Annotated in this window: 102 protein-coding genes, 2 tRNA genes and 1 pseudogene (1 of these 105 cut by a window edge); 32 read left to right on the top strand and 73 right to left on the bottom strand. The window is 64.5% G+C overall.

What is annotated here, in order from left to right; all coding sequences use genetic code 11:
• The 10 genes from rpoB to FBZ93_RS32615 form a co-directional block, all read right to left on the bottom strand.
• Positions 1-1,213 carry the beginning of a DNA-directed RNA polymerase subunit beta gene (gene rpoB / locus FBZ93_RS32660; RefSeq protein WP_095735104.1) on the bottom strand. 2,906 nt of this gene lie to the left of the window's left edge, so the window shows 1,213 of its 4,119 coding nt (coding positions 1-1,213); it begins with the start codon at positions 1,211-1,213; its stop codon lies off the left edge, out of view.
• Between the two features lie 442 nt (positions 1,214-1,655).
• The gene (gene rplL, locus FBZ93_RS32655; protein ID WP_050402243.1) at positions 1,656-2,033 is read right to left on the bottom strand and encodes a 50S ribosomal protein L7/L12; all 378 of its coding nucleotides are present in this window, start codon (positions 2,031-2,033) and stop codon (positions 1,656-1,658) included.
• Positions 2,034-2,085: 52 nt separating this feature from the next.
• A complete protein-coding gene (rplJ, locus tag FBZ93_RS32650; protein WP_146991572.1) occupies positions 2,086-2,604 on the bottom strand; it encodes a 50S ribosomal protein L10 in 519 nt (172 codons plus the stop codon).
• 580 nt (positions 2,605-3,184) lie between these two features.
• Complete coding sequence (locus FBZ93_RS32645) at positions 3,185-4,138, bottom strand: 2-hydroxyacid dehydrogenase (protein ID WP_146991516.1); 954 nt, start codon at positions 4,136-4,138, stop codon at positions 3,185-3,187.
• 155 nt (positions 4,139-4,293) lie between these two features.
• Positions 4,294-4,986: a 50S ribosomal protein L1 gene (gene rplA / locus FBZ93_RS32640; RefSeq protein ID WP_021081669.1), complete on the bottom strand. Its 693-nt coding sequence runs from the start codon at positions 4,984-4,986 to the stop codon at positions 4,294-4,296.
• A gap of 6 nt (positions 4,987-4,992) precedes the next feature.
• Positions 4,993-5,421, bottom strand: coding sequence for a 50S ribosomal protein L11 (rplK, locus tag FBZ93_RS32635; RefSeq protein WP_050420385.1), 429 nt, complete (start codon positions 5,419-5,421; stop codon positions 4,993-4,995).
• Between the two features lie 130 nt (positions 5,422-5,551).
• Positions 5,552-6,085 (bottom strand): transcription termination/antitermination protein NusG, encoded by a 534-nt coding sequence (nusG, locus tag FBZ93_RS32630; protein ID WP_021081670.1) that lies wholly within the window; start codon positions 6,083-6,085, stop codon positions 5,552-5,554.
• Positions 6,086-6,102: 17 nt separating this feature from the next.
• Positions 6,103-6,297, bottom strand: coding sequence for a preprotein translocase subunit SecE (secE, locus tag FBZ93_RS32625; protein WP_146991515.1), 195 nt, complete (start codon positions 6,295-6,297; stop codon positions 6,103-6,105).
• A gap of 350 nt (positions 6,298-6,647) precedes the next feature.
• Complete coding sequence (locus FBZ93_RS32620) at positions 6,648-7,967, bottom strand: ATP-binding protein (protein WP_246667746.1); 1,320 nt, start codon at positions 7,965-7,967, stop codon at positions 6,648-6,650.
• A 17-nt stretch (positions 7,968-7,984) separates the two neighbouring features.
• Positions 7,985-8,731, bottom strand: coding sequence for a response regulator (locus FBZ93_RS32615; protein ID WP_146991513.1), 747 nt, complete (start codon positions 8,729-8,731; stop codon positions 7,985-7,987).
• A 204-nt stretch (positions 8,732-8,935) separates the two neighbouring features.
• Here FBZ93_RS32615 and FBZ93_RS32610 point away from each other — a divergent pair, with 204 nt between their 5' ends.
• Entirely contained in the window at positions 8,936-9,844 is a 909-nt protein-coding gene (locus tag FBZ93_RS32610) for a DUF3313 domain-containing protein (protein ID WP_146991512.1), read from the top strand.
• Positions 9,845-9,849: 5 nt separating this feature from the next.
• On the opposite strand, the gene FBZ93_RS32605 is transcribed toward FBZ93_RS32610, so the two are convergent.
• Positions 9,850-11,463, bottom strand: coding sequence for an acyl-CoA synthetase (locus tag FBZ93_RS32605; RefSeq protein WP_146991511.1), 1,614 nt, complete (start codon positions 11,461-11,463; stop codon positions 9,850-9,852).
• 53 nt (positions 11,464-11,516) lie between these two features.
• Entirely contained in the window at positions 11,517-12,281 is a 765-nt protein-coding gene (locus FBZ93_RS32600; RefSeq protein WP_146991510.1) for a FadR/GntR family transcriptional regulator, read from the bottom strand.
• A gap of 177 nt (positions 12,282-12,458) precedes the next feature.
• On the opposite strand from FBZ93_RS32600, the gene FBZ93_RS32595 reads away from it, so the two are divergent.
• A complete protein-coding gene (locus FBZ93_RS32595; RefSeq protein WP_146991509.1) occupies positions 12,459-13,664 on the top strand; it encodes an ABC transporter substrate-binding protein in 1,206 nt (401 codons plus the stop codon).
• A 64-nt stretch (positions 13,665-13,728) separates the two neighbouring features.
• Here the strand turns inward: FBZ93_RS32595 and FBZ93_RS32590 are convergent.
• Positions 13,729-13,804: transfer RNA gene (locus FBZ93_RS32590), tRNA-Trp, on the bottom strand.
• A 190-nt stretch (positions 13,805-13,994) separates the two neighbouring features.
• Here FBZ93_RS32590 and FBZ93_RS32585 point away from each other — a divergent pair.
• Positions 13,995-15,218, top strand: coding sequence for a serine hydrolase domain-containing protein (locus FBZ93_RS32585; RefSeq protein WP_146991508.1), 1,224 nt, complete (start codon positions 13,995-13,997; stop codon positions 15,216-15,218).
• A 123-nt stretch (positions 15,219-15,341) separates the two neighbouring features.
• Here the strand turns inward: FBZ93_RS32585 and FBZ93_RS32580 are convergent, their stop codons facing one another.
• Positions 15,342-16,109: an SDR family NAD(P)-dependent oxidoreductase gene (locus tag FBZ93_RS32580; protein WP_146991507.1), complete on the bottom strand. Its 768-nt coding sequence runs from the start codon at positions 16,107-16,109 to the stop codon at positions 15,342-15,344.
• Positions 16,110-16,184: 75 nt separating this feature from the next.
• Entirely contained in the window at positions 16,185-16,892 is a 708-nt protein-coding gene (locus FBZ93_RS32575) for a histidine phosphatase family protein (RefSeq protein WP_146991506.1), read from the bottom strand.
• 139 nt (positions 16,893-17,031) lie between these two features.
• On the opposite strand from FBZ93_RS32575, the gene FBZ93_RS32570 reads away from it, so the two are divergent.
• The gene (locus tag FBZ93_RS32570; RefSeq protein WP_146991505.1) at positions 17,032-17,817 is read left to right on the top strand and encodes an SDR family NAD(P)-dependent oxidoreductase; all 786 of its coding nucleotides are present in this window, start codon (positions 17,032-17,034) and stop codon (positions 17,815-17,817) included.
• 615 nt (positions 17,818-18,432) lie between these two features.
• A complete protein-coding gene (gene argE / locus FBZ93_RS32565) occupies positions 18,433-19,602 on the top strand; it encodes an acetylornithine deacetylase (RefSeq protein ID WP_146991504.1) in 1,170 nt (389 codons plus the stop codon).
• A 154-nt stretch (positions 19,603-19,756) separates the two neighbouring features.
• On the opposite strand, the gene FBZ93_RS32560 is transcribed toward argE, so the two are convergent.
• The 3 genes from FBZ93_RS32560 to FBZ93_RS32550 all read right to left on the bottom strand — a co-directional run bounded on the left by FBZ93_RS32560 (position 19,757) and on the right by FBZ93_RS32550 (position 23,295).
• The gene (locus FBZ93_RS32560; RefSeq protein ID WP_146991503.1) at positions 19,757-20,671 is read right to left on the bottom strand and encodes a DMT family transporter; all 915 of its coding nucleotides are present in this window, start codon (positions 20,669-20,671) and stop codon (positions 19,757-19,759) included.
• Positions 20,672-20,870: 199 nt separating this feature from the next.
• Positions 20,871-21,929 carry a phosphotransferase family protein gene (locus FBZ93_RS32555; protein WP_095735114.1) on the bottom strand — a complete coding sequence of 353 codons (1,059 nt, stop codon included), beginning with the start codon at positions 21,927-21,929 and terminating at the stop codon, positions 20,871-20,873.
• A 133-nt stretch (positions 21,930-22,062) separates the two neighbouring features.
• Positions 22,063-23,295 (bottom strand): acyl-CoA dehydrogenase family protein, encoded by a 1,233-nt coding sequence (locus tag FBZ93_RS32550; RefSeq protein WP_146991502.1) that lies wholly within the window; start codon positions 23,293-23,295, stop codon positions 22,063-22,065.
• Between the two features lie 304 nt (positions 23,296-23,599).
• On the opposite strand from FBZ93_RS32550, the gene FBZ93_RS32545 reads away from it, so the two are divergent.
• Positions 23,600-24,289: a TetR/AcrR family transcriptional regulator gene (locus tag FBZ93_RS32545; RefSeq protein WP_146991501.1), complete on the top strand. Its 690-nt coding sequence runs from the start codon at positions 23,600-23,602 to the stop codon at positions 24,287-24,289.
• A 9-nt stretch (positions 24,290-24,298) separates the two neighbouring features.
• Here FBZ93_RS32545 and FBZ93_RS32540 read toward each other — a convergent pair whose 3' ends face one another.
• Together FBZ93_RS32540 and FBZ93_RS32535 are read right to left on the bottom strand one after the other, a co-directional pair.
• Positions 24,299-24,694 (bottom strand): RidA family protein, encoded by a 396-nt coding sequence (locus FBZ93_RS32540; RefSeq protein WP_167529319.1) that lies wholly within the window; start codon positions 24,692-24,694, stop codon positions 24,299-24,301.
• Between the two features lie 237 nt (positions 24,695-24,931).
• Positions 24,932-26,158 (bottom strand): CaiB/BaiF CoA transferase family protein, encoded by a 1,227-nt coding sequence (locus FBZ93_RS32535; RefSeq protein WP_146991499.1) that lies wholly within the window; start codon positions 26,156-26,158, stop codon positions 24,932-24,934.
• A 284-nt stretch (positions 26,159-26,442) separates the two neighbouring features.
• Between FBZ93_RS32535 and FBZ93_RS32530 the strand changes: the two genes are divergently transcribed.
• On the top strand, positions 26,443-26,682 hold the full coding sequence (locus FBZ93_RS32530) for a hypothetical protein (RefSeq protein WP_146991498.1): 240 nt from the start codon (positions 26,443-26,445) through the stop codon (positions 26,680-26,682).
• Between the two features lie 101 nt (positions 26,683-26,783).
• Here FBZ93_RS32530 and FBZ93_RS32525 read toward each other — a convergent pair whose 3' ends face one another.
• From FBZ93_RS32525 to nirB, 3 genes are read right to left on the bottom strand one after another with little or no spacing between them, the layout of a single operon-like run.
• Positions 26,784-29,450 carry a nitrate reductase gene (locus FBZ93_RS32525; RefSeq protein ID WP_146991497.1) on the bottom strand — a complete coding sequence of 889 codons (2,667 nt, stop codon included), beginning with the start codon at positions 29,448-29,450 and terminating at the stop codon, positions 26,784-26,786.
• Between the two features lie 10 nt (positions 29,451-29,460).
• Positions 29,461-29,790, bottom strand: a complete 330-nt coding sequence (gene nirD, locus FBZ93_RS32520; protein ID WP_146991496.1) for a nitrite reductase small subunit NirD — start codon at positions 29,788-29,790, stop codon at positions 29,461-29,463.
• Positions 29,787-32,231, bottom strand: a complete 2,445-nt coding sequence (nirB, locus tag FBZ93_RS32515; RefSeq protein WP_208764091.1) for a nitrite reductase large subunit NirB — start codon at positions 32,229-32,231, stop codon at positions 29,787-29,789. Before nirB ends, nirD begins: the two co-directional genes overlap by 4 nt.
• 651 nt (positions 32,232-32,882) lie before the next feature.
• Between nirB and FBZ93_RS32510 the strand changes: the two genes are divergently transcribed.
• Both FBZ93_RS32510 and FBZ93_RS32505 read left to right on the top strand, forming a co-directional pair.
• The gene (locus FBZ93_RS32510; RefSeq protein WP_146991494.1) at positions 32,883-34,142 is read left to right on the top strand and encodes an MFS transporter; all 1,260 of its coding nucleotides are present in this window, start codon (positions 32,883-32,885) and stop codon (positions 34,140-34,142) included.
• A gap of 33 nt (positions 34,143-34,175) precedes the next feature.
• Positions 34,176-35,903, top strand: coding sequence for a bifunctional protein-serine/threonine kinase/phosphatase (locus FBZ93_RS32505; RefSeq protein WP_246667745.1), 1,728 nt, complete (start codon positions 34,176-34,178; stop codon positions 35,901-35,903).
• A 17-nt stretch (positions 35,904-35,920) separates the two neighbouring features.
• On the opposite strand, the gene FBZ93_RS32500 is transcribed toward FBZ93_RS32505, so the two are convergent.
• The 6 genes from FBZ93_RS32500 to FBZ93_RS32475 form a co-directional block, all read right to left on the bottom strand.
• On the bottom strand, positions 35,921-36,550 hold the full coding sequence (locus FBZ93_RS32500; RefSeq protein WP_146991493.1) for a hypothetical protein: 630 nt from the start codon (positions 36,548-36,550) through the stop codon (positions 35,921-35,923).
• Positions 36,547-37,089 (bottom strand): c-type cytochrome, encoded by a 543-nt coding sequence (locus FBZ93_RS32495; protein ID WP_433995461.1) that lies wholly within the window; start codon positions 37,087-37,089, stop codon positions 36,547-36,549. The genes FBZ93_RS32500 and FBZ93_RS32495 overlap by 4 nt, the downstream gene beginning before the upstream one ends.
• Positions 37,090-37,157: 68 nt before the next feature.
• Positions 37,158-38,930 (bottom strand): PQQ-dependent dehydrogenase, methanol/ethanol family, encoded by a 1,773-nt coding sequence (locus FBZ93_RS32490; RefSeq protein ID WP_246667744.1) that lies wholly within the window; start codon positions 38,928-38,930, stop codon positions 37,158-37,160.
• Between the two features lie 122 nt (positions 38,931-39,052).
• Positions 39,053-39,538 carry a copper chaperone PCu(A)C gene (locus tag FBZ93_RS32485; RefSeq protein WP_246667743.1) on the bottom strand — a complete coding sequence of 162 codons (486 nt, stop codon included), beginning with the start codon at positions 39,536-39,538 and terminating at the stop codon, positions 39,053-39,055.
• A 410-nt stretch (positions 39,539-39,948) separates the two neighbouring features.
• Positions 39,949-41,733: an EF-hand domain-containing protein gene (locus tag FBZ93_RS32480; RefSeq protein ID WP_146991492.1), complete on the bottom strand. Its 1,785-nt coding sequence runs from the start codon at positions 41,731-41,733 to the stop codon at positions 39,949-39,951.
• Positions 41,734-41,779: 46 nt separating this feature from the next.
• Positions 41,780-42,487 (bottom strand): NUDIX hydrolase, encoded by a 708-nt coding sequence (locus FBZ93_RS32475; protein ID WP_146991491.1) that lies wholly within the window; start codon positions 42,485-42,487, stop codon positions 41,780-41,782.
• Between the two features lie 183 nt (positions 42,488-42,670).
• Between FBZ93_RS32475 and FBZ93_RS32470 the strand changes: the two genes are divergently transcribed.
• A complete protein-coding gene (locus FBZ93_RS32470; protein WP_146991490.1) occupies positions 42,671-43,717 on the top strand; it encodes an SPFH domain-containing protein in 1,047 nt (348 codons plus the stop codon).
• Positions 43,701-44,636 (top strand): sugar kinase, encoded by a 936-nt coding sequence (locus tag FBZ93_RS32465; protein WP_146991489.1) that lies wholly within the window; start codon positions 43,701-43,703, stop codon positions 44,634-44,636. The genes FBZ93_RS32470 and FBZ93_RS32465 overlap by 17 nt, the downstream gene beginning before the upstream one ends.
• Positions 44,637-44,663: 27 nt before the next feature.
• Here the strand turns inward: FBZ93_RS32465 and FBZ93_RS32460 are convergent, their stop codons facing one another.
• The 3 genes from FBZ93_RS32460 to FBZ93_RS32450 form a co-directional block, all read right to left on the bottom strand.
• Positions 44,664-44,846, bottom strand: coding sequence for a hypothetical protein (locus tag FBZ93_RS32460; protein WP_050420832.1), 183 nt, complete (start codon positions 44,844-44,846; stop codon positions 44,664-44,666).
• A gap of 94 nt (positions 44,847-44,940) precedes the next feature.
• A complete protein-coding gene (locus tag FBZ93_RS32455; protein WP_146991488.1) occupies positions 44,941-45,396 on the bottom strand; it encodes a cupin domain-containing protein in 456 nt (151 codons plus the stop codon).
• Between the two features lie 96 nt (positions 45,397-45,492).
• The gene (locus FBZ93_RS32450) at positions 45,493-46,008 is read right to left on the bottom strand and encodes a GNAT family N-acetyltransferase (RefSeq protein ID WP_146991487.1); all 516 of its coding nucleotides are present in this window, start codon (positions 46,006-46,008) and stop codon (positions 45,493-45,495) included.
• A 198-nt stretch (positions 46,009-46,206) separates the two neighbouring features.
• Here FBZ93_RS32450 and plsY point away from each other — a divergent pair, with 198 nt between their 5' ends.
• On the top strand, positions 46,207-46,893 hold the full coding sequence (gene plsY, locus FBZ93_RS32445; RefSeq protein WP_146991486.1) for a glycerol-3-phosphate 1-O-acyltransferase PlsY: 687 nt from the start codon (positions 46,207-46,209) through the stop codon (positions 46,891-46,893).
• Positions 46,894-46,940: 47 nt separating this feature from the next.
• On the opposite strand, the gene FBZ93_RS32440 is transcribed toward plsY, so the two are convergent.
• The 15 genes from FBZ93_RS32440 to FBZ93_RS32370 form a co-directional block, all read right to left on the bottom strand.
• A complete protein-coding gene (locus FBZ93_RS32440; RefSeq protein ID WP_146991485.1) occupies positions 46,941-47,768 on the bottom strand; it encodes a cysteine hydrolase family protein in 828 nt (275 codons plus the stop codon).
• A 44-nt stretch (positions 47,769-47,812) separates the two neighbouring features.
• Positions 47,813-48,736 (bottom strand): ABC transporter permease, encoded by a 924-nt coding sequence (locus FBZ93_RS32435; protein ID WP_146991484.1) that lies wholly within the window; start codon positions 48,734-48,736, stop codon positions 47,813-47,815.
• Positions 48,733-49,842 (bottom strand): ABC transporter permease, encoded by a 1,110-nt coding sequence (locus FBZ93_RS32430; protein ID WP_246667742.1) that lies wholly within the window; start codon positions 49,840-49,842, stop codon positions 48,733-48,735. The genes FBZ93_RS32435 and FBZ93_RS32430 overlap by 4 nt, the downstream gene beginning before the upstream one ends.
• Positions 49,835-51,388, bottom strand: coding sequence for an ABC transporter ATP-binding protein (locus FBZ93_RS32425; RefSeq protein WP_146991483.1), 1,554 nt, complete (start codon positions 51,386-51,388; stop codon positions 49,835-49,837). Before FBZ93_RS32425 ends, FBZ93_RS32430 begins: the two co-directional genes overlap by 8 nt.
• A 2-nt stretch (positions 51,389-51,390) precedes the next feature.
• On the bottom strand, positions 51,391-52,380 hold the full coding sequence (locus FBZ93_RS32420; RefSeq protein WP_146991482.1) for a BMP family protein: 990 nt from the start codon (positions 52,378-52,380) through the stop codon (positions 51,391-51,393).
• A gap of 100 nt (positions 52,381-52,480) precedes the next feature.
• The gene (locus FBZ93_RS32415; RefSeq protein WP_146991481.1) at positions 52,481-53,926 is read right to left on the bottom strand and encodes a DUF1116 domain-containing protein; all 1,446 of its coding nucleotides are present in this window, start codon (positions 53,924-53,926) and stop codon (positions 52,481-52,483) included.
• Positions 53,926-55,524, bottom strand: a complete 1,599-nt coding sequence (fdrA, locus tag FBZ93_RS32410) for an acyl-CoA synthetase FdrA (RefSeq protein ID WP_146991480.1) — start codon at positions 55,522-55,524, stop codon at positions 53,926-53,928. Before fdrA (FBZ93_RS32410) ends, FBZ93_RS32415 begins: the two co-directional genes overlap by 1 nt.
• A gap of 223 nt (positions 55,525-55,747) precedes the next feature.
• Positions 55,748-56,707, bottom strand: a complete 960-nt coding sequence (arcC, locus tag FBZ93_RS32405; RefSeq protein ID WP_146991479.1) for a carbamate kinase — start codon at positions 56,705-56,707, stop codon at positions 55,748-55,750.
• Between the two features lie 4 nt (positions 56,708-56,711).
• A complete protein-coding gene (fdrA, locus tag FBZ93_RS32400; protein WP_146991478.1) occupies positions 56,712-58,220 on the bottom strand; it encodes an acyl-CoA synthetase FdrA in 1,509 nt (502 codons plus the stop codon).
• Positions 58,217-59,467 (bottom strand): DUF1116 domain-containing protein, encoded by a 1,251-nt coding sequence (locus tag FBZ93_RS32395; RefSeq protein WP_146991477.1) that lies wholly within the window; start codon positions 59,465-59,467, stop codon positions 58,217-58,219. Before FBZ93_RS32395 ends, fdrA (FBZ93_RS32400) begins: the two co-directional genes overlap by 4 nt.
• A 10-nt stretch (positions 59,468-59,477) precedes the next feature.
• Positions 59,478-59,666, bottom strand: a complete 189-nt coding sequence (locus FBZ93_RS32390) for a hypothetical protein (RefSeq protein WP_050420843.1) — start codon at positions 59,664-59,666, stop codon at positions 59,478-59,480.
• A gap of 217 nt (positions 59,667-59,883) precedes the next feature.
• Positions 59,884-60,777 carry an oxamate carbamoyltransferase subunit AllH family protein gene (locus FBZ93_RS32385; protein WP_146991476.1) on the bottom strand — a complete coding sequence of 298 codons (894 nt, stop codon included), beginning with the start codon at positions 60,775-60,777 and terminating at the stop codon, positions 59,884-59,886.
• Between the two features lie 60 nt (positions 60,778-60,837).
• Positions 60,838-63,372, bottom strand: a complete 2,535-nt coding sequence (locus FBZ93_RS32380) for a branched-chain amino acid ABC transporter ATP-binding protein/permease (protein WP_146991475.1) — start codon at positions 63,370-63,372, stop codon at positions 60,838-60,840.
• Positions 63,369-64,244 carry a branched-chain amino acid ABC transporter permease gene (locus FBZ93_RS32375; protein ID WP_146991474.1) on the bottom strand — a complete coding sequence of 292 codons (876 nt, stop codon included), beginning with the start codon at positions 64,242-64,244 and terminating at the stop codon, positions 63,369-63,371. The genes FBZ93_RS32380 and FBZ93_RS32375 overlap by 4 nt, the downstream gene beginning before the upstream one ends.
• Positions 64,245-64,284: 40 nt before the next feature.
• A complete protein-coding gene (locus FBZ93_RS32370) occupies positions 64,285-65,487 on the bottom strand; it encodes an ABC transporter substrate-binding protein (protein ID WP_146991473.1) in 1,203 nt (400 codons plus the stop codon).
• 142 nt (positions 65,488-65,629) lie between these two features.
• Between FBZ93_RS32370 and FBZ93_RS32365 the strand changes: the two genes are divergently transcribed.
• The 3 genes from FBZ93_RS32365 (at position 65,630) to FBZ93_RS32355 (ending at position 68,731) form a co-directional block, all read left to right on the top strand.
• The gene (locus FBZ93_RS32365) at positions 65,630-66,613 is read left to right on the top strand and encodes a polysaccharide deacetylase family protein (RefSeq protein ID WP_146991472.1); all 984 of its coding nucleotides are present in this window, start codon (positions 65,630-65,632) and stop codon (positions 66,611-66,613) included.
• A 17-nt stretch (positions 66,614-66,630) separates the two neighbouring features.
• On the top strand, positions 66,631-67,851 hold the full coding sequence (locus tag FBZ93_RS32360; RefSeq protein WP_146991471.1) for an amidohydrolase family protein: 1,221 nt from the start codon (positions 66,631-66,633) through the stop codon (positions 67,849-67,851).
• Between the two features lie 142 nt (positions 67,852-67,993).
• Positions 67,994-68,731, top strand: a complete 738-nt coding sequence (locus tag FBZ93_RS32355; RefSeq protein WP_146991470.1) for a TetR/AcrR family transcriptional regulator — start codon at positions 67,994-67,996, stop codon at positions 68,729-68,731.
• Between the two features lie 52 nt (positions 68,732-68,783).
• On the opposite strand, the gene FBZ93_RS32350 is transcribed toward FBZ93_RS32355, so the two are convergent.
• From FBZ93_RS32350 to FBZ93_RS32330, 5 genes are all read right to left on the bottom strand, one after another.
• On the bottom strand, positions 68,784-70,376 hold the full coding sequence (locus FBZ93_RS32350; protein ID WP_146991469.1) for a gamma-glutamyltransferase family protein: 1,593 nt from the start codon (positions 70,374-70,376) through the stop codon (positions 68,784-68,786).
• A 166-nt stretch (positions 70,377-70,542) separates the two neighbouring features.
• Positions 70,543-71,430: a 2-hydroxy-3-oxopropionate reductase gene (locus FBZ93_RS32345; protein WP_146991468.1), complete on the bottom strand. Its 888-nt coding sequence runs from the start codon at positions 71,428-71,430 to the stop codon at positions 70,543-70,545.
• A 24-nt stretch (positions 71,431-71,454) separates the two neighbouring features.
• Complete coding sequence (gene hyi, locus FBZ93_RS32340; protein WP_146991467.1) at positions 71,455-72,240, bottom strand: hydroxypyruvate isomerase; 786 nt, start codon at positions 72,238-72,240, stop codon at positions 71,455-71,457.
• Between the two features lie 38 nt (positions 72,241-72,278).
• A complete protein-coding gene (gene gcl / locus FBZ93_RS32335) occupies positions 72,279-74,066 on the bottom strand; it encodes a glyoxylate carboligase (protein ID WP_146991466.1) in 1,788 nt (595 codons plus the stop codon).
• 197 nt (positions 74,067-74,263) lie between these two features.
• Complete coding sequence (locus FBZ93_RS32330) at positions 74,264-75,100, bottom strand: IclR family transcriptional regulator (protein ID WP_146991465.1); 837 nt, start codon at positions 75,098-75,100, stop codon at positions 74,264-74,266.
• 230 nt (positions 75,101-75,330) lie between these two features.
• Between FBZ93_RS32330 and FBZ93_RS32325 the strand changes: the two genes are divergently transcribed.
• The 7 genes from FBZ93_RS32325 to FBZ93_RS41785 all read left to right on the top strand — a co-directional run bounded on the left by FBZ93_RS32325 (position 75,331) and on the right by FBZ93_RS41785 (position 81,964).
• Positions 75,331-75,744 (top strand): CBS domain-containing protein, encoded by a 414-nt coding sequence (locus tag FBZ93_RS32325; protein ID WP_146991464.1) that lies wholly within the window; start codon positions 75,331-75,333, stop codon positions 75,742-75,744.
• Between the two features lie 85 nt (positions 75,745-75,829).
• Positions 75,830-76,849, top strand: a complete 1,020-nt coding sequence (locus tag FBZ93_RS32320; protein WP_146991463.1) for a 2-dehydropantoate 2-reductase — start codon at positions 75,830-75,832, stop codon at positions 76,847-76,849.
• 5 nt (positions 76,850-76,854) lie between these two features.
• Positions 76,855-77,637 (top strand): fumarylacetoacetate hydrolase family protein, encoded by a 783-nt coding sequence (locus FBZ93_RS32315; RefSeq protein WP_167529318.1) that lies wholly within the window; start codon positions 76,855-76,857, stop codon positions 77,635-77,637.
• A gap of 63 nt (positions 77,638-77,700) precedes the next feature.
• Entirely contained in the window at positions 77,701-79,062 is a 1,362-nt protein-coding gene (oxlT, locus tag FBZ93_RS32310; RefSeq protein ID WP_167529317.1) for an oxalate/formate MFS antiporter, read from the top strand.
• Between the two features lie 29 nt (positions 79,063-79,091).
• Entirely contained in the window at positions 79,092-80,387 is a 1,296-nt protein-coding gene (locus FBZ93_RS32305) for a glycerate kinase type-2 family protein (protein ID WP_146991462.1), read from the top strand.
• Positions 80,388-80,390: 3 nt separating this feature from the next.
• Positions 80,391-81,806, top strand: a complete 1,416-nt coding sequence (pyk, locus tag FBZ93_RS32300) for a pyruvate kinase (protein WP_146991461.1) — start codon at positions 80,391-80,393, stop codon at positions 81,804-81,806.
• A gap of 29 nt (positions 81,807-81,835) precedes the next feature.
• Entirely contained in the window at positions 81,836-81,964 is a 129-nt protein-coding gene (locus FBZ93_RS41785) for a hypothetical protein (RefSeq protein ID WP_283810865.1), read from the top strand.
• Positions 81,965-82,226: 262 nt separating this feature from the next.
• On the opposite strand, the gene FBZ93_RS40860 is transcribed toward FBZ93_RS41785, so the two are convergent.
• Both FBZ93_RS40860 and FBZ93_RS32295 read right to left on the bottom strand, forming a co-directional pair.
• The gene (locus FBZ93_RS40860) at positions 82,227-82,376 is read right to left on the bottom strand and encodes a hypothetical protein (protein WP_167529316.1); all 150 of its coding nucleotides are present in this window, start codon (positions 82,374-82,376) and stop codon (positions 82,227-82,229) included.
• A gap of 214 nt (positions 82,377-82,590) precedes the next feature.
• Positions 82,591-82,664, bottom strand: a tRNA-Gly gene (locus FBZ93_RS32295).
• Positions 82,665-83,221: 557 nt separating this feature from the next.
• On the opposite strand from FBZ93_RS32295, the gene FBZ93_RS32290 reads away from it, so the two are divergent.
• Positions 83,222-83,608, top strand: coding sequence for a YciI family protein (locus FBZ93_RS32290; protein ID WP_050420922.1), 387 nt, complete (start codon positions 83,222-83,224; stop codon positions 83,606-83,608).
• Positions 83,609-83,616: 8 nt separating this feature from the next.
• On the opposite strand, the gene FBZ93_RS32285 is transcribed toward FBZ93_RS32290, so the two are convergent.
• From FBZ93_RS32285 to FBZ93_RS32265, 4 genes are all read right to left on the bottom strand, one after another.
• The gene (locus FBZ93_RS32285; protein ID WP_167529315.1) at positions 83,617-84,024 is read right to left on the bottom strand and encodes a hypothetical protein; all 408 of its coding nucleotides are present in this window, start codon (positions 84,022-84,024) and stop codon (positions 83,617-83,619) included.
• 97 nt (positions 84,025-84,121) lie between these two features.
• A complete protein-coding gene (locus FBZ93_RS32280) occupies positions 84,122-84,871 on the bottom strand; it encodes a lytic murein transglycosylase (RefSeq protein WP_433995462.1) in 750 nt (249 codons plus the stop codon).
• A gap of 513 nt (positions 84,872-85,384) precedes the next feature.
• Positions 85,385-85,612, bottom strand: a complete 228-nt coding sequence (locus FBZ93_RS32275) for a hypothetical protein (RefSeq protein ID WP_146991458.1) — start codon at positions 85,610-85,612, stop codon at positions 85,385-85,387.
• A 155-nt stretch (positions 85,613-85,767) separates the two neighbouring features.
• The gene (locus tag FBZ93_RS32265) at positions 85,768-86,064 is read right to left on the bottom strand and encodes a hypothetical protein (RefSeq protein ID WP_146991457.1); all 297 of its coding nucleotides are present in this window, start codon (positions 86,062-86,064) and stop codon (positions 85,768-85,770) included.
• A gap of 456 nt (positions 86,065-86,520) precedes the next feature.
• Here FBZ93_RS32265 and FBZ93_RS32260 point away from each other — a divergent pair, with 456 nt between their 5' ends.
• Positions 86,521-86,901, top strand: coding sequence for an NUDIX hydrolase (locus tag FBZ93_RS32260; RefSeq protein ID WP_050420927.1), 381 nt, complete (start codon positions 86,521-86,523; stop codon positions 86,899-86,901).
• Between the two features lie 162 nt (positions 86,902-87,063).
• Positions 87,064-88,374: a chloride channel protein gene (locus FBZ93_RS32255; protein WP_146991455.1), complete on the top strand. Its 1,311-nt coding sequence runs from the start codon at positions 87,064-87,066 to the stop codon at positions 88,372-88,374.
• A 38-nt stretch (positions 88,375-88,412) separates the two neighbouring features.
• Here FBZ93_RS32255 and FBZ93_RS32250 read toward each other — a convergent pair whose 3' ends face one another.
• The 3 genes from FBZ93_RS32250 to FBZ93_RS32240 form a co-directional block, all read right to left on the bottom strand.
• The gene (locus FBZ93_RS32250; protein ID WP_146991454.1) at positions 88,413-88,628 is read right to left on the bottom strand and encodes a DUF2934 domain-containing protein; all 216 of its coding nucleotides are present in this window, start codon (positions 88,626-88,628) and stop codon (positions 88,413-88,415) included.
• Positions 88,629-88,756: 128 nt separating this feature from the next.
• Positions 88,757-88,969: a hypothetical protein gene (locus FBZ93_RS32245; RefSeq protein ID WP_146991453.1), complete on the bottom strand. Its 213-nt coding sequence runs from the start codon at positions 88,967-88,969 to the stop codon at positions 88,757-88,759.
• Positions 88,970-88,996: 27 nt separating this feature from the next.
• Entirely contained in the window at positions 88,997-89,203 is a 207-nt protein-coding gene (locus tag FBZ93_RS32240; RefSeq protein ID WP_146991452.1) for a hypothetical protein, read from the bottom strand.
• Between the two features lie 128 nt (positions 89,204-89,331).
• Between FBZ93_RS32240 and FBZ93_RS32235 the strand changes: the two genes are divergently transcribed.
• On the top strand, positions 89,332-90,075 hold the full coding sequence (locus FBZ93_RS32235; protein WP_146991563.1) for a Crp/Fnr family transcriptional regulator: 744 nt from the start codon (positions 89,332-89,334) through the stop codon (positions 90,073-90,075).
• Between the two features lie 25 nt (positions 90,076-90,100).
• Here FBZ93_RS32235 and FBZ93_RS32230 read toward each other — a convergent pair whose 3' ends face one another.
• The 3 genes from FBZ93_RS32230 to FBZ93_RS32220 all read right to left on the bottom strand — a co-directional run bounded on the left by FBZ93_RS32230 (position 90,101) and on the right by FBZ93_RS32220 (position 94,091).
• Positions 90,101-91,297 carry an adenylate/guanylate cyclase domain-containing protein gene (locus FBZ93_RS32230; protein ID WP_146991451.1) on the bottom strand — a complete coding sequence of 399 codons (1,197 nt, stop codon included), beginning with the start codon at positions 91,295-91,297 and terminating at the stop codon, positions 90,101-90,103.
• Positions 91,298-91,459: 162 nt separating this feature from the next.
• Positions 91,460-92,704 (bottom strand): metal-dependent hydrolase family protein, encoded by a 1,245-nt coding sequence (locus tag FBZ93_RS32225; RefSeq protein ID WP_146991450.1) that lies wholly within the window; start codon positions 92,702-92,704, stop codon positions 91,460-91,462.
• A 31-nt stretch (positions 92,705-92,735) separates the two neighbouring features.
• Positions 92,736-94,091, bottom strand: a complete 1,356-nt coding sequence (locus FBZ93_RS32220) for an MFS transporter (RefSeq protein WP_146991449.1) — start codon at positions 94,089-94,091, stop codon at positions 92,736-92,738.
• A 123-nt stretch (positions 94,092-94,214) separates the two neighbouring features.
• On the opposite strand from FBZ93_RS32220, the gene FBZ93_RS32215 reads away from it, so the two are divergent.
• The 3 genes and pseudogenes from FBZ93_RS32215 to FBZ93_RS32205 all read left to right on the top strand — a co-directional run.
• On the top strand, positions 94,215-95,138 hold the full coding sequence (locus FBZ93_RS32215) for a LysR family transcriptional regulator (RefSeq protein WP_146991448.1): 924 nt from the start codon (positions 94,215-94,217) through the stop codon (positions 95,136-95,138).
• A 78-nt stretch (positions 95,139-95,216) separates the two neighbouring features.
• Positions 95,217-95,774 (top strand): hypothetical protein, encoded by a 558-nt coding sequence (locus FBZ93_RS32210; protein WP_146991447.1) that lies wholly within the window; start codon positions 95,217-95,219, stop codon positions 95,772-95,774.
• 57 nt (positions 95,775-95,831) lie between these two features.
• A pseudogene (locus tag FBZ93_RS32205) lies at positions 95,832-95,996 on the top strand (LysR family transcriptional regulator); the annotation flags it as partial.
• Positions 95,997-96,017: 21 nt separating this feature from the next.
• Here the strand turns inward: FBZ93_RS32205 and FBZ93_RS32200 are convergent.
• Positions 96,018-97,478 (bottom strand): purine-cytosine permease family protein, encoded by a 1,461-nt coding sequence (locus tag FBZ93_RS32200; RefSeq protein WP_146991446.1) that lies wholly within the window; start codon positions 97,476-97,478, stop codon positions 96,018-96,020.
• 298 nt (positions 97,479-97,776) lie between these two features.
• On the opposite strand from FBZ93_RS32200, the gene FBZ93_RS32195 reads away from it, so the two are divergent.
• Together FBZ93_RS32195 and FBZ93_RS32190 are read left to right on the top strand one after the other, a co-directional pair.
• A complete protein-coding gene (locus FBZ93_RS32195) occupies positions 97,777-98,448 on the top strand; it encodes an FMN-dependent NADH-azoreductase (RefSeq protein ID WP_146991445.1) in 672 nt (223 codons plus the stop codon).
• Positions 98,449-98,484: 36 nt separating this feature from the next.
• Complete coding sequence (locus FBZ93_RS32190; RefSeq protein ID WP_146991444.1) at positions 98,485-99,369, top strand: polysaccharide deacetylase family protein; 885 nt, start codon at positions 98,485-98,487, stop codon at positions 99,367-99,369.
• Here FBZ93_RS32190 and FBZ93_RS32185 read toward each other — a convergent pair.
• Together FBZ93_RS32185 and FBZ93_RS32180 are read right to left on the bottom strand one after the other, a co-directional pair.
• Positions 99,350-100,279, bottom strand: coding sequence for a LysR substrate-binding domain-containing protein (locus tag FBZ93_RS32185; RefSeq protein ID WP_146991443.1), 930 nt, complete (start codon positions 100,277-100,279; stop codon positions 99,350-99,352). The genes FBZ93_RS32190 and FBZ93_RS32185 overlap by 20 nt on opposite strands.
• Positions 100,280-100,302: 23 nt before the next feature.
• Complete coding sequence (locus tag FBZ93_RS32180) at positions 100,303-100,914, bottom strand: DUF1989 domain-containing protein (RefSeq protein ID WP_146991442.1); 612 nt, start codon at positions 100,912-100,914, stop codon at positions 100,303-100,305.
• A 103-nt stretch (positions 100,915-101,017) separates the two neighbouring features.
• Here FBZ93_RS32180 and FBZ93_RS32175 point away from each other — a divergent pair, with 103 nt between their 5' ends.
• A complete protein-coding gene (locus FBZ93_RS32175; protein WP_146991441.1) occupies positions 101,018-101,893 on the top strand; it encodes a LysR family transcriptional regulator in 876 nt (291 codons plus the stop codon).
• Between the two features lie 127 nt (positions 101,894-102,020).
• On the opposite strand, the gene FBZ93_RS32170 is transcribed toward FBZ93_RS32175, so the two are convergent.
• The 6 genes from FBZ93_RS32170 to FBZ93_RS40850 form a co-directional block, all read right to left on the bottom strand.
• Positions 102,021-103,097 (bottom strand): acyltransferase family protein, encoded by a 1,077-nt coding sequence (locus tag FBZ93_RS32170; RefSeq protein ID WP_146991440.1) that lies wholly within the window; start codon positions 103,095-103,097, stop codon positions 102,021-102,023.
• Positions 103,098-103,246: 149 nt separating this feature from the next.
• The gene (locus tag FBZ93_RS32165; RefSeq protein WP_146991439.1) at positions 103,247-104,326 is read right to left on the bottom strand and encodes an acyltransferase family protein; all 1,080 of its coding nucleotides are present in this window, start codon (positions 104,324-104,326) and stop codon (positions 103,247-103,249) included.
• Between the two features lie 1,287 nt (positions 104,327-105,613).
• Positions 105,614-105,760, bottom strand: coding sequence for a hypothetical protein (locus FBZ93_RS40855; protein WP_167529314.1), 147 nt, complete (start codon positions 105,758-105,760; stop codon positions 105,614-105,616).
• Between the two features lie 43 nt (positions 105,761-105,803).
• Positions 105,804-112,484, bottom strand: coding sequence for a tetratricopeptide repeat protein (locus FBZ93_RS32150; protein ID WP_146991438.1), 6,681 nt, complete (start codon positions 112,482-112,484; stop codon positions 105,804-105,806).
• 50 nt (positions 112,485-112,534) lie between these two features.
• Positions 112,535-112,804 (bottom strand): hypothetical protein, encoded by a 270-nt coding sequence (locus FBZ93_RS32145; protein WP_146991437.1) that lies wholly within the window; start codon positions 112,802-112,804, stop codon positions 112,535-112,537.
• 71 nt (positions 112,805-112,875) lie between these two features.
• Positions 112,876-114,363: hypothetical protein (locus FBZ93_RS40850; protein ID WP_167529313.1), on the bottom strand; the 1,488-nt coding region annotated here is incomplete at its 5' end.

Here is a 114,363-nt window from a genome sequence, read left to right as displayed (position 1 = left end):
CGTAGCGCTCGGCATCGAAGAACAGCGACTGGAACATCGCCTGCGCCGAATCCAACGTCGGCGGCTCGCCCGGACGCATCACGCGGTAGATGTCGAACAGCGCGTCTTCACGCGTCATGTTCTTGTCGGCCGACAGCGTGTTGCGGATATAGGCGCCGACATTGACGTGGTCGATGTCGAGCAGCGGCAGGTCCTTGTAGCCCTGCTCGTTGAGCACCTTGAGCGACTTCTCGGTGATCTCCTCGCCGGCTTCGGCGTAGATTTCACCGGTCTTCGGGTTGACGAGATCCTCGGCGAGGTAGTTGCCGACGAGCTCCTCGTCCGACATGCGCAGCGCCTTGAGGCCCTTCTCCTGCAGCTGGCGCGCCTGGCGCACGGTCAGCTTCTTGCCGGCCTCGAGCACCACCTTGCCGGTGTCGGCGTCGATCAGGTCGTTGACGGTCGAGTAGCCGCGGAAGCGGTTGGCGTCGAACGGCACGCGCCATCCGTCCTTGGTCCGCTTGTAGGTGATCTTCTTGTAGAAGGTCGACAGGATCTGCTCGCCGTCGAGACCGAGCGCGTACATCAGCGAGGTCACGGGCAGCTTGCGGCGGCGGTCGATGCGCGCGAACACGATGTCCTTGGCGTCGAACTCGATGTCGAGCCAGGAACCGCGATACGGGATCACGCGGGCGGCAAACAGCAGCTTGCCGGACGAATGGGTCTTGCCCTTGTCGTGGTCGAAGAACACGCCGGGCGAACGGTGCATCTGCGAGACGATGACGCGCTCGGTGCCGTTGACGACGAAGGTGCCGTTCATCGTCATGAGCGGGATGTCGCCCATGTAGACGTCCTGCTCCTTTATGTCCTTGACCGACTTGGCGCCGGTTTCCTCGTCGATATCGAACACGATGAGGCGCAGCGTCACCTTGAGCGGCGCAGCGAAGGTCATGCCGCGCTGGCGGCACTCGTCGACGTCATATTTCGGCTGTTCGAACTCGTAGCGGACGAATTCGAGCATCGAGGTGCCGGAGAAGTCCGAGATCGGGAATACCGAGCGGAACACCGCCTGCAGGCCCTCGTCGAGGCGGCCGCCGGCCGGCTCGTCGACCATCAGGAACTGGTCATAGGACGCCTTCTGAACCTCGATGAGGTTCGGCATCTCGGCGACTTCCTTGATGTGACCGAAAAACTTGCGTACGCGTTTGCGACCGGTGAATGTCTGCTGCGCCATCGTGGCCTCTCATTTTCGTCGCCTTTGTGGGGCGAACCTTCCGGGACACGACTGCCGTCGGCCCCGGGTTGAATTTCGAATCGTCTCGAAGGAACGAAGCGCAAAGTCAGGAATTAAATCCCCGTCCCGGCCCCAACCACCTCCAAAACGCAAAACAACGCGCGGGGCGCATCACTGCACCCGCTCGTCCAAACGCTCCGCTTTACGGACTGAAAAAGCCCGAAATCTGACTGTCTCCCAACGGCTTCCGCCAGAGACCCTGCCGCCCCCGCCGCCTACCGTGTTTTTCCGCTGCCAACCCGATATGGGATGGCAATAAAGGAGATTCGAGGGTTAAGTCCACGGATCCCCACACTTTTTTGTGTCCGGCGCGCCACGCGACAACCTGTCGCACGCCGTTTGCATCGCCCGGGAGCGCCCTGCGGCGCTCCCGGATCGCGCATTACTTGAGCTCGACCTTGGCGCCAGCCTTCTCGAGCTGGGCCTTGATCTTGTCGGCTTCTTCCTTGTTGACGCCTTCCTTGACGGGCTTCGGAGCGCCTTCGACGAGGTCCTTGGCTTCCTTCAGGCCGAGGCCCGTGATGGCGCGGACTTCCTTGATGACTTCGATCTTCTTGTCGCCGGCCGCAGCCAGCACGACGGTGAAGTCGGTCTTCTCTTCAGCCGGAGCAGCGGCAGCACCGCCGGCAGCCGGGCCAGCCACCGCGACGGCGGCAGCGGCGGACACGCCCCACTTTTCTTCGAGGAGCTTGGCGAGTTCGGCCGCTTCGAGCACGGTGAGGCTCGAGAGGTCGTCGACGATTTTCTGCAGATCAGCCATTGTTCAGTTCCTTAAACGTTTGGTTCGAACCAGGTTTGAGATTAGCGAAGGGTCAGGCCGCTTCGCCCTTTGAGGCATGAGCCTGAATGACGCGCGCAAGCTTGGCCGCGGGCGCATTCGAGAGCTGAGCAAGCTTGGTCGCCGGCGCCACGATGAGGCCAACGATCTTGCCGCGCAGTTCGTCGAGCGACGGCAGTGAGGCAAGCGCCTTCACGCTGTCGACATTCAGGACGGTTTTACCCATCGAGCCGCCGAGGATGACGAACTTCTCGTTCGCCTTGGCGAATTCGATGGCAACCTTTGGCGCCGCAACCGGATCGTTCGAAGTAGCGATCACGGTCGGTCCCTTCAGCAGGGAGCCGATGGCAGCGACGTCAGTGCCTTCAAGAGCAATTTTGGCGAGACGGTTCTTCGAGACCTTCACCGATGCGCCCGCCTGCTTCATCTGCATGCGCAGCTTCTGCATCTGGGCCACGGTGAGGCCGGAATAGTGAGCAACGATCGCAACCGACGTGGTCTTGAAGACCTCGTTAAGTTGTTCGACCGACTCTTTTTTTGCCGCTCGTTCCACAGCAAGCTCTTTCCGGTTGGCGGCCTTTCCGCGAAGGCAGGACCGCCGGGTTGCACCCATCGTCCCGCCCTAAACCTGATCCAGAGGGTGCAACACCCTTCGGACATGCCGGGCAAGACGACATCTAGAAGCCTGCCCTCCCAGAGCCTTGCGGCCATGGGCTGTCGAGGTTCGAACCAAACCAGCCTTCCAGCCGCGAACATGCCGCGACGTGAAGTGCGAAATCCGGTCTTCACCCGTCTATGCAGGCCATGCGATTAAGCCGTTGAAAACACGAAGTTCTCGCGGGCGCCTGCAGTCTTGGACAGGATCGAGGCACTTCAGCACGCTGAAGGCCCCTGCTCTCATTCCATTCCGAGGCGACGGGTCTCCTTCCTTTCGAGCATCCTTGCGGGCATGCGGAAAGGAATGATCTCCTATCATCTCAGGTTTTCGGAATGCGAGCACGGACATGCCAGCAAGTGCCAGCACGCCCGGAGCGCGCTATGTAGCCGGTCCTGCCGTACTTGCCAAGAGCAAATATTGGACCAGTTTAATATGACGGCCGGATACCGGTTCCGAAACGGGAACCGGTAGGCGCTCAAGCGCCCCTCACCTTATACGGCAGCGGGTCGCCGGCAAAGAACGCATCGAGATTGGCGAGTACGCAGTCCTGCATCGCGACGTGCGATTCCAGGGTATGGCCGCCGAGATGCGGCGACAGCACCACGTTCGGCAGCGCCGTCAGCGCATCCGGCGCATGCGGCTCCCGGGCGAACACATCGAGGCCGGCGCCGGCGATCACGCCGTCGGTCAGCGCAGCGACCAGCGCCGTTTCGTCAATGACCGAGCCGCGCGAGATGTTGACGACAAATCCGTCGCTGCCGAGCCGGCGCAGGATATCGGCGCTGACCGCGTGCTCGGTCTCGGCGCCGGCACGTACGGCGATCATGAGCACGCTGCACCAGTCGGCGAGCGCCTCCAGCGTCGGAAAATACTGGTAGGGCACGTCGTGCTTCGAGCGGCTGAAATAGCCGACCTCGGTCTCGAAGGCGGCGACCCGGGCGGCGATCTTGCGACCGATCTCGCCCATGCCGTAGACACCGACCTTGCGGCCGCGCATGCCGGCTTGCGGCCGCATCATCGGCGATGGCTTTGCACCGGCCCAGTCACCGCTCCGCACGTAATGATCGGCCACCATCAGACGGCGCACCGAGGCAAGCATCAGGGTCACCGCCGTGTCGGCAACCGATGCCGCATTGGCACCGGGACTATGGCCGACCGCGATGCCGCGCTTGGCGGCGGCGGCGAGATCGACGCCGTCATAGCCGGTGCCGTAGCAGATGATCGCGCCGAGCTTCGGCAGCCGATCCATGGCGTCGGCGCCGAGCGCCGTGCCGCCCGCGGTGATCATGGCTCTGATGTCGGCAAGCTCGGCCGCCGGGAACGCTTCGTCCAGCCGCTTGCCTGCCGCATTGAGCAGCTCATAGCGCTCGCCGAAGCGGATCAGCTGGGCCTTGGGAAAGCGTGAATAGACAAGGACCTTATCGGGCATTGTTGTTGTTTCCTGCGAGACACTTCAGGGTCTTGTTTGACGCGTTTTCTTCACGCGAACCGGTACCCACTTCGCTCGAAAACGCTCTGGCAAAAACAAAGGGCGGAACCGGTTGCCCGATCCCGCCCCTCTTTATCTCGTCACGGCTGGAGTTCTCAGCCGAGGATCGTGCCCGGCTCGACCTTCACGCCCGGGCCCATGGTGGAGGAAACCGCCACGCGCTGGATGTAGGTGCCCTTGGAACCGGCCGGCTTCGCCTTGGAGACCGCGTCGGCGAGCGCCTTGACGTTCTCGACCAGCTTGTCCTCGGAGAACGAGGCCTTGCCGATGCCGGCCTGCACGATGCCGGCCTTCTCGACGCGGAACTCGACCGAGCCGCCCTTGGCGCCCTTCACGGCGTTGGTGACATCCATGGTCACGGTGCCGATCTTCGGGTTCGGCATCATGCCGCGCGGACCGAGCACCTTACCGAGGCGGCCGACCAGCGGCATCATGTCGGGGGTCGCGATACAACGATCGAAATCGATCGCACCGCCCTGCACCTTCTCGACCAGGTCTTCGGCACCGACGACGTCTGCACCGGCGGCCTTGGCTTCCTCAGCCTTGGCGCCGCGCGCGAACACGCCGACGCGCAGCGTGCGGCCGGTGCCGTTCGGCAGGTTGACGACGCCGCGGACCATCTGGTCGGCGTGGCGCGGGTCGACGCCGAGATTGATCGCGATTTCGATCGTCTCGTCGAACTTCGACTTGGCGCGCTCCTTGACCATCTTGATGGCGTCCGCGAGCGGGTAGAGCTTCTCGCGATCGACACCCTCGCGGGCCTTCTTCAGACGCTTTCCGATTGTCATGGCCCGTTACCCCGCAACTTCCAGACCCATCGAGCGGGCAGAGCCCTCGACCATCTTCATGGCCGATTCAATGGTGTCGCAATTCAAGTCCTTCATCTTCTTCTCGGCGATCTCGCGCACCTGCGCCTTGGTCACCGCACCGGCCTTGTCACGGCCCGGCGCCTTCGATCCGGACTGGATCTTGGCGGCCTGCTTGAGGAAGTAGGACATCGGAGGGGTCTTCATCTCGAAGGTGAAGGACCGGTCCGCATAGATCGTGATGATCACCGGGATCGGGGTGTTCTTCTCTTCCTTCTGGGTCTGGGCGTTGAACGCCTTGCAGAACTCCATGATGTTCAGACCGCGCTGACCAAGCGCGGGGCCGATCGGGGGCGAAGGATTCGCCGCACCGGCCGGGACCTGAAGCTTCAGGTATCCGGTCACTTTTTTTGCCATTTATCACTCCTGTTGTGCCGGACGGTGCCGGCGGTTTCAGGTTCCGTGGTTCGGTTGAAGGGGCTGGCGACCGCCTCCTCCCTCCCACGGCCTCTTACTTGACGCGAGGCATATACCCCACGCCGTCCGGTCAGACCACCTTTTCGACCTGACCGAATTCCAGTTCCACGGGGGTCGCACGGCCGAAGATCGACACCGCGACCTTCACGCGCGAGCGCGCCTCGTCGATTTCTTCCACCACGCCGGAGAACGAGGCGAACGGGCCGTCGGCCACGCGCACGTTCTCGCCGATTTCGAACGACACCGACGCCTTCGGACGCTCCACGCCCTCCTGCACCTGGTGCAGGATCCGCATCGCCTCGGCTTCCGAGATCGGCATCGGCTTGTTTTCCGCGCCGAGGAAGCCGGTCACCTTCGGGGTGTTCTTGATCAGATGGAACGCCTCGTCGGTCAGCTTCATCTTCACCAGCACGTAGCCCGGGAAGAACTTGCGCTCGGCGTCGATCTTGCGGCCGCGCCGCACCTCGGTGACCTTTTCGGTCGGCACGAGAATCTGCTCGAACAGCTCTTCCAGCCCGCGCTGCTTGGCCTGCTCGCGGATCGATTCCTGAACCTTCTTCTCGAAGTTCGAATAGGCGTGAACGATGTACCAGCGCTTGTCCATCAATTGAGTTCCCATGCTCATGAGTGGATGCCCAGTATCAGGGTGATCAGATAACGGATGATCTGATCAGCGGCGAAGAAGAAGATCGAGGCCAGCGCCACCATCACGAACACCATGATGGTGGTGATCGTCGTCTCGCGGCGCGTCGGCCAGGTGACCTTGGCGGTCTCCGAGCGCACTTCCTGAAGGAATTTGAACGGGCTGAAAGCCATCGTGGGATCCGCGTCCGTCTCCGGACGATTGCAACGTTTCAAGGAATCCGAACAGCCGACCTTGCGGACCCAGCCCTCGTTTGGAAGGTTGAGCCGATAAACGAGCTCGAATGTTCGGGGAATTAGGCCGCGCCGGATATCCGCCATCAAAGCGGGCCGGCTGCGAGTGCCGGGTATCTACTGCGAGAGGAGCCAAACGTCAAGATCGGCACCGTCGCGCCCGGCCCCGGCCCGGTCCGGGCCGGACCAGCATTGGGCCTCTTGAATCAAGGGGATAGCCGGACAGCGCCCGGGATATCAAAGGCTCCCGCCGATGACGGCGCTCTGATCGCGGCCGGCAACGGCGCCGTCTAGACCAGGACGGGCTCCGGCGGCAGCAGCATGGACACAAGCAACCCGCTTGGCTGACGCGGCTTCAATTCGATGCTGCCGCCATGGCGCTTGGCAATATCGAGGGCGATCGAGAGCCCGAGCCCGAAGCCGCCGCTTCCCTGCCGCGCACTGTCAGCCTTGAAGAACGGCTCGAACACCTTGTCGCGCAGCGCCGGCGCGATACCGGGCCCGTCGTCGGCCACCTCGATCTCGATGTGATCGGAGGTCGTGGGCCGCAGCGCCACCGTGATCGTGCTGCCATGCTTGACCGCGTTCTCCACGATATTGGTGACGGCACGCGACAGCGCGCGCGGCCGGCAGGCGTAAGGCAAACGCGCCGGCCCGGCATAGGATACCGCGTAGCCGGTGTCGGCGAACTCCGAACAGATGGTCTGCAGGAAACTCGGCAGGTCGATGCACGTGACCGCCTCGGAGCGCGCATCGTCGCGAAGGTACTCCAGCGTCTCGTTGATCATGCGCGTCATCTTGGCGATATCGCCCAGCATCGCCGGGCGCAGGGTGTCGTCGCCGACGCGCTCGGAGCGCAGGCGGAGCCGCGTCAGCGGCGTGCGCAGGTCATGACTGATGGCAGCCAGCATGCGGGTGCGGTCGTCGAGCAGCGCAGCGATCCGGGTGCGCATGTCGTTCAGCGCGTCGGCGACCTGGGCGATTTCGCGCGGACCGCGCCGGCGCAGCACCTCGGGAGCCCGCGGCGAGCGGCCGAACGACGTCGTGGCCCGTGCGACGTCCGCCAGCGGTGCGATCACCCAACGCACCGCATAAACCGACAGCAGCAGCATGGAGATCAGCACGATGATCGCGCCTGCGGCCGCCGGGCGGAGCATAAAGGACCAGAAGCCGCCCTTGACCGCAACGTCGGCCATCAATGCATGGCCGTCGTCGAGCTTCACGACCACCTGTGACGACGAGCCCGCGGGATGGCGGAGCTCCTCCAGCAACTCAATTCCAGGCTCGGCCGCCAGCTGCCGATACCCTCTCATGGAAAACGATCGCATCTCTCCGGCCGCCCGAGGCACGAGTTCGCCGAGCGCGACGCGCCTGACGTCGAGACCGCCGCGCCTGGCTGCCGCCAGCAGTTCATCCGCGTCGCCTGGCGCCTTCGCGAAACGCAGCAGCTGCGTGAGCTCCGCGACCCGGCCCGCAAGAAACTTCTGCGTGTCATTGATCGAGGGAGAATCGAACAGAAAGATAATGATCGCGGCCGCGAGCGTGATGCCGATCAGCTCCGAGAGCGCGACGAGGCTCATGAGCTGCGCGGCGATGCTGCGAGGAATCAACCGCCGCGCCCATTCCATCAGATCTGCTCGACCGCAGGCGTGAACAGGTAGCCGCCGAGCCGCACCGTCTTGATCATCGAGCGGTCCTTCGGATCCGGCTCGATCTTCTGCCTGATGCGGCTGATATGAACGTCGACGCTGCGCTCGACCGACGCGATCAGGCCGCCGAAGGCCTGCTCGATCAATTGCTCGCGTGACAGCACCTGTCCCGGATTGCGGCAGAATGCCAGCAGCAGATCGAACTCGGCGCCGGTCAGCGTGATCCGGACGCCGGCGGGATCATGCAGTTCGCGCGTCGTGGGATTGATCCGCCATCCGGCGAAGGTCAGAGGACGCGGCCGGGAGCGCGATGCAGCGCCGCTCTCGATCCGGCGCAGCAATGCGCGGATGCGGGCGACCAGCTCGCGCGAATTGAACGGCTTGGTCACGTAGTCATCGGCGCCGAGCTCGAGGCCGAGGATGCGGTCGATGTCTTCGCCGCGCGCGGTGACCATGATGATCGGAATTGGGGACGACATGCGCAGGCGCCGGCAGATGCTCAGCCCATCCTCGCCTGGCAGCATCACGTCGAGCACGATGAGGTCGAAGCTCTCGTGCTTGAGCAGTGCATCCATCTCCACGGCCGAGCCGACCAGCACCGGCCTGAAGCCGCTATCGTCAAGCACCTCGGCCAGCATGCGCGCGATATCGGCATCGTCCTCGACGCAGAGGATCCGCGCATTGGTGACGGGGATAGCCACGAGGTCGTATTCCAGGATTTGCATCACGGCATTTAGAGACGTCCGCCGCGGATGCGCAGCGTGCAAATATAGCGTTTTGTTAAGCGTGCGCGGCCAAATGCGGCACAAATAGGTCGCACGGTTTCGCGAGCTACATCTGACTTAATATCTCTTAATCCCGACCAGGGCGGCCCCGCTCTATCGTCACACGCGATCGTTTCTGGGGTGAGCGGTCGTTCGAGGGGTGACATGAAAGTGGAGTTTCGACCCGGCGCTGCGGCAGACGCGCAGAGCACGGGACAGGCATGGCGTGATGGTCCGTACAACCGGTCATCCTCGCTTGCCGGAGCTGTGGTCGCGATGGCGTTGCTGTCGGGTTGCGCCAGCGCGCCGTTGACCAGAGGTGGATCACTGGCCTCCTATGACAACCTGACGCAGTCCGACGGACTGCTGGCGAAATCGCTGGTGCGCGTCAACAAGGACGAGGTGCTTGCCGCGAAGACGGTACGGATCGTACCGACCACCTTCTCACAAGCGGCGTCGCCAACGCTGTCGCAGGAGCAGCGAAGTCTGGTGGCAAACGCGATCAATCGTTCGATCTGCATGGGCCTGAGCGAGCGGCTTCAGGTCGTTGGCTCCGATCAGCCCGCGGACCTGACGGCGCATGCGCTGGTCACCCAGGCGGCGCCGACCGACGAGGTCGCCGCGGGCGCCTCCAAGGTGGTCGGCATTCTGCCCACCGCGCTTGGGGCCGGCGTCCCTGTGCCGGTGCCGCGGTTGCCGATCGGGCTCGGCAGCCTGACGGTCGAAGCCGAGGTGCGCGATCCGGCCAGCCGCCAGCAGGCGGCGACGGTCTGGGCCCGCGGCGCGAATTCATTCACCAACTCGCCGATGGTCTCCAGCGCCGCCGATGCCTACGATCTCGCCGCCTCCTTCAGCGACGACTTCAGCAAGCTCGTCGTCACCGGCGCGACGCCATTCGGCAAGGCACCGGAGTTGCCATCGTTCGACAAGATTGGCGCCACGCTCGGCGGCAAACCGAAGTATGCCGCCTGTGAGGCCTTCGGCCGCAGTCCCGGCCTGGTCGGCATGGCCGCCGGCAGGCTTGGCTTGCCGCCGGAATGGTCGGACAAGGCGCCGGCGACAGCCGGCCAATAGCTGACCTATCCGGCGAAGCTCGTCTGGACCGCCTGATCCAGCGTGGCGCCGCCGACATAGCGCTGCCGCAGCTCACGCTTCAGAAGCTTGCCGCTCGGATTCTTCGGCAGGCTGTCCACGAAGATGACCCGCTTCGGCACCTTGAAATGGGCCATCGACGCCGCGCAGTGCTTGATGACGGCCTCGGTATCGAGGCTCTCGCCGGCCTTGACCACGACGATCGCGGCCACCGCCTCGATCCAGCGTGGATCGGGCAGCCCGACCACCGCGACCTCCGACACCTCAGGCAGCCGGTAGATCATCTCCTCGACCTCACGACTCGCAACGTTCTCGCCGCCGCTCTTGATCATGTCCTTCACGCGATCGACGACGGTGATGTAGCCGTCGGCATCGACGGTCGCGAGATCGCCGGAATGAAACCAGCCGCCGGCGAACGCCGCCGCGGTCTTGACGGGGTCGTTGTAGTAGCCGGACAACAGGTGCGGCGAGCGGTGCACGATCTCACCGACCTCTCCCACCCCGACGTCGGTCATGTCAGCCTTGACCACCCGGGTCTCGACATTGATCGCGGGCTTTCCGGCCGAGCCGGCCTTGGGTAGCTGATCCTGCGGCGCGAGCACGGTCGCGAGCGGCGCGATCTCGGTCTGGCCGTAGAAATTCCAGAACTTCACGTCGGGCAGCCGGCGCTGCAATTCGAGCAGCACCTCGACCGGCATGATCGAGGCGCCGTAATAGCCCTTGCGCAGGGTCGACAGGTCGGTGCGGTCGAAGGCGCCCGAGCGCAGCATCGCGATCCAGATCGTCGGCGGCGCGAAGAACGAGTTGATCTTGTGGGCTGCGATCAGCGCGAGGACATTGTCGGGCACCGGCTTGCCGGTGATGAGGCTGGTGGCGCCGAGATAGATCGCAGGTCCCAGGAAGACGTCGAGCTGCGCGCAATGATAGAGCGGCAGCGCGTGCAACACGGTGTCGTCGCTCGCCATGCCACCGTCGATGATGCAGCTGACATACTGCCACATCACGGCTTCATGGGTCAGGATCGCGCCCTTCGGCAGCGACTCCGTGCCGCTGGTGTAGATGATCTGCGCGGGATCGCGGCTGTCGACCGATACGTCCGGCGCCGAGGCGTCGCTGTGCAGCAGACTGTCGAATGTCGTGATGCCGTCGGGCGCGGTGGCCGGGTCCTCGCCCGGCAGCCAGATCAGGGTTTCGACCGCCGCCCCCTTGGCCGCCGCCGCGTGCGCGGTCTCCACGAAATCGGGGCCGACCGCGAGCAGCTTCGCACCGGAATTGGCGAGAATGAAATTGATCTCGTCGGGATTGAGCATGAAGTTGATCGGCACCAGGATCGCGCCGATCCGCGCCACCGCAAAGCGCAGCGCCGCGAAGCCGTGCGAATTGCGCGACAGCACCGCGACGCGATCGCCCTTCGCAATGCCGAGGCCGAGCAGTCCGCGCCCGAGCCGATTGCAAATCGCGTCCATCTCCGCGAAGGTCCAGCTGACCTCGCCGCAGATCAGCGCGGTCTTGGCTGGATAGCGCTTGGCCGACCGGCGCAACAGATCGCCGATGCTGTGCTCGCGGGCGCGCTGGATGGTTGCTGCGATGTTGTCGCTCATATGTTCCTCCCGAATGTGCTTTTTGTCGTTGTCTGGTGTTGGCCTAGCCGTGGCTATTGTCGGGCGGCGTAGGCGTGTTCCATGTAGGTGTGCTCGACCGAGCGATCGAGCGAGGCGATCTTCTCGAAGCCGCGCCGCCAGTCCTGCAAATGCCGCCGCGTCCACAGCACGCCGGCCTCCTTGTCGCGTCGCCTGATCGCATCGAGGATGCGGCGATGCGCCTCGACCAGGCGTGCCCCGCCTTCGGGCACGCCGCCGACGATCATCTCGGTAGTCGGAAAGAACAGTTGCGCGGCGGGCTCGCGGGCGAGCTGCAGCACGCGGTTCTGCGAGGCCTTCGCCACCAACACGTGGAATTCCGCGTCGAGCTCGGCGAGCCCGGCGGGGTTGCCGACCACATCAGCGCTGCGCTCGACATTGTCGGCAAGCTCCGCGACGTTCTCCTCGGTTGCGCGCTCCACCGCGCCCTCGACGCTCGCGACCTCCAGCGTCATCGAGGTCTCGAACAATTCGCGGAACGTGACCTCGTGCAGGATCAGCGCGCGCGACAATCGCGTCGCGAGCTTGTTGTAGCGCGGCAGGCAGGCCTGCAGGCGGCGGCTGGAATCGCGACGGATCAGCCCGCCCTCTTCAAGCACGCGAATGCCTTCGCGCACCGTCGAGCGGTTGACGCCGAACTGTTCGACCAGCTGCTGCTCGGTGCCGATCGGCTCGCCCGGCTTGATCCGGCCGTTGATGATCTCGCGTTCGATCGCGTCGGCGACCTTCTGGTACGCCGGCGCGAGGTCGATGCGGCGGAACTGCGGCGTGGTGGCCACCCCAAGGGCTCCCGATTGTCGTTTGTCGGACAAAGTCTAGGCCAAGGCTTTTTGAGCGTCAAATGGGCCATTCTTGGCCGGATTGTCGCACCAAGCCCGCCAGAATTGACACCGAAACCGGGCAAATCTAGCTTTGTCGGACAAACCGATAAGAACACCCTGGGAGGACGCATCGCCATGAAATCCATCGCCACGAGTCTGTCCGCCGCCGGCCTGCTCGCCGCGGCGTGGGCCGGACCCGCGCTCGCGCAACAGACGCCGCTCAAGATCGGCGTGCTGACCGATTTTCAGTCGGTCTATTCCGACATCGGCGGCGCCGGGAATGTCGAGGCCACCAAGATGGCGATCGAGGAGTTCGGCGGCTCGATGTTCGGCAAGCCGATCGAGCTCGTCACGGCCGACGCCCTTAACAAGGCCGACGTCGCCGCCACCATCACCCGCAAATGGTACGAGGCCGAGAACGTCGACATGATCATCGACATGCCGACCTCGGCAACCGCGCTCGCCGGCATGGAGATGTCGAAGCAGTTCGAGAAGATCATGATCGTGACGGACGCGGCGAGCTCCGACATCACCGGAAAATCCTGCTCGCCCTACACGCTGCACTGGACCTACGACACCTACGCCAACGCCCACACCGTCGGCAGCGCGATCGTGAAGAACGGGGGCGACACCTGGTTCTTCATCACCGCCGACTACGTGTTCGGCCACTCGATCGAACGCGACACCGGCGACGTGGTCCGCGCCGCCGGCGGCAAGGTGCTCGGCAGCGCCCGGCACCCGCTCAACACGCCGGACTTCTCGTCCTTCCTGCTGCAGGCGCAGTCGTCGAAGGCGAAGATCGTCGGCCTCGCCAATGGCGGCGGCGATACCATCAACGCGATCAAGCAGGCCGCCGAGTTCGGCATCGTCGCGGGCGGACAGAATCTGGCCGGTATCGTGATGTTCATCTCCGACATCCACAGCCTCGGGCTGAAGCTCGCGCAGGGCCTGATCATCACCGAGGCCTACTATTGGGATCTCAACGACCGCACCCGCGCCTTCGGCAAGCGCTTCTTCGAGCGCATGAAGCGGATGCCGACCATGAACCAGGCCGCGACCTACAGCGCCACCCTGCACTACCTCAACGCCGTGAAGGCCGCCGGCACCAAGGAGACCAAGCCGGTGTTGGCGAAGATGCGCGCGACCCCGGTCCGCGACGCCTTTACCGACAATGGCGTGGTGCGCGAGGACGGCCGCATGGTGCACTCGATGTTCCTGTTCGAAGTCAAGAAGCCCGAGGAATCAAAGGCGCCGTGGGATTACTACAAGGTGCTCGCCGAGGTGCCCGGCGATCAGGCGTTCCGCCCGCTGAAGGACGGCGGCTGCCCGCTCATCAAGTAGCCCAAAATGATCATGGCCGGGGTCCAGGACCTCGGCCAAGGCATTCAAATTATTGGCTAAAAGCTGGCAGGAGTGGCAGGGCTCGAACCTGCGACCCCCGGTTTTGGAGACCGGTGCTCTACCAATTGAGCTACACTCCTGCAGGGAACCAGCGTCGCCGCCGGTTCGCGCCGTTTCAAGCACAGGGCATGGCCGGTTTGCAAGGGCGAAGCAGCGAAGCTCCTGTTCATTGCAAAACTTCTGCGCCAGACTTGGGTGATCCCGCAAGATCACCCCAAGATCACCCAACGTCGGCACCTCGCCGCAAGAATCAAGAACCAGGGAGAGACCATGAACGCCCAGACCGCCACCAAGCACGCCGCCAGCCCAACCACCCCGTCCCTCCCCCTCGCCAAGCCCGAATCGATCGGACTGTCGAGTGCGCGGCTGCAGGCGCTGTCCGACACGTTCAAGCGCGAGGTCGACAAGGGAACCGCGCCCGGCTTCACGGTGCTGGTGGTACGGCGCGGCCAGATCGGCTGGTTCGACGCGATCGGCCGGCAAAGCCCGGCGGCCGCGGCGCCGATGGCGCATGACACGATCTTCCGGATCTTCTCGATGACCAAGCCGATCGTCTCGGTCGGCATCATGCAGTTGCTGGAGGACGGCCACTTCCTGCTCAACGACCCCGTCGCGAAGTTCATCCCCGAATTCGCCGAGACCAAGGTCGGCGTCGAACGCGACGGCAAGCTCGAGCTGGTCCCGGTGCAGCGGCAGATGACCATCCAGGACCTGTTGCGCCACACATCGGGTTTGACGTACGACCACACCGGCAACGGCCCGGTGCAGGAGCTCTACAAGCAGTCGCGGCTGCGCAGCCGCAAGATCACCAATGCCGAGCACGCCACCATGCTCGCCGCCATGCCGCTGGTCTGCCAGCCCGGCGCCGAGTGGAACTACAGCCGCTCCACCGACATCCTCGGCCGCATCATCGAAGTCGTCAGCGGCAAGACGCTGGGCGAGTTCCTCACTGAGCGCATCCTCGCGCCGCTGCAAATGAACGAGACCGCCTTCCACACCGCCGAAGCCAATGCCGGCCGGCTGGCCGAGGCGTTTGCCAACGATCCCTGGACCAACGAGAAGGTGCAGCTGTTCAACATGCTGGAGAAGCCGGCAATGGAATCCGGCGGCGGCGGACTGGTTTCGACCACGATGGACTATGCCCGCTTCGCCCAGATGCTGCTCAACGGCGGCTCGCTCGACGGCACCAGGATCATCGGCCGCAAGACGCTTGAATTCATGGCCTCCGATCACCTCGGCGCCGGCGTCAAGATCCAGGGCACGCTGGTGTCGCCGGGCCACAGCTTCGGCCTCGGCTTCGCCGTGCGCATGCAGCAGGGCATCGCGCCTTTCTCCGGCTCGGTCGGCCAATACTTCTGGAGCGGCATGGCCGGCACGTTCTTCTGGATCGATCCGAGCGAAGACCTGATCGCGGTCTTCATGATGCAGGGCCCGGGCCAGCGCGAATACACCCGCTCGCTGGTGCGGAACGGGGTGTATGCGGCGGTGGAGTAATCCGTCATTCCGGGGCAGCCCGCAGGGCTGAACCCGGAATCTCGCGCAACGAGATCGAGATCCCCGATGTGCAATTGCACATCGGGGTTCGCGCTGACGCGCGCCCCGGGATGACGCTCCGCGTCAGCTGATCGTCGCGCCGCCGTCGATCACGATGGTCTGGCCGGTCATGAAGTCGCCGGCGCGCGAGCCCATCATCACGGCTGCGCCCGCGATCTCGTCCGGCACGCCGATCCGCAGCAGCGGCGAGCGCGCGGTCGAGGCCTTCAGATTGTCCGGATTGTCCCACAGCGCCTTGGCGAAGTCGGTCTTGATCAGGCCCGGCGCGATGCAGTTCACGCGGATATTGTGCTTGCCGTATTCGCAAGCGAGGTTGCGCGCGAGCTGCATGTCGGCGGCCTTCGAGATCGCGTAGGCGCCGAGGATGGTCGAGCCCTTCAACCCGCCGATCGAGGACACGATGATGATGGAGCCGTCCTTGCGCTCGATCATCTGTGGCACCACCATCGAGATCAGCCAGTTGTTGGCGACGATGTTGTTGTCGAGGATTTTCCGGAACTGATCGTCGGAGATGCCGGCGAGCGGACCGTAGTAAGGATTGGATGCCGCGTTGCAGACCAGCACGTCGATCTTGCCGAAGGCGCGATTGCTCTCATCGACCAGGTTCTGCAGATTTTCCTTCGACGAGATGTTGGCCGCGATTGCAACCGCAGTGCCCTTGCCGTAGCTGGCGTTGATCTCGTCGGCCACCTGCTCGCAGACATCGGCCTTGCGCGAGGAGATCACGACCTTGGCGCCGTGCTCGGCCATACGCTCGGCGATCGCGCGCCCGATGCCGCGCGTCGAGCCGGTGATGACGGCAACTTTTCCCTTCATGTCGAACAAGGTCATGTTTCTCTCCCTGATGTAATGTGTTCGAATTCTACGTTGAGCTTAGGCAGCGTTGTCGTGTTGCGATAGCAGCGATCACGCAAGCTTGCTCGCCGGCCTGACTTCGGGCCCGGACGGCTGATGCATTGCGGCGTGGCGGGGATCGGCGATCCAGGGTTGCTGGTTCACCATCGGCAGCCGCCAGGTCGACACGTTGGGCGCCGCGATGTGATCGAGCCGCGTCACCGAGACATTGTCGATATCAAACGACAGGCCGCGATCCGGCTGGCCGCCAAGCGCAAGACCGACCGCGGCCCTGATCACGCCGCCATGGCCGACCGCGATGATGTCCCGGCCCGCCTCGGCTGCGGTGATCCGCACGATGGTACGGCAGACGCGGGTGTAGAGATCCATGAAACTCTCGCCGCCGGGTGCCGGCTCGTTGACGTCGGCAAACCAGAGATTGCCCGGCGGACGGCTGGCGAGAAATGTGGCGCGGTTCATGCCCTGCCACCGGCCGAGATGCAGCTCGGCGAAGTCGCGCTCCTGCGTCATGCTGTCGGGCTTCGGAAAACCGGCAGCCCAGATCGCTTCCGCGGTCTTGTGCGTGCGCTTCAGATTGCTCGAATACCACACCGCGTTGCGCGGCAGCATTTTTGCGACCGCCTCGAACACTTCGACATCGCCGGTGTCGCAGTCGATATCCTCCTGCCCGTAGATATTGCCGCCGTCGCTGCGCACCGGCGCGTGACGAACCCACCACCACCGCGTCACCGTCACGTTAGGCTTCTCTGGATTGGACATCGGATAAGCCCTTCAATAGTGTCCCGTCACGCTGTACGTCACGCCGCACATCGTCTCAAGTGCTTCTGACGTTTGAAATTTTGTTTGAATTCCGTCGCGCGGCAGACGTGCCACGGATCATGTGAACAGGGAGAATCTCATGGGCCGCCTCGAAGGCAAATCCGTCATCATCACCGGCGCAGGCAGCGGCATCGGCCGCGCGGCCTCGCTGCTGTTCACCAGGGAAGGCGCCAAGCTGATCGCGGTCGATCGCACCGATGGCGTGAATGAGACCGCCAAGCTGGTGCGCGATGCGGGCGGCACGGTCGAAGCCGTCACCGCGGACGCCGGCTCGGAGAGCGACGTGAAGGCCTTCATCGACAAGGCCGTCGCAAAATACGGCAAGCTCGACGCGATCTGGGCCAATGCCGGCGTCAGCGGCGGCCTCGTTCCGCTCGCCGATCAGACTCCGGAACATTGGCAGGAGGTGCTGCGCGTCAATCTGATCGGCCCGTTCCTCGCGATCAAGCATTCGATTCCATACATGACCAAGCAAGGCTCCGGCTCGATCGTCTGCACCGCCTCCGTCGCGGGCCTGAAGTCCGGCGCCAGCGGACATCCCTACGGCGCGAGCAAGGCCGGCGTCATCAGCCTGGTGCAGACCACCGCCTACTCGCTCTCCGGCACCGGCGTGCGCATCAATGCGATCTGCCCGGGCCTGATCGAGACCGGCATGACCAAGCCGGTGTTCGATCGCGCCAAGGAGCGCGGCACCCAGGACAAGATCGGCCAGCTCAATCCGCTGAAGCGCCCCGGCCAGCCGCACGAGCTCGCCGCGATGGGATTGTTCCTCGCGAGCGATGAAGCGTCCTACGTCAACGGCCAGGCCATCCCGGTCGACGGCGGCCTGACGGCGTCGATGCCGTATACGGGCAAGCCGATTTAGCAGCGGTGCTCGCCGTTCGCGGTACCGGCGCAGCCCGAATGACGCGATAGCAGCGCCACATCCACCACCGTCGTCCCTGCGAAAGCAGGGACCCATACGCCGCGGCAGGTGTGGTGGAAGGGACTCGTCGTTCCAGCATCGTCCAACAATGACCATCAGTGGTTATGGGTCCCTGCTTTCGCAGGGACGACGATGAGGATGGGTTCTCGATTCAAGATGTCAAACAGCGATGTCATCGCCCGCGTAGGCTGCTGATCCGGTATTCCAGAGACGCCAGCGCTTGAACCGATGGGCCGCGGCGTACTGGATCGCCTGGTCGAGCCGGGCGATGACAGGTGTTGGGACGAGACTCTCTTCACGCGTCGTCCTGGCGAAAGCCAGGACCCATAACCACCGCGTTTGGTGATGAACGGGATCGTGGCCCCAGCGTTCGCGCAACAATAGAGATTTGGGGTAATGGGTCCTGGCTTTCGCCAGGACGACACGGAATGTATGGTCCGGCTTGCGAGTCGCACAGGCCGGACAACCCCCTCACCCGGGGCGGCGGGTTCTTTTCCCTTTCACAGTTTCGTTGCTATGGTCGCGCGTGATCCATTCCCGCTCACGGCCCTATCCATGCAAAATCAACGTCCCGACCGCATCCGCAAGCTTTTGGCCGACCTCGTCGCCTTCGACACGGTCAGCGACCGCAGCAATTTGCCGCTGATCGACTACATCGAGCGCTATCTTGCTTCGCTTGGCGTCAGCGGCCAGCGCATCGTGGATGAGACCGGGCAGAAGTCTTCGCTGTGGGTCACGGTCGGTCCACAGGACAAGGCCGGGCTGGTCCTGTCGGGGCATACCGACGTCGTGCCGGTGGTCGGACAGGACTGGAGCCACGACCCGTTCGAACTCGTCGAGCGCGACGGGAAGCTCTACGGCCGCGGCACCACCGACATGAAGGGCTTTGTCGCCGTCTGCCTCGCGATGGTTCCGGAAATGCTCGCGGCCGACCTGAAGACGCCGATCAATCTTGCGATCTCCTATGACGAGGAGATCGGTTGCGTCGGCGTGCGGCCGATGCTGCGCGAGGTCGCGCGCAAGCCGGTCAAGCCGCTCGGCTGCTTCGTCGGCGAGCCGACCCAGATGCAGGTGATCATCGGCCACAAGGGCAAACACGGCGTGCGTGCCACGTTCCGTGGGCTCGCCCGGCACTCCTCGATCGCGCCGGACGGGGTGAACGCGATCGAGTATGCGGCCGAGCTGATCATGGAGATCCGCCGCCGCGCCGCGTTGCTGGCCGCGGATGCCGAACAGAAGAGCCTCTACGACGTCCCGCACTCGACCTTGCTGACCAGCATCGTCCGCGGCGGCGCCGCGCTGAACATCGTACCCGACCATTGCGTGGTGGAGTTCGAATGCCGCGGCATCGGCATCACTGAGTCGAGGCAGGTGACGGACGCGATCATCGCCTGGGCGAAGGCCGAGATCGAGCCCAGGATGCGCCAGCAGCATCCCGAATGCGGCATCGACTTCGAGGAAATCCTCGATTACCCCGCGCTCGACACCACGGCGGACGCGCCAATCGTCACGCTCGCCAAGCAGCTCGCCGGCCGCAACGACCACGCCAAGGTCGCCTTCGGCACCGAGGCCGGCCTATTCGTCAGCATGGCGGACGTGCCGTCGGTCGTGGTCGGCCCCGGCGCAATCGCGCAGGCGCACACGCCGGATGAATTCGTCGAGATGTCGCAGCTCGAGGCCTGCGGCGATTTCGTCGCACGGCTGATCACGCATTGCGCGAAGTGAGGCGGCAAATGATTGCGTAGGATGGGTAGAGCCAACGGGTCCGCGCAAGCGCGGCCCGATGATAAACTCCGCGAAACCCATCAATTCATATCCACGGCACGAAGCTGATGGGTATCGCTGCGCTCCACCCATCATCCTACGGATCTTGGATAGATCACAGCCCATCCGGCGGCAGGCCCGGCCCCGTCGCGGCCGGGCGGAGCTTATCGCGCTTGCGCTCGCGGTAGAAGGCGTAGAGGCCGGAGGCCACGATGATCGTGGCACCCGCTAGCATCGCGCCGTCGGGCTTGTGGCCGAAGGCGAGATAGCCGGTCAGCATCGCCCACAGCAGCGCGGTGTAGCGGAACGGCGCCACCGCCGAGATGTCGCCGGTGCGCAGCGACACGATGATGCATTGATAGCCGATCAGGATCAGCACCGCGGCGAAGGTGAGCAGGCCGAGCGCCTGACCGGACGGCGGCTTCCAGCCGCCGAGCGGCACCAGCACGGCGGCGCCCGCCGTCGTCACCGTCACGGTCGTCAGCAGCGTGATGAACACGGTCGGCAGGTTCTTCGGGATGCGCCGGGTCGCGAGATCGCGCACCGCGCAGAAGCCAACCGACGCCAGCGCCAGCAGCGCGGCCTGGCTAAAACCCTCCGCGCCGGGCCGGACGATCACCAGCACGCCGATGAAGCCGGCCGCGATCGCAAGCCAGCGCCGCCAGCCGACCGGCTCGCCGAACACCAACGCCGCACCCAGCGTGATGACCAGCGGCAGCGCTTGAAAAATCGCCGACGCGTTGGCGAGCGGAATCTGCGCGATCGCCGACAGATAAGTCAGCGTGCCGCCAATCTCGCCGATCACGCGCAATCCGACCGGCCAGATCAACAGCGCGCCAAAACTGCGCAGCGCATCGCGGTACCAGGCGAGTGCCGCAACCAGCACCATCGCGACCAGACCGCGGACCAGCAGGATCTCCCCGATATTGAGCTCCGCCGACACCGCCTTGGTGATGGTGTCGTTGACCGTGAAGCTGGCCATGGCCGCAGCCATGAACAGGCTGCCGCGAAGATTCGAGGAAAGGGGCAAAGTGAAAGTGTCCGATCAGGACGAGGGAGAGTGACCGGACTGACTTGCCAAAGCGGCGCAGCGAACTCAAGTCACAGATGACTACAGTGCGGAAACATGCCGCAGCGCGCGGCAGCGGTGGCTCCCTCGCCCCGCTCCTGCGGGGAGAGGTTAAAAGAGAAGCGGCGCGAACCCTGGGGGATCGCGCCGCGTTTTCGGATCAGATCGCGCCGGCCTTCTGCGCGTATTCCCATGACGCCTTCGACAGCGGCACGGTGCGCGCGGCCGACTCGAGGGCCTTGGCATTCGCGGCTGTGCCGTCGCGGACGCGGCCCGCAATGCCCTGCGTGATGCCGGCGAGGCGGAACAGATTGTAGGAGAAGTACCAATTGAGATCCGGCACGGCCATGCCGGTCACGTTGCAGTAGATCTGCGCGGCCTCGTCCTGGCTTGGAATGTTCAACGCCTTGAGGTCGGCATTGGCGAGGCCCGGCATGGTCCACTGCATCAACAGATAGGTGAAGTCGGCCATGGGATCGCCGAGCGTCGACAACTCCCAGTCGAGCACCGCCTGCACCCGCGGCTCGGTGGCGTGGAAGATCATGTTGTCGAGGCGATAGTCGCCGTGCACGACCGAGACGCGCTTCTGCTCCGGCACCGTCTTCGGCAACCACTCCGCGAGCTTCTCGAATTCCGGAATGTGCTGCGTCTCGGACGCACGGTACTGCTTGGTCCAGCGGTCGACCTGGCGCGCAAAATAATTTCCGGGCTTGCCGAAATCGCCGAGGCCGATCTTCTCGGGATCAAGGACATGCAGCTTCGCCAGCGTCTCGATCTTGCTGGTGAAGATCTTCCGCCGCGCGTCCGGCTCCTGGCTTGGCAAGGTCGGATCCCAGAACACCCGCCCCTCCTCCATCGACATGATGTAGAAGGCCGAGCCGATCACCGCATCGTCGGTGCACAGCGCGTAGGCTTTCGCGACCGGGAAATTCTGCTTGCCGAGCGCCGCGATGACGCGGAACTCGCGATCGACCGCATGCGCCGACGGCAACAATTTACCGAACGGACGGCGGCGCATCACGTAGTTGCGGCCGGGGGTTTCGAGCTTGTAGGTCGGGTTGGACTGGCCACCCTTGAACTGCAGGACCTTGAGCGGACCCTGATAGCCCTCGACGTGTTGCTTCATCCAGGCATCGAGGCTCGCCTCGTTGACGCGATGACGCTCCTCGACTTCCCGTGTTCCGGAAAATTCTTCGTCTTTCCTGACGCCGTCCGCCACGATGACGCTCCCTCAACTCAGTTTTTATGGAGCGCCATGCGGCGCTCCCTCAATCAGGCTGGCGCGCCAGCCTGATCTCGCTTTTCATTCTGAGCACGATGTGCGCGCGAACGCCATGCGTTCCGCATCATGCTCAGTGCGACGTGTTTGCATACTTCCGAACTTCCAGCCTGGCAATGGCGCGATTGTGCACCTCGTCCGGACCGTCGGCGAGACGGAGCGTGCGGATGTGGGCATAGGCCTTCGCGAGCCCGGCGTCGTCGGAGACGCCGCCGCCGCCAAACGCCTGGATCGCCTGGTCGATGATCTTCAGCGCCATGTTCGGAGCTGCGACCTTGATCATCGCGATCTCGGCCTGCGCGGTCTTGTTACCGACCTTGTCCATCATGTCGGCGGCCTTGAGGCACAGCAGGCGATTCATCTCGATATCGGTGCGGGCCTCGCCGATGCGCTGCTCCCAGACCGAGTGCTCGATGATCTTCTTGCCGAACGCAGTGCGCGAAGCGAGCCGCTTCACCATCTTCTCCAGCGCTTCCTCGGCCTGGCCGATGGTACGCATGCAGTGATGGATGCGGCCCGGGCCGAGACGGCCCTGCGCGATCTCGAAGCCGCGGCCCTCGCCGAGCAGGATGTTTTCCTTCGGCACGCGGACGTTCTCGAGCAGCACCTGGGCGTGGCCGTGCGGCGCATCGTCGAAGCCGAACACCGGCAGCATCTTCTCGACCTTGATGCCGGGGGTGTCGAGCGGCACCAGGATCTGCGACTGCTGCTGATGCTTGGCGGCGTTGAAATCGGTCTTGCCCATCAGGATCGCGATCTTGCAGCGGGGATCGCCGACGCCGGACGACCACCATTTGCGGCCGTTGATGACGTAGTGATCGCCGTCCTTCTCGATGCGGGTCTCGATGTTGGTGGCGTCAGACGAAGCCACCGCCGGCTCGGTCATCAGGAAGGCGGAGCGGATCTCGCCGTCCATCAGCGGGCGCAGCCATTTGCGCTTCTGCTCCTTGGTGCCGTAGCGGATGAACACTTCCATGTTGCCGGTATCGGGGGCGGAGCAGTTGAACACTTCCGACGCCCAGGAGATGTGGCCCATCTCTTCCGACAGCAGCGCGTATTCCAGGTTGGTCAGTCCCGCGCCGTGGAATTCATCATCCTCATGCGAGGACGGCGGCATGAACATGTTCCAGAGGCCTTCGGCCTTCGCCTTCTTCTTCAGGTCCTCGAGGACCGGGATCACCTTCCAGCGCGGGCCTTCGGCGTCCTGCTTCTCGTAGATCGGCACCGCCGGGCGGACATGCGTTTTCATGAAAGCCTGAACGCGCTCCAGCCACTCCTTCTGCTTCGGCGACATCGTGAAATCCATGGGACGCTCCTCGTTTCCTAGACTTGGGCTTTGAACTTCGGCCTTGGCCTTTTGGGCTGCTGCCTTTGTGGGCCTTGCCGTTTGGACCTTGCCCGTTTGGGCAACATTGTTGACCCCGCCTCCGCGGCTCGCAAGGGCGTTCGCGGAACAGGCGGCGGTGGTGTGCCAGAGTGCCGCCCCGCGATCAGCGGATTGACATTTCCGGCTCTTCAAACGATAGTTTCATACAAATGTTTGAAAAGCAACTCCCTGTCGTCTTCGTCGTTCCCCGGCGTGCCGCGGAATAACGGAAAGGCTCTCAGCCATGGCCAGCGACCAGACCCGATCCGCCATTCTCGCCGCCGCCGAGCGGCTCTATGCCGACCGCGGCTTCGGCGACGTCACGCTGCGCGACATCGTCGCGGAGGCGAACGTCAACCTCGCGGCGGTGAACTATCATTTCGGCTCCAAGGACGAATTGATCGCGGAGCTGTTCGTCACCCGCAGCATCCAGACCAACCGCGAGCGTCTCAATGAGTTGAAGGCGGCGGAGGAAGCCGGCGGCGGACGCGCCGCGATCGACGACATCATGCGCGCCCTCGTCGGCCCGACTTTGCGCGGCTGCCTCGGGCCTGACCGCGAGGGCTCGACCGCGGCGCGTTTCATGATCCGCGCCTCGATCGAATCCGTGCCGCCGATCCGCCGCATCAAGAATCGCGAAGTCGACCATCTGCGCAAATTCGCCGCCGCGATGCGCCGCGCGATGCCCGGCCGCGACGACACCGAATTGTATTGGGGCCTGCACTTCGCACTCGCGATGGCGCACCACACCATCCGCGAGAAGGAACGCCTGCTGCGGCTGTCCGAAGGCAAATGCGATCTCGACGACGTCCGCGCCATCATCGATCGCGTGGTCACGGTCTCGGTGATGGCACTGACCATGGGCGACGCGCCGAACAAGCCCGCCGCGCGGCCGGTCCTGGTCCACGGCCGCCTGACGCGGCAGGATTTGTGAGAGCTGCCCTCACACCATCGCGATGCAGTCGATCTCGATGTCGAAAGGTCCGGTCCATTCCGGGATGCAGACGAAGATCCGCGCCGGCAGATCATCTGCGAAGTATTTTCGATAGATTGTATTGAACGTCGCGAAGTGTTTAGCCGAGGTGCAGAAGATGTTGCACTTCATCACGTTGTCGAACGACGCGCCGGCCGCTTCAAGACACTGCTTGAGCTGCTCCATGACGAGCTCGCTCTGCCGCTCGATCGAGGCGCCGGCGGCGATCTCGCCGGTTTCCGGATCGAACGGCGGCAGGCCGGAGACGAACACCATGTTGCCGGCGCGCGTGACCGCCGACGCCGGCGCCTTCCAGCGCTCAAGCCAGCTGGAGATCGGTTCGACGCGGATCACTTCCCGTTTCATGATTGGCACCTTCGATGAGGGATCGATGGCGCCAATCTAGCAGGCCGGTGTCAATGATGCTTCGATATGGGTCGAAGTGTATCAGGAGCGACGCCGCTGTTGAACCGTCATCCTGAGGAGGCCGCGCGGCGGCCGTCTCGAAGGATCGACGGCCACCGGCCGGGCCGTTCATCCTTCGAGACGCGGCCAAGTGGCCGCTCCTCAGGATGACGGAACGGTGGACCGTAGTCGCCCGCCCTATAGGATCCCCTGCGCCTTCAGGCCTTCGACCTTGGCGTCGTCGTAGCCGATGGTCGCCAGCACGTCCTTGGTGTCGGCCCCGAGCAGCGGCGGGGCGCGGTAGTCGGTGATCGGGGTGCCCGAGAAGGTCAGCGCGTTGCGGATCAGCGACAGGTTCGGCTCGAAGGGGTGATCGACCTTGACCCGCATGCCGCGCGACTGCACGTGCGGATCGCTGAACACCTGCTCGAAATTGTTGATCGGGCCCGACGGCACGCCGGCCTCCTCGAGCTTTTCGAGCCAGTACGCGACCGGCTGCTTCAGGAACAGGCCGGCGAAGATCGCCATGATCTCCTTGCCGTGCACGACGCGGTCGTTGTTCTTGACGAAGCGCTTGTCGTTGGCGAGTTCGGGTTCGCCGAGCACGGCGCAGGTGCGCTGGAACTGGCCGTCATTGCCGACCACCAGCATCAGCTCGCCGTCGGTGCAGCGGAACACGCCGGCCGGCATGCCGCCATTGCCCCAGGTGCCGCGGCGCGGCGGCATGTTGCCGTTGACGAGGTAGATCTGCAGCCAGTGCGACAGCGAGGCGATCACGGTGTCGAACAGGCAGACGTCGACATGCTGCCCTTCCCCGTTGTTGGCGTCGCGATGGTACAGCGCCGACAGGATCCCGATCGAGGTGTTCATGCCGGTCATGTAGTCGACGATCGAGGGGCCGACCTTCATCGGGCCCGCGCCGGGCTCGCCGTCGATATGGCCGGTCACGCTCATCAGGCCGCCCATCGCCTGCAGGATGGCGTCATAGCCGGCGCGCGTGGCGTAGGGCCCGGTCTGGCCGAAGCCGGTGACCGAGCAATAGATGATGCCGGGATTGATCTTCTTGATCGTCTCGTAGTCGAGGCCGTAGCGCTTGAGGTCGCCGACCTTGTAGTTCTCCATCATCACGTCGACCGACTTGGCGAGCTCGCGGATGATCGCCTGCCCTTCCGGCTTGGCGATGTTGACGGTGACGGACTTCTTGTTGCGGTTGGCGCAGAGGTAGAACGAATTGTTGTTGTTCGCCTTGCCTTCGGGATCGCTGAGATAGGGCGGGCCAAAGGCGCGGGCGTCGTCGCCGCCGCCGGGCCGCTCGATCTTGATCACCTCGGCGCCGAGATCCGCCAGCATCTGGGCCGACAGCGGGCCCGCGAGCACCCGCGTCAGGTCGAGAATCTTGATGCCCGAAAGTGGCAGAGCCGACATGAAGCATTCCTCCGATATCTTGCTAAATCTTGATTATCCGATGCCGGACCGCGTCCTAGCGATGTCTTTCGGCGCCAGAGCTTGCCGATACACCATTTTGCTGCCGCGAGCACTGCATTGTCGGCATGAAGCCATCCGCGGGCGGCCTATGTGCGGCGCACCGGTCGAGCCCCGGGGAACCCGTCGCGGGAATCGGGCCGATTGCCGCCACGCGAAATTGTGAACGGGCCTGACACCAATTTGCCCCAGCGTCAGCGGTATTTTACCGCGACGAGGAGGACACCATGCGGACGATCACGACGGTCGGGCTGCTGCTGACGCTGGTTGCGGCCGCCACGCCGCCGGTGGATGCGCGTGACCACGGCCATGACCGCTTGCACGGCATGCATGCCGGCGGCGCACATCACGGCGGCGGATTGGCCTCCGACAAGCGGCACAGCGACGACGCCTACACCAAGGCGTCGTCCGACGAGGAGGACCGCCTACTCAACACCAGGCTGAAGAGCATCTGCCGCGGCTGCTAGCGCGTGATCCGGAAAGGCGCGAAGCGGTTTTTCCTCGCGACAAACGCGACGCGCTTGCGCGGAGATCATGCTCAAGGAGGCATCGCGCCGATTGCGGGACTTCAGGACGCGATCGCCGCCTGCCGCGGCTGCGCGGTGGCGCCGATCAGCTTGCCGATTTCGGGCTTGCAGCCGCCGCAATTGGTGCCGGCTTTGAGGCAACGGCCGATCGCATCGACGCTGTCGGCGCCCTTCTTGATCTCGGCGGTGATCTGGTGCCGTCCGATGCTGAAGCAGGAGCAGACGATCGGACCGACATCCTCGCCCGCGCCGAACGGGCGTCCCGCCAGCAGCGCCATCCGAGCATTGGCGGATAGTTGCTGCTCGGCGAACAGCCCGGTGAGCCAGGCCCGCGACGGCAGCGTGTGATCGGGCGCGATGAACACGCAGCCTTCGAGCCGGCCCTCGCGCACCGCCGCGTAGCGAAAGCGGCCCGCCGCCGGATCGCGGTAAGCGATCCATTCGATTTCGACACCTTCGAGCCCGAGCTGCGCCCTCGCCCAGTCGCGCCAGCTCTCCGGGCGAACGTCGAGCGCAAGCTCCAGCCGCGTGCAGTCGCCGGCCTTGCCGTAGACCCAATAGCCCGACGCCGGACGCTTGATCGCATCGCGGCTCAGGATGAAGGCGTGCCATTTCGGCGCGTAAGGATCGGCCTTGACCGGCGTGTGCTTGGATTCCGGCTGACCCGAGAGCGGATCGACCGCGGGATTGACCAGCGCGTTGACGCGGCCCTCGCCAGCGAACTCCTCGTTCCAGTGCATCGGCACGAACACGCAGCCGCGGCGCTGGTCGGCGCTGACCACGACGCGCGCGATCATCTCACCCCAGTTGCTCGTCAGCCGCACCAATCCTTCGTTTTGCAGGCCGGCCTGCCGCGCATCTTCGGGATGAAACTCGGCATAGGGCTCGAACACATGCGACAGCAGCCGCCCGGTCTTCCCGGTCCGGGTCATGGTGTGCCACTGATCCCTGACGCGGCCGGTGTTGAGCACCAGCGGATAGTCGCGGCTGGTGGCATGGCGCGCCGCGCGCGGCGCAACCGGCACGAAGCGCGCCTTGCGGTCGGGCGTGAAGAATGTCTGGCTCTCGAACATCCGCGGCGTGCCGGCCGGATGCTCTGACGTCACCGGCCACTGCACCGGCGCCAGCGCGTCATAGGCGCCGTCGTCCAGCGCAGCCAGCGCCGAGATATCGAAGTCGCGCCGGCCGTTATTCTCGAAGCCCGACAGTTCGGCGTGCTCGCGGAACACCTCCGCGGCTGACGCGTAGTCGAAGCCGGAATATCCCATCCGGGTGGCGACGTCGCAGATGATGCGCCAGTCGGCGCGCGCCTCGCCCGGCGCGGCAAGGAACGGCCGCTGCCGCGAGATCCGGCGCTCGGAATTCGTGACCGTACCATCCTTCTCGCCCCACGCCAGCGCCGGCAGCAGCACGTCGGCATGGTGCGTGGTGTCGGTGTCGCGCATGCAATCCGTCACCACCACGAGCTCGCACGCGTCGAGCGCCGCACGGGCGCGATCGGCGTCGGGCAGGCTCACCACCGGATTGGTCGAGATGATCCACACCGCCTTGATGCGGCCGTCGGCGATCGCATCGAACATGTCGACCGCCTTCAGCCCGGCCTTCTCCGCAATCACCGGCGCGCGCCAGAACCGCTGCACCAGCCCGCGATGCGCCGGATTCTCGATCTCCATATGCGCGGCAAGCTGATTGGCGAGCCCGCCGACCTCCCGGCCGCCCATCGCGTTGGGCTGCCCGGTGAGCGAGAACGGCCCCATGCCGGGACGGCCGATCCGCCCGGTCAACAGATGGCAGTTGATGATGGCGTTGACCTTGTCGACGCCGCTCGACGACTGGTTGATGCCCTGCGAATACAACGTGACGACGCGCTCGGTCCGGGTGAACCAGTCGAAGAACAGGCCGACCGCGCCTTCGGTCAGGCCGCAGGTCGCAGCCGTCTGCGCCACGGTCTGGCCGCCCACCTGCTTCAGCGCGTCGACGACCCCTGTCGTGCAATTGCCGACAAAGCTGCGATCCACCGCATTGCTGCCGGCGAGGAATGCGAACAGCCCGTTGAACAGCACGGAATCGCTGCCCGAGCGCAGCGGCAGATGCAGATCGGCGCCCTCGCAGGTCGCGGTGCGGCGCGGATCGATCACCACGATCTTGCACGCCGGGTTCTTCTCCTTGGCCGCCAGCATGCGCTGGTGCAGGATCGGATGACACCAGGCGGCGTTGGAGCCGACCAGCACCAGAAGATCCGCCTGCTCGAGATCCTCGTAGCAGCCCGGCACAGTGTCGCTGCCGAACGCGCGCTTGTGCCCCACGACGCTGGACGCCATGCACAGTCGCGAATTGGTGTCGATATTGGCGGTGCCGACAAAGCCCTTGGCGAGCTTGTTGATGACGTAATAGTCCTCGGTCAGCAGTTGTCCGGAGACATAGAACGCGACCGCGTCGGGCCCGTGCTCGCGAATGACGCGGCTGAAGCCATCGGCAACGCGATCGAGCGCGTCGTCCCACGCAGCCGGCGCGCCGTCGACGACAGGCTCGAGCAGGCGTCCGTCGAGATCGATGGTCTCGGCGAGCGCCGAGCCCTTGCTGCAGAGCCGGCCGAAATTGGCCGGGTGCTGCTTGTCGCCCTCGACTCGTACGGCGCCCGCCGCGTCCTTCGACGCGATGACGCCACAGCCGACACCGCAATAAGGACACGTGGTCTTGACGGGCATTGCCTGACGCTCAGCTCACCGCAGCCGCCTGCCGCACCGACAACCAGACAATGCCGTTCTCGACCTTGGCCGGATGGGTATGGGTGCAGCCTTCGTCGGGCGCGACCGCCTGGCCACTGGCCAGCTCGATGACGAAATTATGCAGCGGGCAGGTGACGCGCTTGTTGTGCACGATGCCCTGCGACAGCGGCCCGCCCTTGTGCGGGCAGCGGTCGTCGAGCGCAAACACCTCGTCGCTCTCGGTGCGGAACACCGCGATATTGCCGCCCGGCGTGCGCACAACGCGCGAGCCGAGCCGCGGAATGTCGTCGAGTGCGCCGATTTCGATCCAGCTGGTCATGCGAGCTCCAATTCGGCGAGAGGCGCGAACTCATTGCGGTCGACCCCGCGGCTGGCGCGCTCGGCCCACGGGTCGGTCTGCGCGAACTGCTGCGAATAGGCGAAGCGGGCGAACAGCGCCTTGCGGTTCGCGACGTCGTCGACCACCCGCTTCCTGATCTGCTCGAGACCGACGCGGTCGCACCATTTGTACATGCGCTCGAGATACCAGCCCTCTTCGCGATAGAGCTGGGTCAGCGCCACGATCACCTCGAGCGTCTCGTCCTCGGTCTCGACCTTGGTCAGGAACTCGGTGCCCTTGATGTGCAGCCCGGCGGCGCCGGCGAAATGGATCTCGTAACCGGAATCGACGCAGACCACGCCGACGTCCTTGCAGGTCGCCTCCGCGCAGTTGCGCGGGCAGCCGGAGACTCCGAGCTTGACCTTGGCCGGTGTCCATGAACCCCACATGAACTTCTCGAGCTTGACGCCGAGGCCGGTGGAATCCTGGGTGCCGAAGCGGCACCATTCGGAGCCGACGCAGGTCTTCACCGTGCGCAAGCCCTTGGCGTAGGCGTGGCCCGACACCATGCCGGCGTCGTTGAGATCGGCCCACACCGCCGGCAGATCCTCCTTCTTGACGCCGAGCAGGTCGATGCGCTGGCCGCCGGTGACCTTCACCGTCGGGATGTTGAACTTCTCGGCGACGTCGGCGATGGCGCGCAGCTCGCTCGGCGTGGTGACGCCGCCCCACATCCGCGGCACCACCGAATAGGTGCCGTCCTTCTGGATGTTGGCATGGACGCGCTCGTTGATGAAGCGCGATTGCTGGTCGTCGCGGTATTCGCCCGGCCAGGTCGCGAGCAGATAATAATTCAGCGCCGGGCGGCAAGAATGGCAGCCGTTCAGCGTCTTCCACTCCATGAAGCGCATCACGGCGGGAATGGTCTTCAGCTGCTGCTCGACGATGACGCGGCGGACGTCGTCATGGCTGTGATCGGTGCATTTGCACAGCGGCTTGACCTTCGGCGCCGCCGAATAGTCGCCGCCGAGCGTGAATGCCAGCACCTGCTCGACGAGGCCAGTGCAGGAGCCGCAGGACGACGACGCCTTGGTATGGGCGCGGACGTCGTCGAGCGTGAACAGCTTCTTCTCGGAGATCGCCTTGACGATCGCGCCCTTGCAGACGCCGTTGCAACCGCAGATCTCGGTCTCGTCGCTCATCGCGGCAACCGAGTTCTGGCCGCTGACGCCGCCCTCGCCCAGATTGGCGGCACCGAACACCAGGCGCTCGCGCATATGCGAGACGTCGGTGCCGTCGCGCAGATGCTGGAAGTACCAGGGGCCGTCGATGGTGTCGCCATAGAGCACGGCGCCGACGATCTTCTTGTCCTTCAGGATGATGCGCTTGTAGACGCCGCGGTTGGCGTCCTGCAGCACGATCTCCTCCTTGTCCGGGCCCGGCGCGAAGTCGCCGGCCGAGAACAGGTCGATGCCGGTGACCTTCAGCTTGGTCGAGGTGACCGAGCCGTCATAGGTGGCAAAGCCCTTCATCGCGAGATGGTTGGCGCAGACCTTGGCCTGGTCGAACAGCGGCGCCACGAGGCCGTAGGTCTGGCGGCGGTGCTGCACGCATTCGCCGACCGCGTAGATACGGCCGTCATAGGTCTGCATGGTGTCGGAGACGACGATGCCGCGCTCGCAGTAGAGCCCGGCCTTCTTGGCGAGCTCGAAGTTCGGGCGGATGCCTACTGCCATCACGACGAGATCGGCCGGCAGCTCGGTGCCGTCGCCGAAACGCACGCCGGTGACGCGGTCCTCGCCCAGGATCGCCTGGGTCTGCGCCGGCATCTTGAACACCATGCCGCGCTCTTCCAGCGACTTGCGCAACAGGCCGCCGGCCACCGGGTCGAGCTGACGCTCCATCAAGGTGTCGAGCAGATGCACGACCGTGACGTTCATGCCGCGCTTCATCAACCCGTTGGCGGCTTCGAGGCCCAAGAGGCCGCCGCCGATCACGACCGCGTTGCGATAGTCGGTCGAGGCCTTGATCATGCGATCGACATCATAGATGTCGCGGAAGCCGATCACGCCCGGCAGCTCCTTGCCCGGCAGCGGCAGCATGATCGGGTTCGAGCCCGTCGCGACCAGCAGGCGGTCATACGGCACGCGCTCGCCTGCCTCGGTGACGACTTCGCAGGTCCGGCGATCGATCATGCTGATCGTCTCGCCCTTGCGCAGCGTGATGTTGTTGTCTTCGTACCAGTCGACGGTGTTGAGCATGATGTCGTCGACGGTCTTCTCGCCGGCGAGCACCGGCGACAGCAGGATGCGGTTGTAATTGCCGTACGGCTCGGAGCCGAACACCGTGATGTCGTAGAGATCGGGGGCGCGCTCGAGCAGCGCCTCGACCGTGCGGATACCGGCCATCCCGTTGCCGATCACCACGAGCTTCTGCTTGATCACCTTGTCGAGCATGGTCTGCCTTTCAATTCCGACGGCGATGCCCAGCGACGCGGCGTGCGTCGTTGATCGACACCGATAAAGGTTGGATTTGTAGGAAGCCCATCCGCGGGCGCAGACCGTCCTCAATGACGATCGATGTTCCGTTAATGATTGGTATTCAAAACGCGTGCCAACTCGCGGCGGACGAATCCAGCAGCAAAATCAATTGGTTTTCGAGCACACCGAATCAGCCGGGCGGCCTGTCGCGCAGGCGGCAGGCCGAATTTTTAGCCACGGCGATGATCTCTTGTGCAGCACAGCATCAGCGCCCGCGATGGCGATCGCGAAGGCGCTATCGATGCGCTGGCGCATGCCGATGACGCGTCGCACAAGAAAGCATCAGCGTGCGCGTTTGCGCGCCGCCACTTGCTGCAAGCCACGCCAATTCCGATCACGGAATCCGGTTCGCGATCTCGCCGCAACGCCTTGCGACTGCAAGGCAAAGCGACGCGAACGATTCGATGGCACGCAAATTGCTGACCTCATCTCCTGACGGAGCGCGTCTCAACGACGAGCGCGCTCACACATTCACCCACATTAGATTGGTCTGCGCCCGGGATAGTCGCGCTTGTGCGACTGCCTCCGCCGCATCAACGCGAGACGCTTGCGATGAAGCTAGCCGAGTTCAAGAAGGCAGGTCACTGGCCGACACTGCTTGCCGCGTTCCTCTACTTCGACATCAGCTTCATGGCGTGGGTCGCGCTCGGACCGCTGATCGTCTACATCGCGCGCGACATGAATCTGGCCGTGAACGAGAAGTTCACTTTGGTCGCCATTCCCGTGCTCGCCGGCGCCCTGCTGCGCGTGCCGATGGGCATTCTCGCCGACATCATCGGCGCCAAGCGCACCGGCATCATCGCCCAGCTTGTCGTGATCGCCGCGACCGCGGCGGTCTGGCATTTCGGGCTGACCAGCAAGCTCGCGATCGAGCTGTTCGGGCTTGCGCTCGGCGTCGGCGGCGCCTCGTTCGCGGTCGCCCTGCCCCAGGCGAGCCGCTGGTATCCGCCGCAGTATCAGGGCGTGGTGATGGGGATCGCCGGCGCCGGCAATATGGGCGTCGTGCTCGACACGCTGCTTGCGCCATCCATTGCAGAACATTGGGGCTGGCAGGCCGTGTTCGGCTGCCTGCTGATTCCGATGCTGATGGTGCTCGCCTATTACGCATTCGCAGCCAAGGACGCGCCGGGCGAGCGCAAGAAGATCTCGCTGAAGGCCTATGGCGCGCTGCTGAAGGATTCCGACAGCCGCTGGTTCATGTTCTTCTACTTCATCACCTTCGGCGGCTTCGTCGGGCTCGCCAACGCGCTGCCGCTCTATTTCACCGTGCAGTATCATGTCTCCGGCGTCGCGGCCGGCATGCTGGTCGCGCTGATCGTCGCCTTCGGCTCGGGATTCCGCCCCGTCGGCGGCATGATTGCCGACCGCATCGGCGGCATCCGCTCGCTCTCGATCCTGTTCGGCGTCGTTGTCGCCGCCTATGTCGTGATCGCCTTCATGCCCGAAGGCCCAGCGGCGGCGACGCCGGGCGGCTGGGCGCTGACCGAGCTTCCGCGCATCGCCTGGATTTCGGTGCTGCTGTTCTCGATCGGCGTGCTGGCGCTCGGCATGGGCAATGGCGCGGTGTTCCAGCTGATTCCGCTGCGCTTCCGTCACGAGATCGGCCTGATGACCGGCTTAGTCGGTTGCGCCGGCGGCATCGGCGGCTTCTTCCTCGCCCAGACCCTCGGCTATGCCAAGGGCATGACCGGCGGCTTCGGCGCCGGCTTCCTGTTCTTCGGCGCGCTGGCGTTGCTTGGCTTCATCGGACTTGCGATGGTCAAGGTCCGCTGGCGCACCACCTGGGGCGCGGTGTCGGGAGCGCGCGTCTGACGGCCCGCTCCCTCGGGAGAGGATAGCTCGGACGTGGCGAACGGCGCGCAACGGCATTTGCAGCGAGACCTGCAAAGGGATCTCGGCGTTCGCTTAGGCTTCGCCAGCGAGACCGGCAAGCGCGCCGCCAATGAGGACTATGTCGCGGCCTGCCTCGGCCAGCCGGGCACGCTTCACCGCGATGTCGTGGCCGCGGTCGCCGACGGCGTCGGCGGCCACAAGGGCGGACGCGAGGCCGCGGAGGTCGCGGTCCGCAGCTTCATCGACGCTTATTATTCGCTACCGGAGACGCTCGGCGTCCGCCGCCGCGCCGCGCGGGCGCTGGAAGCCGCCAACAGCTGGATCTATGGCCAGGGCCGCGTCGATGCCGCACGCAGCGGCATGGCTTGCGCGTTCTCCTCGATCATCCTGTCGCGGCGGCAATGCCATGTGATCCATATCGGCGACACCCGGGCTTACCGCCTGAGCGAGGGACGGCTGGAGCGCCTGACGCAGGACCATATCGCCGGTCGCGGCGACCTCGCGCATATGCTGAACCGCGCCATCGGTTTCGAGGAGTTCGCCCGCTTCGACTACACGTCGGTCGGGCTCCGGCAACATGATCGCCTGCTGATCTGCAGCGACGGGGTTCACGGCGCGCTCGGCGATCCCCGCCTCCAGCAACTGCTGGAAGAGCGCACGCCGCCCGACGAATCGGCGCGCAGCATCGTCGATGCCGCGCTTGCGGCCGGCAGCAGCGACAACACGACAGCGCTGGTGCTCGACATCGTCGACCTGCCGCCGGCGGATCGCGACGATCTTACGCATGCGATCGCGACGCTGCCGATCCTCGATCTGCCTGACAGCGGCGACACCGTCGACGATTTCGTGCTCTCTGATGTGCTGTCCGACGGACGCTACAGCCGTCTGTTCAAGGCGACCGACAAGCGTGCCGGCCGCGACGTCGTGTTGAAATTTCCGCATCCGCGGGTCGCGAGCGAGGGCTCCTACCGCCTCGCCTTCGTGCGCGAGGCGTGGGTCGCCGCGCGCGTGCGCAGCCTCTGGATCGGCGAGATCATCGAGGTGCCGGCGGAGCGGCAGACCCGGCTCTATTCGGCGATGCCGCTCTATGAGGGCGAAACGCTGGAGCAGCGGCTCAACCGCGCGCCGCGGCTGTCGCTCACCGAGGGCATCGCGATTGCGACCAAGCTGGTGCGCGCGGTCACGGCGCTGCACCGCGCCGGCATCATCCATCGCGACATCAAGCCCGACAACGTCATCCTTTCGAAGGATGGCGGGTTGCGCCTGGTCGACCTCGGCGTCGCGCGCGTGCCGCTGCTGGAGGATTTTCCGGCCGAGGACATTCCGGGCACCGCGAGCTACATGGCGCCCGAACTGTTCGGCGGCAAGGCCGGCGACGAGGCCTCCGACCTGTTCGCGCTCGGCGTCACGGTCTACCGGATGTTCACCGCGAACTATCCGTTCGGCGAGATCGAGCCGTTCTCGCGGCCGCGCTTCGGCAAGCCGGCGCCGCTGTCACGCTATCGCCCGGACCTGCCGGCCTGGCTCGATGCCGTGATCGGCAAGGCGCTCAGCGTCGAGCCCGCGCAACGCTTCGGCGACGTCATCGAGTTCGCGCACGAACTGGAGAACGGCGCGACCTGGGCCGGCCCCGCCGTCACCACCCGCAAATCGCTGCACGACCGCGATCCCGTGACCTTCTGGAAGGTGCTGTGCGCGATCCTCGCTTTGGTCATTGTGGTGCTGCTGGCGCGGCACTAAGCCGGCTCGACGCAGGCTCAAGACCCGGCGCGGCGGATCGTGATCCTGCTCTCGTCGGTCATGTCCTTGAGCTCCTTGTTCGGCTCGCGATAGAGATGACGCTCGATCTCGACCGTCCGGCCGTCGATCGTCTTTGTGCACTTCTCGTCGACAAAGACGCCGCCGACCTCCAGTCTGTCGGCGCCCGGTTTCGCTTCCGAGCAGGTCCAGCCGTCCTCGCCGTAGCGCGACTTCGCCTGCAGGCCGAGCAGGAACGCTTTCTTGCGCAGATAGAGCCGTGCCTTCGGGTCGGTCTCGATCGTCAGCGCGGCGATCCTGGCGTCCTTGTCGATCATCACGGTCAGGATCGCCGGATGGCCGGCGACCATGGTGCCTTCCCGCGCAGTCTCGCGATCATACTCGAAGCGAATGCCGCGCAACTGGTCCGGCCCTTCCGGGCAACTCGACCACTGCGCCCATTCCGCCAATCTATGGGTGGTCTTCTCGTCGGCGCAGGTCAGGTTGATGTAGCCCGCGTCGGGCACGCTTGATATCGCCATGCCGACATTGATGTCGCGCAGGTCTCCCGCGGTCGCCATCGCCGGCACGGCCGCTGCGACTGACGCGGCGAAAACGAACCCGCGGATCGCCGATCTCTGCTTGCTCATGGCTTTGCCTTCTCGCTTGGGTCGGACGGCGCGGCGGCGTGGCCGGTCTCCTTGTAGATGTTGCAGACGCGCGAGCCGTCGCCGAAGAAGGCGATGCACTCGTCATAATTCGGCTCACCCTTGCCCTTGACGTGGGCGAGCACGTAATCCGCGACGGCCTCGATCTCGTTCGGCCGCAGGAACACGTTGGCCTCAGGCGGCATCCGGTCCGCGACATCCTGCCGGGCCATCTCGTAGCATTTCGTGGTGTCATAGGAGCCGCGCACAAAGAACGGCATGCCGGTGCCCGGCCGCCCGCACGTCACGGTCTCGATGATCTGTTCCTTGGTCAGCTCGGTCTTGCGCAGCGACAGCGCGTCGCCGCCATAGCCGCCGCCGCCATTGCCGTGCCATTTGTGGCAGCCGACGCAGTTGCCGCGCTTGAACACCGCCTTGCCCGCATCGGTCGGATCGCTCGCCGACTGCGCATGCGCCGTGCCTGCAAATCCCATCACCAGCGCGCAGCCGAGCCACGCGCCAACCAGCCAGTTGTGCTTCATTTGTTTTTGTTTCTCTGAACCAAAATTACGCGGGAGGCCTCTCGCCGAAGCCTCCCGCGCGTGCGACGTCAAAGGGCGAACACGTAGAGCATCGAGCCCGGCTGCATCCGCTTCAGCTCGGGCGTGGCATCGATGAACCACTTGTCCCAGGCACCGCCGAGGCCGACCAGGACCGCGACATACTGCTTGCCGTCGACCGAGAACGTCATCGGGGGCGCGTTGAGGCCGCCACCGGTGTTGAACTCCCACAGCTTCTGCAACGACTTCGCGTCATAGGCGATCAGCTCGCCGGACGGCTGTCCGGAGAACACGAGGTCAGGCGTCGCCAGGATGCCGCCGAGGTTCGGGAACTGGGTCTCCGCCTTCCCTGCCACCTTGCCGGTGGTGACGTCGATCGCGGTCACGCTGCCGGTGATCTTGACCGGCTGGCTCGGCCCGCCGCCGGTGAAGAACTCGCGCGCCTTGACCTTGTCCGGCGTCATCTCCTCGACCTTGATATGGTTGCAGCTCTCGATCACCGGAATGTACCAGAGCTTCAGGTTCGGATTGTACGCGGTCGGCGGCCAGTTCTTGCCGCCCATGTTGCCGGGGCAGATGTCCGTTTCCTTGTTGGTGCGGCTCGGCGTGACCGAGGCGTTGTACTTCTGCACGCCCTGCTTCGGATCATATTCCACCGGCTTGCCGGACTCGGGATCGAGACCCTTGGTCCAGGTCACCTTCTTGACGAAGGGCAGACCCCAGACGAACTTGCCGCTGTTGCGATCGACCGCATAGGCAAAGCCGTTGCGGTCGGCCTCGAGCGCGAGCTTCAGCGTCGTGTTGTTCGGACCGGGGACGTCGACCAGCACATTCTCCGCCACGCTGTCATAGTCGTAGGGATCGTTCGGCGTGTGCTGGTAGTGCCACTTGATCTTGCCGGTGTCGGCATCGAGACCAAGCGACGAGTCGGTATAGAGATTGTCGCCGGGCCGGTATTCATTGTCCCAGTCCGGTCCGGGATTGCCGACGCCCCACACGATCGTGTTGGTCGAGGGGTCGTAGCTGCCGGTGACCCAGGTCGAACCACCGCCGCTCGCCTTGGCGTTCTTGTCGTCCTTCCAGGTCTCGGCACCCGGCTCGTCCTTGCCGGGAATCGTGTGGGTGCGCCAGACTTCCTTCTGGCTGTTCAGGTCGGTCGCGGCGATCCAGCCGCGAATGCCGTATTCCGCACCGGCTACGCCCGATATCGCCTTGTCCTTGACGATCAGCGGAGCACCGGTGATCACTTCGCCCTTGTCGGGATCGGCGACCTGACGCTGCCAGGCGACCTGCCCGGTCTCCTTGTTGGTCGCGATCAGACGGCCGTCGAGCGTGTGCGAGATGACGAGGTTGTTCCACAACGCGACGCCCCGATTGTCGACACCGCAGCAGGCGACCGCGCCGGCCCAGTCGTGGTCGGTCTTGGGATCCATCTTCCAGACCAGCACGCCTTTGCCGCCATGTGCATCGATCTTGTAGACCGAGCCCCAGCCGTCGGTGACGTACATGAATCCGTTCTCGACGATCGGAGTTCCCTCCAGGCCGCCATGCGCCCAGATTCCGCCGCCCTCGACGCCGCCGAGATGCATGGTCCAGGCGACCTTCAGATTCTTGATGTTGTCCTTGTTGATATCCGCCAGCGACGAGAAGCGGGTCGCCGAATAGTTCTTGTGATGGTGCAGCCAGTTGCCTGCTTCCTTGTCAGCATTGAGCAGACGGTCCTGACTGACATCCTCGGCGAGCGCGAACGAGCCCGCGAAGGTCGCAGCGGATGCTACCGCCGCTGCGAGCATGTGCGACTTAACCCAATTCAACCTTGTCATAGGTGCATTTCCTCCGGATCTAGCATTCTTCATTGATCGAACCGCCCGTCACACACGGACGATCTCGCGAGAAGCCTTGAGTCCCGGCGAGTGATCGTTCGCACCCGCCGCATTCCGTGTGGTCACTTCTGGACCGTTACCTCCGTCTCGATGGTTCCAGCCTTCTGAAAGACGACCGCGCATTTGAACGTCTCGCCCGGCGTGAGCGCCTGACGCAACTGCAGCAGCATGACGTGATAGCCGTCACGCTTGAGCTCGAGCGTCCCCTTTGCCGGCACTGGTATATTGGATATCGAACGCATCGCCGGTGCGCCTTCACCGCGGTCGACAATGTGACGCTCGGAGAAATTCGCGACCGGACAACGGACGCGCAGCAATGCGTCGGCGCTGTCGGCCTCGTTCCTGATCGTCATCGTCAAGGGAAGGTCTCCGCCCTCTTTGTCGACCGCCGGCACGCGCGCATCCGAAATCTGCAAGGACTCGTTCGCGGCGGCGTTGTGCATTACTCCGAACGTGCTGATCAGGCAGAATAATGGCAACGCGGTCCATGAGTTGCACTTAAGGTTTCTGCGCGCAACAGCGCAATGCAACCCCCGCTCGAACGGCATCAAGTTCTCTCCCGACATGATTTTTGCCGCATTGTTTCACGCTTCATCGTGCGCTGCCAGCAATACATCGAGAACGCTGCTTCAATGCAAATTTCGGCACGCATGGCGGCCATGCTGCCTTCTTGTACTTGAGTGCTCTCGATAAGCTGGCGCCGCTAGAGCGCGACGCAACACATGCCGCACTGCGTCAGGTGATCGGCACCGCAGCGATCGACGCCCGCTGTGCGATCCGTATCAAGATGTTTCGCTCGGGTTGCCGCCGAAGCGGGCATCGCGCCGCGGCTTCATTATGCCAATGAGACATCGCGCGTCGCAGAGGCAAGCCGCGGCGGCCAAGCACGTGCTCGGCAAAAAGTTCGTCGCCTTGTTTCTCACTGATGTCGCGACGCCGGGCTTCGATCTCGGCGCAACTAGCTGCAATTCGCGCGCGAGCCGCTGATCGGTTTCATCTCCGGTTCCGAAAGCACACAGGTCGCGCTCAAATCGCCGTCCGGCGGCGGCACCTGGGACGGCAGAGTAAAGGTGCCCTGCACGCCGGCAGGAAGCCTGAGCTTCTTTGAAATCCTGAACTTGTTCGGCATCGTGAATGGCTTGAAGTCGCCATCGTTGATCCGAATGCCGCGGCTCATCCCGGTGACCATGAGCGCGCCGGCGTCGACCAGTTCCGCAAGCCCCGCGCGGCCCGGCAGCACGGAGTAGTGGCTGACCGGATGCGCCGAGACCACCGCCTCCGGCTCGATCTGCGCGATCCCTGCCGGGTATGCCTCCCGCACGTCGCGCCACAATAACTCGCCAAGGCCTTCCTTCGGCAACTGGATCGCGTTGCGAACCGGGCGGTCGGCAAAATGCCGCGCGGCCGGAACACGGAAGGTCCCCGCACGCTGCTCGCCGCCGCTCTCATCCACGGCGCGCCCGAGCAGCAGGGCTGCGATCTCCTCGGCACTGCCGTCCTTCATCGTCGCCTCAGTCGCCGGCACCAGACATCCGGTGTGCGCGGTGAAATGCACCTTTTCGCGCGGCACGCCGATGACGCCGACCAGCGGCTTGCCACCGCGTTGCGGTGCCGTGCCGTTGACGGCCGCGAACCGCTGCAACCGCGCGTCACCCGACTTGTCGATCGACACGTCCGCATCGGCCGCAACGCCGGCGATCCGTTCGGTCGCCCCGACGATGTCCCAGATCATCGCGCCGCCACTCGCCAGCGCGAGATAGATCGGCTCGGGTCCTGGCGCGATCTCAACGGTCGTCACATAGGTCACCTGATCCTGGGTGCCGATCCAGGCGTTCGACAGCGCCCTGGCCTCTTGCGCGCCGAGCAGCACGATACGAGCATCGCGCGGCGGGGCCGGCACATCGCACCCCGCCACGGCGGCCTGTTGCCGCTGCTTGCGCAGTTCGACCTCGCGAGCGCGTTGCGTTGCCAGGCGGGCCTCATTGGCGCGCTTGCCGAAATCCGCGAATTCAGCGGCCGAAATGCGACCATCGCGATCCCCATCGACCGCATCGAATTGCTGGCGTATCGCAGCCTCATATTCCGCCAGCGAGACAGCGCCATCACCGTTCGCATCGAGTGTCATCGGGACATACTGGGTCCCGTTTTGCCGCCAGCCGGTGCTGGCCTGGTCCGCCTGCCGTTGCGCTTCCTGCTGAATTTCGGCGGCACTGATCACGCCATCGCGGTCGGCATCCGGCTTGAGCGCGTCGCTGACCAGCCGGTCGAGCTGGAGCCTCGTCTGTTCCGGCGTTGACTCGAGCTGCACGCCGTTGGAATGGATCATCTGCCGCGCCCGCGGCTGCATCACCGCGGTGATCTCGGCCTTGGTGACAGCTCCGTCACCGTCGAGGTCGTAGAGCAGAATCTGCGAGATGAACTGCGACCGCCGCTGCGCCGCCATGATCTTGCGCAGATCGTCGACGCCTTGCGCGGTGACGCCGCGCTCGTCCGGATTGCTCTGATAGAACGCCATCAGCATCTGCGACCTGACCTGCTCCCAGGTCACGTCCGCGCGCATGACGCCGCTCATCCGGTTAACGATCCATTCAGTGTTGGCACAGGCCGGCGCGGCCAACACGCCAAGACACAGCGCCGAAGCGCCCAGAAGACGAACCAACTGCAACCGCATCGCGCACTCCACTATTCCAGGTTGAACGGTGTGGCGCAGACGAATTAAATTTGCTGTCCCCGATTGTTTCAAATTGTTTGGATTGCCAGACGCAGCGCGGAGCCGCGCGTCGCGAACCTCATCCCGGCGGATTGAACGTCCGTGCAAAGAACACCGGCGCTCTCGCCTTCTTCAACCGGTAGAGCTGGGCCGGCCGGTTCGGGCCCCTGCGCATCCTGGCGACCGGCTCGATCAGGTCGGCGGCGAGCATGCGGGTGCGGAAGGCGCTCTTCTCCAGCGGACGATCGAGCACGATCTCAAAAGTCCGCTGCAATTCCGGCAGCGTGAATTCCGGCGGCATCAGATAGGCGGGCAGCGAGGTGTACTCGACCTTGCTGCGCAGGCGCTGCACCGCCGCCTGCAGGATCTCGGCATGGTCGAAGGCAAGCTTTGGCCGCACCTTCTCGCCCTCGACCGCGAACCACTGCGCATCCGCGGCGAGCGTGCCGCCGGCGGCGTGCTCCGGCAGCAATGCGAAGTAGGCATGCGTCGCAGACCAGCCGCGCGGATCCCGCGTGGCACTGCCCCAGCTGCCGAGCTGCTCCAGATACGGACTGACGACGCCGGTCTTGTCCTTCAGCTTGCGCGCGGCGCAGGCTTCGAGGTCACGGTCGCCGGCGATATCGACGAAACCGCCGGGCAGCGCCCAAGCCCCTGGAAACGGCTCGGTTTCCGCTCTTGGCCGTTGAACCAGCAGGACCTGAAGCGCGTCTGACCTGATGGCGAAAATGACGACGTCGACCGTCGTCAGCGGCCGCGGAAAGTCGAGTTCCGGTTTCTCGGGCATGCTCTCCCCGCTCTTCAGAGCTTTTGGTCAAGACACGTTTTCTTCACGCGAACCGGCGTCCACTTCGCTCGAAAACGCTCCGGTGGCGCGAACCTTTTCACGTCCCGGCTTGACAATAACATACTTAGTTGTACAGTCCAACTAGCTTAGTTGCTCAGACACACTTACTCGGGAGTGCACACCATGTTCGGTCTCCGCTTCATCAAGGCCCAGCCGACCACCTACCTCATGAAATACCGCGGCGGCGCGGTGACCCAGCAGGGCGCCGGCCTGTCCGGCTTCTACTATGGACCGGTCACCTCGCTGGTCGCGGTGCCGATCGGCAGCCGCGACACCGCCTTCATCTTCCAGCAGATCGCGCGCGACTTTCAGGCGCTGACCATTCAGGGCCATGTCACCTACCGGATCAGCGAGCCGCAAAAGGCTGCCGCGATGCTCAACTTCACCCTCAAGGCCGACGGCGAGACCTACGAGTCCGACGACCCGGAAAAGCTGCCGCAGCGGATTCTGGCGACCGTCGAGGTGCTGGCGCAACAGGCGGTGAAGGAGCTGACCTTGAAGGAGGCGCTGCAAGCCTCCGATCGCATCGCCGGCCTGATCGAAGGCGGACTGCGCGGCCGCGCCGATATCGCTTCCCTCGGCCTCGAAATCCTCGGCGTCTCGATCCGCGGCGTGAAGCCGACGCCCGACACCGCCAAGGCGCTGGAGGCCGAGGCGCGCGAGGCGATCCTCAAGAGCGCGGACGAAGCGATCTTCGCGCGGCGCAACTTTGCCGTGGAGCAGGAACGCGCCATCCGCGAGAGCGAGCTCGACACCGAGATCGCGGTCGAGCAGAAGAAGCGCTCGATCCGGGAGACCCAGATGGACGCCGAGGCGAGCGTCGCGGCCAAGCAGGCCGAGCTGCGCGAGGCCGGCATGGTCGCCGACATCACATTGGAGAGCAAGCGCAAGGATTTCGTCGGCCTCAACGCCGAGAATACCCGCACGCTGGCGGATGCCGAGGCCTATCGGGTCGGCGCGCTGATGAAGATCTTCGAGGGTGTCGACACCCGCGTGATCCAGGCACTGGCCGCAGCCGGCATGCAGCCGGGACAGCTGATCGCGCAGGCCTTCAGCGGGATCGCCGAAAAGGCGGAGAAGATCGGCCAGCTCAACGTCTCGCCCGATCTGCTCAACACGCTCTTGGAGAAGCCCGCCGCCGTGGAGGCCGCCCGTGCCCGCCGACAATGACCGCAAGATCGTCCTCGTCACCCGCAAGACGCGGCTCGAGGAGCTGATCGCAAAATACCTGACAGCGGCACAGGCGCGCTTCTATGTCGAGCATCTCGGCGCCGACTTCTCCGACTACCAGCGCGAGCACGACGTCTACCAGGCCGAGCGCCGCGTCACCGTGCAGGCACTGGAGCAATGGGGCCGCTACCAGATCATCGATCGGAGTTTCCTGCCGAACTTCATCTTCGGCCCGTCCGACATCGTGGTGGCGCTCGGCCAGGACGGCGTCGTCGCCAACACGATGAAGTATCTCGACGGCCATCCGCTGATCGGGCTCAACCCGGATGCCAAGCGCTATGACGGCATCCTGTTGCCCTTCGTGCCGCGCGACCTCCCTGCCCTGCTGCGCGAGGTTGCTTCCGACAGACGCGGCCACAAGGCGGTGACGATGGCCAAGGCCGCGCTGACCAACGGCCAGGTGCTGTATGCGGTCAACGACCTCTTCATCGGCGCGCGCACGCATACCTCGGCGGTCTACGAGATCGCGCTCGCCGAGCAGAAGGAACGGCAGTCCTCGAGCGGCCTGATCGTCGCGACCGGGCTCGGCTCGACCGCCTGGTTCAAGAGCATCGTCACCGGCTCGCTCGCGATCGCCGGCGCCTTCGGTGGCGGCGCCGGCAGCCCGCCCTATCTGCCGCAGGCCTGGGACGCCGGCGCGCTGCGCTTTGCGGTGCGTGAGCCGTTTCCGAGCCGGACCTCGCAGGTCACGCTGGTCTGCGGCAGCCTCGATCGTGCCGAGCACCTCAGCGTGCGCTCGCTGATGCCGGAGAACGGCGTGATCTTCAGCGACGGCATCGAGGCCGACCGGCTCGATTTCAATTCGGGGACGGAAGCGAAGATCACGGTCGCCGATCGCGAAGGACGGCTGGTGGTGTGAGGCTGCCGCGCTCTCCGGCCGCGCAACTCACTGCGGCACGGGATGCAGCCTTGCCAGCTGATCGAGCGACAGGCCCGCTTCGCGGTCGCTCAGGGGAAAACGGACGATGATGTCCTGGCGCGCGAGCTGCCCCCACAGCGCGTCCGACGACCATTTCTGCGGCTCAGGCCCGCGCGGACCGTCGATCCAGATGAAATACCATTCCGTCATGGCACGCGACCGATGCTCCCTCACCGGAAGATTGGTCCTTCGCGGGCCAATCCGCAACGCCGGATTTCGCGCCGGTCGGCTAGCGGATCAAGGTCTACTCGTAGGGCCGGCCGTCCTTATGCAGGAAGCGGCCGTCCGAGCTCGGGCTCATCATGTCGATGTCGGAGCAGGTGATGACGTCGGCGCGCGAGCGCGAGCCGACCTCGAGATAGGTGGCCGTCATCTGCGACCTGTTGATCATGTGATGCCCGTTGCCGGAATTTTTCGGAAACGCCGCGCAATCGCCGGCGCGCAGCACCGTCTCGCCGCCGTCCTCGATCAGCACCACTTCGCCCGCCAGCACATAGACGAATTCGTCTTCGTCGGAGTGCCAGTGGCGCTGGCTCGACCAATTGCCCGGCGGCAACCGCATCAGATTGACGCCGAAATCGCCGAGCCCGCCGGCCTCACCGAGGCGCTGCCGCACCCGCTCGGCACATGGCGCGGCGAATTCGGCCGGATAGCCGGTCCCCTTGCGTTCCGGCACTTTTGTCAGATCGATCTTCGGCATGGCGACTTCCTGGCGATGTGGCGAGCGAGCGTTTCTCGGCTGTGTCCATAGCTAGCGCGATCGCCCGTCGGAAATGTGTCGCTTGATTTGCGGCCGTCAGCTCCGCTCGACCAGATCCTTCGCCATCAGGATGTCGTCATGGTAGCGGCCGTCGATCTTCAGCGCGTGCTTCTCCAGCCCGTACTCGACAAACCCCATGCTCTGATAGAGCCGAAAGGCCGGCTCGTTGCCTTTCACCACGACGAGTTGCACCAGCTCGACCGATTGTGCAGCGAGCTCGAGCGCGGCTTCGACCAGCCGCCGGCCGATCCCTGCGCGCCGCCCCTGCTGCCGCACATACATGCCGACCAGCATGCCCTTGTGCTGCCGCTTCGGCCCATCCGCCACAATGAAGCCGACAATGCCGGCGAGTTCACCGCCCCGGAACGCGCCGAGGATCACCGCCCCGCGATCCAGCCTCTCCGCGAACAGGCCGACGGGATGCGCGCTCTCCGTCTCATATGCGCTGCCGAACGCCTCTGGGCTCAAGCGGAGCGCTTCGAGACGGATGTCGCGATAAAGCGAGGCGTCCGCGGGCAAGAGGCGTCGTATCTCGATGGAGCTTGTCGTCATTCCGTGTCCTGTCTCCGTCGCGGCAGCATGGCCGATCAATCGGCCTGTCAATCGCGGTATCTATCGCGCGGCCAGCCTATTCCAAAGGGCATTGAAGCGGGTAAGGGAATCCATCTCTCGTATCGACGGTTTCGGCCGCCGGATGGAGGTAGACTCGGGATGGCGCTTGCCTGACACTGCGGCATGGAGGGGACGCCTATGGTTTTCTGGATAGCAAGCGCGGCCGGGTTGGCGGCCGCCTATCTCTTCGGCTCAACGCCCGCGGGCTATCTGGCGGGGAAACTGCTCAAGGGCATCGACATCCGCCAGCACGGCTCCAGATCCACCGGCGCAACCAACGTCTTGCGAACCCTCGGCAAGTGGCCTGCGTTGGCGGTCCTCCTGGTGGATGTGCTGAAAGGCGCAGCTGCGGTCGCGTTTGCCCGCTGGTTCTATCCCTGGCTCTATACGTTGCCGTCGGTCACGCCACCGACAGCAATTGACCAGCAAACCTTGCTGCCTTGGGCGGTCTGCCTGGCCGGACTTGCCGTGCTGTTGGGACACAGCCGCTCGATCTGGTTGAATTTTACCGGTGGCAAATCCGCGGCGACGGGGCTCGGCGTGTTGCTGGCGATGTCCTGGCCGGTCGGCCTGGGCGCCGCCCTCGTCTTTGGCGTTGTGCTGGCAATTTCCCGGATTGTGTCGCTGAGTTCGATGTCGGCGGCGCTCGCTGCGATCGCACTGGTCTGCGCCATGGAGCAGCCGTTGCCATATCGGCTGCTGGTCATCGCAGGTGGTCTTTATGTGATCGTGCGCCATCGCGCCAACGTTCAGCGGCTGCTGGCGGGAGCGGAGCCACGCCTCGGATCAGGCGGACGAGGATCGAACGCGGCTTCGCAAACCTAGCGTGTGCACGCCTGCCGAGATCGCGAAGCCACGACTTCCACGGGATGTCACCGTTGCTGGATGTGCTCCTGAACGGCACCGATGACGTCGGACGAATGCGTCACGAAGCCGAAGCATTTCTTGACGTTGAACAGGGTTGCTTCGACGCAGAAGCCTGGTGAGGTCGTCGCGCAACAGTCCTCGACCAGAAGGCAGCCATAGCCCAGGAAATTCGCGTCGGTGAGCGAATGCAGCACGCATTGGTCGGTGTTGACGCCGGCAAACAGGATGGTCTTGGTGCCAAGATTGCGCAGGATGCTGTCCAGCGGCGTGTCCCAGAAGCCGCTGATCCGGTATTTGTCGACGTGAATGTCCTCGGGCTCCTGTTTCAGTTCATCGACAACGGCCGCGGCCCAACTGTCCTTCTGCAACACGCGCGCGCCGCTGCCCGGTAACGGCTCGCCAAGACCGATGCCGACGCCCTTCGGCTTGTACAAATGGAGCTGGTTGGGAGCCATGTTCTTGAGATCGGGCCGATTGCCCCAGTTCAGCCAAATGACGTGCACGCCGGCATTCCTCAACACCGGAAGCAGCTTCTGCAGCGGCTCGATCGGCGCCCGGTCCGGCGTGTGATCGAGGCCGAGATGGTCGACCCATCCGCCCTTCGCGCAAAAATCGTTCTGCATGTCGACGACGATGAGAACGGTGCGGTGCAGATCGACCGTCACCGTCTGAGGCTGCGCGTCGATCGTCACCACCCTGGGCGGCGGCGGCGCCATCGCCATGTTGACGTTGTTGTCGTCGACCAGCCATTTGTAGCCGGGAGCGGACCCAAGAGGATTGGCGGCGCTGGACGCAGCGGACTCCGCGGCTTTCGCTAACGTGGAACTCGTCATCGGATTTTCCTCCCTTGCTTATGCTTTCTTGAAGTCTGTTGCGATCAGCCGCCTCGTTCGAACGGAATGGTCAGCGCCGAGGGCTGTCTGCTCTTTCCGACGAAGCCCGCGATGGCGACCAGCGCCAGCAGATACGGCAGCAGCAACAGCAGCGCGACCGGCACGTCGAGTTGCAGCGCCGGCACCAAAAATTGCAGCGCGGTCGCAAAGCCGAACAGCAGGCACGCCGCCAGCGTGTACCAGGGATTCCAGCCGCCGAAGATCACGGCCGTGATCGCGAGATAACCCGCGCCCTTGGTCATGTTCTCGGTGAACGTATTGCTGTCCGCAACCGACATGAACGCGCCGCCGAGACCCGCCAGGATGCCGGCGTAGAGCACACCGAGATAGCGCGTCTTCGCCACGCTGATGCCGGCCTTATCAGCGGCGCGCGGATCCTCGCCGACCGCCCGCACCGCCAGCCCGAACGACGTGTATTTGAGGATCAACCAGGTCACGACGACCATCAGGATGCTGACATAGGCAAGCCCGGTCTGGTTCGCCAACGCTGGCCCGATCACCGGGATATGGGCAAGCCACGGCAGATTGAGCTGCGCGAAACCGGGAATCGGATCGCGCGACAGCGGGCCGAAGATCTCGCGGTAGAGAAACGTCGTTGAGCCCAGCGCCAGGATATTGAACCCGATTCCGACCACCAGTTGATTGGCGCGCAATGTCACGCTCAGCACGGCCTGGAGCGCGGCAACCGCGGTCGCGACCAAGACGCCGGCCGCGACGCCAATGAGCGGCGAGCCGGTCGCCCATGATGCCAGCGCCGCGGTGAAGGCCGACATCAGCATCATGCCGTCGAGGCTGAGATTGAGCACGCCGGCGCGCTCGCTCAGCATCTCGCCGGTCGCGGCGAAAATGATCGGGACCGCGAGGCGAAGCCCGGAGCCGATGAACACGGCCATTTGTTCGTCAATCATCGGGTCACCTTTCGGTTGGTGAGGATCGCGGAACCTGCAATGACAATGACGATCAGGCCCTGGCAGATCAGCACGACGGCCGACGGGACGTGCGCCGAGATCTCCATGTTGATCGATCCCGAGCGCAGGAATCCGAACAGCAATGCGCCGATCACGACGCCGACGGCCGAGCCGCGCGACAGCAGGCCGACGACCAGGCCGTCAAATCCGTAGCCCGACGAGAAATCGCTCGTCAGGTAGAATTGCTGGCCGAGGATCATGATCGCGCCGCCGAGACCACCCAGCCCGCCGGACACCGTCATCGCCAGGATCACGTAGAAGCTCGTCCGCATCCCCGCACGGCGGGAGGCCATCGCATTCAGGCCGACGGCGCGCAGCCGCAGGCCGAGCGAGCTGTGCCTGAGCACCAGCCACACCACCACCACCGCGATCGCCGCAATCAGCAATCCGATATGCAGCGGAGATCCGTTGTCTGGGAACAGCAGCGGCAGCTTGGTCGAATCAGGAATCTCCGCCGATTCCGGCAGCGACGACACATCGCTGATCGGCTTGCGCAGCAGGTGGAAGGACTCGACGGACCAGTACACCAGCGGCAGCGCGATGAAGCTCAGCAGCAATGTGCTGATCACCTCGTTGGTGCCGCGGGCCGCCTTGAGAACGCCCGCAAGGCCGCCCCAGATGGCGCCAGCCAGGGTTCCGACGGCGAGCGGCACGATGAACGCCAGTCCAAGCGGCAAGCCGCCGGCGCCGTGCAGGGCCGCTGCGGTCGCGAACATGCCGCCCATCGCGATCTGCCCCTCGCCTCCCACATTGGTCAGGTTGGCACGGCTGGCGAAGATGAAACCGAGACCGACCAGCGCAAGGCTGATGGCGCGATTGATCGACGCGCCGATGTTGAAATCGCTTCCCGCCATGCCGTCCCAGAAGGCTTCGATCGCCTCGATGACCGACGCACCTGTCGCAGCGATGATAAGCAGGCCAATGCCGAGCGCGATAATGGTCGATACCACCGGCACCAGGACCTGCAACGGCACGAGCTCGAGTCTGGCGCCCTGCGCGACCCGCGCCAGCTTCGGATTCTTCATGACCATGGCCAACCTAGACATGTGCGTGCCCCGACATCATCGCCCCGATCGCCTCACGGCTGAACGACCCGGCAGCGAGCTCGCCAACCAGCTTGCCGCGGTAGATCACCGCGATCCGATCCGACACCGCCATCAACTCCTCGAGCTCGCTGGAGATCAGAAGCACCCCGAGGCCGTCATCGCGCGCGGCACGGATGCGGTTGTAGACGGCCTCGATCGCCCCGACGTCGAGCCCGCGCGTCGGCTGCGCCGCGAGCAGGAACACCAGCGGATCGAGCGACAGCTCGCGTGCAAGCACCGCCTTCTGCTGGTTGCCGCCGGAGAGGCTCGCCATCGAAACATCCGGGCTGCTCGCCCGCACGTCGAAATCGCGCATCATCGCCTCCGCCGCCTTGCGCCGCGCCGACTTGTCGAGCAGGCCGAAGCGGCTGAACTTTCCGATCGCGCCGAGATAAAGGTTCTCGGCCACCGACAATTCCTTGATGCAGGCGACCGCATGGCGATCCTCGGGAACGATGCCGACACCCGCGTCGGTGATTTCCTGCGGCGTGCAGCCGCCGACCTGTGCCCCGCCGACGACGATCGCACCCGCGCTCGGCGCGGCGAGCCCAGCCAGGATCAGCCCGAGCTCGGTCTGGCCGTTGCCCTCGACGCCCGCGATCCCGACGATCTCGCCGGTGCCGACCGTGAGGCTCAAACCGTCGAGCCTCGGCACGCCGTGCGGGTCGCGGTACACGAGGTCCGAGATCTCGAGCACCGCCTCACCCGGCGACACCGGACCAGCGGCGCCTGAGGGTTTCGCCGGCGTCTTGCCTTCGATATCAACCGCCGCGGCCAGCACCGAGCCTGCCGACTGCACATCGCGGCCGACCATGGAGCGCACCAGCGAGCGGATGTCGGCGCCCTCCATCGCGACGGTTTCGATGATGCGGCCCTGCCGCAGCACCGTGGTGCGATCGGCGACGCGGCTGATTTCACCGAGCTTGTGCGTCACCAGGATCACGGATTTTCCGCGCAGCGCCACCTGGCGGCAGATCGCCAGCAGCGCATCGATCTCGTCCGGCTGCAGCACAGCCGTCGGTTCGTCGAGCACGAGCAGTTGCGGATCGCCGAGCAGGCATTTGATGATCTCGACCCGCTGCCGCTCGCCGACCGAGAGGTCCTCGATCCGCGCCTCGGGATCGATCTCGAGCCCGTATTCCGCCGCGAGCTGCTCCATCCGCACGATGATGTCCTGCGGCTTCAGCACCGCGCTGGCGCGGCCGAGCATCAGGTTCTCGGCCACGCTCATGTTGGGCACCAGGCTGAAATGCTGGTGCACCATCACGACGCCGCGCTGCAGCGCTTCCGCCGGGCCGCGCGGGTGGAACGGCTCCCCGCCCAGCGTCATCGTGCCGGCATCCGGCCGGTGCACCCCGAACACCAGGTTGCACAATGTCGATTTGCCGGCACCGTTCTCGCCAAGCAGGCAGTGCACCTCGCCGCGCTCGATCTGTAGCGAAATGTCGTCGAGCGCGGTGAAGGCCCCGAAGCGCTTGGTCAAGCCAGACAGTTCGAGAACAGCCACGGTCAACCCACCTTGACTTTGATCTTGTTCGACAGCAGGTCGTCCTTCAGCTCCTTGATCTTGGCCTGGATCTCGGGCGTTGCCGCCGTGCAGATCTCGATGTCCGCCGAACGTGGCCCCATGGCGAGGCCGAACTGCTTGTATTCGGGGTGCCACGTTCCGGCGACGGCCTGGTCGATGGCGTATTCGACCATGAACCCGATACCGCTCACCGTGTAGGCGACGTAGAGCGGGTTGTTGTCGGAGCAGTAGTTGGTATAACTCCCGATCATCTTGGTGCCCTTCTCGCGCGCCGCCTGCTCCATGCCGCGCACGCCGAGATTGAGGATGTTGTAGTGGACGTCGGCGCCCTGCGCGATCGCCGCAAGGGTTGCTTCCTTCGCCTTGGCCACGTCGTCAAAGTCGCCGGTGTAGGTCACGAAGCATTTGGTATCCGGCTTGACGTGCTTGGCGCCGTTGGCGAACTCCGTTCCGGTGTTGACGATGGCCGGAATTTCAAGACCGCCGACGTAGCTCACCGCACCGTTCTTCGACATCATCGCGGCGACCGCGCCGGCAATGAAGCCGATCTGGGCCTGCAGCACGTCGTATTGCGCGACGTTTTCGGTCGGCTGTCCGGTCGGGCCGACGATGGAGAACTTCACCTTCGGGAAGCGCTTGGCGACCTTGAGCACCGATGCCTGGGTCTGCCCCGCGGCGCCGATCACCATGTCGTTCTTGGTCGCGAGCGTGACGAGCGCCTGCTCCATGTCGGCGAACTTGACGTTCTCGATCGAGGTGATCACGACCTTGTTGCCGTGGCGCTGCTCGGCCGCCTTCATGCCGTTGTAGGCCGACTCCATCCAGCCATGGTCGGCCCGCGACCCTGGAATGAGAATGCCGATGCGGAGCGGCCTCGTCGCATCGTCGGCGAAGGCAAGCCGGCCTGATGAACCGATAAAGGCTGCCGAGAGCAGGCCAGTTTGCAGAAATGCACGACGGGTAGCGCTCATGTGTTTCCTCCTGTTCGTTCCCGGTGTTGCCACACTCTTTGTTGCGGCATTTTTGTATCGGCGGCGCGGCCGCGCCGTCAGTTTCAGAATCGAAACAATTTCATCTCGCGCCAGTCGTCGCCAAAGCGCCGACGGCATCGACGAAGCACTTCATCGGCGCCTGTACGACGCCGGCGCCGATGATCCCCATGCCCGGCTCCTTGTGCGCCGTTGCGGTGTTGATGACCGGCCGCATGCTCTCGTCCACCACCTTGCGGACGTCGATGCCGACCGGAGCTCCGATGAAGTCGAGCATCGGCAGAGTGAAGCCCGGATTGCGTCCGATCGTGACGTGCGCCATCTCGCGCGAATAGCGCAGGGCGTCCTGCGGCGTGCCGCCGACGAACTGGACCATCGCCGGAGCCGCCGCCATCGCGAACGCGCCGAGCCCCGCGGTCTCGGTGATCGCGCTGTCGCCGATATCCGGATTGGCATCTGCCTCGCTGAAGCCCGGCAGGAACAGGCCGACAGGAATATCGGCCGGACCGACAAACCACTGCCCGTCCAGTCCGCTGACCCTGATGCCGACATTGACGCCGTTGCGCGCCATCGCCGTCACGATGCTGCTGAACGGCACGCCGTGCGCGGCATCCATGGTCGCCTTGCACGCCGCCATCGACAGGCTCAGGAAGAACATGTCGTCCGCCCCGATCGTCCGCAGCGTCTCGTGAACGAGGTCGCGCGAGATCGAGGACTTGAGCAGCGATTCCGTGACGGCGCGATACAGCAGCAGGGTCGCGGCCGTGTTGCGGTTGTGGACGTCGTCGCCCATGTGCAGCGACTGCGACATCAGCGGCTTCAACGGCAACCCGCCGTCGATGCCGGTGACCGCGGCTTTCAGACATGGCGCCAGCACAGTCTCGATCAGCTTGAGGCCTTCGATCACCTCGGGCGCGAACGCGCCGAAACGCAGCGTCTTGGCGCCGCCGGATTCCATCATCGGCGCATAGGCGCGATTGCCTTTGGTCTTGTTCTCCACCACGAAGAGCGGCATCGAGGGCGAGATGATCCCGGTCATCGGCCCGACCGCGCCGAATTCATGGCACGGCGCGAAGCGGATGCCACCTGACGCGGCGAGTTGCTCGGCCTCTCGCGGGCTCGTCGCCCAGTTCTCATAGAGGATTGCGCCGAGCACCGCGCCCTTCATCGGGCCGCACATATCGTTCCACGCGATCGGCGGACCGGCATGGAGCAGCGTCCGGCCCATGTCCGGCCAGACCTCCGATGCATGCGCCGCGATGTCGACCCATACCGGCTGCGCGGTCAGGATCCGCTCGAGCACTTCGGCGTTGGCGCGATCGATCCGCGATCCCAAGCAATCCGCATCTGTGGTATCGCCGACCAGTTGCGCGAGGCTCCAGGCGACCTCGGGACTTCCGTCGCCGACCGGCTGCCATTGCAGACGCACCAGCGGCGCACCGCTGCTTTCGACGCCGCGATCGAGGTCGGAGGCGCCGAGGCTGATGACGGATGTCTTGTTCTGGAGCGTGGAAGGGGCTGCGTTCATCATCGTTCTCCACCCTGCATCACGCGGCGCGCCGTGGCGTTGTCGTCCGCCGCCATGCGGCTCGCGATGGCTTGCGCGGCACGGGCTGCGCCCGTGCTGCTGCCGACAAGCTCTGCACCGGCGTCCGCCAGCATGGCTTTCTGGGTCTCATAGGCCTGCGGATCGGTATCCGTGCCGCAGACGAAGCAGATCACGGGAAGCTCCCGCCCCTGCCCGCGCGCAGCGGCCTTCGCCCGGCGGATCGCCGGAGCCAGCATCTCTGCCGGATTGGGATGACTGCCGTAGCCGAGCACGACGTCCAGCACGATGCAGGCGACAGTCGAATCGTCTGCTTCCTTCAGCAGCCGCTCGATCCGCACGCCATGGTCGATCATCGGATGCGGACGTCCCACCGTGAATTCATCACTGCCGAGATCGATCGCGGTGTGCCCCTGGCTCGCTTCCACATCGGCTAGACGGTCCGCCTCGGCAAGCGGCGCGTTCGACCGGACCCGAAGGCCGGCGGCGCGCCAAATGGTCTGGGCCTCCGAGCAGAACGTTCCGCCGGAATAGAGCCCGCGCAGATAGCGCTGCGAAGGCGCCAGCGACGCACAAACCCGCGTTGCCAACGCTTCGATCGACTGTTCGTCACCCCCGGGTTGGCGCTCTCCCGCAAGCGCCACGGCCTGCCGCGCTGTCTCCTCGAGCGACGACGTGCGGTGAACATTGCCGGCGGATGCCGCCGGCTCGCCGCCGAGGAAGCAGATCACGACCGGCTTTCCGATCGCGCCGGCGCGCTCGATCACCCGCTTCTGCACATCGCCCGCAGGAGGCTTGGAGACGATGGCGACAACCTTGGTCTGCGCGTCGGCGGCCAGCAGGTCCAGGCCCTGCAACATGGTGATGCCGCCGACCTCGCTAGAGACGTCGTGGCTGCCGGTGCCGATGGCCTGCGAGATGCCCTGGCCATGACGATGGATCTGGCACATCACTTCCTGCAGGCCGGTGCCCGATGCGCCGACGAGCCCGATCGCGCCCCGCCGAACGACGTTGGCAAATCCGAGCGGCACGCCGTTGATGATCGCCGTGCCGCAATCCGGCCCCATCACCAGCAGGCCCTTCCGCGCCGCGACGCGCTTGATGGCCTGCTCCTGCTCGATCGGCACGTTGTCGCTGAACAGCAGCACGTTCAGACCTCGCCGCAGCGCCTTCAACGCTTCGGCCGCGGCGTAGGGACCCGGCACCGAGATCATTGCCAGGTCGGCATGATCGGCAATCGCGACGCCGCGGGAGATCGAGCGCGGCGGCGCGTCCGCCGCCGCTTCGGCCGATCCGCCCTTCGGCTCTTCACCGACGATCAGGGAATGGATTTCCTGCTCCGCGGCTGCGCGCTTTTCGCCCGCATCATCCGCCACAACGATCATGATATCGCCAGGCTTGGCGCCCTCGAGCGCCGGGCCCATCAGCCCGGCCTGCTGCAGGAATTCCTTGTTGCTGCGCGTTCCCATCAGCAGCGTGACCCGCTGCACGCCGGTCCGCGCGACCGTGACCTGCGAGATCCGCATCAACGACACGGAATCCTTGTAAAGGTTCGCCTTAATGCTGGATTGGATGGCCATGGCCCTGTCGTTCCCTTGAATCCCGCAGGCTGCTTGTTGGTCTTGTGCTTGAGCTTCGGCCGGCGGCCGGCTCGATTGCCTGATCGGTTGAGGCGCCGATGCGACGTCTCAACTGTTTCTGCGGGCGCCATTGCGGCCATGAAGATCGAACCGCAATCTTGCTCGACACTCGGTACGGATTGACGCAGGTGGATATCCCGCCGATGCGCCAATATCCCGGTGGTTATTGAATGACGTGCGTCCCAGTCTCGCCCCGCAGCGCCGCCATGGCGCAATCGAGGTGACTGATGATCGCACGCTTGCCGCCGCCCTCGAGAAACCGGATCGCCGCATCGACCTTGGGTCCCATGCTTCCGGGAGGAAAATGTCCTTCGCGGTGGTAGGCCTTGATCTCCTCGAGGCTGACCTGATCCAGGTCCCGCTTGTTCGGCTTGCCGAAATTCACTGCGACGCGCGGGACCGCGGTCAGGATCAGCAACTCCTCGATGCCCAGCACATTCGCGATATGGGCCGATGTCAGATCCTTGTCGATCACCGCCGGCACGCCGGTCCGTACGCCCTTCGCATCACGGACCACGGGAACGCCGCCGCCGCCTCCCGCGATGACGATCGTCCCCCGCTTGACCAATGCGTCGACCAGCGAGATGTCGCAGACATGCTTGGGCTTCGGCGACGGCACGACATGACGCCAGCCCCGCCCGGAATCCTCGCGCATCGCCCAATTGAGCTCGGCGCTGATCTTCTTGGCCTCGTCCTCGGAGAAGAACGGCCCGACGAACTTGGTCGGATTCTTGAACGCGGGATCGTCCCTGTCCACCTCTACCTGGGTCAGCAGGCTTGCCACATGCCGCTGGTTGCCCTGTTCGCGCAGCGCATTCTCGATCGCCTGCATCAGGAGATAGCCGATGCCGCCCTGGCTGTGCGCGACGCAGATGTCCATGTCCATCGGCGGAATCCGGCTCATCGTCAGCATCTGGCGCATCATGATCTTGCCGACCACCGGGCCGTTGCCGTGGGTGATGACCAGCTCATTGTCGAGTTGCGCCAGCGGCAGCAGCGCTTCCGCGGTGATCTGCGCGACCGACTTCTGCTCTTGCGAGGTGCCCCTGATATCCTCGGGGTGAACCGCATTGCCGCCGATCGCGACCACCAGGCGGCGCGGCACATCGTTGAGTGTACGCATTTCCTTACCTCCCGGCATTCTGGACGATGGCGACCGCAAGCTCGCAGGCCTGCGCGTTCGACGGCGCAACGATGAATCCGGCCTGCTCCAGTTTCCTGATCTGCGCGGAGCGCCCTTGCGGATCCTGCTCCGTACCGACGACGGACGCGACCAGGACAGGTGCATCCGGTCCTCGATCGGCGGCGATCTTCGCCAGATGCTCGGCGGGATCGGCATGCGCGCCATAGCCGAGCACGAGATCGAGCAGGATCACCGAGAGATCGCGGTTCTTGAGCGCGGCGCGCAACGCCTCGTCGCGCACGGACGGATCGATCATCGGGTGCGGCCGGCCCCGGGTATATTCGTCGTCGCCGAGGTCGATCAGCCGATCCCGTCCGCCGCTCGGCTCGACGCCGAGCTTGAGTACGCCGGGGATGGCGGCATTCGACGCCACCTTCCGGCCGGCGGCAGCGAGGATCACCTGGGCTTCGGCACACAACGTTCCGCCGGCGAACAAGCCCTCGATGCCGCCCCGACCGCTGCGCGGAAGCCGTGACGCGACAGCGTTCGCATCGAAGTCCGCACCGATCTGGTGGTGTCCCAGTGCCAGCTCCGCCGCGCCCTTCAGCGTCGGCGAGAAGCGGGCGTTCGGCGGAAGCTGGACCTCCGACGCACCGATGAAGCACACGGTGTATGACTTCCGGCTTCTGCCGATCCGTTCAAGGACGGACTTCGCGACATCGGGATGCGGCGGCTTCGAGATCAGCACCACGTGGTCGGTTTCCGGATCGGCATCGAATGCATCGATCGCCATCAGCGTGGTGATGCCGCCGATATCCTTCTTCAGATCGCGCCCGCCGACCCCGATGGCGTGGGAGATCCCCGCGCCGGCTTCCGAGATCAGGCACGAAATCTCCTGCGTTCCGGTCCCCGACGCGCCGACGATGCCGATCCTGCCGCGCGTGAGCTTGTTGGCGAACGCCAGCGGCGCGCCGCCGATCACGGCCGTTCCGCAATCCGGTCCCATCATCAGGAGGCCGGCCGCTCGCGCCTGCTGCTTGAGCGACAATTCGTCCTCGAGGGACACGTTGTCGCTGAACATCAGCACATGCAGGCCGCGATTGAGCGCCTTGCGCGCCTCGGCAGCGGCGAATTCGCCGGGAACGGAGATCAGCGCAAGATTGATCTCCGGCCTGGCCTTGACAGCGGCAGCAATCGAGTGCGGCCGCCAGGCGGCTTGCGCCTCACCCTGGGTCTTCGGCTTGTCGAGCGACTTGATCGCATTGTCGAGGGCTTCGCGGGCGGCGGCCTCGGACTCGGCCTTGACCGCGATCACGAGGTCGTTGCCCTTGATCGCAGAGCCCTCCTCCAGCAACCCCGCATTGCGCATGATCGCCGCGTTCGACGGCGTTCCCATCATCAGCGCCGCCTCGATCACGCCGGGCGAGCCGGCCACCTCGCGCGACAGCCGCATCAGCGCAACCGAGTCGAGATAGAATCCCTTGCGGACCTCGTTCAGGACGACGACGTTCATGACACACCCAAATCCTTGGCGATCGCGACGATCGCTTGCTGGAAGCACGCTAGCGGCGCCTTGACCACGCCGGCACCGACCTGGCCGATGCCGGGCTCGCGATGCGCGATGCCTGTGTTGATGACCGGCACCACGCCGGAATCGACGACCAGGCGGATGTCGATGCCGGTCGGCACGCCCGCGAAATCCATCGCGGCAATGGTCCATTCCGGATTCTGCGCAACGGTGATCTCGCCCATCGAGCGGGTGAAGTTGCCGGCCTCGGACGGCGCGCCGGCACCGACGAAGCCTGCAACGGCTGGCGCCGCCGCCATCGCAAATCCACCGAGGCCGATCGTCTCGACGATGGCGGAATCGCCCATGTCCGGATTGGCGTCCTTCTCGGAATAGCCGGCGAAATACAGCCCTTCCGGCATTTCGACCGGCGCGGTGAACCATTGCTCGCCGAGCCCAGAGACGCGGATGCCGAAATCGGTGCCGTTGCGGCACATGGTGGTGACGATGGTCGAACCGCGAATGCCGTTGGCGGGATCGGTGATCGCCTTGCCCATCGCCATCGCGATGTTGAGGAAGAACTGATCATTCTGGCCGATGAACGCGAGGCATTCGGCGAGCACGGCGTTGTCGGTCGAGGTCCGCGCCATCCAGGGCGCGATCTCGCGAAGGAAGACGCTCGAGCAGGCGAGATTGCGCTGATGCAACTCATCGCCCATCGACAAGCCTCGCGCAACGATCGATTTGAGATCGACGCCGCCCGCGGCGCGGATCGCCTTGCCCAGCGTCGGCCCGAACACGTCGCGCAGCCAGGCGAGCCGCTTCAGCACACTCGCGTCGTTGCCGCCGAAGCGCATCACCTTGCCGAGCCCCTCGTTGATCGCGCAATAGGCACGGTTGGAGAAGCGCGCATTCTCGACCACGAACAACGGCATCGACATCGTCGTCATGCCGGTCATCGGGCCGACTGCGCCAAAGTGGTGGTTCGGGTGAAACTCGATCTCGCCGCTGGCGGCGAGCTTGGTCGCCGTCGGCAGATCCTGTGCCCATCCCTCGAACACGATGGCACCGGCGACCGCGCCGCGCATCGGGCCGCACATCCTGTCCCAGGAGATCGGGGGTCCGGCGTGGAGGATCATCCGTTCGCGCAGGCCCGGGATCAATTGACGGGCGGGAACGATGTCGATCAGCCGCGGCTCTCCTTCGAGGATCCGTCCGAGCGCCTGCTGGTTTGCGTCTTCGATCAGCTTCATCGGTGCGCCCTCACACACCGAGCTTCGCGAGCAGGGCCGCCATCTGCGGATCGCCGCCCGCCGACGGCTTCCAGTCGACGTGAACGACGCCGATGTCGCAGTCGCGGAGGTCCTTCACGAACCCCTCAAGCCCGACATTCACGACCTCGACCTTGCGCGCCAGCAACTGCTGATACTGCGGCCTATCCTGATCCGTCATCGTCTCCGCCCTAAAGTTCGTTTTCGTTTTGTCGAGCTAATAAGAAAACACTTACTTAGTCAAGACCGATTTCTCGGGAAATGCGAAATCTCTCTTCGCTGTCCCTTCGTCGATTTGGCCCGGACGGAATCCCGCTAAAAAAATGCTCCGAACTTCGTTCGGAGCAGTTTGGGAGAACTCAAAACTTGATCGATAGCGGCATCATCGTCCGCGAAGTTCATGCCGCAAGTTCATGGCGCAGGACGATCAAACTGCCCGCGAATGCATCCAGTCCGGATGTATGCCCGATCGCCGTGAGGGCCGTGAGCGCGCGACGAAATCCGGCGCCCTCGCCGCTCATCGTTGCATGAATGGCGGCGTGCAGCGCTGCCGCGCCGTAACCCAGCGCGGCCGCCCGCAAATGGATTCGGCTGATGTCATTGGTGCCGTCGAGCAGCGCACGGCATTGTTCCCACAATGCATCGCGGCATTCGGTGCGCCCCAGCGCAGCCAGCGCGATCAGCGCGCCGCCGATCAAATCGTCACCGGACGGCGTCAGCCCCGGCCCGAGACCGATCAAGCTGCCAAGTCCTGCGTCCCGATCCGCATCGGGATCCGAGCCCGACAGGATTCGCTCCAGCGCGGCGAGACCGGGCATGGCAGCGCGAACGAGCAGAGACGCATCGCCCGGAACACGTCCGGAGCCGAGCACGGCGAGGCCTTCCGACGTTAGCTTATCGACCCACACCGTATCGACCGCATCAAGCCCGCGTTGCAAGCTGCCGACCGACCAATGTGGTGCGGCGCGCGGCGCCCAGATCGTCCGCGAGGCGAGATTTGCCAGCGGCACGCCTGCGATCCACAGCATGGAGTCGGCGACCCGCACGGGATCGCCGACCACAAGTCGCGGCCATCGGAAATCGCCGAGCACGTGCAATGGACCCGATCCGATGCCGGCCTGTCCGACGCAAATCCAGATCCCGTCGATGACGGCGTAGAACGAACGTTCGAACACGGCGACGACCTGCCCCGCGGCGCGATCGCGAAGCGCCCGGTCGGCAAGCAGCCCCACTTCGACACGATCACAGACGGTCGGTGCGGACCCGGGACGCCGCTCGTCCGGTGCGCCCATGCGACCGGCCTGCCTTCCTTCAGCTTCGCGGCCTCCGACCAACATCCGCCCTCGCCTCCCTCAGCGTGCCTGCGCCGCGAACCGCTGCGCTGCGCCGGCCTGGGCCTCGCCGCCCAGATAGGCCGCCTCAAGCAGCGGATCCTCGGCGATGATGTCGGCGGCGCCGCTCTTCAGGATCGCGCCGGTCTCCAGGAGATAGGCCCGGTCGGCCAACGCGAGCGCATGGCCTGCCATCTGATCGACCACCATGATGGTCATGCCCTCACTGCGCAGCCGCTCAAAGGATGCAAACAGTTCATCGACGACGAGCGGGGCGAGACCGAGCGACGGCTCGTCCAGCATGAAGATCTTCGGCCCGGTCAACAGCCCGCGCGCCACCGCGAGCATCTGCTGCTCGCCGCCGGACAACAGGCCGGCACGCTGGTCGATGCGCTCCTTCAGCCGCGGGAAGCGCACGAACATCGCCTCGATCTCGGCATCGAGGTCGAGGCCCTTGCGCGCATAGGCGCCGAGCTCAAGATTCTGCTTCACCGTCAGTTCCGGAAACACCTGCCGTCCTTCCGGCACCAGCACGACGCCCGAGCGGGCACGAACATGCGCAGGCATCGTGTCGATGCGCGTCTCGGCGAGCCGGACTTCGCCGGTGGATCGCGGCGGTTCGAGCCCTGCGATCGACCGCATCAGGGTGGTCTTGCCGGCGCCGTTGGCGCCGAGCACGGCAACCGCCTCGCCGGGCGCGACCACCAGATCGATCCCGTTCAGGGCGCGCGACAGGCCATAGAACGAGTCGAGTGCCTTGACCTCGAGTGCAGTGCCCTGCCGCACCGGCCGCGGCGCACGGCTCTTCTCGCCCGACGTGGCATCGCCCAGATAGGCCTTGCGGACCGCCGGATCGTTGCGGATCGCCATCGCATCGCCGATCGCGATGCGCTTGCCGCCGTCGAGCACGACGATGAGATCGCTGAGCGACATGATCATCGGCATGTCGTGCTCGACGATGATGACGGCGATCCCGAGATCGGCGATCCGCCGCAACAGCGCGGTCAGGCGCTGCTTGTCGCCCTTCGAAAGGCCCGCCGCGGGCTCGTCGAGCAGCAGGATGCGGGGCCGCAGCGCGAGCGCGCGCGCGATCTCGACCAGCCGCTTCTCGCCATGCGACAGCGAATCCGCAAGCCGGTCGACGTCGCCGTCGACGCCGGAAAAGCGCAGCAGGAACCGGGCGAACCCCTCGGTCTCCGCGTTGCGCAACGCAGAGACGATGCCGCCGAGACGGCCGACCCGCTCGGCGAGCAGGATATTTTCCAGGATCGTGAGCGAGCCGAACAACTGCGTGGTCTGGAAGGTGCGCGCCACGCCGACCCGCGCCAGCAAATGCGACGTCATGCCCGTGACATCGCGATCGCCAAGCATCACCGTTCCCGCCTGCGGCCGGTAGAAGCCGCAGAGCAGATTGAGCGCGCTGGTCTTGCCGGCGCCGTTGGGGCCGATGATGCTGGTGACGGCACCGGGCGCCGCCTTGAACGAGACGCCTTGCACGGCGCGCACACCGCCGAACGAGATCGAGAGATCGGTCACGTCGAGCCCGGCCGCGTTGTGCGTTTCGAGGATCGCCGCATCGGCAAGCGCCGGCGCGATTGCGGACTCGGCCCCGGGCTTGCGCGCCGGCAGGAATTTTGCCGCGAGCTGCTCCGCGAGCCCGACGATGCCGGAGGGCGCGGCGCGCAGCACGACGAACAGCAACACGCCGAAGGCCAGCAGGCGATACTCCGCGAGGTCCGACAGCGCTTCCGGCAGCAGCACGACCAGCGCGGCGCCGATCACCGGGCCGAGCACCGAGCCGGCGCCGCCGACCATCACGCCGAACAACAGCAGCACCGATTGCAGGAACGGAAACGAGCTCGGGCTGATATAGCCCTGCAGCGGCGCGAACAGCGCGCCGGCCAGCGCCATCGCGGCCGCCGAGATCACGAAGGCCACGGCGCGCACATGCACCAGATCGATGCCCAGCGAGCGCGTCGCGACCTCGGTATCGCGGGCCGCGCGCATGGCATAGCCCCAGCCGCTGCGCTTCAACCGCTCGAACAGGAAAAGGCCGGCAAACACCAGCACGATGCCGGCGATGGCCAGCGAGCGCTCGGACAGCGCGTAGCCGAACACGCTCGGTGGCGCACTCAGCATCAGGCCGTTGCCGCCGCCGGTGAGATCGCGCCACTCGATCGTGACATGTTCGACGATGAAGCCAAACGCAATCGTCACCATCGCCAGATACGGCCCGCGCACGCGCAGCGCCGGCAGCGCAAGCAGCCCGCCGACGATGCTGACCAGCACGATGGCGCCCGCCGTCGCGGCGAGGTAGGGCCAGCCGGCCTTCTCCATCAGCAGCACCGTGGTGTAGGCGCCGATCGCCATGAAGCCGATATGTCCGAGCGAGATCTGGCCCGCGAGGCCGAGCAGGACGTTGAGCCCGATGCAGGCGATCGCGGTCAGCGAAATCGTCGCAATCAGGAACACCGCGTAGCTGTCCGCGACCGCGGCATAGCCGATGGCAATCGCGAACGCCGCGGCCGCGATAAGAAGAGAGGCGCGAGAAATCATACCTTCTTAACTCCAGCTCGGCCGAGCAGCCCGTGCGGCATGATGACGAGGATGACGATGACGGAAGCGAACGTGATGATCTGGGTGTAGACCGACCCGAGATAGTTGGTCGCGAACACCTCGATCAGGCCAAGGCACAGTCCGGCCAGCATGACGCCCCAGGCGCTGGCGAGACCACCGATGATCGCGGCGGCGAACGCCTTGATGCCGAACAGCGTGCCCATCTCCGAGGAGACATTGAGCAGCGGCGCGATCAGCAGCGCGGCGACGCCCGCCAGCATCGCCGACACCGCGTAGCTCGCGGCGATGGCGCCGCTGACATTGATGCCCATCAGCCGTGCGGCATTGGGATTTTGCACCACCGCAAGCATCGCGACGCCATGCCGCGTGCGGCGGCTGATCAGATGCAGCGCCAGGGCAAGCAGCAGGCCGACCACGGGAATCAGGAGCTGCAGCGGGTAGACCCCTGCCCCCTCCACGATCTGGATCGGCTTGGCCGCGAGCACCGACGGGAAGCTGCGCGGCTCCTTGCCGAACACGAACAGCATCACATTGTCGACGATGATGCCGACCGCAACCGTCGCCATCAGCCAGTTGTCCGACCCGCGCTGCACGAACGGACGAACCGCGAAGCGTTCGATCAGAACGCCGTAAACCGCGCAGACCAATAGCACCGCGGGGATACCGATCGCGACCGGCCAGCCCCACACGACGAGGAAGAAGTATCCGGCAACGGCCCCCAGGGTCATCGAGCTGCCCTGCGAGAAATTGACCGTGCCGGACACGGCGTAAGTGACGTGAAAGCCCAGCGCGAGCAGACCGTACATGCTCCCCAGCGCCATTCCGGTTATTACCGCCGAAAGAAACGACATCGATGATCACCCCGATCTACTTGCTGGACGACCGCTGCCGTCAGTTCTTGAACGGCAGGATGTGGTTGTCTTCGAAGTGGGCCCAGATGTAGTCCTGCGCCGTCAGCGCATCGTGCTTGTTCTGGGCGAACGGCTTCTCATAGGTCTTGATCAGGCCTTCCAGCCTGTCGATCCCGTAGAAGCCGTCACGAATGGCGGTCGGATCCGTGCTGCCGGCCTTCTGGATCGCGCCGGCGATCACCTGCACGCTGTCATAGGCATTGGCGAAGCCGACCGCAGGCGTCACGTCCGCGGGCCCCTTGATATCCGGATACTTCGCCTGCAACTCGGCGAGCACGCGCTTGCCGACCGGCGAGAGGTTGCCGAAGAAGCTGTAGGTCTGGACGAACACGACGCTCTCGGCGCTCGGCCCGGCGAGCTCGGTGAAGCGGCCGCCGGCCGGTCCCCAATGCGACACGATCGGCGGCGCCCAGCTCATCCGGTCGAGCGATTTCACCACCTGCGAGGACGGACCGACATTGCCGACCAGGAACAGCGAGTCGGCGCCGGCCTGCTTGAGCCGGGACAATTGCGCGACGACGTCAACGTCGTTCGCCTCGAACTTCTCGACACCGGCCGGTTCGATCCCCGCCGCCTTCAGCGCGGCGCGCAGGCCATGCTCGTTCGATTCGCCCCAGGGATTGTTGACGAGGATGAGGCCCGGCTTCTTGGCGGCGAAGGTCTTGCCGGCGAACGCAACGATCGCCTTGTCGACCTCGTCGTCCATCGCCGAGACGCGGAACACATAGTTGGACGCAGCTCCGTTCTGCGTGATGTTGGTTCCGGCGGCCCATGGCACCACGAACGGCATCTTGACGTTGTTGACGAACGGCACGATCGCAAGCTGGACCGGCGTGTCGAGACCGCCGAGCAGCACCGCGACCTTCTCGCGCTGGATCAGTTCGCGCGCGGCGGTCAGCCCCTTCGCCGGATTGCTCTCATCGTCACGGCGCACCAGCTCCAGCGGACGGCCGAGCACGCCGCCCTTCGCATTGATCTCCTCGATCGCGATCGTGGCGCCGCGGGTCAACGCTTCGCCGGCGCGCGCCGACTGCCCCGACAGCGCCGTGACCAGGCCGATCTTGATCGGGTCGGCAGCCCGCGCCCGCTCCGCAAGCGGCAGCGAGCCGATGAGAATGGCGAGCGCGCCCTGCAAGACAACGCGGCGGCACAGCCCGGTAATGGGGGTACAAGCGTAGCTCATTTCTGCAATTCCTCCCGATCCGACGGCTCCCGAGCCGCCTCTGGTCCGCTGCCGCCGTTTCCGCGGCCTTGACGGAAGTAAAAACTTTCTTCACAAATTGGCGAATGTCAAGCGGCCGATCGCGGGCCGAATGGAGATTGCGATGCAGCGGGAGATTGGAAAGGAACCGGAGCGAGCCGCTTCGCGTGGCGTTCCCGGCGATGCAACATCTGCGCAAACACCTGATCCAGCACGCGGTCTCGTCGCTCATGACCGCTACCGCTACAGTGCGATCACGCGCCGCCCCGATTTCGTGTGGCCGAACGGCAAGCGGCTGGCAGTCTACATCGCGCTCAACCTCGAGCATTTCGCGTTCGGCGACGGGCTTGGCGCCGAGCTCTGCGCGGGCGGTCCGCATCCGGACGTCCTCAATTACGCCTGGCGCGACTACGGCAACCGGGTCGGCGTATGGCGGCTGATCGATCTGTTCGACGAACTGAAGCTGCCGCTCTCGGTGCTCGCGAACAGCAGCATCTATCACTACTGCCCGGAAGTCATGGACGCCTTTCGCGCGCGCGGCGACGAGGTGGTCGGCCATGGCCGGACCAATTCCGAACGCCAGGGCGTGCTCTCCCCTGCCGATGAGCAGCGATTGATCGAGGAGGCGACCGATATCATCGCGCGCGCCGAGGGACGACGGCCGCTCGGCTGGCTCGGTCCGTGGATCTCGCAATCCGCTGTCACGCCGGACCTGCTCGCCGAGGCGGGCTACCACTACCTGCTCGACTGGTGCATGGACGATCAGCCGGTGTGGTTCTCGACACGGGGTGGCGGGCGCATCCTGTCCGTCCCCTATCCACAGGAACTCAACGACATCCCCGCGATTGTCGGACGCAAGGACAGCGGCGAGCAGTTCGCGACCATGATCACGGACACGTTCGAGGAAATGCTGGCGCAATCCGCCAGGCAGTCGCTGGTCATGGGCATCGCGCTGCATCCGTACCTGGTCGGCCAGCCGCATCGGCTGCGGCCGCTGCGGCGCGCGCTGCAGGCGATCGTCGCACAGCGCGACGACATCTGGATCACCACCGCCGGCGAGATCGCGGCATTTTCCCGCGCCCTGCCCGACGGCATCGTGCCGACATAAGAAGCCGGAGACTTCAATTGACCGCCATCGACACACTATTCCGAAACGCGCGGCTGACCGATGGTCAGCTTGTCGACATCGCCGTCAGCGGCGGCAAGATCGTCGCCATCACGTCATCCCGGCAAGATCACGGCGCAGTCGGCGTCACCCATGATCTTGGCCGGCGCCTGGTGCTCCCCGGCATGGTGGAAGGTCATATCCACCTCGACAAATGCTTCATCGGCGACGACTGGAAGCCGCATCGGCCCTGCACCGCGGGCTTCAGCGTGCGCGAGCGCGTCAAATTCGAGAAGGAAGCGCTCGCCGGCGCCAGGCCGATCGCCGTTCGGGCAGCAGCCCTGATCGACCTCTGCGTCTCGCAAGGCACGACCCACATGCGAAGCCATGTTGATGTCGATGCCGAGGTCGGCCTGCGGCACTTCGAGGCGATCACGGCAGCGCGTGAGGCGCATCGCGAGAAGGTTTCGATCCAGATCGTCGCGTTTCCCCAGAGCGGCATCCTGACATCGCCCGGTACGGCCGAATTGCTCGAGGAAGCCGTTCGCGCCGGCGCCGACCTGGTCGGCGGACTTGATCCCGCAAGCCATGATGGTGACGTCGCCGGGCATCTTGACGTCATCTTCGGCATTGCCGGGCGGCATGGCGTCGGCATCGACATTCACCTGCATGACGGCGGTCTGCAGGGCATCTCGGAGATCGAGGAGATCGCGCGGCGGACCAAGGCGTCGGGCCTTGGCGGCAAGGTCACGATCAGTCATGCCTATGCGCTCGGCGAAGTGGCTGTTGACGTGGTGCAACGGACCACGCAGCAGCTCGCCGAGGCCGGTGTCGCCATTCTCACCAATGCCCCAGGCGCGCGTCCGTTTCCGCCTGTGTTGCTGCTGCGCGATGCCGGCGTCACCGTGTTCTCCGGCAACGACAACATCCGCGATTCCTGGTGGCCTTACGGCGACGGCGACCTGCTCGAACGCGCAATGATGGTCGGCTATCGCTCCGGGTTCAACACCGACGATCAATTGGCCGCGGCCTTCGACATGGTGACGGCCAACGCAGCGCGCGCGCTCGGCCTCGGGGATTACGGCCTCACCGTCGGCGGGGTGGCGGATTTCGTCGTGCTGGACGCACGGCATGTCCAGGAAGCCGTGGTGGCTCGTCCCAAGCCGCGCGATGTCTACAAGGCCGGCCGACTCGTCGCGCGTGGCGGCGTGATGGTGACCGAAGGCGCCCGGAAGCAGTGAACAGGGAGGAATCGCCCTTGACGAACAGCCGTAATGCCGATCTCAATCCCAGCTGCTTGCGCCGGGAACCGGACCGCTGCCTGATGTGGCCTGATGCGGACCTGCCTTGCGTGACTACCCGAGCCCAGGCAAGGTTGACGCCGTGACAGAGACGACAGCACAGACCAGCCCCACCCGCAGTACCACCCGCGGAAAACGCCCGCGCGACTCCGCGCTTACCAAGGAGGCGATCCTGCGCGCGGCGACCTTCGAGTTCTGCCACAATGGCCTCGGCGGCGCACGCGTCGAAGCCATTGCGCAGCGCGCCAAGGCCAACATGCGCCTGCTGTACGCCTATTTCGGCGACAAGAACGGGCTCTACATCGCGGTCCTCGAGGACGTCTACACCGAGATCCGCGCGGCCGAACAGCAGCTCAAGCTGGATGATCTCGAGCCGATCGCCGCGATGAGCGAGCTGATCGATTTCACCTTCACGTTCTTCGGTCAGCACCAGAACTACATCGCCCTGATCAACACCGAGAACCTTCAGCGCGGCCGCAACATGCGCAAGTCGCGCAAGATTGCCGACCTCACATTGCCCCTGGTTGCCAGCATCGAAAGCATCCTGCGGCGCGGCGTGGCAGCCGGCCTGTTTCGCGGTGACGTCGATCCGATCCAGCTCTACGTCTCAATCACGGCGATGAGCTATTTCCACGTGTCCAACCGCTACACGCTGTCGGCGATGTTCGACAAGGACCTCGGCGATTCGGACTGGCTTGCGCTGCGCCGCGAGCATGCGCAGGACATGATCCTGACCTGGCTGACGGCTCCCATCGGGGAACGCAAGTCCAAGTCCGCCGGATCGAAGACGACCGCTCGGGCCGGCAAACCATCCCGCTAACGAGCGATCCGCACGAAGCAGCATCGTGCGGATCATGCGCGGGCAATGCCCGTCAGCGGGTCGCAACGACACCGTCGCTGCGCGGATCGCTGGCCCCTTCCATCAGGCCATCCGGATGCCAGACGATCGCGCCGGCATGTCCCATGAACTCCTCGAACGGGCCGCTCACCTGAATGTCGTGGCCGAGCACGCGTAGCCGTTCGATAATCGCGGGATCGAAGCGGGATTCGATCTTCAAATTGTTGTTTTCCTCGCCCCAGGTGCGACCGAGCAGCCAGCGCGGCGCCGTGATCGCGGTCTGCAGCTCCTGGCCGTGCATGGCGTAACGGCTGAAGATCGCAGCCTGGGTCTGCGGCTGCCCCTCTCCGCCCATCGTGCCATAGGAAATCAGCCGCCCATCGCCGAGCTCGGCCATCGCCGGCTGGATCGTGTGGAACGGCAAGCGTCCCGGATCCAGCCTGTTGGTATCGGTTTCGCCGAGGCCAAAGCTCGTCCCGCGGTTTTGCCAGGTGACGCCGGTCTCGGGGAGGATGACGCCCGAACCGAACTCCCAATAGACGCTTTGAATGAAGCTGACGCTGAGCCCATTGCGATCAGTCGCTGCGAGCCACACCGTATCGCCCTGCTTGGACGGATCGGGCCACGGCGCGGCGCGGCGGTCGGATACCGTTTCGTGAAGCGCGGCGAGCGATTGCTCGGACAGGAATTCAGCGGCCGCGCGCTTCATGTAGTCGGGATCGGTGACATGGCCGTTGCGAATCCGGAACGCAGCCTTGGTGCATTCGACGAGCCGGTGCAGATGATCGACGCCATCGGCCTCCTCAGCCATGCGCCGGGCGTAGAGGGCCAGGATCAACAGCGAGGCCAGCCCCTGCGTCGGCGGCGGCATGTTGTAGACCTTGTGTCCGGACACCTCGACCGAGAGCGGCGTCACCAGCGATGCCTGATGCCGCTCCAGATCAGCCAGTCGCAGCGGGCTGCCGACCCGTTCGAGGTCGGCCGCCATCGAACGCGCCAGCTCGCCGCGATAGAAATCAGACAGCCCGGCCTTGGCCAAACGCCGCAACGTCTCGGCGACACGCGGCTGCCGCAGCCGCGAACCGACCGCGAGCGGGCTGCCTTGCGGCAGATAGACCTCGGCATAGCCGGGCACGCTTTCGAGCTCATGCCGCTTCTTGCGGATGTTTTCATGCAGCGTGCTGGTGACGGCGACGCCGTCTTCGGCATGGCGGATCGCGGGCTCGAGCAGCCGCGCCAGCGGCAAGCGGCCGTCATGACGATCGCGGCTGAGTTCATAGGCCTTCTGCCAGCCGTCGACGGTACCGGCGACGGTGAGCACGGCGAGCGGGCCGCGGCCGGGAATGCTGCTGCAGCCACGCGCGCGATACCAGTCGCGGTCGGCCGCCATCGCAGAGCGGCCGCACGCCTGAATCCCGACCGGCATCGAGCCGGCGCGGCCGACGAGCCAGAAGCTGTCGCCGCCAAGGCCGTTCATGTGGGGATAGACCACGGCAATCGTCGCGGCCGAGGCGATCATCGCCTCGATGGCATTGCCACCTTCCGACAACACGGCAAGGCCTGCCTGCGCTGCCAGGTGGTGCGGCGCGGTCACCATGCCGCCATAGCTTCGCTTTGTCTGCAACATCAGCTCGTTTCTCCCATCCCGGCATGTAATAATATTTTTACTTACCGTGTCAAGGAGCGAAAGTCCCCGTTGAGGATGTGGGGTTCGTCGCGCTGGTGCGACGCCCCCTCCCCGCGAGAGTTCATATCATCACAAAGGGCAGGCCGTTGATTGCTGCCTGAGACACTCAGGCAGCCGCGACCTCGTGCCCGGCCATGACTTCCAGCGCCTTCAATATCGCCGAATGGTCCCAGGCTTTGCCGCCAAGCGCGGTACAGGTGTTGAACAGCTGCTGGGCGGCGGCTGTACCTGGCAGCGACAAGCCGAGTGCCCGCGCGCCTTCCAGCGCGAGGTTGAGATCCTTCTGATGCAGCTCGATGCGGAAGCCGGGATCGAAGTTGCGCTTGATCATGCGATCGCCGTGCACCTCGAGGATCCGGGACGAGGCGAAGCCGCCCATCAAAGCCTGGCGCACCAGCGCCGGATCGGCACCCGCCTTGGAGGCGAACAGCAGGGCCTCGCTCACCGCCTCGATGGTCAGCGCCACGATGATCTGGTTCGCAACCTTGGTGGTCTGGCCGTCGCCATTGCCGCCGACATGGGTGACGTTCTTGCCCATCGTCTCGAACACGGGCTTCATCGCGTTGAACGCCCGCTCCCGCCCGCCGACCATGATGGTCAGGCTTGCCGCCTTCGCGCCTACCTCACCGCCGGACACCGGCGCGTCGAGATAGTCGGCGCCGAGCGCGTCGATCTTGCGGGCGAACTCCTTGGTGGCGAGCGGCGAGATCGAGCTCATATCCACCACGATCATGCCCTTGGAGACGCCCTCCGCGACGCCGCCCTCGCCGAACAACACGGCTTCGACATGCGGCGTGTCCGGCACCATGATGATCACGGCGTCGGCTTCCTGCGCGACTTGCTTGCCGGACTCGCAAGCGATGCCACCGGCCGCGATCAGTTCGGGCGGAAGCGGTACGACGTCGTGCAGGAACAGGCGATAGCCGGCAGCCAGGAGGTGGCTCGCCATCGGACGCCCCATGGTGCCGAGCCCGATGAATCCGATGTCTTTCATTTGGTAATGCTCCCGTCAGCCTGATTAAGTCACGAAGGTGTGCGCGGCGTGCCAGGAGAGGCTCTCGAGCGTGGTCGTCCGCGGCTTGTATTCGCATCCGATCCAGCCGCGATATCCGATGCTGTCGAGATGCTTGAAGAGGTAGGAATAGTTGATCTCGCCGGTGCCCGGCTCGAAACGGCCCGGGTTGTCGGCGAGCTGGACATGCGCGATCCGGCCGAGATGCTTCTGCAGGGTCCGCGCCAGATCGCCTTCCATGATCTGCATGTGATAGATGTCGTACTGGATGAACAAATTGGGTGAGCCCACGTCGGCAATCAGCTGCACCGCCTGCTCCGTCCCGCTCAGGAAGAAGCCGGGAATATCGAGCGTGTTGATCGGTTCGATCAAGAGCTTGATGCCATGCTGCGCGAGCGCGCTGGCGGCGAAGCGCAGATTGGGCACCAGGATTTCGCGCAGCTCTGCGGCGTCCGCACCGGCCGGAGCGATGCCGACCAGGCAGTTCAGCTGCCGGCACTCCAGCGCCTTGGCATAGTCGATCGCGCGCACCACGCTGTCGCGAAATTCATCGACCCGATCGCGCAGGATCGCGATACCCCGCTCGCCGGCAGCCCAATTGCCGGCCGGGAGGTTGTGCAGCACCTGGGTCAGCCCACAGCGCGACAATTCCTCGCGCAACGCGCCCTTTTCGAACTCGTAGGGAAACAGATATTCGACGGCGTTGAAGCCGGCGGCCTTGGCGGCTGCGAACCGGTCGAGGAACGGCAGCTCGTTGAACAACATGGTGAGGTTGGCGGCAAACTGAGGCACGGGTCGATCTCCGCTTGGGGCAGCGCTGGATGGTGTCGTCAGGCCGGCAACAAGGTGCCGGTTCGTTGCGTGCTCGGCACGTCATCGAGCGGAAGATCGAGCACCTCCTCGAATTCGACGATGTTGTCGATCTCCGTTCCCATCGCGATGTTGGTGACCCGTTCGAGGATGAACTCCACCACCACCGGCACGCGGTGCTTCGCCATCAGCTCCCGCGCGGTCGCGAACGCGGCCTGTGCGTCGTTCGGATCCGTCACCCGGATCGCCTTGCAGCCCAGCCCTTCCGCGACGGCCACATGGTCGACGCCGTAGGCGCCGATCTCGGGCGCGTTGATGTTCTCGAACGAGAGCTGGACGTGATAATCCATGTCGAAGCCGCGCTGGGCCTGCCGGATCAGCCCGAGATATGAATTGTTCACGACGACGTGGATGTAGGGCAGATTGAATTGCGCGCCGACCGCGAGCTCCTCGATCAGGAACTGGAAGTCGTAGTCGCCCGACAGCGCGACGATGTCGCGATCGGGATCGGCGGCGCGCACACCGAGCGCGGCCGGCAATGTCCAGCCGAGCGGACCGGCCTGCCCGGCATTGATCCAGTTGCGCGGACGATAGACGTTGAGGAACTGGGCACCCGCGATCTGCGACAATCCGATCACGGTCACGTAGCAAGTGTCGCGGCCGAACGCCTTGTTCATTTCCTCATAGACGCGCTGCGGCTTGATCGGGATGTTGTCGAAATGGCTCTTGCGCAGCATCGAACGCTTGCGGTCGCGGCAGGCTACGGGCCAGGCCTGCCGGTCGCGCAGCCTGCCGGACTTCCGCCACTCCCGGGCGACGCTCACGAACATCTCCAGCGCGGCCTTGGCGTCCGACACGATGCCGAGGTCCGGATTGAACACCCGTCCGATCTGGGTCGGCTCGATGTCGACGTGGACGAATTTGCGCCCCTTGGTGTAGGTCTCGATCGAACCGGTGTGCCGGTTGGCCCAGCGGTTGCCGATGCCGAGCACGAAATCGGATTCCAGCATCGTGGCGTTGGCGTAGCGGTGGCTGGTCTGCAGGCCGACCATGCCGGCCATCAGCGCGTGATCGTCGGGTATAGCGCCCCACGCCATCAGCGTCGGGACGACGGGAACGTTGACCGCTTCGGCGAACGCGACCAGCAGCTCGGATGCATCGGCGTTGATCACGCCGCCGCCGGCCACGATCAGCGGCCGCTCCGCGGCGTTGAGCATCTCGAGCGCCTTCTCGATCTGCTTGCGCGTCGCCGTCGGCTTGTAGACCGGCAGCGGCGAATAGGTCTCGTCGTCGAACTCGATCTCGGCCAGCTGCACATCGAGCGGAAGATCGATCAGCACCGGTCCCGGCCGTCCCGAGCGCATGACATGGAAAGCCTGGCTGAACACGCGCGGCACCAGCGCCGGCTCGCGCACCGTGACGGCCCATTTCGTCACCGGCTTTGCAATCGACTCGATGTCGACGGCCTGGAAATCTTCCTTGTAGAGCCGCGCCCGCGGCGCCTGGCCGGTGATGCAGAGGATCGGAATCGAATCCGCGATCGCCGAATAGAGGCCGGTGATCATGTCGGTTCCGGCGGGGCCCGACGTGCCGATGCAAACGCCGATGTTGCCCGCGTTCGCCCTGGTATAGCCTTCCGCCATATGCGAGGCGCCTTCGACGTGCCGCGCCAGAACATGCCGGATCGAGCCGTTGCGCTTCAGCGCGGAGTAAAGCGGGTTGATCGCGGCGCCGGGAACGCCAAAAGCGCAAGTGATCCCCTCGCGTTCAAGTATGCGGACTGCCGCATCCACCGCTCGCATCTTCATGTGATGATCCCGCTTCGCTATGAGTTGGCCTGAGCAGGATCATCAGGCCCGCGATCATCGATCTCAACGCAATCGATAGGATTTTCCACGCTGTGGCAGCGCTCGCGATTTCTTGCTTGTCTCCAAGTGATTAGCGCCGACGAAAGCGTGGAAACCCGCACCGGTAAGAACAGCAGCAGGCTTTGCGCCTGCTACGGTTACGTGCGGCTGCTGCCGCGCAGCTCTGCCGAGAGCTCGGCTGCGATCTGATGCACGATGGCGCCGATCTCCGGCAAGCGATCATCCGTCAGCCGATCCGCCATCCCCGATACCGAGACCGCGGCGAACGGCTCGCTGCAATCGTTGAACACGACCGCGGCCACGCAGCGCAGGCCGAGCCGCGCCTCCTCATCGTCCACCGCATAGCCCTGGCGTCGCACGGTCTCCAATTCCCTGAACAACTCGCCCGGCCGAATGATCGACTTCTCGGTCAGGCGCGGCATGCCGCGACGACGGATGATCGCATTGATGTCGGCATCGGAATACGCGGCCAGCACCGCCTTCCCCACGCCCGAAGCGATCAATGCGACGCGTCCGCCGACCTTGGTCAGCGAGCGCATGATCTCCCGGCTTTCGATCCGGGATACGACGATGATCGAGTCGTCATCGACCACCGCAAGATTGGCGGTTTCCCTGGTCTGGTCGCGCAGCTTGCGCAGATAAGGCAATGCCCGCGCGGAAAAATTGCGCCGGCGCATGAAGGTCGAGCCGACCACGAAGCTCTGCGCGCCGATGTGCCATTTCGACTCCTCGCGATCGAACTGCACGAACCTCCGATTCTCCAGCGTCGTCAGCAGCCGGTGCGCCGTCGACGGCGGCAAGCCGATGCGGATCGCAAGATCGGTCAGCCGATAGCCTTCGTCGTCCTCGGCAAGCGCTTCCATGATTTGCAGCGCGCGATCGACGGATTGGACGCCGCCATCTCGTGCATCCGGATCCGGTTGCGCGCGAACATCGGGATCGGACGGCTTGCGGCGGATCGGCTCTCTTTTCATGACGACCTGACCCTAACCGGTTGTGGTTCAGAACGAAATCGCCCGCCGGGAACGAGCGTCACAATTGGCATATGGCATGCCAAAAGGTATGGAAGTCAAGGCGACAATATTCGCGAATAGGTCAGTATTTTTGCCATTATTATTGAAGAACGCTTCGATTCTTTTGTTTGACTTCTGGGATAATGTATACCACGATTGGTTCTTAACAACCCAATCGGGAGGACCATGCCATGTATGTCGGGGACATCCTTCGCACCAACCGTGCGCCCGCGGTGACGATCGGCTCGAGCGAAACCGTCAGCATCGCGGCGAACCTGATGTACGCCAGCAATGTCGGCGCGCTTGTGGTCCGGAACGGCTCGCGCAGTGTCGACGCCGCCGTGATCGGAATGTTCAGCGAGCGCGACGTCGTCGCCGTGATCGCCGAGCGCGGTACGGGTGGCCTTGCCGCAAAAGTCGCGCAGTTCATTTCGCCCCGGCCGCTGGTGTCCTGCAATTCGCAAGACGCGCTCGCCGATGTCGAGCGCCTGATGGCCCGTCACGACATCCGCCATATCCCCGTCATCGACAACGGCCGGCTCGTCGGCGTCGTCAGCATGCGGGACATCGGCTTTGCCTTGGAGGAAGCCGCCTGCGCGGCTTGACGGACGTTCCGAAGACCATTGCCACGCAACCCGGCTCGAGCCGTTGCGGCTCGTAATGTGTCCCCACCCTGCTCGCGAGGATTTCATGAAGATCTGCATCTACGGCGCCGGTGCCATCGGCGGCTATCTCGGTGTCGAATTGATGCGCGCAGGCGCCGATGTCAGCCTGGTCGCGCGGGGCGCGCACCTCGCCGCGATGCGGCAGAACGGCCTGAAGCTCCTGATCGGCGACGAGGAGCGCGTGGTGCATCCGCGCTGTACCGATAACCCCGCCGAACTCGGCGAGCAGGATTTCGTCATCATCTGCCTCAAGGCGCATTCGATCACCGGCGTCATCGAACCGATGCGGCCCCTGCTGGGTGAGCGGACCCGCATCGTCACCGCCGTCAACGGCATTCCCTATTGGTATTTCTACAAGCATGGCGGCCGGCACGAAGGATCGACGCTCGAAAGCATCGATCCCGGCGGACGGCAGTGGAGCGAGCTTGGCGCTGCGCGCGCCATCGGCTGCGTGGTGTACCCGGCGACCGAGATCGAGGCGCCCGGCGTGATCCGTCACGTCTACGGCAACAACTTTCCGCTCGGCGAGCCTTCCGGCGAGGTCACGCCCGACGTCGAGAAGCTTTCCGCCCTGTTCACCGCGGCGGGCATGAAGGCGCCGGTGCTCGACCGCATCCGCGACGAGATCTGGCTCAAGCTGTGGGGCAATGTCTGTTTCAACCCGATCAGCGCCCTCACCCACGCGACCCTCGACGTGATCTGCAGCAATCCCGGCACGCGTGCGCTGTCCAGAGCGATCATGCTGGAAGCCCAGGCGATCGCGGAAAGCCTCGGCGTCAAGTTCCGGGTCGATGTCGAACGCCGCATCGAGGGCGCACGCAAGGTCGGCGCGCACAAGACCTCGATGCTGCAGGATCTCGAGCGTGGACGTCCGGTCGAGATCGATCCGCTGATCACCGTGGTGCAGGAGATGGGCCGGATGACAGGGATTGCGACGCCCGCTCTCGACGCGGTGCTGGCGCTGGTCGCGCAGCGCACCAGGCTGGCCGGCCTCTATGACGGGGCCGCCGGCGTCGCCGAAGCACAATCACTTGCGGTAGCGTGATCCCGATGGCCGACGTGACACGCTGGGTTCGCTTCCGCCACCACGCCGAAATCGGCTTCGGGCAACTCACCCCGTCCGGCATCTCCGTGCATGCAGGGGAGATGTTCGGCGACACACGACCGACCGGACAAACGCTGGCGCTCGACGAAGTCGAGCTGCTGGCGCCGACCCAGCCGAGCAAGATCATCGCGCTCTGGAACAATTTTCACGCTCTTGCGGCGAAGCTGAAATCACCCGAGCCGCCCGAACCGTTGTACCTGCTGAAAGCCGCAACCAGCGTGACCGAGCCTGGCGCCGTGATCACGCGTCCGGTCGGCTACGATGGCAAGACCACCTACGAAGGCGAGCTCGGCATCGTCATCGGCAAAAGCTGCACGGCGGTTGCCCCCGAACAGGCCGACGCCTTCATCTTCGGTTACACCTGCACCAACGACGTCACCGCAGCGGACATCCTCAATCGCGACCCGACCTTCCCGCAATGGGCGCGGGCCAAGGGCTTCGACGGATATGGCCCGTTCGGTCCCGTCATCGCCTCAGGCCTCGACCCCGCGCGCCTTGTGGTGCGCACCATCCTCAACGGTGTCGAGCGCCAGAACTACCCGATCGCGGACATGATCTTCAGCGCGCAGGCGCTGGTCAGCAAGATCTCACACGACATGACGCTGTTGCCGGGCGACCTGATCTGCTGCGGGACATCGATCGGCGTCGGGGTGATGAAGGAGCCGGTCAATACGGTCACCGTCGCGATCGACGGCATTGGCGAATTGACCAACGAATTTCGTCAATAGGCGGCGGCAGGACGACAGCCTGACGCCCGGACCAAACGACCAACACCTGCTTTGGGAGCGCACATGATTTCCAGCACGAAACTGGTATCGTCGCCCGGCGGCTTCCGCTGGCTTCAGCTCGCGATCGGCATCGTCTGCATGGCGATGATCGCCAATTTGCAATACGGGTGGACGCTGTTCGTCGATCCGATCGACGCGCAATATCACTGGGGCCGTCCGGCTATCCAGCTCGCCTTCACGATCTTCGTGATGACGGAGACGTGGCTGGTGCCGGTGGAGGCCTGGTTCGTGGACAAATACGGCCCCCGCATCGTCATCATGTTCGGCGGGCTGATGATCGGACTGGCCTGGGTGCTGAACTCATTCGCCACGTCTCTCGTCATGCTCTATGCCGCGGCAATCGTCGCGGGCATCGGCGCCGGCGCGGTCTACGGCACCTGCGTCGGCAATGCGCTGAAGTGGTTTCCGGACCGGCGCGGCCTCGCCGCCGGTGCGACCGCCGCCGGATTTGGCGCGGGCGCTGCCCTCACCGTCGTGCCGATCGCCAACATGATTGCCGCCAGCGGCTATCAGAGCACCTTCCTGACGTTCGGAATCGGACAGGGCCTCACGGTTCTCGTGCTGGCCTGGTTCGTCCGCCCGCCGCATGGCGTCGAGGCACCCAGGAAGAAGCGGCTCAACCTGCCGCAAAGCGCGATCGACTACACGCCGCCCCAGGTGCTGCGCACCCCGATCTTCTGGGTCATGTACCTGGTGTTCGTCATGGTGGCTTCCGGCGGATTGATGACCGCCGCGCAGATCGGGCCGATCGCTCATGACTTCAAGATCGCGGATACGCCGGTCTCGCTCGCCGGCTTCCAGATGGCGGCGCTGACCTTTGCCATTTCGCTCGATCGTGTCTTCGATGGTTTCGGCCGCCCGTTCTTCGGCTGGGTTTCCGACACGATCGGCCGCGAGCACACGATGTTCATTGCGTTCGCGACAGCGGCGCTGATGCTGCTGACGCTCTCCGTCTACGGCCACATTCCTGTGGTCTTCGTGCTCGCCACGGCGATCTATTTCGGCGTGTTCGGCGAAATCTACAGCCTGTTCCCGGCGACGTCGGGCGACACCTTCGGCGCCAAATACGCAACCACCAACAACGGCATGCTCTACACCGCGAAGGGCACCGCGGCGCTGCTCGTCCCGCTCGCCAGCATCATCTCCTCGCAGTTCGGCTGGCAGGCCGTGTTCATCGTCGCGGTGGCGCTCAATGCCACGGCGGCCCTCACCGCCTTGCTGGTGATCAAGCCGATGCGGCGTGCGTTCATTCTGGGCAGTGAAGGGACGGCTGGCGCCACAATCGCGCGCGCAAAGCCAGCCCTCGGCGAAAATCATCTACTCGAGACACCGGCGTCTTACGACAGTCTCAAGAAGACGCCATAATGCGAGACCTATCGGCCGGAGCGTAGCGATTGAGCGACACAGGGACGGACTTGCGCGCTCGGACTGCGCTCCGGAAGATCTTCGATGCGGCCATCGCCAGCGCCGATCCAAGGATGACCATCGCACGCGCCCTGCCGGCAAAGCCGAAGGGCAGATGCATTGTCATCGGCGCCGGCAAGGCTTCGGCCGCGATGGCCGCCGGCCTCGACGCGGCATGGCCTGACGTCGACCTTTCCGGTGTCGTGGTGACGCGCCACGGCCATTCGGTTCCCGCGGGCCGCATCGACGTGCTCGAGGCATCTCACCCCGTTCCGGATGACTCGAGCAAGGCCGCCGCCCTTCGCATGCTGCGCGCCGTCGAGGGACTTTCAGCAGACGATCTCGTCATCGCCCTGATGTCCGGCGGCGGCTCGGCCCTGATGACCCTTCCCGCATCCCCGATGACGCTCGCCGACAAGCAGGCGGTCAACCGTGCACTGCTTGCGAGCGGCGCGACGATCGCCGAGATGAACATCGTCCGCAAGCATTTGTCGGCGATCAAGGGCGGACGGCTGGCGCTCGCCGCCCGTCCCGCCCACGTCACGACGCTGGTGATTTCCGACATTCCCGGCGACGACCCGGCGCCGATCGCCTCCGGTCCCACGCTCCCGGACCCCAGCACAAAAGCCGACGCGCAAGAGATCATCCGCCGCTTTGCAATCGAGTTGCCGGAAGCAGCCCAGCTTGTGCTCGCGCACGCCGACGAAACGCCGAAACCCGGCGAGATCGATGCCGATGTCCGCATCCTCGCGGCGCCGTCCCTCGCGCTGGACGCTGCAGGGCGCGCGGCCCGGGATGAAGGCCTCAATCCGATCATCCTTGGCGACGCAATCGAAGGCGAGGCTCGCGAACTTGGAACCATGATGGCGGGCATCGCCCGCTCGGTCGCGCAGCACGCGCAGCCCGGCCCTGCTCCTGCCGTGCTGCTGTCCGGCGGAGAGACGACAGTGACGATCGGGCGCGGCCCGGCGGGGCGCGGCGGCCGCAACACCGAATTCCTGCTCGGGCTTGCCGTCGCCCTGTCCGGCGCGGCGGATATCTGGGCGATTGCGGGCGACAGCGATGGAATTGATGGAACGGAAGATGCTGCCGGCGCTTTGATCGGTCCGGATACGCTGCGGCGCGCCGCCGCGAGCGGTCTCGACGCACGGGCCTATTTGGCGGCCCATAACAGCTACAGCTTCTTCGACCGCCTTGGAGACCTCGTGCGCACCGGGCCAACGCTTACCAATGTCAACGATGTCAGAGCCGTGCTGATTGCGGCCGGCAAGCCAGCAATGAGGTGACCCATGCGTCGTCATCGACGGGCCAAGATCGTCGCAACCGTCGGCCCAGCGAGCAGTTCCCCCGAGATGCTCAAGGCGCTGCTGCTGGCAGGCGTCGATACGTTCCGTCTGAACTTCAGTCACGGAACCCAGAGCGACCACGCAACCGTCCACGCCGCGATCCGACGGCTGGAACAGGAGATCGGCCGGCCGATCGGCATTCTGATGGACCTCCAGGGTCCGAAAATCCGCGTCGGCACCTTGCGCGATGGAAAGATCGCCGTGGCGGCCGGAGAGACCATCCGGTTCGTGCTGTCCGGATCGGAGGGCGACCGAACCTCTATACCGCTCCCGCACCGGGAAATCTTTGCCGCGGTCGCCCCCGGCCACGACCTTCTGATCGACGACGGCCGGGTCCGCGTTCGCGTCGCCGGGCTCGGTGACGATTTCATCGAAGCCAAGGTGATCGTCGGTGGCACGATCTCGAACCACAAGGGCGTCAATCTGCCGGGAACGGTGCTCGATCTTTCGCCGCTCACCACCAAGGATCGTCTCGATCTGGAGTTCGGGCTGAAGCTCGGCGTCGATTGGGTCGCCTTGTCGTTCGTGCAAAAACCCTCCGACATCATCGAGGCGAGAGGCCTCGTCGGCGACCGCGCCGGCCTGATGGCCAAGATCGAGAAGCCGGCAGCGCTCGAGCGGATCGACGACATCATCCAGCTGTGCGACGCCATCATGGTTGCGCGCGGAGATCTCGGCGTCGAAATTCCGGATGAGGACGTGCCGGGGCGTCAGAAGGAGCTGGTGCGGGCGTGCCGTCTCGCGGTGAAGCCGGTGATCGTCGCCACGCAAATGCTGGACTCCATGGTCGCCGCGCCCACTCCGACGCGCGCGGAAGTCTCCGACGTTGCGACCGCCATCTACGATGGCGCGGACGCCGTGATGCTGTCGGCGGAATCCGCAACGGGCCGCTATCCGCGCGAGGCCGTCGAGATGATGGATCGCATCATCCGCAGCACCGAGCAGCACAAGATGTACCGCTCCATCGTCGAGGCGACCCAGCCCGGCGAGGAGCAGACGCCGCCGCATGCCGTCGCAACGGCCGCCGCCGACCTCGCCTCCGTGGTTCACGCCGCGGCCATCGTGGCCTACACGTCGAGCGGCACCACCGCCGCACGCGTCGCGCGCAAGCGGCCGAGCCTGCCGATCCTCGCCATCACCCCAAGCCGCGAAGTGTCCCGCCGCCTGTGCCTGCTTTGGGGCGCTCACAGTGTGCTTTCCGACGATGTCGGGAGCTATGAGGAGATGGTCGAGCGCGCGACGGCGCTCGCGCGCGCGGAGCAGTTTGCGTCAAGCCGCGACCTGCTGGTCGTCGTCGCCGGCATTCCCTTCGGGCAGGCGGGAAGCACCAACAATCTGCGAGTAGTTTCGCTCCCCTGACAGGGGGCGGCGCCCCGGGGGCTCAGGGCATGGCGCCAAACCAGATCACGAGCGCGAACATCACCAACAAGGCGATGGTGATGATCGCTTCGCTCGTGGGTATTCGCTTCAAGGGCCGCCTCCGCGCGCGGGAGCGGGATGATGCGACGGGGCGGTGATTCAACATCAGCACAACACCGCCCGCTTAAAATGCATGCGGACGGCGTCGGCTCTAGCCCCAGGAAGGAAATGCAAAATCCCGGTAGCCATTAGGTCTACACAGCGGGCCAGAAAGTTCACGTGACGATCGGCATACTCCAAAGGATGTAGGATCGCCGACCGCAAACGACGCCATTGATACCTTGGCGCCCTCGGCCCACTGACGATCTCACACGGCCATGGGCCACACGGTATGGCAACGCCGCTCGCCCGGTACCGCCCTCAGCGCCACGACCCGTCCGGCCCAAGCGGCAAAGTCGGATGGTCGCGGTTGCTCTCGTCGGGCTTGACCCTGAACCCCTGTCGAAACGCGAACCAGATAAAGCCGCCCAGTGCGAGCACACAAATCGGCGCGAGAATCCAGTCGGGCATGTCGTGGTCCTCCAGTCTGCCAACAGTTGGTCGCCGCCGTCTCGGGCCGAGTTCAATACGGATGCCGCGCGCCGTTGCAGCGCGCCCCGCCAGGCACTCGGCGTGGTCTGCCTGGCATCGCGCGAGGCGAACCAAGGCGCGGATTATGTCCGAGGGAGCAGCAGCACCTTTGCCCGAATGGTGTCGAGACCGTGCCGCAAGTGGTTGAAAAGACTGGAGCGGGTGAAGGGAATCGAACCCTCGTATTCAGCTTGGAAGGCTGCTGCTCTACCATTGAGCTACACCCGCATCGGACGATCCCCTAACACGGCCGGACGGCCGCCTCAACCGCCTCGGCGGGCGTCCTTGTGCACAGGTCCACGGCAATATGCCCACGTATTCCGCCCGGTTCCTGGCGCGGAGCGGCCGGATGGCGGCCTTAACAGCGGCAGATTCGCCACCTATATTGCTCGTCCCATCAACAAAGAAAGGAGGTGATCTAGTGTCTTGTCTCAAGCGCTGTCACCTCGCTGGGATCGCCCGCTAGGCGCTGAGCAATCAGCCTGGCATCGGGGCGCTCTCAGCCCTGGACCAGCGAGACATCAAAATCGGGGGCGCGGCGGAAGCAACTCCGCCGCGCCTTTTTGCTGTTCGGGCGGCGCGATTCGCGGCCACCGCGACCCGCGGGATACCTTGTCGCAGCATAAAATCGGTCCGATCCGCTACACATGAAATGTCGGCGTGGGCGGGCGCGAGACGTCCTAGAGCATGATCCGGAAAAGCACGAAGCGGTTTTTCCGGGAAGATCATGCTCGAACATCATCGCGCGTCAGTGCCTGCCGCAGCAGAAATGAGGAGTTCACTAGATGCTTTATGCCATCCTGGCCTATCACGTCGAAGCCGAGGTCAAGTCGTGGAATGCCGATGAGGACGCAGCCGTCATGGCGGGTCTGCGCGAGGTCCATCAACGGCTGAAGGGCCGGCTCGGCCCGGCTGCGCGGCTCGGCGAGACCCGCAAGGCCAGCACCCTGCGCGGGCCGGGCCACGGCGTCGTAATCGATGGCCCGTTCGCGGAAACCAAGGAGCAGCTGCTCGGCTTCTACGTGATCAATTGCGCCGATGAGGCGGAGGCGATCGCCGCGGCGCGCGACCTGCGCAGCGTCAACCCGTCGGCCGTCTACGAGATTCGCGCGCTGAAGCTCTTTATCCCCGGCGCGGCGTTTCCGGAGACCGCAGGCCCGAGCGACGCGTAGCAACTTGTTCAGCGGCTGGAGCGCTTCGGCAATTTCGGCAGCTTGCTCGGATCGAACTTCGGCATCGGCAGCTCCGCCGGCGGCTCGGGCGTCACGTCCTGGCTCGGAATCAGCGTCACCTCGAAGGCGAGATCGGGCACCGCGTCGGCCCTGCCGGTGGCGGTCGCGATCGTGCCGCTCGCTAGTCCTTCGAGCCGCACCACGAGATCGTCGGTGCCGAACACGGTCTGATGACCTTCGGAGTGCCGCGTAGCGGTGAGGACGACCGAGAAGCGCTCGCCGTCGATCTCATAGGTGCCGTTGTAGCGCATGATGGCATCGCTGCCCCACAGCCTGCCGTCGGCGACGTGCACGGTGCCGGTGCCGTCAGCGAGCGACGTGCGAAACCACGCCGCATAGGTGCCGTTCTTGAGCATGGAGCCTGTCTCCACCTGCTCCGTTTCACCGCAAACGATCTGGGCACCGTTGCGTTAACAGGCGGTGAAGGAACCCGGCCTACTCATGACCCTGCGCTCATTGGCCGTCGATCTGGCGTCCCATGATGGCGATCGCCTTCTGATAGACCCCTGCCGCGTTCCATGCCTCGATCGCCGCGAAGTTGGGTTCCCCGGGCTGATAGCCCGCGCCGGCGCGCCAGCCATTGGCGCGCAGGAAATTCGCCGTCGAGGCCAGCGCATTGGCGGCGACGTCGAGATTGCCGACACCATAGGCGAGGACGTTCTTCGGCATGAACTGGGTCTGGCCGATCTCACCATGCATCGAGCCGCGCGTGCTGCCGGACAGGCTGCCGCGATCGATCAGCTTCAGCGCCGCATAGAGCTGCTCGGTGAAGAACTCCGGACGCCGGCAGTCATAGGCAAGGGTTGCGATCGACGACAGCATGTTCTGATTGCCGCGCTGGCTGCCGAAGCCGCTTTCCATGCCCCAGATCGCGATCAACGGTCCCGGCGGCACGCCGTAGCGCTGCTGGATCGAGGCGAACATCGCCGCCTGCGACTGCTTCAGCGAACGGCCGCGCGCCACGATGGTCGCCGATCCCCGCTTGGCCATGAACTGCTCGAGCGACAGGCCGAAGCTGCGCTGGCCGCGATCCGCGGCAATCGTCGCGCTGGCATAATGCGCCTGCATCAGCGCGTCGATCGCGGTGGCGCCGAGGCCCTTGGCCCTCGCCTCGCCGGCAAACTGCCCCTTCCAGGCTTCGAAGCCGCCGGGCCCGTTGCCGCACTGCGCCGCGTTCGCCTCTGTGCCCAGCGTTGCAACCATCACGACGATGGCGAGCGCCGACGTCGCGATCTGCCAGCCCCTGATCATCCGAAACCTCCTCCGCAAAAGTGTGCCGCCGCCCCGCGGGCGCGGCGCTGACGATGGCCTGACGTAGATGACCCGGCGATGAACGATCCGCCTCAGATTCGGCCGCGGATCGTCACGATATGTCGGCCGTGGCGGGTTGACCATCCCGGCCGATAGCCCGGATGAGTCCATATTCACAGCCGTCGTCCTGGCGAAAGCCAGGACCCATAACCACCGAATTCGGTGATGAACGGGATCGCGGCCCCAGCGTCGCGCATCAATTAAGATTTGGGGTAATGGGTCCTGGCTCCCGCGCGCAATTGCACACTAGGCCAGGACGACGATGAGGATGGTTCTCGATTCATCGTCTCACGCCACGCGGTGTCATCACCCGCTTTCGGCGAAAGCGGGTGATCCAGTATTCCAGAGGCAGCAGTGCTTGAATCGAGCGGCCGCGGCGTACTGGATCGCCCGGTCGAAAACACGCTAGGGCACCTCGCCTCGCCGCAATGGGCCGACGGTCTGCGGCCGGTTGAGGAAGAACTCGCGGTTGCCGAGCGCGGCCTCCGCATACTGGTCGATCGCGACGATGATCGCCTGCACGTGGTGAAAGCACCAGCCTTCCCGCGTTGCCCTGTGCCGAACCTCGGCCAGCGCCTTGATCCAGGGCGCATGATCATCGCTGTCGTGGAAATACCGAAGCGGCTCTCTCATCTTTCCTCCGGCAAATCACATCCTCCAGCTCGGCGCGCTTGCGCGACAGCAAAAGCTGCGCAGACGCACTGTCGCGCCCGGCACGCCTGAGCCGGTTCACGGATGAATCGAGCGCGCGCAACTCGGCGCGCAGCCGCTGCGTCCTGACGGCGTCATCAGGCACGCGCTTCGCCGGCGACGAGTTCTTTCTTCGCCGCGCGAAGAAAGATGGGTGTCGCCGCCCGGCGGCGCGGAGCAACGCTCGCATGCACGATGATCGGGTCGCGGTCGCCGAGCACGGCCCGCTCTTCGACCAGACGGCTCATCACCAGCCGCATCTTCAGGAGGTCCCCGGCGACGAAGGCGCAGTCCTCGTCCCGGCTGATCTGCTGTCGCATGATCGCCTCGGCCTCGAGCATGCTGACGCGCAGCGCCCTGATCTGCCTGCGAATTTCGCTGATACGGTTGTCCATGGCTGCCTCCTATTCACGGTGGAAGGCAACTAGAACAAAACAAGAACATCGAGTCAAGTGATGACAGACAGCGGAGCCGTCGTCGCGGATGGTGTCATCGAAACGCGCAGTTCCTTCCGCCGGAACAGCTGACATCATCATGGTCGTGAGCTCAACGTGACGATGTTCGATGCAGCGAGATCCGCCACCGACGAACGCGCATGGCCGAGGATCACGCGAACGCGCGCAAAGCATCGGGACGCAGCGAAGGCGCGACAGACCGTCACAGCTGACGGTCTCTGTCATTTTGCCGCCTTCTCCTCACCGGATATGCGCGTCGTCAAAGCTCCGAATGCAGTCTGCTGACGCAGACAAACAGCCGACATATGGCTGTGGAACAATGCACCGTTAGAACTTGTCTACCCAAGTAGACAAATTAGAATAGGACCAGATTCTGTTTCGACCATTGCGCAGTACATGACCAAGTCCTCCAAACTGGTTGCCGCGAAGCGCGGCAAGGTTCTTCTGGTTCGACGCCGATCTGACGGGCTGTGGATGTTCCCCGGCGGCCGCAGGCGCGCGCGCGAGACCGGGAAGGATTGCATCAAGCGCGAGATCAAGGAAGAGCTGCCGAAGCTCAAGCTCGGCCGGCTCAGCCTCTGGAAGGAAGTGACGGCCAAGAACAAGCGTTCCGGCCGCAGGATGAGCGACGCGATCTTCATCGCCAAGAATGCCAAGGGACGGCTGGCGATCGGCGACAAGAAGGAGATCGACCGCGCCGCCTGGCAGAAGCCTCGCGGAATCCGCCTGACGGCGACCTCGCGCTACATCCGCGACCGGCTGTTTCCGAGAAAGTAGCAGCGCCGGAGATCGGCGGCGGGCGCTGATTTCGGCGCCGCGATCTGGCGATTGCGCCGGCATGTCTTGCTGATTTCTTGAGCTTCGCACTCCGTCGACGCGTGCTAGGAATGACGTGATCCGTTTCGTATCGGACCACGACATGAGCCAGAATCCGCCAGCATGACCTTCCCCTCCAACCGCCAGCGGCGGCTAGTCAGAATCGTCTCCGCGCGTTGGCAACGCCGGGCCATCTTCTTGCTGGGCGGCATTGCGGTCGGTGCGGCGGCCGTCGCGCTGGCGCAGCTCGCCGATTTGGCGCAGATCGCCTTTTCCGCGCTGGTGTCGCATTTCCGTTATGCTTCGCTGCTGCTAACGCCCGCCGGCTTCGCGCTGTCGGTCTTCCTGACCAATCGCTTCTTTCAGAACGCGCAGGGCAGCGGCATCCCGCAGGCCATCGCCGCGCGCCATCTGACCGACCAGACCGCGCGCGAGAATCTGGTTTCGCTGCGCGTTGCGGCCGGCAAGATCCTGCTGACCCTGTTCGGCCTGCTGTGTGGCGCATCGGTCGGGCGCGAGGGACCGACGGTGCAGATCGGCGCGTCGATCATGTTTGCGCTCGGCCGCTTCTCGCCGCGCCGCCAGCCCGGCCTGATCCTTGCCGGCGCGGCCGCGGGTGTCGCGGCGGCCTTCAACACGCCGCTCGCGGGAATCGTGTTCGGCATCGAGGAAATGAGCCGCGCCTTCGAGACGCGAACCTCCAGCCTGATCATCGGCGCAGTGATCGCCGCGGGCCTGACCTCGCTCGCGCTGATGGGCAACTATACGTATTTCGGCACCAGCGCGACGGGCTTGCGCAACGGCGCCGACTGGCTCGCGATCCCGCTCTGCGGCGTGGCCGGCGGTCTTGCGGGCGGCCTGTTCAGCCGCATCCTCATCGCGATGGCGCGCGGATTTGCCAATCCGGCCGGGCGCGCGATCAAGCGCTATCCGATCGGATTTGCCGCGATCTGCGGACTGGCGGCGGCGATCTGCGGCATTGCGTCCGACGGCGCGATCTACGGCACGGGATATCAGCAGGTGAAGTCCGCGCTCGAAGCCGGCTCACAATTGCCCGCGAGCTTCAGCATGTGGAAATTCCTCGCAACCACGTTCGCCTCGATCAGCGGCATGCCGGGCGGCATCTTCGCGCCCTCGCTCGCGGTCGGCGCCGGGCTCGGCTCCAACATCGCGCCGCTGTTTCACGGCGCGCCGCTGCCTGCCATCATGTTGCTCGGCATGGTGTCGTATTTCGCAGGCGTTGTGCAGGCGCCGATTACGGCCTTCGTGATCGTCACCGAGATGACCGACAATCACGCAATGGTGGTGCCGCTGATGGCCGCGGCCCTGATCGCGCATGCGAGCTCGCGCCTGATCTGCAAGGAAGGCGTCTATCACGCCCTCGCCAAGGGATTCATCGACCGGGCCCCACCGGCGCAGCCCAAATCGGTTTGACGCAACGGAGTTAGACGGCCCGTTATTTCACAGCCACGCTAGTGAGCACGCGCGGACGCCCCATCCCGCCGCCGGACGATCCGGCGCGTCCCGGCCTTCGATCGACCAGACTTGGCTGTCTCCCTGGTTCTCTCTTCCAGCAGCTCCTTCTCCGCCTGGTACCAGAACGCATCGAACCTGATGTTGGGTTCACCTGCCGCCTGCCAAAGCTTGTAAGCCCGCGTGCGAATATTCTGCTCAGTCAAGCTACGCATGATTCCGCTCCTGACCTTCGAATGCTGCAGTAAAAACTTTCTGCTGGCCGGAGTCGTTCCCCTGGAACCAATCGTCGGCGGTGGAACGATTGGTCAATATGCGCGGCATAATGCGAGGCGGACGCTCCTCAACCCGCCCTTCGATTTGAGCGTTCCAACAACGCGCGACGGGCAACGACGCTCAGCTCGTCAAGATGGACGGTTCCCTTCCGTGCCGCTTCGACCAGTTTCTCCGCGATGTATTTCCGCGTGTCATGGTCGCCACCGTTGACCAGTCTGCCGCACACCTGATCCAGCACGGCGTCCAATCGAGCCCTGAGCGCTTCGTCCAATTCGTTCATTCCGGTCTCCTCCAGGCTTCCATGTCTTCACATCTTGGGATGGTCTGGCGCCGACAGATCGCGCTGCAGGTCTTCCAGGTCGCGCATGGCATGCGCCAGCACCTCGTCGGACATCGGGGAAGGCGGTTGGGCCGTGCCGCTCGCAAGCGTACGCGAAGGAAAATCCGAGGCCGCGCGTCGATCAAACGACCGGAAGAACCGCAGGGAGAACCAGGATCGCAACATCTCGCTCAAACGATCAAGTCAAACCGCAACCGCGCGGCATGGACCTGAAACCGCGGCCGGTTGCTCGGAGTTTATCGCGCACCAGCCGCTGTGCTCTATCATTTGATAGCCGGTGCATCGCAGCAAGGGAGACGATCATGGACGCTCACAACGCGCACCAACTTCTCGTCCGCAGCCTGCAAACACATTCGCGCCTGGCCAAGCAGGATGTCCGTGAAATTGCAGCCCTGCCGCATGAGATACGGGAATTTCAGCCCGGCGAGGACTTCATCCATCAGGGCGAGGCGCCGAAGGTCGCCGCCCTGGTGGTCTCCGGAACGGTCGGCCGATATCACATCCTGCGTAACGGCCGCCGCCAGTACATTTCCTTCCATATCGCGGGCGACCTGCCTGACGTCCAGGCCTTGTTCCTTCGCGAGATGGATCACAGCGTGTGCGCGATCGGAGCCGCGATCGTCGCCTTTGTCCCGCACAGGATGCTGATGCGCGCCTTCAACCGGCGTCCGTCATTCGCTTTCGCGATCTGGCGAGAGACCCTGATCGATGCCGCGATCTTTCGTGAGGCCGTCACCAACAATGGCGCCAGGTCCAACGTCGCCGGGATGGCGCATCTGTTCTGCGAGTTGTTCTACCGGGCGCGCGAGGCCGGTCTCAACAACGGCATGACGTGGGACTTTCCGGTCAGCTTGACCCAGCTCGGCGAGACGCTGGCGATCGCCATTGCCACGGTCCACCGGACCTTGCGTGAGCTGCGTGCAACCAGCACGGTGGATTTCCGGGATGGCAAACTGGTCGTCAACGACTGGACCGGTCTCGTGAAGATAGCCGAGTTCGACCCGGGTTACCTTCACACAAGAGACCCGCTCGGCATCTCACCGTGACATCCGCAAGCGTCCAGAACAGGTTTCAGCCGTTATAGGCAAACAGCTCGATCGGCTCGCTGAAGCCGCGCACCGCATGCTCGCCGACATGCTCGAGCGCGAAATCGTGCTCGACCAGATCGGCAAATGCGCGCGACAGCAGCACGTTCCTTTTCAACTGCTTGGTCAGCGCTTCGAGGCGCGAGGCCATATTCACCGCAGGACCGATTACGGTGAAGTCGAGCCGGCTGCGCGACCCGATATTGCCGTACATGACGTCGCCGACATGAACGCCGATGCCGTAGTTCATCGGCGCCCGGCCCATCATGCTGTTCTTTTCGCTCAGCGCCGCCATCGCCAGCCGCGCCTCGGACACCGCGTGCAGCAGGTTGGCGCAGGCCTTGGGCTCGCTGAGCGGGAAGATCGCGAGCAGCCCGTCGCCGATGAATTTCAGGATTTCGCCGCCATGCCGCGCGATCGGCTCCGACATCGCGTCGAAATAGTCGTTGAGGAGATCGATGACGTCATCGCGCGGCCAGGAGTCCGAGATCCGGGTGAAATCCCTGAGGTCGCAGATCATGATCGCGGCGTGGACCGTCGTGCCGCTGCCGCGCCGCGTCGCACCGGCCAGGATCATCTCACCGGCATGGGTGCCGACATAGGTCTCGAGCAGCGTCCGCGCCAGGCGGTTCTTCATCCGGATCTCGCTGACCAGCGCCAGCACCGGCATCACCTTCCGCAGTTCGGCGATATCAGCCTCATTGAAGCCGCCGGCACGGTCGGTCGCGAAGGTCACGACATGCCGCTTGCCGAGCGTATGCAGCAGCGGCCAGGCCACATAGTCGGTCAGGCCCTGCGCGCGCATGTCGTCAAAGAGCGCGTGCTTGCGGCCCTGTGACGGGTCGCGTTCGAGCTTCTCGCGCACCTCGTCCGCACCCTGGTGGATTTCATAGACCGGACTGCCGATATATTCCGATCGCTGCTGGACATCGTAGTCCACCCGCGTGATCTCAGCCTCGCGCTTTCCGTCGGCCCAGATGATCCGGGCACCGAGCCATTGCGGATGCTGGATCATCAGATTCATCGTCGCCCGCTTGATCGGGATGCCCGCGCCCTGCAGCCGGAGGCAGAGCTCGGCGAAGATGTTGTCGATGAAGCGCTGGTCGCGGGTCTCGTTGGTCAACCAGCTCACGGCGTCGCCGTCGGACTGCGGCGTGACGGATTCGATGTTGGGCGCGTTCATGGCTGGCTCCGGAGCGGCGGATGGGGTCGGCACGCGATATGTCGTGCTTCCGCCCGGCCGCGTCAACGCCGCCAAGAGCAATGTGATCGGCTAAATCGGCGCCACCGGCTTCCGCGTGACGCCGTGAGAACGAGCGATCTGCCCGCGAGCGTGCTCAGGCACCTACCCACCCAGCCTATCGACCTCGGCCTTGCCGGCCTTCATCACCAGCGGGATATGCTCGCCCTGGCCGAGCAGGCACGCCACATCGCGCAGCGGATTGCCCTCGACCACCAGCAGGTCGGCGAAAGCCTCCGGCGCGATCCGGCCGAGCTTGCCCTCCATGCCGAGCACTTCGGCGCCGACGATGGTTGCACTGGCGATCACGGCCTGCGCACCCAGCAATTCGGCGCGGATCCGGAACTCGTCGCTCTGCAGGCGCTGCGACGGCCCGAGCAGGTCGGTGCCGAATCCCATCTTCACCCCGGCCTCGCGATAGATCGCGAGCGAGCGCAGGCCGGCGTCGCACACGTCGGCGATCTTGGCGACGCTCGCCGCGGGCAGGCCGTATTTCGCGCCCTCGTTTGCCAATGCTTCGTAGGTGACCAGCGTCGGCACCACATAGGCGCCCTGCTCGGCCATCAGCCGCGCGGTCGGAAGATCAATCAGATTGCCGTGCTCGATGGTGCGCACGCCGCAGCGCACCGCGCGCTCGATCGCCTCCGCCGTGTAGGCATGGGCCAGCACATAGGTGTGGCGCGCCTTCGCCTCGGCGACGATGGCGCGGATCTCGTCCTCGGAATAGCCGTAGGCGCCGATCGGATCGGTCGGCGACGCGACGCCGCCGGAGGCCATGATCTTGATCTGGTCGGCGCCCATCTGCAGCTCCTCGCGCACCGCCTTGCGCACCGCATCGACGCCGTCGACGACGCGGGCGATGGCGCCGACCCGCACGCAGCAGGAGCAGGTCGGATCGGCCAGATAGTCCGAGCGGGCACGCCCGTCACCGTGGCCGCCGGTCTGGCTGAGCGCGCGGCCGGAGACGAACAATCGGGGCCCATCGGTCAGGCCGGTGTCGATCGCCTGCTTCAGCGCATAGCCGGCGCCGCCGGCATCGCGCACGGTGGTGAAGCCGCGCTTCAGCATGCCGCGCAACAGCATGGTCGAGCGCAGCGTCACCAGCACGTTGGCCATGCGGGCTTGCTGCGACAAATCGAGCTCGACGGCGACCGCGTGCACATGCAGGTCGATCAGGCCGGGCATCAGGGTCTTGCCCTTGAGATCGATGACCCGGTCCGCCGACGCGTCGATCGGCCGATCGGACACTTCCCTGATCAAGCGATCCTCGACCAGCACGTGGTGCCCTTCGAGCAGATCGGACCGCAGCGGATCGAGCAGCGCGACATTCTTGAAGAGGATGGTGGACATGATTGGATCTCCTGTCACGACGCCGCCGTGGTCACGCGGTCTTGCTTGCGATTTCTTCCAGCGATCGGCCGCGCGTCGGCACGCCCATCAGCACGACGGTGAGCGCGCCGATCAGGAGGACCGACGTGGTGACGCCGAATACGCCGGCAAAGCCGAAATTCGGATAGAGGTAGCCGACCAGGATCGGCGCTGCGATCGCACCGATGCGGCCGATGGCGGATGCGAGGCCTGCGCCCGTGGTCCGGATCGATGTCGGGAACACTTCGGCCGTATAGGCATAGACGCCCGCATAGGTGCCGTTCATGAAGAACGACAGCAGCAGGCCGGCCGTCATGATCTCGCCGTCGCTCTTGGCAAAGGCGAGCCCGAGCGCGCTGACGCCGCCGAGCAGCATGTAGGTCGCAATCGTCGCCTGCCGTCCGATCCGTTCATTGAAGAAGGCGGCGGTGAAATAGCCCGGCACCTGCGCGCAATACATCGCCAGCGAATAGCCGAAGCTCTTGGTGATGCTCATGCCATTCTGCACCAGGAGGCCGGGAATCCAGACGAAGAAGGAATAGTAGCTGAACGTGATCGACAGCCACATGATCCAGGTCATGGTGGTGATGCGCGCCTGGCGGCCGGCGAGCAGCGCCGCAAAATTGCTCAGCAGCGTTCCCGACGATACGGCAGGCAGCGCGGGCTCGGGGACCGGAGCCGGCAGCACGCGGCCCTCGCGCGCGAAGACAGCCTCGATCCTGTCGAGCACCGCTTCGGCCTCCTTCGCCCTGCCGCGGCTTTCCAGCCAGCGCGGCGATTCCGGCAGCGACCGGCGCCACCACAGCAACATCACGACCGGCACCGCGGTGATGATGAGCACGATACGCCAGCCGTTGTCGTAGGCAGGCACGATGAAATAGCCGAGCAGCGCGGCAGCGACGAAGCCGAAGGAGAAGAAGCCTGCGAGCGCGCCGGTGAAGGCGCCGCGGTAACGCCGCGCCACGAACTCCGCGAGGTATGGCGCGATGATCGCGCTTTCCGCCCCCGTGCCCATGCCGGCGACGACGCGCGCGGCAAAGAACGCCGGCCAGCTGTCCACCGCCGCGCTGACCAGCGAAGCCACGCTGTAGAGCGCCAGCGCCGACATCATCACCGCGCGGCGCCCGATCAGATCGCCCAGCGTCCCTGCCAGCAGCGCGCCGAAGAGATAACCGACGAAGGTGCTGCTGCCGAGCACACCGGTCTCGACATTGGTCAGCCCCCAGGCGGTGCGCAGCACCGGCAGGATGAACGCCAGCACCGCGGCATCCATCGCGTCGAACAGATAGCCGAGGCCGCCCATCAGCAGCAGGTGCACATGGAAACGCGCGAACGGCAGGCGCTCGATGCGCGCCGAAATCATCGACATGAAATAGCCCCCCTCCGCCCCGCGGTCGGCACACGCCACGGGGTCGGTTGGGAGGAATGATAGACAAATCGGCATTATGGGAATAATTTATAATCGTTATCTGGTACATCACCACGGTGAATATTGTCCCTGTCCTTCCGCACGCTCGACCTCAACCTGCTCAAAGTCTTCGAGGCCCTGATGACCGAGGGCAGCGTCACCCGCGCAGCGAGCGCGCTGACGATGACCCAGCCCGCGGTCAGCAACGCGCTCGCGCGGCTGCGCGACGCGCTCGGCGATCCCCTGTTCGTCAGATCCGGCACCGGAATCCGCCCGACCCAGCGGGCCGTGGCGCTGTGGGATCCGATCGGCGGCGCCCTGGAAAGCATCCGCGGCGCGCTCGACGAGAAGGTGTTCGATTCACGCAGTGCGCAGACCGAGTTCAGCCTGTCGATGTCGGACTACGTGGCGTCGCTGGTGATGCCGCGGCTGGTGAACCGCTTTGCCGAGATGGCGCCGACCGCGCGGCTGCGTACCGCGCCGAACACCATCATCGGGATCGCCGACCAGCTCGAGGACAACCGGGTCGACTGCGTGCTGAGCGTCTATGTCAACGAGGCCCAGCATCCGGGACTGATCCGTTCGCGTTCGCTGTGGACCGTCGACTATGCCTGCTTCATGCGGCGGGATCATCCGCTTGCGAACCGGAGCCGGCTGAACGTGCGCAGCTTCCTCAACGCCAAGCATGTCGATGTGAGCCTGGCGGGCCGGACGGCGCCGACCTACGACCAGTTCCTCGCCTCGCGCGGGCTGTCGCGCAACCTCGTCGCCATCGTCAATCACTACAACGCCGCCTACGAGATCGTCCGCCAGTCCGACCTGATCGCGGTGCTGCCGCGCGACCTCAGCGCGCAGTCCCGCCAGGCGCCCCATCTCCATGCCGTGCCGGTGCCGCTGCCGGCGCCGCCGCGCATCGTCAGCCTGTTCTGGCACCAGCGCAACGACACCGTGCCCGCGCAGCGCTGGCTGCGCGAGACGCTGGTGGAGCTGTTCGCGCGGATGGAGTGAGGGGCTTGTCCAGCCGTAAGCGACATCGCAGGCCAAGCCTGATATGAGAGAGGCAGCTACATCCATTATTGGTGAACGATGCACGTCGCGGCGCGAACACTGATTTCGCCTCCCACCCGCGAAAGCGGAAAATATAGAGAGCAGAGCGTAGCCTTTGCGGCAGTTATAGTATCTGTTTTGTATGCACCCTCTGTGTGGGCAACCGAAACTGCTTGGGAAATTCTAGAACGCTTTGGATTAAGGGGGACGTGGGCCACTTCGTGCGATCAACCCGCGACGCCGAAAAGCTTTCACACGATCTTCGTCAAAGGAACCGACGGGCTTGCAGTGCGCGAAATCGACTACGGCGCGGGATTTCCGATCCGCCTTACCATTGTGGAAAGCGCACAACTGATTTCGCCATCAAAGCTGAAAATACGAGTCCGCAATGCTGATCCGAACTGGGGTAAGACGAATAACGTGATCCACGAAGCCGTGATGATTAAAGAGAGCGATCCCAAGACTAATGAAATTGTCAGAATTCGCGTTATCGAATCCATATTGAGTGACGGAACAGTCTTAGTGAAGGACGGCATTCTTAAGTCTCTCGGAAAGCCCAGCTTCTGGAGCTATAAGTGTCGAAGTGCCATGTCTTGACCGGCTGTGGCTGAATACTCACCTCATTCAAAAGATAGTTTTTGGGAGTTTCCGCACCTCAACGCGCAGTCCCGCCGCGCACCCCATCTGCAAGCGATGGCGGTGCGGCTGCCGGCACCGCCGCGCATCGTCAGCCTGTTCTGGCACCAGCGCAACGACACCGTGCCCGCGCAGCGCTGGCTGCGCGAGACGCTGGTGGAGCTGTTCGCGCGGATGGAGTGAACAGACGCAACGCGTGCCCCGTCAGGTCGATGTCGGCGCGGGCTCGATCGATGCCGCCTCAGCGGCCGGCAACGCGCCGCTCCGCGCCAGCGGACGTCCAAAGAGCCGATGCAGCGCCAGATAGCTCACCGCTGCCACGCCGATCCCGGTAAGCCACGACAGGTCCACCCCGCCGGTCGCGAGCGCCAGCGGACCTTGCATCGCCCTGATCGTGCCCATCTGGAACGCCCATGCCGCGACGAAGCCGGCAGCAAAGGCGATCAGCCCCGCCCAGTTGAAGTCGCGACCCTGACCCGGCTCGTCGTAGAGCGACGCGACGTCGATCCGGCCGCGTCGCACGAGGTAGAAATCGGCGAGCGTGACCCCGGCCCATGGGCTGATCCAGACGATCAGGGCGACCATGAAATTGTCGAAGGCATGGGCGAAATCGCCCGATTGCAGGAAAGCGTAGAGGATCGCGGAGGCGATCAGACCGGACACCACCGAGATCACCCAGCGCGGCCGCCGCAGATCGAGCGCGAGCGACGACAGCGCCGCTGAATAGATCACGACGATGTTGGTCGCGATCGGGCCATGGAGCAGCACCAGCAGCACTGGCAGCGCCATGGTGCCAAATGCCGCGATGATCAGCTTCGACGGGTCGGAGCCGGCGCCGGCGGACGCGATCGCAGCGCCGAGGAAGGCGAGCCAGACCGTCGGGGCGAACATGCCGAGGAATGTCGCCCGGAACACCTTGGCGGCGCCGAGCGATGGCCTGGTGAAGCGCGTATAGTCGGAGGCATAGGTGAGCCACGAAATGCCCCAGCCGATCCCGATCGCGGTCATCAGTTGCGTTGCCGCGGCGAAGGCCGGCATGCCGGTCACACCGGCGGCCTGCCATTTGATGTCGACGCGCAGGAACGCGAGCGCGGTCATGACGGCCATGATCAGCAGAATGACCGGCATGGTGTAGCGTTCGAACACCTTGATGGCGTTGAAGCCCCAGGCCGCGATGCCGACCTGGACCAGCATCACCAGCACCGCGATCGCGTATTTGAGCTCGACGCCGCCGCCGATTCCCATCCGCTCGAGCGCGGCCATGCAGAGGTCGAGCACGATCCAGGTGTTGATCGCGACCCATCCCATCGGCATCAGCACTTGCGCCAGTGCCGGCAGATAGGCGCCGCGCCGGCCGAACGCCAGCCGGCCCAGCACCATCTGCGGCACGCCGGTGCGGTGTCCCATCAGGCAGAAGGCGGCAAACAGCGCCGCGCCGAACAGATTGCCGACGACGATGACGGCGAGCGTTTGCAGCAGGCTGAGGCCGAGCTGGATGCCGAGCGCGCCCAGCACCCAGTTGATCGGCGCAATGTTCGCGCCGGTCCAGATCCAGAACTGATCTGATGAAGACGAGGTGCGGTGCGCCGCCGGCACCGGCTCAATTCCGTGGGCATCGAAGCCGGCTTCATCCTGCGCCGGAAGCTGTGTCTGCTTGAGCAACATGTTTCCCCCGTTTGTCCGGCGCATTGGCTTGGGCCGGGATGGGGCATCTGAGCAGCAGGCGGCGATGAGACGATAATGAGGATTCCTCAAGCCGGGTTGAGACCCTATCGAGAGTGAAGTTTGCATTGCGGACATGGACAAATCGGGCTGCGACGAAGCCCGCACACCGCGCCACAACGGCGCGCCGCTTCACTGTTGAGATTTTCTCAACTCACCTGCCGGATTCGTCAATCGCGCCGCCCAGGGCGCTCGGTCATTGTGGAGCCGACGCATTACCCCATATCAGCCGAGGCCAGGGATGACGACACTTCTGCATATCGATGCCAGCCCGCGCGGCGACCGTTCGGTCAGCCGGAAGCTTTCGAAGTCGTTTGTCGAGCACTGGCTCACGCACGAGCCCGGCGCCACGATCATCTCGCGCGACGTCGGCCGCAATCCACCACCCATCGTCACGGAAGCGTGGATCGCCGCGGCTTTCACGGCGCCCGGCGACCGCACGGCAGAGCAGCACGACGAGCTTCGTCTTTCCGACGAGTTGATCGGCGAGCTCGACCGCGCCAATGTGATCGTGATCGGGGCGCCGATGCACAATTACGGCATGCCGGCGGCGCTGAAGTCATGGTTCGACAAGGTGATCCGGATCGATAAGACCTTCAGCTTCGATCTCGCACGCGGCGACTTTCCGCTCGAGCCGATCATGCGCGGCAAGACGCTGGTGGTGCTGAGCTCGCGCGGCGAATTCGGCTTCGGCCCCGGCGGGTTGCGGGAGACCATGAACCATCTGGAAACCCATATCTTCACCTGCGCCCACTATCTCGGGGTGCAGGAGAGCCATCTGATCGCGGTCGACTACCAGGAGTTCAACGATGAACGCTACCGGCGATCGCTCGCCGACGCCTTTGCCGCAATCCCGGTGCTGGTCCGGCAGTGTCTCGGAATCGATGGGCCTGCTAATATCGCAGCGGAATGATGCGCCCCGGCCTGACGGCTGCACGAGGATGATTCGATGATACGCAATCCCATCCCCTGGCCGAACGGCGCGCGCTGTGACTGTGCGATCACGTTCGATGTCGACGCCGACAGCCTGATTCACATCGCGCGGCCGAAGGATTCGTTCGATCGGCTCTATCCGATCACGATGGGACGATACGGACCGACCGTCGGCGTGCCGCGCATCCTGGAGACCTATCGCCGCCTCGGCCTCAAGCAGTCGTTCTTCATGCCGGCCTGGACCATGCAGCGCTATCCCGAGGCGGTGGAAGCGATCCTGAAAGCGGGCCACGAGATCGGCCATCACGGCTTTATCCACGAGGATCCGACGGAGATTTCCTCGGCACAGCAGCGCGAAGCCTTCGAACGCGCGCTGGCCATTCATGTGGCGATGACCGGACGCAAGCCGCGCGGCTACCGCGCGCCGGTCTACAATGCCAACCAGACCACGATCGATCTCCTGATCGAGCATGGCTTTGTCTACGATTCGTCGCTGATGGCCGACGACATCCCGTACCAGATGCGCACCGCGCGCGGATCGCTCTACGAGATGCCGCCGCATTGGGGATCGGACGATTGGCCGCCTTTCGCCCATTACGCGGAGATCGGCTACATGATGCCGGTCAAATCGCCGAGCGAGGGCCTTGCCGCCTCCTTCGAGGAGTTCGAGGCAGCCTATGAGGCCGGCGGATTCTGGATGGGGATCTGGCACCCGTTCCTGACCGGCCGGCTTGCCCGCTGGCGCGTGGTGGAGCGCTGGCTCGAGCGGATCGTGGCCGAGCGCAAGGTGTGGTTCGCGTCGCTCGAGGAGATCGCCGCGCATCTCGACGGCCTGGTCAAGGCAGGCACCTACCAGGTCCGCGTCGAGACCCTGCCCTATTTCACGCAGCCCGTGTCATGACCTGGCCGGGAGCCGCCCGAAATGCGGCGGCCTCCCCGCGCAGCCAATCGATGAATGCCGTCACTGATTTGCGCCGGCGAGCGCCAGGGGCATCCACCAGGCGATAGGCGAAGCCCGCGAGCGCGGGTCCGTCGAGCCGGCGCAGCGTGCCCTCGCGCAATTGCTCGTCGACCAGCGCGTCGCTGCACAACAAAGGTCCGAGCCCGCGCTCGGCGGCATGCAACGCCAGCGGCTCCTCGCTGTACCAGGAGATGCGGAAGTCCCGGCCGGGATCATGATCGGCCCCCGCGAGCCAGGCCGACCACGCCGGCGAATCCAGTGCGGCGTTCTTCCAGCGGAACGCCAGCAGCGAGCGCGAACGGATGTCGTCGATGGCTGGACGGGCACCGGGCGGACAGATCGCGCTTGCCGCAACCGCAATGTAGCGATCGCTGAACAGCACCGACGGCTCGCCGGCGCGGTCGACGCGTCCGTAGCGAATCGCCAGATCGACGCCCTCGGTGCCCGGCGCCCACACCTCTTCGGTCGCATCGATGTGGACCACGAGGTGAGGAAACGCGGCGTTGAAGCGCGCGAGCCGCGGCATCAGCCAGCGTTCGGCGAAGGCGCGCGTGGTCGATACCGTGATCGCATCGCCGTCGGCCGGTGGCCGGATCGCGGCAAAGGCGCTGGCCATGCGGTCGAAGCCGTCGCGCAGCATGGGGAACAGCGCATGCCCCTCCGCGGTCAGCACGACAGCGCGGCCGGAGCGCTCGAACAGCTTGTGTCCGAGGATCGCTTCGAGCTGCCGGACCTGGTGGCTGATCGCCGTCACCGTGACGCAGAGTTCGTTGGCGGCGGCGGTGAAGCTTTCGTGGCGCGCCGCGGCTTCGAACGCGCGGACGGCATTGAGCGGCGGCAATTTGCGCATGATCGGTTCTCCACGCGGCCGCGTCAGGCGATGAGAAAATGCGCGTCGGTCGGCCGCATGTCGTTCACCGGCACCATGTCCTGCGGACAGGCCGAGAACACGATGACCAAATCCATTTCGGCACGCAGCGCCACATACTGCCCGGCCTCGCTGACCGGTGACTTGAAGTCCAATTCTCCATCGTCGGTGACGGGCACGTTCATGAACAGGTTCAGCGGCGCCGGCGTCACCGCGGCCGACAGGCCGACCGCCTCCAGCGCGTGCGCCAGATTCTGCGTGCAATTGTCGTGATAGCCGGCGGTGCCGAGCTGGCGATAGCGGTGAATGTCGCAGGCCGCGATCAGCGTGTCGTGGATTCCCGGCGTCGTGTCGGCGACGAAAGTGAGGATCGCGCGACGCCGGTTGGTCGTCAGCGTATCGCCGACGCGGGGAATGAGCCGCAGCATCGATGCGCGGCTGTGCTCCATCGACATGAACTCGCCGGTGTCGCCGGCATTGAAGGCCCAGGTGTCGACCACCTGCTTGCCGTGGGTGTTGACCACGGTGACGGTCTCTCCCGCTTTCAGGCGCGCCGCCACACCGTTGCGGGCTGGGATCAGGCGGGCGCGGGTAAGATCGGCGGTTGCAGCGGTCACGTGATGTCTCCTCAAGGCTCTGTCGCGCCATTGGAGCACCGCCGCTCGTGTAATTCTAATAATATTAATTGTGTCCATTATAACGTATTCGTATAGTCGTCCCATGCGCCTCAGACAGCTTGAATGCTTCCGCGCCCTGATGCTCCACGGCACCATGACGAGAGCGGCCGAACTGCTCGGCATGTCGCAGCCCGGGATCAGCACGATGATCGCAGGCCTCGAGCACGAGACCGGCCTTAACCTGTTCGTGCGGCGCGGCGGCCGCCTGCAACCGACCCCGGAAGCAAAGCTGTTCTATGTCGAGGCGGCGCGCGCGCTCGAGGCTGCCGAGAACGCCTCCCGCGTCGCCGCCGAGATCAGGTCCGGCCGGCGCGGTCACCTCGCGATCGCCGCCTATCCGAGCATCTCGATCAACCTGTTGCCGCGGCTGCTGTCGCAATTCGCTGAGAATAAGCCCGAGCTGCAGATCAAGATCATCACGCGGAATTCCGCGACCGTCCGCGAGTTGATCTCGACGCAGCAATTTGATCTCGCGGTCGCAGAACTGCCGCTCGATTATCCGACCTCGCACATGGAGGTGTTCTCATATGACTGCATGTGCATGCTGCCGCGTGCGCACCCGCTTGCGAAGCTGAAGCAGATCACCCCTGATGACCTCGACAGCGTTCCGTTCGTGACGCTGTTTCGCGGCGACCCGATCTACCAGCAGCTGGCGTCGGCCTTCTCCGAATATGGCGCGCGCTGGAACGTGGTCGCAGAGACGGAATTCTTCTCGACCGCCTGCCAGCTCGTCACTGAGGGCCGTGGCGTCGGGATTGTCGATCCGGTGGTGAGCAAGCCGTTCACCGAGGGCCTCGTCGTTCGCCCGTTCAAACCGAGGATCCAATACCAGATTGCCATCCTCTCCCCCACGCACGAAGCGCCCTCCCAGGTGGCGCAGGACTTCGCCGGATTGCTCCGGCGCGCGCTGCGGGCGTGAGCATCGGATGGCGCCCAACCATGGATTGTTGCCAGTCCTGGGCATCTTGACCAGACGCCGCAGCCTCATGCTGACCGACGATCGCGTGATATCATGTCACCGCGCGGCCTTGCATGATGGAGCCATTTCACGTGCTTGCCGGAGCTCGACGCAAGCGCCGAAGGCCGCGGATCGCATCGCGCGCCGGCACCTCAAGCACGAAATGCGTACCGATCGACACGACGACGGTCGTTCCGACCAGCAGGCCGAAAATCGCCGGGGACCAGATGTCGAGCGGCCCGAACCTCGTCATGAAACTGATCAGGATGATGAAATGCGTCATGTAGATCGAGTAGGAAATCACGCCGAGGAAGTGCATCGGCTTCGATCCAAGCAACCGTGAACTGAGCGAATCCTCGCCGGTCCCAGCGAGCACCACGAACGGCCACAGGAACACCGGCATCTGCGGATTGATCAGCCCGCAATAGGCCAGCAGCACAATGAGCCCGACGCCGCACCAGATCACGCCGGAAAATCGCGTGCACGCGGCATGAAGCCCGTCCCGGCGCTGGAAGCTCGCGAAGGCCAGCCAGCCCGACACGAATCCGCAGGTTGCCCGCACCACCGGGACCCAGTAGCTCAACTGACTTTCCGGGACGCTCAGGCCGATGCTGCCCTCAAAATAGTAGCGAGCGAACAGCCAAAAGCCGACGGCGGAGCAAAGCACGATGCCGAGAAACCTGGTGGCAACCGTGGACGGTGCGTTCCGGAACAGCAGCAACGGGAACAGCACGACATAGCAAAACCACTCGGCCGAGAGCGACCAGGCCGGCGCGTCCCAGTGCATGCCGGTACCGATCACCGGCCACGCATTCAGCATGGCGAGCTGCAACACGAAGTCCAGGGCAGCGCGGTCGGCGGGATAAGTGACCGGATCGACCAGGTACGGCCACACGTAGAGCGCGCCGGCGGAGATCAGGCAGACCACATAGAGCGGATAGACTCGGGCAATGCGCGCCGTCAGATAGTCTGAAAAGCGGAACGTCTCGCGGCTGTAGACATAGGACAGCGTGAATCCGCTGAGGCAAAAGAACAGGTCGACGGCGTTGTGCCACATGAACGCGGCGCCGGCATTGGCTGGAAAAGCATTGTTGAAATGAGCGAGAGCAACGGCCATAGCGGCCGCCCCTCGCAGCCCGGTTAACGCCCGTAGCTCCTGCCGCATTCCCGCGCCCTTGCCTCGCGGGTTTTCCCGCGTAGGGGCGAGTGCTTACCACTTCTGGTAGCGCATACACAATCAGCGCGATCGTGGTGTGCGGTTAAACTTTAGGTGGAGTGGACCCAGCAGTCCGCCGCAACAGAAAGGTCTGCCTGTCACGCGCTGGTCTGCGCCGGGCGCAAGTGTTGCAGGCTCCGGATGACATCGCGCGCTGGCCGCTCGAAGAAGAAGTAACTGCCTGCGAAGACGGCAAGGGTTGTACAGGCCAACAGGACATAGGTCTGGGCCGACCAGGTACTGGGCACACCGTACGCGGCAAGGTATCCCACGAAGAGGATGTAATGCGTCATATAGATCGAGTACGAAATCACGCCCAGAAAATGCAGCGGCCTTGATCCCAGCAGGCGCGACGTGGCCGATCCCTGGTCGGTCGCGGCCAGGACGACGAATGGATGGATGAACACCAGCGCCTGCGGATTGAGGAGATCGCGGTATGCCAGGACAACGCCGACGATCAAGGTCGACCAAATCAACGCCGAAGCCCGTGTGCAGAAGGTGTAGAGCCCGTCGCGGCGTTCGTAGCACGCGAAGACGACCCAGCCAGCCGTGAAGCCGAAGACCCCCCGGAGAAGAGGGACCCAATAGCTCCATTCGCTTTTCGCATGGTAGATCTGGGCCGTGCCGAGGTCGCCATCGTAATAGCGCACGAAGATCGAGTATGACGTCGCCGACAGCACGACGATGCAGAGCAGCCTCATTGCTGCCGACCTTGCCACCTTCTGGTAGAGCAACAGCGGGAACAGTACGAGGTAACAGAACCATTCGGAGGATATCGACCACGCCGTCACGTTCCAATGAACGTCGGATCCGAAGGGCCACGCGTTCAGCATCAAGGCCTGAAGCGTGAGGTCCGATAGCGCTTCTTTGAGCGGGTAGGTCGTTGGATTGAACTGTAGCGGCACAATAATGGCCGCGCCGGCGATGACCGTGGTTAGAAAGTAGAGCGGATAGATCCTCGCGATGCGAGCCGTCAAAAAGCCGGAGAACTGGAAGTCCTCGCGGCGATAGACGTAGGACAGCGTAAAGCCGCTGAGAACGAAAAACAGGTCGACGGCGTTGCCCCACATGAAGGGGGCGTTGGCGTAGCCGGGATAAAATAGCTGAAAGTGAGCAAACGCGACGGCCATCGCCGCCACTCCGCGCAAGCCAGTCAATGCCCGTAGCTCCGGCCGCATCGCCCTGCCCGATTTCTGAACTCCAACCCGTTCGATGGATGCTTACCACCGCGGGGCGTGTCGGGACAATCAGAGCGATTACGGGGGCGAAGCGAGCGGATTTTGCGGACACGGCCCGCCTTCGCCCTCCGGGCTTCGGCGTGGCAGCCTTCGCTCACTTCGCTACGATGGAGCTTTGCTGGCCTGCCTAGCCGTAGTTTGCGAGTTCGGATTGTGCGGCCAGTCCGTCTTCGCTTTCGCTGCGCTCAAGCTACGCCGGACACGCTTCGCCCTGACGGGCTGCGCCACGCGTAGCCCGTCAGGGCGAAGCGTGGTGGGGGAGGCAGGACTCGAACCTGCGAAGCCATGAGGCGGCTGATTTACAGGCGTCCCCTTCCCTAACAAAGTCAGCGGCTTAAGGGTCGCGAATCCGGCAAATTGAACCCAATTTCCGAGGCTATCTGGCCAAGGGTCGCACACCCTCGCGATCCAAAATAGCGACTGTCGTTGTGATGGTGTGCGCCTGCCATCATCGGCGGACTTGGCAACTCAACGCCGACCATCGGTAGAACCTGGCAGCAACCTCCGGCGATCAGGCCTGAGCCTCAGAAACCGCGACGCGAGCGAGCGCGGGCCAAGATCTGACGGAGCCCACCTGCTTATGGCGGGCGAACGGGCCGAAACCGCCCCGTGAAGGCTCCGGCTAGCATAGTTGTTGCGCAGCCTGCTGCCGGCCGTTGTTCGGCCAGTCTGCGTGCGCGGGAAGCCTTACTATGGCGGGTGGGTTCCTGGCTGTCCGTCAAACTCTATCCAGCGACGGCCACCGTTAGCTAGCGTGGGGCAGTCCAGTCCATCATAGGGGCCACGGAAAAGCGATAATCTTGATATTCCAACTACTTACCCCATGCTTTCAATGGACTAGAACGTGAACCAGGTGCACACGTGTGCACTCAAACTAGCCCAAATTGCACACGTTTGTACCGCATTTGATCTCGCGGTGCACACGTAGCGCACACGAAAAAGGAGCGGAGTGCACACGCGATGCCGACCTTTACAAAGCTAAAGTCGGGAAGCTGGCGCGTTCAGGTCAGGAGGAAAAGCGAGTACGTCGCGAACACCTTCGTCCGACGGCGTGACGCGGAGGAATGGGCAATTGATGTCGAGCGCTCAATTGATCGCGGCTCGTCCATCCTCCGAACGCGATCCAAGAAACCATTGCAAATGCTAGATTTCTTCCCTCAGTCGCTCTTGGTAACATCGCAAGCTACGGTCGAAAGCCACGAGTGCGTTGCGAGCTGGCATTGATTATCAGGCAACCGCGTGCGCGGTCCTATCGAGACGATCATCGCCAAGAACGCAAATATCGACGATCCCGACTTCTGAAATCCCGCCGAGCTCACCAAACAGCCGCGAGAAAAACTGACCAAGCGGCCCAAGCGAGCCTTTCGTCGCCACCCTGCTCTGCCCGACGCCGAGGCTGCAAGCCTGGGACCGTTCGTTAGTGGTACGACTTCTCTTCGATCAAGGTCGAGCCTGCCAGCTCACTGATCTGTCGTTTCACTGCACTTCGTCGATCATTCGTCGTGTAGACTGCGCGAGCAAGCGTGACGAATTCTACGCCGAAGTCGGAATGGTGCTCACAGTCGCGGATACGGTCTTCGATATCCCAGAGCTCCCGGTTGATCGTTTCAAGCTCGCTCTCTAGCGCCGCCATGCGGTCTTTCGCGGGTGCGCAACGTCGCCGTACTTCATCCAGCAACACTAGCTCCCTCTCGACATTGGCGAGCTTGTTTCGATCGGCGATACGCTCGGTCTTGATTCGCAAGATTGTTATCTTGTCGACCAATTCACCGATCGGCACCGGAATCGTCACAACCGCAGAGGCGCTGGTGCGAGGAACCGCTTCCGGGTTGAGCCGCGCCAGCTCGCCGGCGAGCCGCTCGAAGACCTCGTCCCAGTCGCCGGCGCGGGTTTGCCGAAACAAGCGGGCCGTCGGATACCAAGGCGAATCGTCACGATCGAGCAGCCAGCGCCAATCCGGGACCTTCTTGAGAACGATCCAGACTGGACGCCCGAGTGCACCGGCCAGGTGGGCCACGGCCGTGTCCGAGGTGATGATGAGATCGAGATTCATCATGACCGCGGCGGTATCGAGAAAGGCGTCCGCTCCTGCGTCAAAATCGGGTTCTAGCGTCTCTATCCGGAAACTGTCCGGCAAGGCGTCGATTTGCTCGAGACCATGGTGCTTCTGGAGACTAATCAGCCGAACGCCAGGCAACGTCGCGACCGGCGCGAAGGCGCGGAGCGGAAACGAGCGCCCAGTATCGACTTTTGCGTTTGGCTCGCCCTGCCAGGCTACGCCGATCTTGAATCCATTATCGCCCAGCCGTGCTTTCCATGCCTTGGCGCGCGCCGGATCGGCGGCAAGATAGGGAGCGTTGGCGGGTATGGTTCCCTCGCTCATCCCCAAAACCGCCGGCACGCTAAGGAGCGGCAAGTGAAAGTCATAATGCGGTAACGGCTCGCCCGTGGCGTATACGGAGTCCGCGAGGACGTTAGAGCATTGCAGCAACGCGACCAGCGATCGCGGTGCCTCGAATAGGACACGAGCCCCACGTGCGGTTAGATGCGGAACAAAGCGCACAAATTGGAACGTATCACCGCGACCCTGCTCGGCGTAGAGCAGGAGAGTCCTGCCGGCTAGCTCCTCTCCATGCCACTGCGCCCCCGGCAGACGTCGCGGCACCTTTCCCTTGACCCCGCCCTTCCAGCGCCATTCATATTCGCGCCAACCGTCAGCGTCGTGCTGCTTCAGCAAGAGCGCAAAGGCCAGATTGAAATGGCCCTCGGGAAAATCGGGCTGAAGCGCGAGCGCCCGTCGATATGCGACAACGGCCGCGTCGATATCTCCCTTCTCCTTGAGCGCATAACCTAACCCAAAGTGAAGCGGGGCGAAATTCGGCGCGAAAGCAATGCCGTGCTCGGCCGCGGCGACTGCCTGCTCTAACTCGCCTTGCTTGCTAAGAGCGACGACCAGGTTTGCGTGGGCCTCCACAAGGCTAGGCGATTGAGCTAGCGCCCGCCGGTGAGCAGCCACCGCCGCCTCTGCCTCACCCTGCTCGGCAAGCGCGGCGCCAAGGTTTGTCCAGGCTGCAGCATAGTCCGGCCGCACGGCCAGTGCATGACGATAGCTCTGCACGGCCTCGTCGAGCCGGCCGAGCGCCATTAAGGCATTGCCAAGATCGTTGAGCGTCTCGTGATGCGGGTTAAGAGCCACTGCGTGCTCCCAACTCCCGACAGCCTCATCGAGGCGCCCCTTTGCTTTCAGGGCGTGAGCGAGCCCAACATGGGCCTCCCACTCGCGCGGTGCGGCGGCGATTGCCCGTTCGAAGCTCTCCTGAGCCTCGTCGAGCCGATTGAGCTCTCGCAAGGCAATGCCACGGTTACAGAGCGACTTCGCGTCATCGGGACGAAGCTTGAGTGCCAGGTCATAGCTTGCCACCGCCTCTGCGCGACGTCCCAACCTGTAAAGCACAGCACCCTGGTTGGTCAAAGCCGGCGCAGAGTCCGGACTTCGCTTCAGCACTGAATCGATCAACTCAAGCGCCTCGAGATCACGGCCCTGCTGATGACGAATGAGGCCGAGCAGGTGGGTCGCATCCAGGTGATCGGGTTGTGATGCCAGAATGGTCAGATAGACGCGCTCGGCGTCCGCAAATTTACCTTTCTGATGTAACGCCATGGCCTTGTCCAGCAAGCGCAGGAAGCCAGCAGGTGGACGCTCCGGCAAGGTCGGTTCGGTGCGGGGCTGCTGCGAGGCGGGACTGAGGCTCTCGCTTGCACGGGCTTTGCAGACGTCGCGTTGATCGCTTCGCAGAAGTTCGGAATGAGCATTGCCGCTTGCTCGCGTAGCCAGTTCCAAGGCAATCCGCGCGAAGACTTCGTCCCAGTCACCCGATCGGCTTTGCCGGAACAGGCGCGCGGTGGGGTACCAAGGGCTGCCCTCGCGGTCGGTCATCCATCGCCAGTCGGGAATGTGTTTCAGGACGATCCAAACTGGCCGGCCAAGGGCTCCCGCCAAATGTGCTACGGCGGTGTCGGAGGTCACGATGAGGTCGAGGTTCATCATGATGGCCGCGGTATCAAGGAACGCGCCATCTCCGGCGTCGAAATCGGCTTCCAGAGTTTCAATCATCATTCCGGTGGGCAAGTCGGCCACCTGCTCTCTACCCGCGCCCTTTTGCAGACTGACCAGCTTTACCCCGGGAATGCGGCAGAGCGGCGCAAACGCTCGCAGCGGAATCGATCGTCCTTTGTCAATTGGCCCCGAGGCATTACCCTGCCAGACGACGCCGACCCGGAAGCCGCCATCGGGCAACTGGTTCGTCCATCGCTCGACCCGGGCCGGATCGGCCGAAAGATAGGGAGCAGCTTCCGCCCTGCTTTCGACGTCAACGCCAAGGACGAAGGGCACGCTCATGAGCGGCAGATGCCGGTCGAACTCAGGGAGCTCGTCGCCTCTTGGTACAATACTCACCTCGCAATCGAGACCACGCAGGAGGCTGACCAGCCGCGGCTGTGCTTCCAGAATCACCTTTGCGCCAAGCTGCGCCACTGTCCTGGCAAAGCGGGCGAACTGGATAGTGTCACCCATCCCTTGCTCGCTATAGAGCAAGACGCGTTTGCCTCTTACGTCATCGCCCGTCCACTCCGGGGCAACGAAATTTCTTTCGACAGAAGTCTTTTTCCGACGGCGCCATTCGTGTTCGCGCCAACCTTCGCCAAATCGGCCGAGCAACAACAGCAGATAGCCTCGATTGAAACGAAGCTCGGCATTTTCGCTGTCGATCTCGATAGCCCGATCATAGCTCGCAAGAGCCTCCGCGAAGCGACGCAATCCCGCAAGCGCATTTCCTCGGTTGCAGAGCGCCTCGACGTGGTCAGGCCTCACCGCCAATGCAGCTTCGTAGCTCGCCAGTGCGTCTTCCAGCTCATCAAGCTCCTTGAGCGCGTTACCGCGACCACAAAGAGCATCGGCATAGTCTGACCGGATCGCCAATGCGCGATCAAAGCTGGACAGCGCCTCAGGAACTCGTCTTAGCTGCAGGAGAACCGCGCCACGGCTGTAAAGCGCCTCCGCATGATCCGGCTTTCGCGCGATGACCTCGTCATAGCTTGCCAGTGCCCGCTCGTAGGTCGCCGACGCCTCGTCCTGCTGTGCAAGAGCAACGAATGCGTTGCCACGGTTATGGAGCGCATTGGGGTGACCGGGTTCGAGATCGAGAATCTTATCGAAACTGGCCAGCGCCTCATTCGGCCGTCGCAATTCGAGGAGGGCCCTGCCTCGCCCGTCCAGCGCCGTCAGGTAGTTCGGCCTGGCCTCGATCGCTCTGTCATAAGCGAGCAACGCTTCCTCGAAGCGTCTCAATTCGAGGAGAGCATTGCCACGATTGAGAAGTGCTTCCGCCCAATTCGGCGCGACAGCGAGCGCCGCATCGTATCTGGTCAGCGCCTCCTCATGCCTTCCAAGCACGCTCAGCGCAGCGCCAAGGTTGACCAAAGCCGGCGCCGATCCGGGATTGCTTTTTAGTGCAGCACCGATCAGCTCAACTGCCTCGAGGTTTCGACCTTGTTGGTGGCGCAGCACACCCAGCATATGGCTGGCATCGAAATGATCAGGATCGGATTGACGTATCTGCAAATAGAGGTGCTCGGCTTCGGCAAAGCGTGTGTTCTGATGATGGGTCAACGCCCGATCGAGCAACCAGCCCAAATCGAGCGAAGCGTCCTCGCACAAATCTCCCTCTGCCTTACGCATTGGCGGAGCGGCCGCGAGCGGCACTAGCTCCGCTGCAACCCTCGACAGGACCTCGTCCCAGTCGCCGGTACGCGCCTGTCGGAAGAGCCGAGCTGTCGGATACCAAGAAGTGGTTTCGCGATCCGACATCCAGCGCCAGTCGGGAATCGACTTGAGCAGAATCCACACAGGGCGGCCGAGGGCGCCCGCGAGATGCGCGATCGCCGTATCGCAGGTCACGATGAGGTCGAGGTTCATCATGACTGCGGCAGTGTCGAGAAACGCATCTGACCCGACATCGAAACCGGGCCCCAGCGTCTCGACCCTCATTTCGGTGGGGAGGCTCGCCAACTGTTCAGCTCCGCTTCCCTTCTGCAGGCTGATTAACGTTACTCCCGGGACACGATTCAGAGCCGCGAAGGCCTTGAGCGGAAGGGAACGTCCCTTCTCGATCGGGGACTTGGGATTGCCTTGCCACGCGATGCCGACACGTAGTCCCTCGGCCGGCAGGCGTGGAGCCCAGCGCCTGATACGGTCGGGGTCGGCGGAAAGATAGGGCGTAAACGCGGCGCTTGGCTCGACTGGAAGACCCAGAACGAAGGGCACGCTCATCAAAGGAAGATGGAAGTCGTAAGCAGGAGCAGCGTCCCCCTGCCGCATTACGCAGGGACCGCCGTCGATACGGCGCAGCAGCGCAGCTATCGGCGGTTGGACTTCGAGGATGACGTCGGCGCCAAGCCCGGCAACGGAGCTCGCAAACCGGGAAAACTGAACTGTATCGCCGAGGCCCTGCTCGGCATACAGCAGCACACGCTTGCCGCTTATTGACTCGCCCGTCCATTCCGGTCCGGTGAAGTTTCGTTGAATCCAGTTTTTGGTCCTGCGACGCGATTCGTATTCGCGCCAGCCATCGCTCGCTCCTCTCCGCAGCAGCAACAGGGATCGGTTGAGGCGGTAGTCGGCATTCTCCGGTTCGAGAGCAATCGCTCGATCATAATTTGTTGTCGCCTCGTCGAACCGGCCGAGGTCGACAAGAGCGTTACCTAGATTGCTGAGTGGGTTGGCATAATCAGCCTTGAGTTCGAGCGCTCGTCGATAACACCGAAGCGCTTCGTCGATCTGGTCGAGATCCCTGAGCACGTTGCCCCGATTGCTGATGGCCTCCGCATATTCCGGCTTTAGATTGATTGCCTTGTCAAAGCACTGGAGCGCGTCGTCGAACCGCTTGAGGTCCCTGAGCGTATTGCCTTTGTTGTTGAGAGCAGCTGCGAAGTCGGGCTTTATAGCGATGGCCCGATCGTAAGCCTCGAGCGCCTGTTCGTGCCGTTGCATCTCGTGGAAGACATTGCCCCGGTTGTTGAGTGCGTCTGCAAAATCAGGGCGAACTGCGAGTGCCTGGTCCAGGCTCTTGAGCGCCTCTTCGCGCCGCTTCAGTGCCATTAGCGCAGTGGCGCGATTGCTGAGCGCCCCGACGAAGTTCGGACAAATTTCAAGCGCGCGATCATAGGCGGTTAATGCCTCCTCGAAACGCTTGAGCGCTCCAAGCGCATTGCCCCGATTGTTAGTGGCTTCAAGGAGGTCTGGGGAAATCGCCAGCGCGCGATCGTAGCACTCGAGAGCCTCCGCAGGTCGATCCAGTTCCAGCAGAAGATTGCCGCGCCTGCTCAGGACTTCCGCGCTGTCCGGCTTCAGCTCCAGGATCTGATCGAGGGCTGCCAACGCTTCGTCAAAGCGCGAAAGCCCTTTCAGGGCATCGCTGTGACGAATCAGAGCACTGACCTGACCGGGGCAAATTGCCAAAGCGCGTGCGTGGCTTGCGATCGCCTCCTGCGGTCGACCCAGCGCCATGAGCACATCACCACGTTTGTGCCATGCCGCGACCTCGGCGGGTCTGATCGCGAGCGCCTCGTCAAGGCTCGCCAGGGCCTCTCCGAATCGATGCAGCTCGAACATTGCATGGCCGCGATTGCAGAGCACCTGCGCGTCCGCCGGGCGCAAGGACAAGGCACGGTCATAGCTCGCGATGGCCTCCTCGAAACGTCCGAGTGCTTGCAGTGCTGCCCCGCGGTTTCCTTGTGCCGCCGCGGAAAGAGGAATGACCTTGAGCGCCCGATCGATCAGCTCGAGCGCTTCGCGCGGACGGCCTTGCTGATGCCGCACGAGCCCCAGCAGATGCGTCGCGTCGGGATATCCCGGGTGTTTCCGGAGGATCTCGAGATAGCGCCGTTCCGCCTCGATCAGTCGACCGCTCTGATGAAGCGCGATCGCTCCATCAAGCTGGCGCGCCGGATCCGCCGCGTTCCGTCCTCGCCGCGGCTGTGCCGGCCGGTCGCTGCGCGGCACATGGCGGGCGGAAGCTTGGCGGGTCCGATCAACATTCATTGAGCGCTGCGATCCTGTTCGATGGCGAGATCGGGCCTTCGGGCGAATTGTCAGGCGTCGGGCCGCGGCAGGTCTTCTGGTGGACGACCAGAGACGACGCCGCGCTGAAGCAACTCGTTCAGGACGCGTTGCAGTATGTTGATTGAGCTGACAAAGCCCGGCAGCGGCAGATTGACCGAAAGGTGAGTGTCCCGCTCGGTTTCGCTGGTAGCGCCGTTGGTCGGTTGCCCCTTTGGCCGCACCACGTAGAAATCGATGCGGACAACACCGGCCACAATCGAGATGTTTGTAATGCCATCGGCAAACAGATCTAGCTTCATGTCACTTCGTTGCCCTGCAGGCCGCGGCACGGCGCGCGCCGCGGCTCATCCAACGCGGATCCACAAACCGATCAGACGGTCACTTGCGAAGTTGCTATCCCGATCCCGTGGTCGGTCAGTACCTTCCACATACCCGCCTGATCGTTGGTCTGAACGTCGCTGATAACTCCGTTTGAGTTCCAGCCGATTTGACTGCCGTTGGTCGTTGTGACCAGTTGATCCGAGTTGAACGCTGCCAGCGCGTTCTTCAGATCCTGGCCGGTCACTACAACATCCTTGCCGTTCAACACCGTGCCGGCGGTTTGCGCCCGGTCGGCCACAACAAAGTACCCGTCCTTGCTGTAGTTGCCGATTTGGACCGCGCTCCAGTCGGTAGAACTCGTCTTGATGAAGTCGAGGCTTCCGCCGTAATCGAGCGTCGCCTTGCTGGTGTTGAACTCGAACGTTGCGTTTGGTCCGGAGTCGAGGACGCCGTTCGTTGGGCCATTGTCCACGTTGTAGGTCGCGCTGGGAGTATGGCCGTCACTGAACGCTAGCTGACCTGTCAACCACTTCACGGCTGTCCCTACGAGGTCATTGCCGCTTCCGGCGCTGAGCAGGCCGGGATCGGAGTCCTTGTTGTCGATGTTGAGCTGTGCGGCGACCGCCTGCTGCATGAGAATGAGCCGCGCATCACTGCTGGTGGTCATGCTGCCGCTGACCAATTCCTCCGCTGCCAGCCAGGGAACCGACAGCGTCGATTCACCCGTGTCAGTGCTCCCGTTCCCGTTCGCGTCGCCCAACAGCACGCCGACATTGGCGGTCACATGAGGCGGTCGGTCGGTTGTCGGTGACGTACCGTAGGGTACGACGCCGTGCGTGGGCAATGCGCTGATCACGTCCGGGGTCGACAGCACACCGCTTTTCACCAGGTTTGCATAAGTGTTGTCGTTGTCACCATCCCAGGCATCCAGATGCTGCGCCCAGAATCCGGCAGTTAGCCCTGGCATTTGCGGGAACAGGGACATGTAAACCGCGGTGTCGCTATCCGTCACAACGGCCGAGTTGCCGTAACTGTCCGTCGCCGTCGCTGTGACCGTGACGGTGTCCGGGTTGACCCCGGCGGCTGCACCGATGGTGACCTTGCCCGAGATTTCGCTGGCACCCGCTGCCAAGGTGGTGCCGACGGTAAAGACCAGGCCGGTGTTGTCGGTAACAGTGATGCCGGTTTCTTTGAACGTCGACGTGTCGGTGACAACCACCTCATAAGTGAGCGTGGATCCAGATGATACGGTCAGGGTGCCTGCCGACAGGTTCGTGCTATTGAACGGATGAGTGCCGCCAATCACCAGGCTTTCAAGGAAGGCGATGTCGTCTGAGGTACCGTGATCGGTGTCATCGATCAGGTACCACGTACTTCCCCCGTTCACCGAGACAAGCTTCTCAATGTTAACGGAAGGACTCGCCGCGCCATAGCTCGCGCTGTCGGTGTCGCTGACCCCGACCGTGTTGCCATAGGTGTCGCTTGCCGTCGCATGCACCGTCACGGTGTCGCTGCCGCCGCCGGCCAGGGCCGAGCC

The organism is Bradyrhizobium macuxiense, assembly GCF_007993935.1.
In the GTDB taxonomy this organism is placed as follows: Bacteria; Pseudomonadota; Alphaproteobacteria; order Rhizobiales; family Xanthobacteraceae; genus Bradyrhizobium; species Bradyrhizobium macuxiense_A.
This window is presented reverse-complemented; position numbering and strand designations above follow the sequence as displayed.

Excerpts from the sequence above, each read along its gene's own strand:
- rplL (WP_050402243.1), bottom strand. The coding sequence starts at position 2,033 with ATGGCTGATCTGCAGAAAATCGTCGACGACCTCTCGAGCCTCACCGTG.
- FBZ93_RS32645 (WP_146991516.1), bottom strand. The coding sequence starts at position 4,138 with ATGCCCGATAAGGTCCTTGTCTATTCACGCTTTCCCAAGGCCCAGCTG.
- rplA (WP_021081669.1), bottom strand. The coding sequence starts at position 4,986 with ATGACAATCGGAAAGCGTCTGAAGAAGGCCCGCGAGGGTGTCGATCGC.
- rplK (WP_050420385.1), bottom strand. The coding sequence starts at position 5,421 with ATGGCAAAAAAAGTGACCGGATACCTGAAGCTTCAGGTCCCGGCCGGT.
- nusG (WP_021081670.1), bottom strand. The coding sequence starts at position 6,085 with ATGGACAAGCGCTGGTACATCGTTCACGCCTATTCGAACTTCGAGAAG.
- secE (WP_146991515.1), bottom strand. The coding sequence starts at position 6,297 with ATGGCTTTCAGCCCGTTCAAATTCCTTCAGGAAGTGCGCTCGGAGACC.
- FBZ93_RS32615 (WP_146991513.1), bottom strand. The coding sequence starts at position 8,731 with ATGCAAATCCTGGAATACGACCTCGTGGCTATCCCCGTCACCAATGCG.
- FBZ93_RS32610 (WP_146991512.1), top strand. The coding sequence starts at position 8,936 with ATGAAAGTGGAGTTTCGACCCGGCGCTGCGGCAGACGCGCAGAGCACG.
- FBZ93_RS32605 (WP_146991511.1), bottom strand. The coding sequence starts at position 11,463 with ATGAGCGACAACATCGCAGCAACCATCCAGCGCGCCCGCGAGCACAGC.
- FBZ93_RS32595 (WP_146991509.1), top strand. The coding sequence starts at position 12,459 with ATGAAATCCATCGCCACGAGTCTGTCCGCCGCCGGCCTGCTCGCCGCG.
- FBZ93_RS32585 (WP_146991508.1), top strand. The coding sequence starts at position 13,995 with ATGAACGCCCAGACCGCCACCAAGCACGCCGCCAGCCCAACCACCCCG.
- FBZ93_RS32580 (WP_146991507.1), bottom strand. The coding sequence starts at position 16,109 with ATGACCTTGTTCGACATGAAGGGAAAAGTTGCCGTCATCACCGGCTCG.
- FBZ93_RS32575 (WP_146991506.1), bottom strand. The coding sequence starts at position 16,892 with ATGTCCAATCCAGAGAAGCCTAACGTGACGGTGACGCGGTGGTGGTGG.
- FBZ93_RS32570 (WP_146991505.1), top strand. The coding sequence starts at position 17,032 with ATGGGCCGCCTCGAAGGCAAATCCGTCATCATCACCGGCGCAGGCAGC.
- argE (WP_146991504.1), top strand. The coding sequence starts at position 18,433 with ATGCAAAATCAACGTCCCGACCGCATCCGCAAGCTTTTGGCCGACCTC.
- FBZ93_RS32550 (WP_146991502.1), bottom strand. The coding sequence starts at position 23,295 with ATGGATTTCACGATGTCGCCGAAGCAGAAGGAGTGGCTGGAGCGCGTT.
- FBZ93_RS32545 (WP_146991501.1), top strand. The coding sequence starts at position 23,600 with ATGGCCAGCGACCAGACCCGATCCGCCATTCTCGCCGCCGCCGAGCGG.
- FBZ93_RS32540 (WP_167529319.1), bottom strand. The coding sequence starts at position 24,694 with ATGAAACGGGAAGTGATCCGCGTCGAACCGATCTCCAGCTGGCTTGAG.
- FBZ93_RS32535 (WP_146991499.1), bottom strand. The coding sequence starts at position 26,158 with ATGTCGGCTCTGCCACTTTCGGGCATCAAGATTCTCGACCTGACGCGG.
- FBZ93_RS32530 (WP_146991498.1), top strand. The coding sequence starts at position 26,443 with ATGCGGACGATCACGACGGTCGGGCTGCTGCTGACGCTGGTTGCGGCC.
- FBZ93_RS32525 (WP_146991497.1), bottom strand. The coding sequence starts at position 29,450 with ATGCCCGTCAAGACCACGTGTCCTTATTGCGGTGTCGGCTGTGGCGTC.
- nirD (WP_146991496.1), bottom strand. The coding sequence starts at position 29,790 with ATGACCAGCTGGATCGAAATCGGCGCACTCGACGACATTCCGCGGCTC.
- FBZ93_RS32510 (WP_146991494.1), top strand. The coding sequence starts at position 32,883 with ATGAAGCTAGCCGAGTTCAAGAAGGCAGGTCACTGGCCGACACTGCTT.
- FBZ93_RS32500 (WP_146991493.1), bottom strand. The coding sequence starts at position 36,550 with ATGAGCAAGCAGAGATCGGCGATCCGCGGGTTCGTTTTCGCCGCGTCA.
- FBZ93_RS32495 (WP_433995461.1), bottom strand. The coding sequence starts at position 37,089 with ATGAAGCACAACTGGCTGGTTGGCGCGTGGCTCGGCTGCGCGCTGGTG.
- FBZ93_RS32490 (WP_246667744.1), bottom strand. The coding sequence starts at position 38,930 with ATGACAAGGTTGAATTGGGTTAAGTCGCACATGCTCGCAGCGGCGGTA.
- FBZ93_RS32485 (WP_246667743.1), bottom strand. The coding sequence starts at position 39,538 with ATGCCGTTCGAGCGGGGGTTGCATTGCGCTGTTGCGCGCAGAAACCTT.
- FBZ93_RS32475 (WP_146991491.1), bottom strand. The coding sequence starts at position 42,487 with ATGCCCGAGAAACCGGAACTCGACTTTCCGCGGCCGCTGACGACGGTC.
- FBZ93_RS32470 (WP_146991490.1), top strand. The coding sequence starts at position 42,671 with ATGTTCGGTCTCCGCTTCATCAAGGCCCAGCCGACCACCTACCTCATG.
- FBZ93_RS32460 (WP_050420832.1), bottom strand. The coding sequence starts at position 44,846 with ATGACGGAATGGTATTTCATCTGGATCGACGGTCCGCGCGGGCCTGAG.
- FBZ93_RS32455 (WP_146991488.1), bottom strand. The coding sequence starts at position 45,396 with ATGCCGAAGATCGATCTGACAAAAGTGCCGGAACGCAAGGGGACCGGC.
- FBZ93_RS32450 (WP_146991487.1), bottom strand. The coding sequence starts at position 46,008 with ATGACGACAAGCTCCATCGAGATACGACGCCTCTTGCCCGCGGACGCC.
- plsY (WP_146991486.1), top strand. The coding sequence starts at position 46,207 with ATGGTTTTCTGGATAGCAAGCGCGGCCGGGTTGGCGGCCGCCTATCTC.
- FBZ93_RS32440 (WP_146991485.1), bottom strand. The coding sequence starts at position 47,768 with ATGACGAGTTCCACGTTAGCGAAAGCCGCGGAGTCCGCTGCGTCCAGC.
- FBZ93_RS32435 (WP_146991484.1), bottom strand. The coding sequence starts at position 48,736 with ATGATTGACGAACAAATGGCCGTGTTCATCGGCTCCGGGCTTCGCCTC.
- FBZ93_RS32430 (WP_246667742.1), bottom strand. The coding sequence starts at position 49,842 with ATGTCTAGGTTGGCCATGGTCATGAAGAATCCGAAGCTGGCGCGGGTC.
- FBZ93_RS32420 (WP_146991482.1), bottom strand. The coding sequence starts at position 52,380 with ATGAGCGCTACCCGTCGTGCATTTCTGCAAACTGGCCTGCTCTCGGCA.
- FBZ93_RS32415 (WP_146991481.1), bottom strand. The coding sequence starts at position 53,926 with ATGAACGCAGCCCCTTCCACGCTCCAGAACAAGACATCCGTCATCAGC.
- fdrA (WP_146991480.1), bottom strand. The coding sequence starts at position 55,524 with ATGGCCATCCAATCCAGCATTAAGGCGAACCTTTACAAGGATTCCGTG.
- arcC (WP_146991479.1), bottom strand. The coding sequence starts at position 56,707 with ATGCGTACACTCAACGATGTGCCGCGCCGCCTGGTGGTCGCGATCGGC.
- fdrA (WP_146991478.1), bottom strand. The coding sequence starts at position 58,220 with ATGAACGTCGTCGTCCTGAACGAGGTCCGCAAGGGATTCTATCTCGAC.
- FBZ93_RS32395 (WP_146991477.1), bottom strand. The coding sequence starts at position 59,467 with ATGAAGCTGATCGAAGACGCAAACCAGCAGGCGCTCGGACGGATCCTC.
- FBZ93_RS32390 (WP_050420843.1), bottom strand. The coding sequence starts at position 59,666 with ATGACGGATCAGGATAGGCCGCAGTATCAGCAGTTGCTGGCGCGCAAG.
- FBZ93_RS32385 (WP_146991476.1), bottom strand. The coding sequence starts at position 60,777 with ATGGGCGCACCGGACGAGCGGCGTCCCGGGTCCGCACCGACCGTCTGT.
- FBZ93_RS32380 (WP_146991475.1), bottom strand. The coding sequence starts at position 63,372 with ATGATTTCTCGCGCCTCTCTTCTTATCGCGGCCGCGGCGTTCGCGATT.
- FBZ93_RS32375 (WP_146991474.1), bottom strand. The coding sequence starts at position 64,244 with ATGTCGTTTCTTTCGGCGGTAATAACCGGAATGGCGCTGGGGAGCATG.
- FBZ93_RS32370 (WP_146991473.1), bottom strand. The coding sequence starts at position 65,487 with ATGAGCTACGCTTGTACCCCCATTACCGGGCTGTGCCGCCGCGTTGTC.
- FBZ93_RS32365 (WP_146991472.1), top strand. The coding sequence starts at position 65,630 with ATGCAGCGGGAGATTGGAAAGGAACCGGAGCGAGCCGCTTCGCGTGGC.
- FBZ93_RS32350 (WP_146991469.1), bottom strand. The coding sequence starts at position 70,376 with ATGTTGCAGACAAAGCGAAGCTATGGCGGCATGGTGACCGCGCCGCAC.
- FBZ93_RS32345 (WP_146991468.1), bottom strand. The coding sequence starts at position 71,430 with ATGAAAGACATCGGATTCATCGGGCTCGGCACCATGGGGCGTCCGATG.
- gcl (WP_146991466.1), bottom strand. The coding sequence starts at position 74,066 with ATGAAGATGCGAGCGGTGGATGCGGCAGTCCGCATACTTGAACGCGAG.
- FBZ93_RS32330 (WP_146991465.1), bottom strand. The coding sequence starts at position 75,100 with ATGAAAAGAGAGCCGATCCGCCGCAAGCCGTCCGATCCCGATGTTCGC.
- FBZ93_RS32325 (WP_146991464.1), top strand. The coding sequence starts at position 75,331 with ATGTATGTCGGGGACATCCTTCGCACCAACCGTGCGCCCGCGGTGACG.
- FBZ93_RS32320 (WP_146991463.1), top strand. The coding sequence starts at position 75,830 with ATGAAGATCTGCATCTACGGCGCCGGTGCCATCGGCGGCTATCTCGGT.
- FBZ93_RS32315 (WP_167529318.1), top strand. The coding sequence starts at position 76,855 with ATGGCCGACGTGACACGCTGGGTTCGCTTCCGCCACCACGCCGAAATC.
- oxlT (WP_167529317.1), top strand. The coding sequence starts at position 77,701 with ATGATTTCCAGCACGAAACTGGTATCGTCGCCCGGCGGCTTCCGCTGG.
- pyk (WP_146991461.1), top strand. The coding sequence starts at position 80,391 with ATGCGTCGTCATCGACGGGCCAAGATCGTCGCAACCGTCGGCCCAGCG.
- FBZ93_RS41785 (WP_283810865.1), top strand. The coding sequence starts at position 81,836 with ATGGCGCCAAACCAGATCACGAGCGCGAACATCACCAACAAGGCGATG.
- FBZ93_RS40860 (WP_167529316.1), bottom strand. The coding sequence starts at position 82,376 with ATGCCCGACTGGATTCTCGCGCCGATTTGTGTGCTCGCACTGGGCGGC.
- FBZ93_RS32290 (WP_050420922.1), top strand. The coding sequence starts at position 83,222 with ATGCTTTATGCCATCCTGGCCTATCACGTCGAAGCCGAGGTCAAGTCG.
- FBZ93_RS32285 (WP_167529315.1), bottom strand. The coding sequence starts at position 84,024 with ATGCTCAAGAACGGCACCTATGCGGCGTGGTTTCGCACGTCGCTCGCT.
- FBZ93_RS32280 (WP_433995462.1), bottom strand. The coding sequence starts at position 84,871 with ATGGTTGCAACGCTGGGCACAGAGGCGAACGCGGCGCAGTGCGGCAAC.
- FBZ93_RS32275 (WP_146991458.1), bottom strand. The coding sequence starts at position 85,612 with ATGAGAGAGCCGCTTCGGTATTTCCACGACAGCGATGATCATGCGCCC.
- FBZ93_RS32265 (WP_146991457.1), bottom strand. The coding sequence starts at position 86,064 with ATGGACAACCGTATCAGCGAAATTCGCAGGCAGATCAGGGCGCTGCGC.
- FBZ93_RS32260 (WP_050420927.1), top strand. The coding sequence starts at position 86,521 with ATGACCAAGTCCTCCAAACTGGTTGCCGCGAAGCGCGGCAAGGTTCTT.
- FBZ93_RS32255 (WP_146991455.1), top strand. The coding sequence starts at position 87,064 with ATGACCTTCCCCTCCAACCGCCAGCGGCGGCTAGTCAGAATCGTCTCC.
- FBZ93_RS32250 (WP_146991454.1), bottom strand. The coding sequence starts at position 88,628 with ATGCGTAGCTTGACTGAGCAGAATATTCGCACGCGGGCTTACAAGCTT.
- FBZ93_RS32245 (WP_146991453.1), bottom strand. The coding sequence starts at position 88,969 with ATGAACGAATTGGACGAAGCGCTCAGGGCTCGATTGGACGCCGTGCTG.
- FBZ93_RS32235 (WP_146991563.1), top strand. The coding sequence starts at position 89,332 with ATGGACGCTCACAACGCGCACCAACTTCTCGTCCGCAGCCTGCAAACA.
- FBZ93_RS32230 (WP_146991451.1), bottom strand. The coding sequence starts at position 91,297 with ATGAACGCGCCCAACATCGAATCCGTCACGCCGCAGTCCGACGGCGAC.
- FBZ93_RS32225 (WP_146991450.1), bottom strand. The coding sequence starts at position 92,704 with ATGTCCACCATCCTCTTCAAGAATGTCGCGCTGCTCGATCCGCTGCGG.
- FBZ93_RS32220 (WP_146991449.1), bottom strand. The coding sequence starts at position 94,091 with ATGTCGATGATTTCGGCGCGCATCGAGCGCCTGCCGTTCGCGCGTTTC.
- FBZ93_RS32210 (WP_146991447.1), top strand. The coding sequence starts at position 95,217 with ATGCACGTCGCGGCGCGAACACTGATTTCGCCTCCCACCCGCGAAAGC.
- FBZ93_RS32200 (WP_146991446.1), bottom strand. The coding sequence starts at position 97,478 with ATGTTGCTCAAGCAGACACAGCTTCCGGCGCAGGATGAAGCCGGCTTC.
- FBZ93_RS32195 (WP_146991445.1), top strand. The coding sequence starts at position 97,777 with ATGACGACACTTCTGCATATCGATGCCAGCCCGCGCGGCGACCGTTCG.
- FBZ93_RS32190 (WP_146991444.1), top strand. The coding sequence starts at position 98,485 with ATGATACGCAATCCCATCCCCTGGCCGAACGGCGCGCGCTGTGACTGT.
- FBZ93_RS32185 (WP_146991443.1), bottom strand. The coding sequence starts at position 100,279 with ATGCGCAAATTGCCGCCGCTCAATGCCGTCCGCGCGTTCGAAGCCGCG.
- FBZ93_RS32175 (WP_146991441.1), top strand. The coding sequence starts at position 101,018 with ATGCGCCTCAGACAGCTTGAATGCTTCCGCGCCCTGATGCTCCACGGC.
- FBZ93_RS32170 (WP_146991440.1), bottom strand. The coding sequence starts at position 103,097 with ATGCGGCAGGAGCTACGGGCGTTAACCGGGCTGCGAGGGGCGGCCGCT.
- FBZ93_RS32165 (WP_146991439.1), bottom strand. The coding sequence starts at position 104,326 with ATGCGGCCGGAGCTACGGGCATTGACTGGCTTGCGCGGAGTGGCGGCG.
- FBZ93_RS32150 (WP_146991438.1), bottom strand. The coding sequence starts at position 112,484 with ATGAATGTTGATCGGACCCGCCAAGCTTCCGCCCGCCATGTGCCGCGC.
- FBZ93_RS32145 (WP_146991437.1), bottom strand. The coding sequence starts at position 112,804 with ATGAAGCTAGATCTGTTTGCCGATGGCATTACAAACATCTCGATTGTG.